Genomic DNA, 113523 nt, shown 5'->3' with positions numbered 1-113523 from the left:
GAGGAGCTGGGCGGCGGCAGTTCGAGGAACTTGACGAGGATCTTGGACTGGGACTGGTTGAACATGTCGACCGCCTGCCCGATCGACTGCTTGCCGTAGAATTTGGCGCTGGCGAAGGTGATCTCGGTGCGCGAATGGGCGCTGGCGCGTGAGGAGGCCGAGGCGAGGAGCCCGCCACCGGCGAGCGCGCCGCCCGCGACTGAAAGGGCGAGGAGGCCGGTGCCCTGGAGAAAGCGGCGCCGGCTCGGCGCAAGACCCTGTGCGGGTTCGCTCGGCGCGGAAGCGGGCGCGGCCTCCGGCGTGTGGGCGCGAGGCGTCGGTCCGACGGCGGCATCGGTGTCGAGTTTGGCCATGGTTCCCTCCGTGAGGCTCCGCGATGCATCGCCGCGGATGTCCGTCAGGGGAAAGCAAACGCCGACTCGCCCTTGGCGTCAAGCAGAATCACGCAATAAAATGCACATGCATTGCAGCATTCTTCGTGCGTTGCGGCATCGATCGATCAGACGGGGGTGACGACGCTGACGTCCGCGCTCCGCAGCGCCTCCGCCAAGGCATCGTCAGGGGCGCGGTCGGTGACGAGAATGTCGATCGCCGACAGGGGCGCGATGGTCGCGAAGGCGTATTGGCCGAATTTCGAGGCGTCCGCGACGACGATGGTGCGCCGGGCAAGGGCCATCATGTCCGCGATCATCGAGGCTTCCGCGAGATCGCTGGTCAGGATGCCGTTGTCGGCATGGATGGCGCGCACGCCGATGATCGCCGTGTCGATGTTGATGCGCTCCGAATTGGCGAACAGGAGTGGGCCGACCGACACGCGGGTGAGCGCGCGGTACTCCCCGCCGAGCACGTGAAGCGCGGCGAAGTGCCCCGGCGCCAAGCTGCCGGGCAGGGCGAGATTGTTGGTGAAGACCACGGTCTGAGCATGATCCGCCAGCGCCTCGGCCACGAGAAGCGTGGTGGAGCCGCCGTTCAACATCAGTGTTTCGCCGTTGCGCACCTGTTTCGCGCAGAGCTTGGCGATCGCGGCCTTTTCGTTGGACTGGTCGAGAACCCGGTCCGCCAGGGGCTTCAGCGGATCGCCCTGCGACACGCGCAGCGCGCCGCCATGCGCGCGCACCAGCGCGCCGCTGCGGGCCAGATGGTCGAGATCGCGCCGCACCGTGTCCAGCGAAACCGCGAAGCGCTCGGCCAGATCCGGCACGCTGACGCTGCCGTCCCGTCCGATCAGCTCCAGCATGTTGGCGCGCCGCCGCGCGGGAAGGGAACTGGCGTTCTTGGCCATCGGGACTCCTGTGTCTCACGCTCGAAATTGCAAAGAGCCTTACGATCTCTCGCTTGACTTGCGCAATGTAGAAGCGATACCTAGCATATAACAGCAAAAAAACGCATATACGGGAGGCGGAGATGCGGAGCGGCGAGGCCGACTTCTGGCGGGAGGCCTATGGCGAACTGGCCTTGCGCCTGCCCGGACGGGCGGCGGAGGCCGCGCCGGTGCTGCTCGGCTTTTCCGCCTTCGTGGACGCCGTCGTGCCGCTGCACGAGGCCGCCGCGCTTTTCGCTGGCGATGCGCCCCCCGGCGCCTGGGCCTTGTCGGAAGAGCTGCGGCGGCGCGTCGAGGACGGCATCGGCGGCGAGATCGCGCTGGACTGGCCGGAGGGCGACGCCTGGATGGCGGAGAGCCTGCCGCATCGGCTTCGCGCCGGCGGCACCTCGCTGCAGATCGCCAATGTCCTCGCGCTTCTCGGCACTTCGGCGCTGCTGGCGCTCGGCGACCGCTCGCCCGACCAGCTCGCCCTGGTTCACCCCGACGTGCGGCTGGCCGCGCCGGGCGGCTGGCGGCCCAAGCACCGGATCAATGTCGAGCCCGGCGCGGGCAAGGCGCGGCACTGGATCTTCGAAACGCAACTCGGCACCACGATCGGCGGCGTGCCCGTGCGCCGCGCGACGCGGGTCATCGTTCGACTGGCGGAGGACGGGCCGGAGCGCGACGCCGCGTTCGAAGCGCAAAGCGCGATCTTTGCCCATGCGGCGGGCGCGGGGGCCATTTCCAGCCTCGTCGCGACGCCCGACGAGGCGATCGAGGAAACGCTCGCCCATGTCGGGGCGCAGGCGCTTCTCTGGCGCCGGGCGGGGTTGCCCTTCCTGCATCTCGAACTTGCCGACTACGGCGCGCGGGCCCATCTGCCCCGGCGCATCCTCGCGGCCCTGCGGGGCTCGCTGACCTCGGTCGGCATGAGCTGGTCGGAATGGCGCAGCGTCGGTGGCGGCGATCTCGGGCCGGAGCTCAAGCGCTTCGCCCTGGCGCACGATCTGGAGCGCGTCTGCGTCCATGCCGACGAATGGGCCGCCGCGCTGACGCGGGCCGACCCGGCGCGCGAGCGGCAGGCGCTGATGACCGGCTGCCTTCTCGCCGCCTGCCGGGCGCGGGCGGGCGAGCCCGTTCTTCCCGACACCTGCCCGCCAGGCGCGGCCTTCGCCGACCCCGGGCCAGACCAGGATCTCGGGCAGGGTTGGCGCCTCGTGCGCTGCCCCAGCCCTTATACCGACCGCCCCCGCAGCACAGTCGGGCTCGGCGACACGTTTCTCGCCGGCTGCCTGCTCGTCCACGCGGCGGCCCGCTCCCCATCCCGACACTTGACCCCAGGAGAACTCGCGTGACCGTCCATCCCCGCATCGAGCAGCCCGCTTCCACCGTCGACCTCGATCCCGGCAAGCTGCGCGGCCTGCAGCGGATCACGACGCCGGACGGCTTCTTCGCGATCCTGGCGCTCGACCATCTCATCAGCTTCAAGGACCTGCTGGCCGAGGACCGCAACACCGTGTCCTACGAGCAGGCGGTGGAGGCCAAGCTCGAACTGGTGCGCCACATCGCGCCGGTCGCGAGCGCCTTTCTGCTGGAAGCGCAGTTCAGCCTCGCGCAGGTGATCGCCTCCCGCGCGCTGCCCGGCGCGGTCGGCCTCATCTCCAGCATCGAGGGCGAGGGGTTCGACGTGGTGAACGGCGAGCGCCGCACCCGCTGGCGGCAGGGCTGGACGGTGCGCAAGATCAAGATGCTGGGCGCCGACATGGTGAAGCTGCTCTGGTTCTACCGGCCGGAAGCGGAGACGGCCGAGGCGCAGCGGCAGGTGGTGCGCGATCTCGTGGTGGACTGCCGCGCCTTCTCCATTCCGCTCGTGGTCGAGCCGATCTGGTACGCCCTGCCAGGCGAGGACACCAAGAGCGCCGCCTGGGCCGCGCGCCGCGTGGAAGGCATCATCGAATCCGCCCATCTCGCCGCCGAGTTCGGCGCCGACATGCTGAAGGTCGAGTTTCCCGGCGATGTCTCGACGCCCGAAGGGCGGGACGCGTCAATCGATGCCTGCCGGCGCCTCGACGCCGGCATGAGCCAGCCCTGGGTCATCCTGTCGGCGGGCGTCGGCTACGAGGAGTTCCGCGATCAGGTCGAGGTCGCCTGCCGGGCGGGCGCGTCGGGCTTCCTGGGCGGGCGCTCGATCTGGCAGGACGCGGTGGCGACACGCGACCCGGCCCTGCGCGCCGAGGCCGCCGCCGCCGCCGCCGGGCGCCTGTCCGAACTCACCGACATCGCACGCCGCCATGGCCGCGCTTATCGGCCCGAACTCACCGGCAGCGAGCTCACCCGCGCCTATCCCGACGGCTGGTACGCCGGCTGGCAGGAAGCGTGAGCGGACGGATGGGCGAAACGGGGGAGGGACGCATGGGCAGGTTCGAAGGGCAAACGGTGTTCGTCACGGGCGGCGCGTCCGGCATCGGCCGCGCGGTGGTGGAGGGCTTCGCGCGCGAGGGCGCGCGGGTCGCCTTCACCTACGCCGCGAGCGGCGAGGCGGCGCGAGAAATGGTGGAGACCGCCCCGCAGGGCGCGCTTCTGGCCATCGAATGCGACGCGACACGGGAAGAGGCGGTCACCGACGCGGTGCGCCGGGCCAACGAGGCGCTGGGGCCGATCTCGGTCGGCGTCGCCAACGCGGGCGGCCTCCTGCGGCGCTGCAAGGTCGTGGATTTCCCACTCGATCTTTGGAACGAGGTCATGGCCGTCAATCTGACCAGTACCTTTCTCACCGCCCGCGCGCTGCTTCCGCAGATGATCGAGGCCGGGCAGGGCGCGCTGGTGCTCATGAGCTCGCTCGCCGCCCATGACGGCGGCGGCATGGGCGCCTCGGCCTATGCCGCCTCGAAAGGCGGCGTGATGACCTTCGCCAAGGCGCTGGCCAAGGAGGTGGGCGGACAGGGCATCCGCGTCAACGGCGTCGCGCCCGGCCTGATCGGTACGCAGTTCCACGACCGGTTCTCGACCCGCGAAGGGCGCGACGCGACGGTGGCGCGAACGCCGCTCGGCCGCGAAGGGCGGCCCGAGGACGTGGCGGGCGCCGTTCTCTACCTCGCGTCGGAGGAAGCCTCGTTCCTGACGGGGGAGATCATCGAGATCAATGGCGGGCTCGCCATGTTCTGACCGACGCGCGGAGAAGGGGGGAAGCCCATGGAACGAGCCATCTATCCCAGCCTTCGCGGCCGCTCCGTCTTCGTCACGGGCGGAGCGTCCGGCATCGGCGCGGAGATCGTCGGCGCCTTCGCGGAGCAGGAGGCCCGCGTCGGCTTCGTGGATATCGACGGGGCGGCGGGCGAAGCCTTGGCGACGCGCTGGCGCGAGGCGGGCGCCGAGGTCCGCTTCGAGCGCTGCGACGTGACCGATATCGAGGGGCTTCGGTCGGGTTTCGCAAGCCTTGCCGCGACGCTCGGCCCGGCCGAAATCCTCGTCAACAATGCCGCGCTGGACGATCGGCACGACTGGCGCGAGGTGACGCCGGAGCGCTACGATCGGCTGTCGGCGGTGAATCTGCGGCATCTGTTCTTCGCCATCCAGGCCGTGGCGCCAGGCATGATCGCGCGCGGCGGCGGCGCCATTGTCAACATGGGCTCGGCCTCGTGGATGGAGGGGGTCGGCGGAATGCCGGTCTACACCAGCGCCAAGGCCGGCATCCACGGATTGACCCGCTCCTTCGCGCGCGATCTCGGCCCGCATCGCATTCGCGTCAATACGGTGGTGCCGAGCTGGGTCATGACCGAGCGACAATTGACGCTCTGGGCCAGCCCCGAGGGGCTGGAGGCCCATCGCGCCCGGCAGTGCCTGCCCGATCTGAACACGCCAGCCTTCGTCGCGGCGATGGTGCTGTTTCTGGCGTCCGACAATGCCGCCATGTGCACCGCCGGCTGGTATCCCGTGGATGCCGGCTCGATCTGATCGAGGTTTGCCGAGAGCACCGCGAAGGGCGCCCCGGAAACCGCTCAGGCCGCGAGCCGGCGCAGCGAGGAGGCGCGCGCCACCGTTGTCTCGCCGGACGGGGTCCCGGTGGTTTCGGACCCGGACATGTCGCTTCTCGCGGCGGCCGTCTCCTCGGCCACCTTGAAGAAGCTGACATAGTCGCTGAGATTGGCGGCTTCAGTGGAGAGCTGCTCGGCCGTCGCCGCCATCTCGTTGGCCGCGCTGGCATTGCTCTGCGTCACCTGATCCAGCTGCTGGATCGCCTGATTGATCTGCTCGATTCCAACCGACTGCTCGCGGCAGGCGGCCGAGATTTCGCTCACCAGATCGGCCGTGCGTCGAATGTCGGGCACGAGCTGGCTCAGCATTTCGCCGGCTTCCTCGGAGCGGGTGAGTGTCGAGTTCGAGAGCTCGCTGATCTCCGTCGCGGCCTCCTGGCTCCGTTCGGCCAGCTTCCGCACTTCGGAGGCGACCACGGCGAAGCCCTTGCCGTGCTGCCCCGCGCGCGCCGCCTCGATCGCCGCGTTCAAGGCGAGAAGATCGGTCTGGCGCGCGATCTCGCGGATGATCGCGATCTTCTCCACGATGATGCGCATCGCTTCCATCGATTCCACCACGGCCGTGCCGGTGCGCTCGGCGCTGACATTGGCCTGGACGGCGATCTTCTCGGTCTGCGCGGCGTTGTCGGCGTTCTGCCGGACATTGCCCGCCATCTCTTCCACGGCGGCGGAGGCCTGTTCGGACGCTGCCGCCTGTTCGCTGGAGCCGGCCGACAATTGCTCGGCCGTCGCGGCGGACTGCATCGAGCCGCCGGAAACGCTGGAGGCGGACATCTGCGCGGCCTGCAGTGTCTTGACCAGATTGGCGCGCATGCGCTCGGTCAGGATCTGCAACTCGCCGCTCAGGCGCAGCGCGCCGTTCGAGCGAGCGGGCCGCAGATCGCCCTCGGCGAAACGGCCGATCTCGGCGGAGACGAAGCGCAGTGGCGCGATGGCCTTTCGATTGAAGAAAAGGAGGCCGCCCAGGAAGAGAATGAGGGACGTGGCGGAAACGAGGCTGGAGACGATGAGAAGCAGGCGTGTCGTCTCCGTCGCCATCTGCTCCTCCGCTTCGGCATAGGCGGTGGACGCTTTGACGAGACTATCGACGGCGGCCGCGTGCTGGTTGAACACTTGCCCGAGAGCCCCGAACGCGGTGTCGATCCCGGCCGCGTCGCCCGACTTGATGGCGGGCAGAGCCTGAGAGTCCAGAACCGACCAGAACTCGCGGGACGTGGCCTGGACCGGGCCGAGCAGTGCGCTCTTCAACTGGTCCGCAAGTTCGTGCGAACTCCAATAGGCAATCCGTTCCGCGTAGCTGGCATGCGCGGCCTCGATCGACTTCAGGATCGGATCGAGATCGTCGTGGGAAAATCGCGCCTGAAACGCAAGCCGATAGGCCTCCGACAGAAAAAGCGGAGGCGGTAGAATGTCGGCCTGGAGATCGCGCCCGGCAATGATGCGTTCATAGCTGTCGCCGCCGATCCGCAAGGTCAGGAATGCGTATGTCTGCGTTCCGAGTGCCGCGACGAAAAGAACTGTCACAAACGCTCCGAAGAGGAGAAGCATTCTGGAGGCGGACAATTTGATCATACCTTATATCGAGAGGTCAGGCGTCCTGCGCATCTTACGTTCTGGTAAGATAAGAGTGTTAAGGAGCGATTGAATGAGCGATTCAAATCATCGATGGGATAAGAGTAATGTGAATGCCTCATTGCCGGATCATTCGACATAACGTTTAAGGATATGAGCGCGTCTTTGGACGGATTTCTGTCGTCGCGACTGGATCGCGCGAGGCTTCCATTGCCGCGCCGACGTTGAAAGCGGCAACACCCGCCTCGCTCTGGCTTCTCGATCGCTGAACGGCTCTCGGCGAAAACGCTTCCGCAGTCTCGTTTCCATTGCATCATCCGACGGCCGAGCCTGTTCGCTCAATCGGCAGATGCTCTAGCGAGAGCTGCGGCGCAGGATGCCGAGAAACAGCGGAACACCGACCAGGGCCGTCACGATGCCGACCGGCACTTCGTAGGGCGCCAGCACGGCGCGTCCCACCGCATCGGCCAACATGGCGACCGCCGCGCCCATTCCCATCGCGGCCGGCAGTAGGATGCCGTGCCTCGAGCCGCCGAGCATGCGCACGGCATGGGGCGCGAGAAGGCCGATAAAGCCGACGGCGCCCACGGTCGAGACCGCAAGCCCCGTCGCCAGGGTCGCGGCCCCGAGCGCCAGCCGCCGCGTGGCGGGAACGGCGAGGCCGAGCGAGCGGGCCGTCTCGTCTCCCTGCGCCAGAACGTCGAAGGAGCGGCGCGCCAGCCAGAGCACCAGAAGCAGGATCGCGGCGAAGGGGATCGGCACGGCGGCCTGCGCGAGGCTCCGGCCATGCGTCGACCCCGCGAGCCAGGACAGGGCTTCCGTCATCTGGAACTGCGCGTTCACCACGAAAAGCGTGGACAGCGCGCCGAAGCCGGCCGCAAGGGCGACGCCGCACAGAACCAGCTTGAGCGGATCGCGCTCGGCCTTCAGCGCGGCGAGCACGAGAACCACCACGCCGCCGCCCGCCGTGGTCGCCATGACGAAGCCGAGCGAGCCCGGCACGGTGCCGAAGCCGATCGCCACGAGGCTGAACAAGGCCGCCCCTTGCAGGATGCCGAGCGTCTCGGGGCCGGCCAGCGGGTTTCGCGTCAGCGTCTGGAGAAGCGTTCCGGCAAGGCCGAGCAGGGCACCCGCGCCGGCGGCGGCGAGGAGCCTCGGCAGTCGCATCGCGGCGGTATCGAGGAAAGGGCCGTTTGCAAAGGCCCATCCGTCCCCCGCCGCCAGCCCGGCGAGGCCGGCGCACAGAAGGAGAGCCAGGAGCAGCGCGGCCAGCCGGGCAGGAGGCAGAAGCGCCCGGGGCGACAGGGCGCGATCGCCGCCGCCCTGCCGGGCTCCACCCCGCATGCGCAAGACTAGAAACAGCATGGCGGGCGCACCGACGCAGGCGACAAGCGCCCCGGTCGGCAGCGCGCCGTTGGCGCTGAGGGCCTGCGCGGCGATATCGGCCCAAAGCAGCACGAGCACGCCGCCCACAGCGGAGAGCGGCAGCACATGCCGGTGCCGCGACCCCACCGCCATGCGCGCGAGATTGGGCGCGGCCAAGCCGACGAAGCCGATCGGCCCCGCCAGCGAGACCGCCGCGCCCGACAGGAGGACGGCGACGCCGAGGCTCAAGAAAGGAACGGCGCGGCCGAGCCCGAGATTGCCGGCCGTTTCCTCGCCAAGACTCGCGATGTCGAGGCTTCGGGCAAGAAGAAGCGCCAGGACGAGACCGAGGCCGAGACCGGGCGCGACCTGTCGGAGCCGATCCCACCCGGTCTGATCGAGGAAGCCCGCGCTCCAGAGAACGAGGCCGGACGCGCGGTCGTCGGCAAACAGAACGATGGCCGAGGACAGGGCGCCGAGCCCCAGGGACACCGCGACGCCGGCCAGCGCCAGCCGGGCCGGCGCCACGCGGCCACCGCCTGCCACCGCCAGCGACAGGAGGCAGCCGGCGAGGCCGCCGAGCGAGGTCGCCGCCAGGTCGGGCACCGCTGCCGAGAACAGGAGATGGTTGGCGACGAGCGCCAGCTGCGCGGCGCTGGTGACGCCGACGATGTCGGGCGCGGCCAGACTGTTGCGAAGCACGCTCTGCATGAGGGCGCCGGCCGTGCCAAGTGCCGCGCCGATCAGGATCGCCACGAGAAGGCGGGGAAGCCGCAGCGTCTCCAGAACGGCCTGTTGGATCCCCGGCCGAGGCTGAAACAGCCGCGTGAGATCGCCCCAGCCCAAAAGGTCCGTGCCGACGATGAGGGCCGGCGGACAGCTGGCGAGTACCAGAAGCGCGCAGCACAGGAGAAGACGCCAGGGATGGGCGGCCGGACGGCGCCCCCGAGCCGCCGGCTTCGGACCATGCCGCGCGGGCGCGCGGTGTCTCACGCATCCTGCCGAACCCTCAAGCTGCTCCGAAATGTCTGTCTTCATGGTCTGCGAAGCGCCTGGCGGGATGTCTGAGCGGGGGATGATCGAGGGTTTTCGTTCGGTGTCGCAGGCAGCCAGAAAGGCGGGCGCTCTAGGGCAGCGCCTCGCGCAGAGCGGCGCGCAGCGCCGAGACGCTGCGATAGCCCACGCGTTCCGCGATGTCCTCCAGCCGCTCGCCCTCCGCCTTGAGGCGCATGACATGGGCGACGCGGAGCCTGCGGCGCCATTCCACGAAGCTCATGCCCGTCTCGGTGCGGAACCGCCGCGTCAGGGTGCGCCGGCTCATGCCGAGCCGATCCGCCCAGGCGTCGATGTCGAGATCCGTGGCGGGCTGGGCGGAGAGCTCCCGGCACAGGCTCTGGATGCGCCGCTCGGCGGGCTCGGGAAGCGCCAGACGCCCCGGTTCGGCGGCGGCGATCTCTCCCAGCACGAGCGCCGAGAGATGGTCGGCCCGCTCGGACCCGCCCTCCGCCGGCTCCTTCACGAGCGCTTCCAGGCAGGCGCAAAGGAGCCTCGACGCCTGGACGACCCGCGCCCCGTCCCAAGCCGGCTCTCCGCATGCCTCCGGCTCGGCATAGACCGACCACATTCGCACCGGCCCATGCGCCTTCACCGCATGGGGCAGATCGGGCGCGATGACGAGGCCGTGGCCGCTTGGAATGATGAAGGACGTGCCGGGAACCCGGGCCGTCATGAAGCCCTGCACGCAATGGAGGAATTGCGCCCGGCGATGGCTGTGCCAGCCGAAATCCATGGCGCCGGGATAGAACCGTTCCATCGCGGCGACGGGCCGGGCGGCGCTCTGGAGATCAAGCGCGGTGACGCGCGTCACCGTCGCCCGTGCCGGTTCGCTCACAGCTTGCTCCATCCCTGACGCCTGGTCCGCCTGCCGCATGAAAGCCTCTTCGCGTTCGGATTGGATCGCTCTTGCCGCGCTGTCAAAACCCGATCCTGGCCCGAAATCGGGCTTCGAACCGAGACGGCGCCTCCGGGCCGGATCATGGCCCGATGCAGCCGTTTTTTGACCTGACAAAGTTGAGTTGTAAAGTCTAGTTATCCCGCCCGAACGGTCTCCTTCCATCGGGAGACGACGATGCGAGGGGATTACGAGCCGTGGGTCTGTCCGAAACCAACAAGCGCTGCGGCAACGAGCCGGCGGCGCGTCGCCACGGGTTTTCCGCGATCTTGAAGGTCTCGACCGCCGCGCTCGCGGTCTGCGCCGCGCCCGCCGTCTCGCTGGCCGAGGAGATGGAAGCGATCCAGCTCGACACCGTGACGGTGACGGGCGTCGGCGGGCAAGGCCCGCGCTCCAATCCCCCCGGCTATGTCGCGCGCGACAGCGCTTCCGCGACCAAGACCGCGACGCCGATCAACGAGACGCCGCAGTCGATCTCTGTCGTCACGCGCGACAACATGGACGACCGGGCGGTGCAGACCGTCTCGGAAAGCCTTCTCTACAGCGCGGGCGTCAACGGGCAGCGCTACGGAAACGACCCGCGCTCGGACTATTTCACCGTGCGCGGATTTCCCGCCGATCTCTATCTCGACGGCTTGCGCGTGCCGCAGATCGCCAACCAGACGGGCGGCTATGCCGGCTTCCGCATCGAGCCCTTCTTCCTGAACCGGGTCGAAATCCTGCGCGGTCCGAGCTCGGCCCTGTTCGGGCAGGCCAATGTCGGCGGCGTCGTCAACATGGTGTCGAAGGACCCGCAGACCGAGGCGGGCGGCGAGATCTACACGCGCATCGGCAGCCACCGGCAGAAGGAGGTCGGCGTCGATCTCACCGGGCCGCTGAACGCCGATAAGACCCTGTCCTATCGCCTCATGGGCGTCTGGCGCGACGCCGACACCGACATCTATCTCGGCCGCAACGATCACGTCGCGGTAAGCCCCGTCCTGCGATGGGAGCCGGACGCGGCGACGAATTTCACGATCTACGGGGCCTATGCCCGCGACGAGCTGGGGCAGGTCGGCGCCATCGTGCCGGCACTCGGCAGCCTCTACCCCAACAGTCGCGGCCAGCGGATCGCGCGCGACTTCTCCGACGGCGATCCGCGCTGGGCGACCTACGACAAGGAGTCGGGCTATGCCGGCTATCGCTTCGAGCACGCGTTCGACGGCGGCGTCACGATCCGCCAGAACTTCCGCTATTCCCATCTCGACCTCGCCTACGAGAATCTCTTCACGCGCGGCATCGCGAGGGACGAGCGCACCATCACGCGGCTGAACTACGCCGCCTATCCCACGCTCGACGCCTTGGCGCTGGACACCAACGGGGAAGTCCGTTTCGAAACGGGCGCGGTGTCCCACACCCTCCTCGGCGGCGTCGATCTGCAATGGCAGAGCCTCGACAACGACACGGGCTCGGCGAACGGTCCGACGCAGGACCTTTATCGACCCGTCTACGACAAGCCCTACAGCGCGCCGTCGGTGACGGCCCGCCTCCAGCAGACGCAGCGCCAGGCCGGGCTCTATGTCCAGGACCAGATGGAATGGGGGCGCCTGCGCGTGACCGGCGGCCTGCGGCACGACTTCGTCGAGATCGACTCGGATTCCACCACGCTCGCGACGGGCGCCACCTCGACCTATCGCCAGGACCCCGGCCAGACGACCGGCCGTCTCGGGCTCGCCTATGCGTTCGACAACGGGCTGACGCCCTATGCGCTCTACTCGACCTCGTTCCAGCCGGTGCTGACGCTGACCGACACGGCGCTGAAGCCGACGACGGGCGAGCTGATCGAGGCCGGCGTCAAGTTCTCGCCCGATGCCGCGCCCTATTCGGTGACCCTTTCGGCCTTCGAGGCGACGCAGCAGAACGTCGTCAACCGCACCGCGGGCGTCTACTATCAGACCGACGAGGTGCGGGTGCGCGGCGTCGAACTGGAGGCGACGGCGCGCGTCTTCGATCGACTCGATCTCGTGGCGGCCTTGAGCGTTCAGGACCCGGAAATTTCCAGGAGCAAGACGGCGGCCAATGTCGGAAACAGGCCCTACACCGTGCCGAAGCAGCAGCAGAGCCTCTTCCTGTCCTATGACGTTCCCATGCCCGACGCCCTGCCGGGCACGTTGAAGATCGGCGGCGGCGTGCGGCGGATCGGCGCCACGGCGGGGGACGATGCCAATACGTTCTTCGTGCCGAGCTATGTCCTGGCCGACGCCTTCGTGCGCTACGACGTCCACAATTGGGCTTTGCAGGTCAACGCGACCAATCTCGGCGACAAGACCTATGTCGCCGGCTGCAACATCTCGACCCAGTGCTATTTCGGGCAGGGCCGCAGCGTGGTCGCGACGGCGAGCGTCAAATGGTGATGCCGCTTTCGCGGCGAAGCGTTCTGGCGGGCGGCCTCGCGTCGCTCGCCCTGCCCGGGCCTCTTTGGGCCGGGGAGCGGGCGCGCAAGGTCGTGGCGCTCGAATGGAATTCGACGGAGATCCTGCTTCTCCTTGGGCTCGTGCCGGCGGGCGTCGCGGAGCGCGAGGGTTATGCGAGCTGGGTGAGCATCGCGTCCGACGAACTTGCCGCCGTGCCCGATCTCGGGCGGCGCCAGCAGCCGAGCCTGGAGGCGATCTCGCGCTTGCAGCCGGACCTGATCCTCGCCAGCGCGTTTCGCCACCGGTCGATCGAGGCGGAACTTTCCGCGATCGCGCCGACAACGCTGATCGCCGACAATCCCGCCGATCTCGACATGCTCGCCGCGCTGCGAGCGGCGACGCGGGAGATCGGCGCTCTGGTGGGCCGGGCGGGGGAGGCCGATCGCATCCTCGCCGATGTCGAGACGCGGCTGGCCGGCCTTGCGGAACGCCATGGCGCGGCGGCGGCCTCGCGCCCGCTTCTCGTCGCGCAGCCTCTGCCGGGCGTTGCGCGCCTTCGCGTCTTCACCTCAAACGCCGCTCTCGCGCAATGTCTGGCGCGGGTCGGCTTTCCCCCGCCGCCCTTCGCGGAGCCGCAGCCCTTCGGTTTCACCACGCTCGGCCTCGAGCAACTGGCCGCGCTGCCGGCCGAGACGCATCTCGTTCTTCTCGACGCCGAGCTGCCGCCCGCGCTGACCGCAAGCCCGCTCTGGCCCCTGCTTCCCATGATGGCCTCCGGCCATGTCACCCCAACAGGGGGAAAGCCCTGGCCGTTCGGCGCCTTCGGCTCGCTGATGCGGAGCGTCGAAAGCGTCGTCGGCGCGCTGCGCTGACCCCAGCCGTCAGACGCGGCATAAGCCCGCAAGGGTCGAAAAATCGGACGCCCAACACAGGGCGCGCCTGTATCGTGGGCAAATTGTTTACCGCGGCGGCCCAGGGTGACAGGCGATGGGGAAGCGCATGGCCAAGAAGTCGATCACCTCCGAGTTGATGTACCGTCTGCTCGTTCAAAGCGTGAAGGATTACGCGATCTACCTTCTCGCCGAGGACGGCACCGTTCTGAACTGGAACGCCGGGGCGCAGCGGGCCAAGGGCTACAAGGCCGAGGAGATCGTCGGCAAGAACTACGAGTGTTTCTACTCGAAGGAGGACCGCGAGCAGGGCGTGCCGCGGCGCAATCTCGAGCTGGCCCGGCGCTACGGCCATTTCGCGACGGAAGGCTGGCGCTACCGAAAGGACGGGACCGCCTTCTGGGCCAGCGTCGCGCTGGACGCCATCCACGACGAGGACGGCGACTTCATCGGCTTTGCCAAGGTCACGCGCGACCTGACCGATCAGCGCAGCTCCGAACAGCGCTTCCGGTTCCAGGCGCTGCATGACGGGCTGACCGGGCTTCCCAACCGTGTCGGCCTCGGCGAACATTTCGAGATCCAGTTTCCGCAGATCACCTACGGCTCGCGCATCGCGCTCCACTATGTCGATCTCGACCGCTTCAAGCCCGTGAACGACATGTTCGGCCATCTCGTCGGCGACGAGGTCCTTTGCGAGGTCGCCCGCCGGCTTGAGGCGGTCGCGGGGCTTCATGGCGTGGCGGGCCGGCTGGGAGGGGACGAGTTCGCCATTCTGCAGTTCAACTCGCCCAGCCAGAGCGACATCGCCGCCATGGCGAACGACATCGTCGCGGCGATGAACCGCCCGATCGAGATCGGGGCGCATACGGCCAATATCGGCGCGAGCGTCGGCGTCGCTATCGCTCCGCAGGACGGCGACGAGATCCCCGCGCTCTACCGCAGCGCCGATCAGGCGCTCTACCGCGCCAAGAGCGAAGGCCGGAACTGCGTTCGGTTCTACGACATGTCGATGAACGAGGTCGCGCTCGCCCGCTCGCTGCTCGAACTCAAGCTGCGCCATGCCGCCTCGACCTGCGATTTCCAGCTTGCCTACCAGCCGCTCGTGGATGGGCGCAGCCAGGAAATCCTGGGCTACGAGGCGCTCCTGCGCTGGGTCGACCAGACGGGCGTCTCCGTTTCGCCCGCCGAGTTCGTGCCCGTGGCCGAGAAGCTCGGCCTCATGCCGCAGATCGGCGAATGGGTGCTGCGAACGGCCTGCCGCGACGCCGCCGCCTGGGCGCCCCATCTGACGATCGCCGTCAACCTTTCGGCGACCCAGCTGCGCGGTGAGGGGCTGGCCGATCTCGTCGGCTCGATCCTCGCCTCCACCGGCCTTGCCGCGCATCGGCTGGAACTGGAGATCACCGAGACCGCGATCCTCGAAGATCTGGAAAGCGCCAGCGGAACGCTCCGCTCGGTGCGCGATCTCGGCGTCGGTATCGCGCTCGATGATTTCGGCACGGGGTTCTCCTCCCTCGCCCTGGTGCGCGCCCTGCCTTTGACCCGCATCAAGATCGACCGCAGCTTCGTTGCCGATCTCGACGGCGAGGACGGTTGCGCCGCCGTGGTGCAGTCGGTCATCGCGCTGTGCCGGGGCTACAATCTGACGGCCGTGGCCGAAGGGATCGAGACCGAGCGCCAGCGCGAGGTGCTTCTCGCCAGCGACTGCCTGATCCATCAAGGCTTTCTCTACGGGCGACCGGGTCCGGTCGAAATCGAGGACTTTCAGCGCACGGCCTGAACCCGAAGAAGCAAGCGTCTCACGACGTCAGCGTCCGCTTCACGGCGGAGGCCCAGCCGGCGAGCTTGCGGCCGCGCTCCACCGGGGACATTGCGGGCTCGAAGCGGCGCTCCAGGTGCCAGCTGGCGGAAAACCCGTCCTGATCGGGCCAGACGCCGGCCTGAAAGCCAGCGAGCCAGGCTGCGCCGAGCGCCGTGGTTTCCAACACGACGGGCCGGTCCACCGGCGCGTCGAGCAAGTCGGCGAGGCGCTGCATGGTCCAGTCGCTGGATACCATGCCGCCGTCGACGCGCAGGACGCGATCTCCCTCGCCCTGCCAATCCCGCCCCATGGCGCCGAGCAGGTCGCCCGTCTGGAAGCAGACCGATTCCAACGCGGCGCGGGCGAATTCGTTCGGGCCGGTGTTGCGGGTCAGCCCATAGATCGCGCCTCGCGCTTCGGCATCCCACCAGGGCGCGCCCAGCCCGACGAAGGCGGGCACGAGATAGACGTCCTCCCCCTCGCTGGCTTTCGCGGCCATGGGGCCGGACTGCTCGGCCCGCTCGATCAGCTTCAGCCCGTCGCGCAGCCATTGCACCGCCGCGCCGGCAACGAAGATCGAGCCCTCCAAGGCGAAGGTCGTTTGGCCGCCGAGGCGATAGCCGACGGTCGAGAGGAGCCGGTTCTGCGAATGGCAGCGCGTCCCGCCCGTGTTCAGAACGGCGAAACAGCCGGTGCCGTAGGTCGACTTGGTCATGCCCGGCCGGAAACAGGCATTGCCGAGCAGGGCGGCGTGCTGATCCCCCGCGATGCCGAGAATGGGAATGGGGGCGCCGAATAGGGCGGGATCGGTCGTGCCGAAATCGCTGGCGCAGTCCCGCACCTCCGGCAGGAGAGAGCGGGGCACGCGCAGGAGCCTCAAGAGCTCGTCGTCCCAGCTGTTGGCTTCGATGTCGAACAGAAGCGTGCGGCTGGCGTTGGTCGCGTCCGTTGCGTGGACGCGCCCGCCCGTCAGGCGCCAGAGAAGAAAGCTGTCCACCGTGCCGAAGGCGAGCTTGCCGGCTTCGGCGCGCGCCCGCGCGCCCGAGACATTGTCGAGAATCCAGCCGATCTTGGTGCCGGAGAAATAGGGGTCGATCACGAGGCCGGTCTTGCCCGTTACCTCGGCCTCGACCCCGTCCTCGCGCAGCTGCCCGCAGGTCTCGGCCGTGCGCCGGTCCTGCCAGACGATGGCGTTGTGGATCGGCGCGCCGCTGTCGCGATCCCAGATCACGGTCGTTTCGCGCTGGTTGGTGATGCCGAGCGCCGCGATGTCGCCGGCCGAAAGCGAGGCGGCGGCGAGCGCCGTGCGCACCGTCGCGACGGTGGAGCGCCAGATGTCCTCCGGATCGTGCTCGACCCAGCCGGAGCGCGGGAAATGCTGCGGGAACTCCTCCTGCCCGACGCCGAGAATGCGGAAGGCATCGTCGAAGACGATGGCGCGGGTGGACGTCGTGCCCTGGTCGATCGCAAGCACATAGCCGGCCATGGAAACTCCCGAAACGAAAGGCGATAGCGGTCGGTGGAACAGGGAAAGGGCCGGCGAACCGGCCCTTTCGTCAAGATGCGAGAGGGGCCTGGCTTACTTCGCCGGGGCCGAGACGGGAGTCGCCCCTGGCTGGGCCGCGGCGGCATCGGCGTCGGACCAGCTCTTCACCAGCTCGTCGTAATTGACGGTGACGGGCTTTTCCTTCTCGTTCTCTTTCTTGGGCTGGGGCGCGATCGTGCCGTTCTTCTTGGCCTCCTCGACCCAGTAGGCCATGTCCTGCTCCTTGTTGAGCACGGGGCCCTTGTCGCCCTGGACCTTGGCCCGCTCCAGGCGCGCCATCACCTTTTCCTGCTCGGCGCAGAGCGTGTCCATCGCCTGCTGCGGGGTCTTGTTGCCGGCCGCCGCATCGCCGATCGCCTGCCACCAGAGCTGAGCGAGCTTGGGATAGTCGGGAACGTTGGTGCCGGTCGGCGACCACTGCTTGCGGGCGGGCGAGCGGTAGAACTCGACCAGACCGCCGAGATCCTTGGCGCGCTCGGTGAAGCTCTTGTCCCGGATCGTGGATTCGCGAACGAAGGTCAGGCCGTGATGGGCCTTCTTCACGTCCACCGTCTTGGAGGTGACGAACTGGGCGTAGAGCCAGGCGGCCTTGGCGCGGTCGGTGGGCGTGGACTGCATCAGCGTCCAGGAGCCGACGTCCTGATAGCCGAGCTTCATGCCGTCCACCCAGTAGACGCCGTGCGGCGAGGGGGCCATGCGCCATTTCGGCGTGCCGTCCTCGTTGACGACCGGCAGACCCGGCTTCACGGCGTCGGCGGTGAAGGCGGTGTACCAGAAGATCTGCTGGGCGACTTCGCCCTGCGCCGGCACCGGCCCGCTTTCGGAGAAGTTCATGCCCTGCGCCACCGGCGGGGCGTATTTCTTCAGCCATTCGAGATATTTCTCGATGGAGTAGACGGCCGCCGGGCCGTTGGTGTCGCCGCCGCGCGCCACGCACGAGCCGACCGGCTGCGACTTGTCGTTGACGCGAATGCCCCATTCGTCCACGGGCAGGCCGTTGGGCAGGCCCTTGTCGCCGTTGCCGGCCATGGAGAGCCAGGCGTCGGTGAAGCGCCAGCCGAGCGAGGGGTCCTTCTTGCCGTAGTCCATGTGGCCATAGACCTTCTTCCCCCCGATCTCGCGACCGGTGAAGAATTCGGCGATGTCCTCGTAGGCCGACCAGTTGACCGGCACGCCGAGATCGTAGCCGTACTTGGCCTTGAAGTCGGCCTTGTTCTTTGCGTCGTTGAACCAGTCGTACCGGAACCAGTAGAGATTGGCGAACTGCTGGTCGGGCAGCTGGTAGAGCTTCTTGTCGGGCGCGGTGGTGAAGCTCGTGCCGATGAAATCGGCGATGTCGAGCGTCGGGCTGGTCACGTCCTTGCCGTCGCCGGCCATCCAGTCGGTCAGGTTGCGCACCTGCTGGTAGCGCCAATGCGTGCCGATCAGGTCGGAATCGTTGACATAGGCGTCGTAGATGTTCTCGCCCGACTGCATCTGCGTCTGCAGCTTTTCGATGACGTCGCCTTCGCCGATCAGGTCGTGCGTGACCTTGATGCCGGTGATGGCGGTGAAGGCCGGGGCCAGCACCTTCGACTCGTATTCATGCGTCGTCAGCGTTTCCGAGACGACCTTGATGTCCATGCCCTGGAAGGGCTTGGCGGCGTCGATGAACCACTGCATCTCCTTTTCCTGGTCGCCGCGCGACAGGCTGGAGAGGTCCTTGACCTCGGTGTCGAGGAACGACTTGGCCGCGCCCATGTCGGCATGGGCCGGACCGGCGAGCGCAAGGGCGGCAAGCGCCACTGAAGCCAACCAATGATGTTTCTGCATGATGCTCCTCCCAGAGAGACGTAAGGGCCGATCGAGAAGACGGGTCCGCGTCGATCGGCCGGTGACGCGAAGACCTGTTGTGCCGCTTCACGCCTTTCGCCCCGCGCCCTCCCCGACATGGGGCGCGAAGGCGTCAGACGAAGCGGAAGACGAGAAGGAACCAGACCAGGCACACGCCGAGGCCGATCCAGAGATTGGCGTCCTCGCCGCCGAGCCCGACGAAGCCGAGGCAGATGAAGGCCGAGCCGAGCAGCGACAGGAACAAACGGTCGCCGCGCGTCGTCTCGAAGCGGAGCAAGCCGTAGCGTGGGCCCCCGCCCGGCGACACGGCCTCCCAGACGCCCATCAGGGCGATGAGGCCGGCGATCGCGAAGAAGAAGATGGCGGTCGGCAGCGTCCAGGCCATCCAGGAAAAATCGGGCATGTCAGATCCTCCCGGAGAGGTTGGGGATGGGGGTGGAGAAAAGCCGGCGCATCACACCCGCCCCAGGGCGAAGCCCTTGGCGATGTAGTTGCGCACGAACCAGATCACGATCGCGCCGGGGATGATGGTGAGGACGCCCGCCGCTGCCAGCACGCCCCAGTCCATTCCGGCGGCCGAGACGGTGCGCGTCATGATGGCGGAGATGGGCTTGGCCTCCGTCACGGTCAGCGTGCGCGCGATCAGGAGTTCGACCCAGGAGAACATGAAGCAGAAGAAGGCGGCGACGCCGATGCCGCTCGCGATCAGGGGCATGAAGATCTTCACGAAGAAACGCGGGAAGGAATAGCCGTCGATATAGGCGGTCTCGTCGATCTCCTTCGGCACGCCCGACATGAAACCTTCCAGAATCCAGACCGCCAGCGGCACGTTGAACAGGCAGTGCGCGAGCGCCACGGCGATATGCGTGTCGATCAACCCGAAGGCGGAATAGAGCTGGAAGAAGGGCAGGGCGAAGACCGCCGGCGGCGCCATGCGATTGGTCAGCAGCCAGAAGAAGAGATGCTTGTCGCCCAGGAACCGGTAGCGCGAGAAGGCGTAGGCGGCGGGCAGCGCGGCCGCCACCGAGATCACCATGTTCAGAACGACATAGGTGATGGAATTGACGTAGCCCATGTACCAGGACGGGTCGGTGAAGATCGTCCGGTAGTTGGCGAGCGTCGGCTCGGCGGGGAACAGCGAGAAGGCGCCGATGATCTCGCTGTTGGTCTTGAAGCTCATGTTGACCAGCCAGTAGATCGGCACGAGCAGGAACAGGATGTAGACGATCGGGATCAGCGCCTTGGGCCGGAATCCGCCCGAGGCCATGCGCGAGCGCGCCTTGATCGCGGCTTCCGAATGCAGCGCCGGCGGCAGCGCGGGCGCGCCGGCTTGTCCGAGGTCGGTCGCGCTCATCTCAAGCGTCTCCCTTGGAGGCGGGGCGATCCACGCCGGCATTGGTCATGACGGTGTAGAATATCCAGGACATGAGGAGGATGATGAGGAAGTAGACGAGGCTCATGGCCGCCGCCGGGCCGAGGTCGAACTGGCCCACCGCCATCTTCACCAGATCGATCGACAGGAAGGTGGTCGAGTTGCCGGGGCCGCCGCCGGTGACCACGAAAGGCTCGGTGTAGATCATGAAACTGTCCATGAAGCGCAGCAGCACGGCGATCAGCAGCACCCGGCCCATCTTCGGCAGCTGGATGTAGCGGAACACGGCCCAGCGCGAGGCGCCGTCGATCTTCGCGGCCTGATAATACGCGTCGGGGATCGAGACGAGGCCGGCATAGCAGAGTAGAACGACGAGGCTCGTCCAGTGCCAGACGTCCATGACGATCAGCGTCACCCAGGCGTCGAAGGAATTCTGCACGTAGTTGTAGGGAATGCCGAGGCTGGCCAGCGTGTGGCCGAGAAGGCCGATGTCGGAGCGCCCGAAGACCTGCCAGATCGTGCCCACCACGTTCCACGGAATGAGGAGCGGCAGCGCCATCAGCACGAGGCAGACAGGCACCCAGATGCCCTTCTTGGGCATGGCGAGCGCCACGAGAATGCCGAGCGGCACTTCTATCGCGAGGATGATGGCGGAGAAGAGCAGGTTGCGCCAGAGCGCGTCGTGGAAGCGCGGCGAGGTCAGGATCTCGGTGAACCATTCCGTGCCGGCCCAGAAGAACTCGTTGTTTCCGAACGAGTCCTGAACGGAGTAGTTCACCACGGTCATCAGCGGGATCACCGCCGAGAAGGCGACCAGAACGAGAACCGGCAGGACCATGAGCCAGGCGCGGTTGTCATAGGTCTTGTTCATGTCAGGCCCTCCCTTCGACGAGCCAGGAATCGGCGTAGAGATGCAGGGCCTCCGGCGCGAAGGCGACGTCCGCCTCAGTGGGAACCGCCACCCCTTCCGGCACGATCGAGACGATCTTCTGCCCGTCGAGTTCGGCGCGCACGACGCGTTCGGCGCCGAGATCCTCGACGCGGCGAACCTGCACCGGCAAGCCTTGCCCGCGCGGCACGAGCCGCACGAACTCGGGACGAATGCCGAGTTCGGTGCGCGCCCCGCTGGCCACCCGCGCGCCGCCCCCCAGGCGAACCCGCCCGCCGGCCAGAACCGCATCCTCGCCCTCAAGCCGGCAGGGCAGGACGTTCATGCCCGGCGAGCCGATGAAATAGCCGACGAACGTGTGGCGCGGGCGCTCGAACAGCTCCTCGGGCGTGCCGATCTGCACGACCTGCCCCTCGGTCATCACCACGACCTTCTCGGCGAAGGTCAGCGCCTCGGTCTGGTCGTGGGTGACATAGATCATCGTGGTGCGGAACTGGCGGTGCAGCTCCTTTAGCTGCGAGCGCAGCTGCCATTTCATGTGCGGGTCGATGACGGTCAGCGGCTCGTCGAACAGGATGGCGTTCACATCCGAACGGACGAGGCCGCGCCCCAGCGAGATCTTCTGCTTCTCGTCGGCGGTGAGCCCCTGCGCCCTGCGCCCGGCCTTGGCCTCGAGCCCCAGCCGGCGCAGCATGTCGCCGACGCGCCGCTCGATCTCGGGCTTGGGGACCTTCCGGTTCCGCAAGGGGAAGGCGAGATTGTCCGCCACGCTCATCGTGTCGTAGATCACGGGAAACTGGAAGACCTGCGCGATGTTGCGCGCTTCGGGCGTCAGCGTTGTCACGTCCCGCTCGTCGAAGCGCAGCGTGCCTTCAGAGGGCGTCAGCAGGCCGGAAATGATGTTGAGAAGCGTCGTCTTCCCGCAGCCGGAGGGGCCGAGCAGCGCATAGGCGCCCCCGTCCTCGAACAGGTGGTCGACCTCGCGCAGCGCGTAGGTGCCGGCCCTGGCGAGTTCGGGCGTGTAGGCGTGGCGAATATGGTCCAGGCGGATCGCGGCCATGGTCTGTCTCCTCAGGCCGCCAACCGGGCGGGTTCGCCGACCGCGCGCCCGCTCGCGTCGAAGACGAGAAGCGCGGCGGGGTCGAAGTGAAGCGTGACCGCCTCGCCCGGCTCCACGCGCTGGATGCCGGACAGAAGCGCGACGAGCCGCTGCCCCGCGACCTCGGCATGAACGAAGGTTTCCGAGCCCGTCACCTCGGCGATCACGGCCGTGCCCTGCATGGCGACCGAGCCAGGGCGATTTGTCAGCGAAAGATGATGCGGGCGAAGGCCGATCTGGCAGGGCCCGTCCGGCAGCATCCGCGCCACGGGCGGCAGCGGCACGGAGAAGCCGAGCGACGAGGCCAGACCCTCCGCGCCCTTCACGGCGGAGGCGACGTTGAGCGGGGGATCGGAAAAGGTGCGGGCGGTGACGAGATCGGCCGGGCAGCGATAGACATTGGCCGTCGGCCCGAACTGGGTGATGCGGCCCTGGCTCATCGTCGCCGTGTTGCCGCCGAGCAGAAGCGCCTCGGTCGGCTCGGTCGTGGCATAGACGAAGACGGCGCCCGTTTCGGCGAAGATGCGCGGCAGTTCCTCGCGCAGTTCCTCGCGCAGCTTGTAGTCGAGATTGGCGAGCGGCTCGTCGAGCAGCACGAGATCGGCGCCCTTGACCAGGGCTCGTGCCAGCGCCGTGCGCTGCTGCTGGCCGCCGGAGAGGTTGAGCGGCGTGCGCTGGAGATAGGGCTCCAGCTTCATCAGCTTGGCGGCGCGCGAAACGGCGGCGTCGATCTCGGCCTGCGAGCGACCGGCGACGCGCAGCGGCGAGGCGATGTTCTCGTAGACCGTGAAGGCGGGGTAGTTGATGAACTGCTGGTAGACCATCGCGACGTTGCGCCGGCGCACGGGAACGCCCGTCACGTCCACCCCATCGGCCAGGATGCGGCCCGATGTCGGCCGGTCGAGCCCGGCCATCAGGCGCATGAGGCTGGTCTTGCCCGCGAGCGTCGGCCCGAGAAGCACGTTCAGCGAGCCGCGTTCGAGGCGCAGCGACACGCGGTCGATATGCGTCTCGGCCCCGACCATGCGCGTCACGTCGATCAGTTCCAGCATCGAACCCTCCCAGGCCCACCCGTCGCGTTCGAGACCTTCGGGTGCGCGCAGGGGCACCGGGAAGGCTCGACATGTCTGTTCTCAACCCTCGTCCGACACGGGAGCGATCCCGCTCCGGTCGAACGAATTCTCAGGCTCCCGCGCCTCCCGTCGCGCGTCGGAGCCTCCTTCCCGTCAGGCGGCGGCGGTCTTTCGGATCGCCACCAAACCTTCGATGGCCCGTTCCAGCGCCTCGACCTCGGCGGGCGAGAAGCGCAGGCCCAACTTGGAGCGCCGCCAGAGCACGTCCTCGGCGGTGCGCGCCCATTCACGCTCCACCAGCCAGCCGAGTTCGGCCTCGAAGAGGCCATGCCCGAGATCGCGGCCAAGACCGTTGCCGGCGATACCCAGCGCGTCGCGCCCATAGGCCGAAACCATGCGCGAGACCGTCGCCTGGTCCAGCGCGGGGGCGAGGCGCGAAAGCTCCGCCTCGATCGCGCCGACGCCGTCGGTGGCGAAGTCGCCGCCGGGCAGGGGGCGGCTGCCGGTCCAGGGCGCGCCCTTGGCGCCGATGCGCTCGCCGATGCGCTCCAGCGCGTCCTCGGCCAGCTTGCGATAAGTCGTGATCTTGCCGCCGAAGCCGTTCAGCAGCCCGGCCTCGCCGCGCGCCGCATCGCCCTCGACCTTGAGGACATAGTCGCGCGTCGCCTCCTGCGCCTTGGAGGCGCCGTCGTCGAAGAGCGGGCGAACGCCGGAATAGGTCCAGACGATGTCGGCCCGCGTCACCGGGCGCTCGAAATAGTCCGAGGCGGCGCGGCAGAGATAGTCGGACTCCTCGTCCGTGATGGCGACCTTTGCCGGGTCGCCGTCATAGTCCCGGTCCGTCGTGCCGATCAGCGTGAAGTCGCGCTCGTAGGGAATGGCGAAGACGATGCGCTGGTCGGCGTTCTGGAAGATATAGGCGCGGTCGTGGTGGAAGAGCTTGCGCGTGACGATGTGCGAGCCCTGCACGAGGCGCACGTGCCGCGCCTCGCTCTGGCCGAGCGCGCGCTGGATCACGCGGTCCACCCAAGGCCCCGCCATGTTGACGAGAAAGCGCGCGGTGACCACCCGCTCAGTGCCGCCCGCGCGCCGGTCCCGCAGCCGGATACGCCAGAGCGCGCCCTCGCGCCGGGCTTCGGTCACTTCCGTCCCGACCATGATCTCGGCGCCGCGCGCCTCGGCGTCCCGCGCGTTGAGCACCACCAGCCGCGCGTCGTCCACCCGCGCGTCGGAATATTCGAAGCCCTTGGTGAAGCCGGTCTTCAGCGGCGCGCCGAGCGGGCCGGCGAGATCGACGCCGCTCGTGGCCGGCAATTGCCGCCGTCCGCCGATATGGTCGTAGAGAAACAGGCCGAGCCGCAGCAGCCAAGCCGGGCGCAGGCCCTTGTGATAGGGCAGCACGAAGCGCAGCGGGCGCACGATATGGGGCGCGATGCGCCAGAGCACCTCGCGCTCGGCCAGCGCTTCGCGCACCAGCCGGAACTCGTAGTGTTCGAGATAGCGCAATCCGCCATGGATCAGCTTGGTGGACCAGGAGGACGTGCCGGAGGCGAGGTCGTTCATTTCCGCGAGGCCGACGCTGTAGCCGCGCCCGGCGGCATCGCGCGCGATGCCGCAGCCGTTGATACCCCCGCCGATAATGAAGACGTCGAACTGCGCCATGTCCGGTCCCGCTCACTTTCGCATCGCAGCATATATTCGCCGGTTGCGAAATCTGATGCGACGATATCGAAAGGAAAACGAAAGTCAATCGCTCGTGATGGACGTAGTCCTGTCCCGCGACGCCACTTCGATCAGCCGGACCTGCGCGGCTTTGCAGACCTGCCGGAACTCCTCCACCGGGCAATGATCGGTGACGAACGTGCCGATCTCGCGGATATTGCCGATTCGCACCGAGGCCGTGCGCTCGAACTTGGTGGCGTCGGACACGAGGATCGTGTGGCGCGCATTGGCGATGATGGCCTGGGCGACGCGCACTTCGCGATAGTCGTAGTCGAGCAGCGTGCCGTCCGCCTCGATCGCGGACACGCCGATCACCGCGAAATCGACCCGAAACTGCTGGATGAAATCCACCGCCGCCTCGCCCACGATGCCGCCATCGGAGCGTCGCACCGTACCGCCCGCGATCACGACCTCGATCTCGGGGCAGGGGCGCAGGGTGGTCGCGACATTGATGTTGTTGGTGACCACCATCAGACCCTGGTGGCGCGACAGGGCGGTCGCGACGGCTTCCGTCGTGGTGCCGATATTGATGGTGAGCGAGGCGCCGTTGGGCACGAGATCGGCGACCGCCCTGCCGATCGCGGCCTTTTCGCCGGCGGCGATCAGGCGGCGCGCGTCGTAGCCGACATTCTCCGCCCCGAAGGAGACCACCGCGCCGCCATGAATGCGGGACAGGAGGCGCCCGTCGCACAGGTCGTTGAGATCCTTGCGGATGGTCTGGACGCTGACCTCGAAGCGTTGCGACAGCTCGTCCACCTGCACGCGGCCCTGCCGGCGCGCGAGGTCCAGAATCTGGCTTTGGCGATCGGACAGCATGCGGGCCTCCGAAGAGTTGCGACCCTTCGGTCATAAACGAAAGTCCGCGCGGATAAAGCGAAACCACCGAACGAAAGAGTGCGCATCGGGCCGGGGATGCGGTCTGACGATGAAGCGGAACGCACGATCGCCTATGTCGAACAGCGATCGAACACCTTCACCGCATCGCTCGGCAGGCTGGGGGACGCCTGTGTGCGTGGAGCGAACACTCTCTGCCGCACAAGGAGAGACGAGGCCCGCAAAGGCGGGACGCAGGAAATCACCAAGCCTTCGAAGGGGCGAGGAACCGGCAATTTCCAATGTAGCGAAGCGCGGCTTGGGAATGCCTAAAGGCTGGGCCGGCGCCGCCGCCCGGCAAGCGGGTCGAGACGCGGTTCCAACTGGAGGACGCTCGGCTTTTCGACCCGTCAGGCGCGCCTGCGGCCCAGACGGCCGCGCGGTTCAATCAGGCGACCATTCCGTGAGGGTGTTCTCCTCGTGGCGAAGCCTGAGGTTCAGAAGGCGCTCCAGCCCCTCCGCGCGCAGTCGCTCGCCGGCCGCGTCGCCGGCCAGATTGCGCCGCTCTTCCGGGTCGCTCGCCAGATCGTAGATCGCAGGGGGCAGGCCGGGGAAGTGGACGTATTTCAGGCGCTCGGTGCGAACCACATGCAGCGAGGCGAGTCGGTCCGTCAGCCCTCTCGGCGCCTCCGGCCGCCCCCGGACGAGATCGCGGAAATCGAAGCTCCAATGAGCCGCGTCGCGCCAGCCGGCGGAACGCTCGCCCCGGCAGAAGGGCAGGAGGCTTTCGCCGTCGACATTGGCGGGCACGCGAAGGCCGGCGAACTGGAGAAGGGTCGGCAGGAGGTCGATCGACTGGGTGAAAGCGTCCACCACGCTGCCGCGCGCGGCGTCGGCCTCGGGCCGGGGGTCGCGCAGGATCAGCGGGATATGGGCCGACTGGTCGAAATAGCCGAGCTTGCCGAGGAGCCCGTGGTCGAACAATTGCTCGCCATGATCGCCCGACAGGACGAGGAGCGTGCGCTCCCAGCGGCCCGCGGCCTTTAGCGCCGCGACGATGCGGCCGAGATGATGGTCCACCTCCGCCGCCATCGCGGCATAGGTGGCGCGAATGCGCCGGACGCTCGCCTCGTCGGCGGCGACCGCCGGGCCGGCGAGGCCGGGCGCGAATTTGGATAGATCCGTTCGCGCTTGATGGAAGGCGATCAGCGGATGCTGCGCCCCATCCCGCGCAAAGGAGCCCCAGCCGATCGGCAGCGCGACGTCGGCGGGATCGACCAGCGAATGGAAGGGCTCGGCCACCGCGAAGGGCGGATGGGGCGCGATGAAGGAGAGATGGGCGAAGAAGGGCTCGGGGCCGGCGACCGAGAACCAGTCGAGGAAACGGTCCGTCAGAAAAGCGGTTTCGGAATCCTCCGCCTCGAACAGGGCCGGCGCGCCGAAGGGCCGCGCGGCGAAGATGGCGTCGCGCCCCCGTTCGGGATGCGGCACGGCGGTGCCGCGCCGCTTGAGATGGGCGAGCCAGGGCGTCGCGCGCTCGGTCAGAAGCGTATCCACATCCAACCCGGGGGCAACGCCCTCATAGTCGCCGATCGCGGGGTCGCCGGGCGGTAGCAGGCGCGGGTCGGCGGTCGTGTCGGTGTAGCCGAAGAGGCGCGGCCGGACGCCGGCGCCGCGCATTAGCGAGAATACGGTCGGGTGGCGCGCGTCGAGCGGCGTGCCGTTGAGGATCGAGCGGTGCTTGTGCGGGTAGAGCCCGGTGTGCAGCCCCGCGCGGGCGGCGCCGCAGGGATAGGCCTGCGTGTAATGGCGCCGAAACAGGACGCTGTCCTGCAGCAGCGCCTCGAGGTTCGGCAGCGCGACGGGCGCGCGGCCGGGCAGATGATCGGCGCGCCATTGGTCGGCGGTGATGAAGAGAATGTCGTAGGTCAAAACGGGGCCCTCACAGCAGGAAGACATGGGCCTCCGCCGGGTCGATCGCCACATGAACCCGGTCGCCGGGATGAAGGTCGCCGGCCGCGCGGCTCGGCCAGTCCACTTTCAAGCGAAGCGGGCCGTCCTCGCCGGGCAGCGAGAGGTAGAAACGCGTCGTCTGCCCCTGGAACAGACGGGCCTCGACGGTCGCCGCCCCGCCGTCGCCCCTCCGCGCTTCGGCGGACATCTTCCGCGCGCACGAAGACGCCGACGCGGCTCGCCCCCGAGGGCGCGGGGAAGCGGATCGCGCCGAGGCGCGCCTCGCCGTTCGCGGCGCGCAAGTCGAACCGATTGCGCCCGCCGATGAAGCCGGCGCTGAAGGCGCCGGCGGGCCTGTTGTAGAGCTCGGCCGGGGCGGCCACCTGTTCGATACGCCCCGCGCGCATGACGATGACCCGGTCGGCCACGGCCAGCGCCTCGGCCTGATCGTGCGTGACGAGGATCGCGGTTGTACCGATACTCTGCTGGATGCGCCGGATTTCGTCGCGCAGATGGTCGCGCACCACGGCGTCGAGCGCCGAAAGCGGCTCGTCCAGAAGCAGAACGGCCGGATCGGCCGCGAGCGCACGGGCCAGCGCCGCGCGCTGCTGCTGGCGGCCGGATAGCTGGTTGGGATGGTGGTCGGCGCGCTCGGTGAGGCCCACCATTTCCAGAAGCTCGTCCGCCCGCTGGCGGATGCGCCGCGCGCTTGCGCCGCGCAGCCTCAGGGGAAAGCCGAACGTGCCCTGCGCGGCGGAGAGATCATCGCCCGTCGCGCGCAGGAGGCCGAAGGCGATCACGAGAAGCGGCATGACAGAGGGAATGGCGGCAAGTGTTTCGAGAACCGAACGGATCGCCAGGTTGCGCACGCGCTGCCAATAGACCGCTGGGGCGACGAGTAGGATTTCGATCACCGCGAGCAAGAGCGAACGCCAGAGCACCTCGCGAAAGCGCGGGTCGGCAAAGCCCTGTGCCCAATGGGAGAGCGTGTAGCCGTCCGGCAGGACGTGGGACATCCAGCGCGTCGCCAGACTGTAGAGCACTACGGCCGCCATAGGCACGAGGATAGAGAGGGTCGCGACGAGCAGGAGCGGCCAGGCACCCCAGCTCGTGCCGCGCGCGGCGCCGGGCGCGCTGCGCGTCAGCCGCAGGCGACGGGATGGGGCGGGACGGGTCACGTCAGCCATTTCAACCCCCGAGGGACGACGACGCGACAGAGCGTGAGGCTGATCATGGCGCAGAGCATGAGGATCACGGCCATGACCGGCATGCGCTGGCTGCCGAAGAGCGAGCCCTGCAAAATGCGGCTCATGCCGATCATGCCGACCGACCATGTGACGATCAAAAGCCAGGAGGCGAGGAGAAAGGGCCGCAGCACCGGCCAGCCGACATGACGCCAGAACTGGAAGCCGATCGACAGGCGCCGCGCGGCCTGCGCCTGCCGCTCGGTGAGGTCACGCTCCACCTCGTCGAAGCAGCTCAGCGCGATGCGGATCTTCGCCATCAGGCCTTCCGCCTCGGGCGCGACGCGCACGGAATGCCCGTCGCGCAGAAAGAGGCGCGTCGGCGTGGCGGCCTCGAAGGCTTGAGCCTGCGCCGAGACGGTGGGCTGGCTGACGCCGATCTCCCGCGCCGCGCGCGAGAACTGCCCGGTGCGGGCCAAGGCCTCCACCCCGCGCAATTGCGGAATGGAAATGGCCATCTGCCGCTGATCCCCTTGCCGCCGAACAGGGCGACTTATGGGGACAAGGCGCGGCGAAGAACAAGCCGCGCGCCTCGCCGGACCCCGGACGGGAAGGGTCCTTTCGGAGCGAAGGCGCGAGTTCGAAGATCGAACCGACGGGCTCTTGACCGCAAAAGTTTACACGTGTAGCAATTTGCGGGCGTCGAAGGGAGAGCGGCGCTGACCGGTGGGTGAGGACCGAAGCTGGATCGACGAGGCGCCGGGGATCTCCGGGCTCGCGACGAGGCCGGTGCGACCGGCTCGCGCTTGCAGCAGTTCGGCGACGGATCGTTGTTTGGGAGGAAGGCATGAACCTGCAATCATGGGCTCTGGGCTGCGTCGCGGCTCTCGCGATCGTCTTGCCCGCACAGGCGCAGACGGTGCTCACCGTCGGGACCGTCAACAACAACGACATGATCCGCATGCAGCGGCTCACGCCGGAGTTCGAGGCGAAGCACCCCGACATCAAGATCAACTGGGTGACGCTCGAAGAGAACGTGCTGCGCCAGCGGGTGACCACCGACATCGCCACCAAGGGCGGCCAGTTCGACGTTCTGACGATCGGCAATTACGAGGCGCCGATCTGGGCTCGCAAGGATTGGCTGGCACCGCTCGACAATCTGGGTGCGGCCTTCGACATCGACGGGCTCCTGCCGCCCGTGCGCGACGCGCTGTCGGTGAACGGCAAGCTCTTCGCCTCGCCCTTCTACGGCGAAAGCGTGCTGACGGCCTATCGCACGGACCTGATGCAGAAAGCCGGGCTGACCATGCCCGAGAAGCCCACCTGGAGCTTCATCACCCAGGCCGCCGAGAAGATGACCGACAAGTCGGCCGGGGTCTACGGCATCTGCCTTCGCGGCAAGCCGGGCTGGGGCGAGAACATGGCGTTCCTGGGAAGCCTCGCCCGCTCCTTCGGCGCCAACTATTTCGACGCCGCCTGGAAGCCGCAGTTCGAGTCGGAAGGCTGGAAGAAGGCGGTCGCCAGCTATGTCGAGACCATGCAGAAATTCGGCCCGCCGGGCGCGGCGTCGAACGGCTTCAACGAGAATCTGTCGCTCTTCGCGCAGGGCAAGTGCGGCATTTGGATCGACGCCACGAGCCTTGGCTCCTTCGTGACCAACCCGCAGCAGAGCCAGGTCTCCGACAAGGTCGGCTTCACGGCCGCGCCCTGCGGCGTCGACAATTGCCCGAACGGCGGGGCCAACTGGCTCTGGGCCTGGTCGCTGGCGATCCCGGCCTCTTCGCAGAAGAAGGAAGCCGCCGAGACCTTCATCACCTGGGCGACCGACAGCGACTATTCCAAGCTTGTCGCCGAGAAGGAAGGCTGGGGCAACGTTCCTCCGGGCACGCGGACCTCGCTCTACCAGAACGAAAACTACCTGAAGGCCGCGCCCTTCGCCGCCGAGACGCTGCGCTCCATGAACGCCGCCGACCCCTCGACCGGCCCCGACAAGCCCTATGTCGGCCTCCAGTTCGCCGCCATCCCCGAGTTCCAGGGGCTCGGCACGGCGGTGGGCCAGCAGATCGCCTCCGCCCTGTCGGGCACCATCACGGTTGATCAGGCGCTGGCCGCTGCCCAGTCGCAGGCCACGCGCGAGATGACCCGCGCGGGCTACATCAAGTAACGGCTTCGGGCGCCGGACATTTAGGTCCGGCGCCCGTTCCCCCCAAACCGGCGCCGCAGCCGCAAGGCCGCCGGGACCCTTTTCCCGATCAGGATCGAACCAATGAAACTCGAGGGTAAGACCGCACTCGTCACGGGCGGAGCCCGGGGCATCGGGCTCGGCTTCGCGCAGGCCTTCGTTCGCGAAGGCGCCCGCGTCGTGATCGCCGACGTCAATATCGAGCGCGCCACGCAGGCGGCCGGCGAGATCGGCCCGCAGGCCCATGCCGTGCGGCTCGACGTCACCGATCTCGCCTCGATCGAGCGCGTCGTGGCCGAGGTGGACGATGCCCATGGCGGTATCGACATCCTCGTGAACAACGCGGCGATCTTCGACATGGCGCCGATCACCGACATCACGCCGGAGAGCTACGAGCGGGTCCTGTCGGTCAACCTGAGAGGGCCGCTCTTCATGATGAAGGCGGTGTCCAACGCCATGATCGCGCGCAAGCGCGGCGGCAAGATCATCAACATGGCAAGCCAGGCCGGGCGCCGGGGCGAGGCGCTGGTTCTGCTCTACTGCGCGTCCAAGGCCGCCATCATCTCGGCCACGCAGTCGGCCGCGCTCGGCCTCGTGAAGCACGGCATTCAGGTCAACGCCATCGCCCCCGGCGTGGTGGACGGCGAGCATTGGGAGCAGGTGGACGCCGCTTTCGCCAAATGGGAGGGCCTCGCCCCCGGCGAGAAGAAGGCGGCGGTGGCGAAAAGCGTTCCGATCGGCCGCTTCGCCCAGCCCGAGGACATCGCGGGTCTCGCCGTCTTCCTCGCTTCCAGCGACAGCGACTACATCCTGGCGCAGACCTACAATGTCGACGGCGGCAACTGGATGAGCTGATCCCCTGGGGGTCAGTGCCATCCGCCCTCTCTCGGGAGCCCAAGCATGAAGGCCGTTCAGTTCCAGTCCGAAGGCGTCGCCGTCATCACCGATCTGCCGGTGGCCGCGATCCGGCCTCGACATGCCCTGGTGCGCATCAAGGCGTCGGGCCTCTGCCACACGGACATCGACATCCTGCATGGCCGATACGGGGCGGGCGCCTTTCCCATCGTTCCCGGCCATGAGTTCGCGGGTGTGGTGGAAGCCGTGGCCGACGACGTCTCGACGCTCGAAGTCGGCGCCCGCGTGGTGGCGGACCCCAACATCGCCTGCGGGCACTGCGCGTCCTGCCGCAAGGGGCTCGCCAATCTCTGCGAGCGGCTGGAAGCCTATGGGGTGACGCGGGACGGCGGCTTTGCCGAATATTGCCTCGTGGATGTCGGCCATCTCCACGATATCGGCGATCTCGCCTTCGACACGGCGGCGCTGGCGGAGCCCTTGGCCTGCGTGCTCAACGGGCTCGACGCCTCGGGCGTCACCGCGCCCGGCGCTCGCCGCCCGGAGGCGGCGCTGGTGATCGGCGCCGGCCCCATCGGCCTGCTTTTGGCCCTCGCGCTGAAAAGCGCCGGTGCCGGGCGGGTCGTCGTCGCCGACATCAACGAGCATCGTCTGGTCTTCGCGCAGTCGCTCGGCCTCGAGGTCATGGCGCCGGGGTCCTCGGCGCTGGAGGCGATGAAGCGCGGGTTCGACTTCGCGGCGGACGCGACGGGGGTCGCCAGCGTGGCCGCGACGCTGCCGAGCTATGTCGCCGATGGCGGCACGGTTCTCTTCTTCGGCGTCTGCGCGCCCGATGCGCGCATCGAAATCGCGCCGTTCGAAATCTTTCGCCGGCAGCTTCGCCTCTGCGGCGCGCATTCGCTGAACGGGCAGATCGAGCGCGCCCTCGCTCTGTTGCGCAGCGATGTCGGCGGCATGAGCCGGCTCGTGTCGCACCGGCTTCCCTTGGACGAGGTCGGCCCCTTCTTTCGCAAGGGCGGAGCGGGTCCCGATACGATGAAGGTCCAGTTTTCGGCTTGAGAGATCGTTTGACAAGTTGCCGAACCGACCCCACCGGGTTGTCGAACGATCTCTGGGGAGGATGGCCGTGACGCCCAGGCAACGGGTTCTCGAAACGCCGGTTCGCACGATGGAGGAGTTCTCCCTGTTCGTCGGCCTGTCGCGGCCGACCGTCTCGAAGTTCTTCAACGATCCGTCGAGCCTGAAGGACACGACGCGGCGGCGCATCGAGGCGGCGCTGGCGACCTCGGGCTTTCATCCCAACATGCTGGCCGCCAACCTCGTCCGCCGTCGCTCCAACATCGTCGGCGTCATCGTTCCCGACCCGTCGGACCCGTTCTACGCGGCGCTGACGCGGCGCATGCAGGCCATCGCCGGCGATGCGGGGTTTCAGGCCTTCGTGCTGTCGTCGGACGGCGATCAGGCCAAGGAGGTCCAGGCGGTGCGGACCCTGTCCTCCATGAGCGTGGCCGGCGCGGTGGTGGCGCCGTTGGGCGCCGCCCAGGCCGGCGGGTCGCAGGCACTGGAGCGGCTGGAGACGGACATCCCGCTCGTCTATGTCGATTCCGCGCCGTCCCATCCCGCAAGCTTCGTGGGCACGGACAATCGACGGTCCTTCGGCTTGATCATCGACCATCTCTGCCGGACCGGCACGCCGCCCTGGTTTCTCGGCATGCCGGCGGTCAACGCCAACGCCTCGGACCGCGCCCGCGCCTTTGATGCCGCGATGCGCTCGCAAGGGTTGGAGCCGAAGTCGCTCGACCTGCCCGCGGCGCGGGATTGGGATTTCGAGCGCTTCGGTTTCGAGACCATGCGCCTCGCGATCGAGGCCGGCTCCGTGAAGGGACGCACGATCCTGTGCGCCAACGACCGGCTGGCCTTCGGCGCGCTCGCCGCCGCCTGGCAGGCGGGCCTGAGGGTCGGCCGGGGCGAGGATTGCCACCTGCGGATCGCCGGCCACGACGACCACCCGCTGTCGCGCTACACCTGCCCGCCGCTGACCACCGTGGCGCAGAACTACGACGAGATCGGCCGCCGGGCGATGGATATCCTGCTGCGGCGCATGGGCGGCGAGGTAGCGGACGACGCGGCCGAGGAGACGGTGCTTCTCGATGCCGCGATCGTCGAACGCCAGTCCGCCTGAACGAAATCACCCAAGGAGAAACGCGATGGATCCGAAGGGATCGAAGATGCTGGTGACCGCCGGGGAGATCCTGGTCGAGATCATGGCCACCCGGATCGGCCAGACCTTTCTGGAGCCGGGGCCGCTCGTCGGGCCGTTTCCCTCCGGCGCGCCGGCGATCTTCATCGACCAGGCCGCCCGGCTGGGGCAGGCCTGCGGCATGATCGCGGCGGTCGGCGCCGACGATTTCGGCACGCTCAATGTCGAGCGGCTGAAGGCGAGCGGCGTCGACACCTCCGCCATCGCGATGCTGCCGGGCGTGCCCACCGGCACCGCCTTCGTGCGCTACGCGGCGGACGGAAGCCGGGCCTTCGTCTACAATATCCCGCTCAGCGCCTCCGGCCACATCGCGACGACGCCGGAAGCGCGCGCGCTTCTGGACAGGGCCGACCATTTCCACGTCATGGGCTCCTCGCTCTTCTCCCCGGCGGTGATCGAGGTGGTGGAGGATGCGATACGGGCCGTGAAGGCGAAGGGCGGAACCGTGTCCTTCGACCCCAATATCCGGCGCGAGATGCTGGACCTGCCCGGCATGCGCGAGGCGCTTGCGAGCGTCCTGGCATCCTCGGACCTATTTCTGCCGTCGGGCTCGGAACTCTTCCTCTTCGCCAGGGCCGAGGACGAGGCGGGCGCGGTGGCCGAGCTTCTGGATCGCGGCGTTGCGGCGATCGTGTTGAAGAAGGGCGCGGACGGGGCCGTTCATTACGACCGCGACGGCCGCACGGCCATGTCCGCCTTCGCCGCCGAAGAGATCGACCCGACCGGCGCGGGGGATTGTTTCGGCGCGGGCTTCGTCTGCGCCTGGCTTCGCGGCGCCGGCCCCGCCGAGGCGTTGCGCGTCGCCAATGCCTGCGGCGCCCTGGCCGTCGGCGCCAAGGGGCCGATGGCGGGCACGGGAACCCTGGCGGAGATCCAGTCCCTGATCGAAACAGGTCAGCGGGAGAGCGGACGATGAACGCGGCGGCAACGACGGCGAGCGAGCGCTTCGCCGCGATCGCGCGGCGCTTTGCCGCCGGCGAGGCCGCCGGCATCTGCTCGGTCTGCTCGGCCCATCCGCTGGTGATCGAGGCCGCGCTTCGTCATGGGCTGGCGCATGGCACGGACGTCCTGATCGAGGCGACCTGCAATCAGGTAAACCAGGACGGCGGCTACACCGGCATGACGCCGGCGGATTTCCGGCGCTTCGTGGAAGGCATTGCCGCCGATCTCGGATTCCCGCTCGACCGGCTGGTGCTCGGCGGCGACCATCTGGGACCCAATCCCTGGAAGACGCTGCCGGCGGACGAGGCCATGCGCAAGGCCGAGATCATGATCGAGGCCTTCACCGAGGCCGGCTTTACCAAGCTGCATCTCGACACGTCCATGGGCTGCGCGGGCGAACCTGCGGCGCTCGCCGACGAGGTGGTGGCCGAGCGCGCCGCCCGGCTGGCGGCGCGGGCCGAAGGCGCCGCGCGGGGCGAGGGCAGCCCGCTCCCCGTCTATGTCGTGGGCACGGAAGTGCCGGTGCCGGGCGGCGCCTTCGAAGCGCTGGACCATCTTCAGATTACGACGCCCGACGCAGCGCGGCGCACGATCGAGGTACATCGGGAAGCCTTCGCGAAGGCGGGTCTTTCGGAGGCGTTCGGCCGCGCGGTGGGCGCCGTCGTGCAGCCGGGCGTCGAGTTCGGCAATGCCGAACTCGTGGTCTACGAACCGGACAAGGCGCGAGCCCTGTCGGCCAGCTTGCGAGACCTGCCGGGCTTCGTGTTCGAGGCCCATTCCACCGACTATCAGCCGGCGGCGGCTCTGCGAGCCCTGGTGCGCGACGGGTTCGCCATCCTGAAAGTCGGCCCCTGGCTCACCTTCGCGCTGCGCGAGGCGCTCTACGGCCTTTCCGCCATCGCCGACATTCTCGTGCCGGCCAAGGGCGAGGAGACCCTGCCCGAGACCATGGAACGGGTGATGCTCGCCGCGCCGGGCAATTGGCTGAAATACTATCCCGGCGACGAAAGTGAGCAGCGGCTCCAGCGCCATTATTCGTTCAGCGACCGCATCCGCTACTACTGGCCGGAGCCGGAGGCGAAGGCGGCGGTGGAGCGTCTTCTGGAAAGGCTCGGGGACAGAGCCCTGCCGCTGCCGCTCGTCAGCCAGCATCTCGGGCAGCTCTATCCGCTGGTGGAAGCCGGCAAGGTCGAGCCTCGGCCAAGAGCGCTTCTTCTGGCCAGCGTGACGCGCGTTCTCGACATCTATGCCGAGGCAATTCGGCCCTGACGAAGCACGGCGGCGGGGCGAGCGCCGCGCGTCAGTCCTCCACGATCTGGGCGAGCGCGGCGTCGAGCCGCTCGCCCTTCATCACCAGCTTGGGCCGCAGCTTCGCGGCCCGGCTTTTGACATCCTCGATATTGCCGGCTCGTCCCACCTGAATGGCGCCGAGCATCGACATCATGAGATGCGGCGGGCAGACATAGAGATAGAAGCCCTCCTGCTCCAAGAGGACCGAGAACCGCTCGTCCACGGTGCTTTTCCAGGCCTTCGCGCCGTCCGGCACGGCATAGGACTGGACGAAATGGCCGCTATTGCCGGGCACGAAGGTCACCGTGTCGCCCGGCTCGGCCAGCACGAAGGCCGGCTCGAACACCATTCCGCCGTCCTTCCCGTAGTTCAGCATCCGCACCTCGTGCTCGGCGGCCTGTCCCGGCGCGGCGAGGAGAAGCAGGGCGATCGCGGCGGAGAGAGCGCGTTTCACGGTTGCGGTTCCTTCTGAGGAGAGGAGGCGGAGCGGCGTGCGGCGCCAAGCGGCTGAACCATGGGCGAGCCCCTGCGATCGTGCAGAACCTCGACCTCGACGCCGTAGACGGCGCCGATGAGATCGGCGGTGACGAGGCTTCGCGGCGGGCCGCAGGCCCGCAACGTTCCGTCCGCCACGACGAGGAGGGTGTCGGCATATTGGCAGGCGAGATTGAGATCGTGCAGCACCACGACCGTCACCCAGCCTTTGGCCCGCGTTTCGCGGCGCACGAGGTCGAGAAGCGCGATCTGGTGCTTGAGATCGAGGGCGCTGACCGGCTCGTCCAAAAGCATGGCGGCGGGCTCGCGCATGAGAACCTGCGCGAACATGGCCATCTGGCGCTGGCCGCCGCTAAGTGAGCCGATCGACCGGTTGGCGAGCGAGGCGATGCCGCAATCCTCCAGCCGCGCCATGGCGTCGTGCAGCGTCTCGTCGTCGATATGGAACTGAAGGCGGCCCAGCCGACCGAGCACCACCACTTCCAGAACCGTCATGGCGACATCGGCGGCGCTGTCCTGCGGCATGTAGGCGAAGGCGTGGCGCCAGGCTTTCAGCCCCGCGCCCCGCCGACCGGGGCCAAGACGCAGCCCGCCGAGTTCGATCTGCCCCGTTGCCAGCGGCAGATCCGCGAAGAGCGCGCGCAGCAGCGTCGTCTTGCCGGCGCCGTTCGGGCCGATCACTGCATGGATGCGACCGCGCTCCAGCGACGCGCTGACGCCTTGCAGGATCGTGCGCCCGCCGCGCGAGACGGCGACGGCCTCGAGCCGCATCATCGGCCCGTGCCTCGCGGCGCGAAGATCAGCCAGAGAAGAAAGGGCACGCCGACGATGGCGGTGACGATCCCCACCGGAAACAGGGCGCCGGGCACGATCGACTTCGACAGGACGGAGGCCGCCGACAGGATCAAGGCGCCGCAGAGCATCGACATGGGCAGGAGAAAGCGCTGGTCCTCGCCGATGCCCATCCTTGCGATATGCGGCGCGACGAGGCCGACGAAGCCGATCACGCCGACGAAGCTGGTGGCGGTCGCCGTCATCACCGCGACGATCACCAAGGTCTTCATGCGGAGCCGCCGAACGTCGACGCCAAGACTCGCCGCCCGCGTTTCGCCCATGCGCAGCGCCGCGAGCTTCCAGGAATCGCGCAGGAGCAGGGCGCCGCAGAGGGCGGTGACGGCGGTGGTCAGCCAGAAGGTCGGCCAGGTCGCCTTGCTCAGGCTGCCGAAGAGCCAGAACAGGATTTGCTGGGAGAGTTCGGGCGAAGACAGGAACTGGATCAGCGAAAGGAGCGACTGGAAGAGGAACAGAAGCGCGATGCCGCCGAGAATGATCGTGTCGCCCCGCATCCGCCGCATGGAGGCGAGCGCGAAGAGAAACAGGGCGGCCAGCATGGAGAAGACGAAGGCGCCGATGGGCACGGCGATCATCGCGTCGAGCCCTAAGCCGCCGAGCGCCAGAACGAGCGCGGCGCCGAAGCCGGCGGCGGCCGCCATGCCGAGCGTGTAGGGACTGGCCATCGGATTGTCGAGGATCGTCTGCATCTGCGCGCCGCCCGCGCCCAGCGCCGCGCCGACGCTGAGCGCCATCAGCGCCATGGGCAGGCGCAGCTGCCGGACGATGGAATCCGTCATTTCCGCCCGCTCGCCGAGCCCGGTCAGCGAGCGCAGCACCTCGCCGGGCGGCAGCAGCGACGGGCCGGTCGCCACGTCGAGAACGAGACTGACCGAGGTGGCGAGCGCGAAGAGCGCCAGCGCACGCCAGCGCCGTCGCTCCCGGCGTCGGTGGTCGGCGATCGCGCCGGCATGCTTGGAAGCCGATGTCATGGAATGTCCGTTGCAATACGCGGGAGGCGCGGCGCCCAAGCGCCGCGCCTCCCGCTTGGCGGCCTCAGCCCTTCACGTCGATCGCGAACGAGCCCTTCGGCATGACCGGCAGATACTTGGCGTAGTAGGCGAGGTAGTTCGCCACCGGATCGACGTCGGCGAAGGCGGCGGGGTAAAGCTGCTTGGCGATGAACTGCACCATGGCGAAGTCGGAATTGGTGCGCGAGGCGCCCTGGTAGACGCCGAAGAGCTGGCCGTTCTTCACGGCGGGAAGCTCCGCCCAGCCGGGACGGCTCTCGAAGGCCTTCAGCTTCTCGCGCGCCACGGCGGGCTCCACACCCTGGCCCATCGGAAGGGCGGCGGGGTTCTTGTTGTTCTCGCGGCCCGACAGGAAGATCGCGTCGGGCTTGGACGCCAGCACCTGTTCGGGGTTGATCGGCCCCCACCATTCCACGAAGGGCGCGGCGATATTGTCGCCGCCGGCGGCGGTCGCCATCGCGCCCCACATGTTCTTGCCGTAGGTGAACGAGTATTCCGCCGGGCCCTTGTTGCCGAACTCGACATAGACCTTCGGCTTGGGCAGCCCGGACTTGACGACCCGGTCGGCCACGTCCTTCAGCGCGCCCTCGTAGAAGGAGGCGATCTCGCCGGCCCGTGCCTCCTCGCCGGTCAGCGTGCCGAGAAGCCGCGTCGAGGCGGCATGGCGCTCCACGGTCTGGGCGTTGTAGTCCACCACGACGATGGGAATGCCGTTTTCCTCGATGCGATCGGCATCGAGCCCCAGCGCCTTGTATTGCCAGTCCGCCAGAACCAGGAGATCGGGCTTGAGCGCCAGTACCTTCTCGACCGAGAAGGTCTGCGCCTCGACCTCGCCGACATCGGCGATGTCGGTCAGGGACGGGCGATGGGCCGTGTGCATGGCCCAGTTGGCGGGCACCCAGCCTTCCCAGGCCTCGCGCGACAGGCCGACGACGTGGTCGAAGGCCTTCTCCCCGCCGACCGCCATATAGTCCTCGAAGTAGAAGCCGAGAACGACGCGCTGGGCGGGCAGGTCGACCTTCACCTCGCGTCCGATGACGTCGGTCACGGAGCGCGGCTCGGCGGCCGCGAGCGTCGTCGCAGCCAGGGCCAGAAAAGGGGCGATCAAGCTCGCCGCCGCGATGCGGCGCAGGGTCATGGACACGATGGTCTCCTGAAGGGGAACGTAAGCAGAAAGCCGCCTACCACCCGCGGATACCGTCGGCAACAAGTTTAGTTTGGAAGTATTTCAGAATAGAACGCTTCTATTCGATGCTCAGTAATATCGCCTTATCATTGAAATTGCTCTTCATGAAAATTCATCTGCGCTCGCGGCCGCGTTCCGTTGCTTACGGGCGAGACCTCACGGGCGCCGGTCCGGTCGAGGCCCGCAGGTCGAGCTCGTTGCGAAGGACGTGCCGGATCGGCTCCTGCGGCGTGTCGGCCGCGATCGCCTCGATCAGCATGCGCGCGCCCGTCCGCCCGAGTTCGAAACGCGGCTGGCGGATCGTGGACAGGGCGGGGCGGCAGAAATCGGCGAATTCGATGCCGTCGAAGCCCAGCACTGAGACCTCGCCCGGCACGTTGACGCCCGCCTCCTGGATCGTGGTCATGAAGCCGATGGCGTTCTCGTCGGACACCGCGATCACCGCGCTCGGGCGTCGCTCGCCAGCAGCCAGAAACTCGTGCGCGGCCTCTACCCCGCTTTCCATCGAGAAGTCGCCCTGGCTCGCCCGTGTCAGCGTCAGCCCGGGGCCCGCCGCTTCGAAGGCGGCGGAGAGCGCCTGCCAGCGCACGATCTCGTTGTAGTTCCCGGCCGGTCCGCAGAGGTAGAGAAAGTCGCGATGCCCGAGCGCTATGAGCTCGTGCAGGGCCCGCGCCATGCAGGCGTCCTCGTCCGTCAGGATCGTGTGCGTTCCCTCGATCGCGGCGCAGAGCGAGACGAGGGGGAGCCCGGTGTCGAACATGGTGCGACCGTCCACCGAGGCGACGAGCCCGGACAGGAGCACGGCGCCGTCGATCGTGCCGGAAAACATCAGGTCCATGAGCTGGCGGCTGCGCTCGCCCTCCACGGAGTCCACATTGCCGAGAACCATGGCGTAGCCGGCCGCCGCGAACTCGGCGTCGAGCCCGCGCAGAACTTCGGCGAAGAAGGGCGCGCTCCAGCGCTTGCGCGTGACGACCAGCACGGTGCGGCTGCGCTTGACGCGAAGCTGGCGCGCCGCCGCATTGGGCGTGTAGCCGAGCTTGGCGACGGCGGCGTGGACCCGCGCCCGCAGCTCGGGCCGGACCTGATCCGGGCTGGCCAGCGCCCGGCTGACCGTCGCGGTGGAAACCCCGGCCTCCAAAGCCACATCGCCGATCCGCACCCCTTGCGCTGCACCGCCAACCCTGTTTTTCGCCAATGCCATGCTGCTCCGCAAGAACGATTTCAAGATCATCTTACTTGTAATCGATTGCAGTGTCGAATAGCATTGGATTTGTAATCGATTACATCAGTCGAACGAGTCGTCTCTGGGAGGAGAGTCCATGTTGAAGCTGATGCGAGGTGCCCTTTTGGGCGCCACGATGTCTTGCGCCCTATTGTCGGGTGCTTCGGCGCAGGAGCCGTTGCGGGCCGAAGTAATGCACTGGTGGACATCGGGCGGCGAAGCGGCGGGCGTGCGCGTCTTCGCCGATGCCTACGAAAAGGCCGGCGGAACCTGGGTCGATGCCGCGATCGGAGGCGGGCAGAACGCCCGTGCGGCGGCCATCAACCGCATCGTCGGCGGCAATCCGCCCACGTCCTCGCAGTTCAACACCGGCCGCCAGTTCGACGATCTCGTCGGCCAGGGGCTGCTGGTGGATCTCGACGCCGTCGCGGCCGAGCAGAAATGGCGCGACGTCATTCCCGCGCCGATCGTCCAGGCGGCCTCGCGCGAGGGAAAGTTCTACGCCGTGCCGGTCAATATCCACGGCCACAACTGGATGTTCTACAACACCGAGACCTTCCAGAAGGCCGGGATCAGCGAAGCGCCCAAGACGTTCGACGCGTTCTTCGCCGACATGGACAAGCTGAAGGCGGCGGGCGTCACCCCTATCGCCTGGGGCGGCCAGCCCTGGCAGGAGGCGCTGGTGTTCGACGCCGTGCTGCTCGGCCAAGGCGGCAAGGACCTCTTCTACAAGGTCTATCGCGATAAGGACGAGGCGGCGATCAAGTCCGAGGCCTTCCAGCGCGTCGCCGCGACCTTCCACCGGATGCGCGACTATATCGACGCCGGCGCGCCGGGTCGCAACTGGAACGACGCCACCAGCATGGTCATCACCGGCCAGGCCGGCATCCAGATCATGGGCGACTGGGCCAAGGGCGACTTCATCGCCGCCGGAAAGACGCCGGGCAAGGAAGCGGGCTGCGCCCTCGTGCCGGGCGAGGCCGGCTATCTCATGGGCGGCGACGTCTTCGTGTTTCCCAAGATCGGCGGCGGCGCGGCGACCGAGGCTCAGACGCTTCTCGCCAAGACCCTGCTCGACCCCGCCACGCAGATCGCCTTCAACGAGAAGAAGGGCTCGATCCCCGTGCGCACCGATGTCGATGTCTCCAGCATGGACGCCTGCGCGCGCCGGGGCGCCGAACTGGTGAAGGACCCGGCCAACCAGATCCCGTCCGTCAACTTCCACGTTTCGGCCGACACGGTCGGCGCATTGCAGGACACGATCACCTCCTACTTCAACGATCCCTCGGCGACGGCGGAAGATTTCGCGGCGGACTTCGCCTCCGTCATGACAGCCGCCCGCTGAGCGCGTCGGGGTCGCCTCCGGCGCGGCCCCGCACCGTCCCGAACGCTGAAAGGAAGCCCGCCCATGGCGACGCGCATCCGGCGCTCGGCCGTCCCGGTCGTCGCGCTGTCTCCCACGATCCTCATCGTTCTCTTCGCCTATGTCGGGACGATGGGATGGACGGTCTGGATGTCCTTCACCGGCTCCCGGCTGCTCCCGGTCAACACGTTCGTCGGCACCGAGCAATACCAGCGCCTGTTCGGCGATCCGCGCTGGCTGGTCTCGGTGCAGAACATGGCGCTGTTCGGCGTCCTGTTCATCGGCTTCTGCCTGGTTCTCGGCTTCCTCCTCGCGGTGGCGATCGACCAGCGCGTGCGCGGCGAGGACGGGCTGCGGACCATCTTCCTTTATCCGCACGCCATGTCCTTCATCGTCACCGGCCTCGTCTGGCAATGGATGATGAACCCGACGCTCGGCATTCAGGAAGCGGTGCAGTCCATGGGCTGGGCGAGCTTCCGCTTCGACTGGGTCGTGCGTCGCGACATGGCGCTCTATGCCGTGGTGATCGCCGGCGTCTGGCAGTCGGCCGGGCTGGTCATGGCGCTGATGCTGGCGGGCCTGCGCGGCGTGGACGAGGAATTGTGGAAGGCCGCCCGCGTCGACGGCATCCCCACCTGGCGCGTCTATGTCTCGATCGTGCTGCCGCTGCTCAAGCCGATGATCATCACCTCCGTGGTGCTGCTCTCGATCGCGGTGGTGAAAGTCTACGATCTCGTGGTCGCGCTGACCAACGGCGGCCCCGGCACGTCCACCGCCGTGCCCGCCAAATACGTGATGGACTACCTGTTCGAGCGTCAGAATATCGGCTTGGCCGCCGCCGCCTCGACGGTTCTTCTCGTCACCGTCCTCTGCGTTTTGGCGCCCTGGATCTATGCCGAATACTTCCGCAAGGAGAGGGGAGGCGCCTGATGACCACGATCGATACGATCTCGCCCGCGACCCTCGACCGCGCCGCCACCCATCGCGGCGCCCGGCCCCGGCGCCTCACGGCGGGCCGGGTCGGGCTCTACACCTTCCTCGCCCTGTCGGCGGCCTTCTTCCTGCTGCCGCTCTACATCATGATCGTCACCTCGCTGAAGACGATGGACGAGGTGCGCCTTGCCAATATCTTCGCCTGGCCCGCCGATCCCGGCTTCCAGGCCTGGGTCGCGGCGTGGTCCACGGCCTGCACCGGGCTCGACTGCTCCGGCATCCAGGTCGGCTTCCTGAACTCGGTGAAGATCCTCGTGCCCTCCGTGATCGCCTCGATCGCGCTCGGCTCGGTCACCGGCTACGCCCTGTCGCTCTGGCGGGTGCGCGGGGCCAATGTGCTCTTCGTGGTTCTGCTGCTCGGGGCCTTCATCCCCTATCAGGTCTTTATCTATCCCTTAGTGCGCATCTTCTCGACGCTCGGCATCTATGGCTCTCTGCCGGGCATCGTGCTCGTCCACGTCATCTTCGGCCTGCCGGTGATGACGCTTCTGTTTCGCAACTTCTATGCCGGCCTTCCGCCCGAGCTGTTCAAGGCGGCGCGCATCGACGGTGGCGGCTTCTGGCGCATCTTCGCCCATGTGATGCTGCCCATGTCGACGCCCATGCTGGTGGTCGCCGTCATTCTTCAGGTCACCGGCATCTGGAACGACTTCATTCTCGGCCTCGTCTTCGCGGGCCGCGAGAACCTGCCGATGACGGTGCAGCTCAACAACATCGTCAACGCCGCGCAGGGCGAGAAACTCCACAACGTCAACATGGCGGCGACGATCCTCACGGCCCTCGTGCCGCTCGTCGTCTATCTCCTGTCCGGCCGCTGGTTCGTGCGCGGCATTGCAGCGGGGAGCGTGAAGGGATGATGATGTCCAGCGTTCAGGCTATGAGCGTCGCGGTTCGCGAGCTCGACATCCACTACGGCGCGCTGCGCGCGATCGACAAGCTCGATCTGGAGGTGCGGCAGGGCGAGTTCCTGGTGCTGCTGGGTCCGTCGGGCTGCGGCAAGTCCACGCTGCTCAACGCCATCGCCGGGCTTCTCGACATCACCGACGGCGAGATCTGGATTTCCGGGCGCAACGTCACCTGGGCCGAGCCGAAGGATCGCGGCATCGGCATGGTGTTCCAGTCCTACGCGCTTTATCCGCGCATGAGCGTGGAGGAGAACCTGTCCTTCGGCCTGCGCATGAACGGCACGCCGCGCGCCGACATCGCGGCGCGCATCGCCAAAGCGGCGAAGATGCTGCAGCTCGAACCCTATCTCAAGCGCAAGCCGGCGGAACTGTCCGGCGGCCAGCGCCAGCGCGTCGCCATCGGCCGCGCCCTGGTGCGCGAGGTCGACGTGTTCCTGTTCGACGAGCCCCTGTCCAATCTGGACGCCAAGCTGCGGGCCGAGCTGCGGGTGGAGATCAAGCGCCTGCACCAGAGCCTCGGCAATACGATGATCTACGTCACGCACGACCAGATCGAAGCGCTGACGCTGGCAGATCGGATCGTCGTCATGAAGGGCGGCGTGATCCAGCAGCTCGGGCCGCCCGCAGAAGTCTATCGCCGCCCGGTGAACCGGTTCGTGGCCGGTTTCATCGGCTCGCCGGCGATGAACTTCATCGAAGGGCGTCTGGAGAACGGCCGGTTTCGCGCCGGGTCGCAGGACCTGCCGCTCAGTGGCTACGAATTCGCGGGCACGGGCGCGCCGCCGCCCGGCGAAGCCAGCCTCGGCCTGCGCCCCGAGCATATCCGTTTGAGGGGCGGGGAGGGCCCCGGTCTCGTTCCGGCCGAAGGGCGCATCGAGGTCGTGGAGCCGATGGGCGCCGACACGCTGCTTTGGACCAGCCTCGGCGGCCAGCCTCTGGCGATCCGCACCGACGGCGAAAGCGGCCACCGCGTCGGCGAAACGCTGCGCTTCGCGCTCGACATGCCCAAGGCCTCGCTCTTCGGACCGGACGGCGAACGGCTCTAGCCCCGCGACCCCTTCAAACCGCTCTCGGCCCCTTCGACACGGCCCGGACACCCCATCGGCCCCCGCCGGCCCCGGCCTTCCCGCGCAAGCCAGGGAAGGACGGCCGACGCGCGGCCTCCCGCCTTCCCCTCCGTCGCTTCACAAGGAGTTCGCTATGACCACCTTCTCCATGCAGCTTTATTCCGCCCGCAACGCCCCGCCGCTGGCGGACCGGCTGCGGGACCTCGCCGCCCTCGGCTACACCGATGTCGAATGCTTTCGCGGGCTCTACGACGACGTGCCGGCCCTCAAGGCGGCGCTGGACGCCAACGGCCTTTCGGCGCGCAGCGGCCATTTCAGCGTCGAGCTTCTGGAAAGCGATTTCGCCCGCTGCATGGAGATCGCCCGCACGCTCGGCAACGAGATCGTCGTTCTGCCCTATCTCCTGCCGGACGCGCGCCCGAGCGACGCGGCGGGTTGGCAGGCCTTCGGCGAGCGCGTGGCCACGATCGCCCGGCGCGTGAAGGCGGAAGGCCTGCGCGCCGCCTGGCACAACCATGATTTCGAGATGCGCGAGGTCGAGGGCGGCGGTCGGCCGCTGAGCTACATTCTCGACGCCGATCCCGCGATCGAGTGGGAGGCCGACCTCGCTTGGGTCGTGCGCGGCGAAGAGGACCCCGCCGCCTGGCTCCAGCGCTATTCCGGCCGCGTCGCGTCCCTGCACGTCAAGGACATCGCGCCTGCCGGCACCAAGACGGACGAGGACGGCTGGGCCGATGTCGGCGAAGGCGTGCTCGACTGGGAAGCGCTGTGGAAGGCGGGCAAGGCGGCTGGGGCCGATCTGATGATCGCCGAACACGACAATCCCAGCGATTTCACCCGCTTCGCGCGCACGTCGCTCGCAGCTTTCCGGCGTTTCGAAGAAAGGAGCTGACCCGATGGTGCAGCGTATCGGCCTTGTCGGATGCGGCGTCATTTCCGACATCTATCTCAGAAACGCGGCGCTGTTTCGCGACATCCGCTTTACCGCCTGCGCCGACATGCGGCGCGAGGCGGCCGAGACGAGGGCGGGGCAGTATGGGCTGAAAGCCCTGTCGCTGGACGAACTCTACGCCAGCGACGACGTGGACATCGTCCTCAACCTCACCAACCCGGACGCCCATGCCGAGGTCTCGCTGCGGGCGCTGGCAGCTGGCAAGCATGTCTATACCGAGAAGCCGCTCGCGACATCGCTGGAGGACGGCCGCGCCATCGTGGCCTCCGCCAGGGAAAGGGGGCTGCAGGTCGGCTCGGCGCCCGACACGATCCTCGGCCCCGGCCTTCAGACCTGCCGCCGTCTGATCGACGAGGGCGTGACCGGCCCCGTCGTCTCCGGCATCGCCACCATCATGTCGCGCGGCATGGAGCACTGGCACCCCGCGCCGGCCTATTATTTCCAGCCTGGCGGCGGCCCCGTTCTCGACATGGGACCCTATTACATCGGCGCGCTGGTGACGCTGCTGGGGCCGGTGGCGAAGGTTACCGCCGTCGGCCGGATCGGCCTGCCTGAGCGCGTCGTCACGGCCGAGGGGCCGAATGTCGGCCAGCGCATCCGCGTCGAGGTGCCGACCACCGTCCACGCCGTCCTGTCCTTCGAGAGCGGCGCGCAGGTCACGCTTCTGGCGAGCTGGGACGTCTGGAAGCACGCGCATCTGCCGATCGAGCTGCATGGCGAAACGGCCTCGCTGCGCGTGCCCGACCCCAACTTCTTCGGTGGGCGGATCGAGCGGGCCGAAGACCGCGACGACTGGCGGCCGAGCGACACGAGCGAGCGCTTCTTCGGCCGGGTGAACTACCCCCTCGCCAAGCCGCTCTACGCCAATTATCGCGGCCTCGGCCTGGCCGAGATGGCGCGGGCGATCGAGAGCGGGCGCACCTGCCGCGTCAACGGCGACTGGGCGTTCCACATTCTCGACGTCATGCTGTCCATCCTTCGCTCCGCCGAGGAGGAACGCGGCGTCGCGGTCGCGTCCCGCTGCGAGCGCCCCGAGCCGCTGACGGACGAGGAGGCGCTGTCGCTCTTGGGCGAGGCGTCGATGCGCGAGGCCGGCTGAACGGACGGCCCGCCGACCGGCTTCACCTCGCGATGCGCGTGGAAAGAATGATCGAGGATTGCGTGCGCTCCACGCCCTCGATCGCGCCGATCTCGTCGATCCGCTGGTCGAGTTCGGCGATGGACGGCGCGGCGATGATCGCGATCAGATCGAACGCGCCGCTGATCGAGTGAAGCTCGGTGACGGCCTGCACCTTGCCCATCGCGGCCGTCACCTCACTGAGCGACTTCGGCGCGATGGTGACGAGGATATGCGCCCGCACCAGACTGGACGCATAGGCCTCCGACAGCCTGACGCCGTAGCCCGCGATCACGCCGATCCGCTCCAGGCGCTCCAGCCGCGCCTGCGCCGTGGTGCGGGACACGCCCAGCCGCTTGGCCAGCGTCGCCACCGGCATTCGGGCGTTTTCGCCCAGCAAAGCCAGAAGTTCCCGGTCCTTCACCGTCAGGTCGATCATTCCATGCGATCCGTCAAAACGTGTCGTCATATTGTCTAATCGGAAGCGTCGATTGACGCAAACCGACGCTATGATCCACCCGCTCCGTCTTTATGCTGCCTTTATGTGAGTTCGGCAGCGGGAGTGGGACATGAACGAGATCGTGGTGATCGGCGCTGGGAAGATCGGGGGCGCCATCGCGCTCATGCTGGCGCAGACCGGCGACTACCGGGTCGTTTTGGCCGATCGCAGCGACGAGCAGCTTCGCAAGATCGAGGCGCATCCGGCCGTCACCACCCGCGCCGTCGACATTTGCGACGAGCGCGACCTTGCCGCCGCTCTCCAGGGCAAGTTCGCGGTTCTTTCGGCCGCGCCCTTCCACCTGACGGGCCGGATCGCCAAGGCCGCGCGCGAGGCCGGCGTTCATTATCTCGACCTGACCGAGGATGTCGCAACGACCCGGATGGTGGAGGCGCTGGCGGAGGGCGCGGGGAGCGCCTTCATTCCGCAATGCGGCCTGGCGCCCGGCTTCATCTCGATCGTCGCCAACGATCTCGCCAAGCGCTTCGAGCGTCTCGACAGTGTTCGGATGCGCGTCGGCGCACTGCCTCAATATCCCTCGAACGCGCTGAACTACAACCTGACTTGGAGCACCGACGGGCTCATCAACGAATATATCGAGCCCTGCGAAGCCATCGTGGAAGGTAGGCTGATCGCCGTTCCCGCGATGGAGGAGCGCGAGGAGTTCTCGCTGGACGGCGTGACCTACGAGGCCTTCAACACGTCCGGCGGGCTCGGCACCCTGGCCAAGACGCTGGAAGGCCGCGTGCGGACGATGAACTACCGCACCATTCGCTATCCCGGCCACCAAGCCATCATCAAGGCCTTGCTCAACGACTTCAACCTGAAGAACCGGCGCGAGGTGCTGAAGGACCTGTTCGAGCACGCCTTGCCGGCGACGCTTCAGGACGTGGTCATCGTCTTCGTGACCGTCTGCGGCTGGCGCGAGGGCCGCTACCTGCAGGAGACCTACGCCAACAAGGTCTATGCCGGCGTGGTGGCCGGGCGGCGGATGAGCGCCATTCAGATCACCACCGCCGCCGGCATCTGCACGGTTCTCGATCTCCTGGCCGAGGGCGCGCTGCCCGCGCAGGGCTTCATTCGGCAAGAGGAGATCGAGCTTGCCGCCTTCCTCGCCAATCGCTTCGGCCGGGTCTACGGGCAGGACGCGTTCGACCAGAGAAAGGCCGGGTGATCCGCCTCACGGGTCCGGCCGCGAGCCCTCCGCCGGGCGGCGGCTCTCAGGAATTGGTCTCCAGCCGGTAGCGGCTTCCGGGGTAGAGCAGCCGCACCGTGGAGACGAGCCCGGCCTCGCACCATGTGCGGCGCCGGACCAGAAGGCAGGGCTCGGTCTTGCCGATGCCGAGAAGCTTGCATTCCCAGGGGTAGGCGGCGATCGCCTCGATGAACTGCTGCGCCCGCACGATGGGCGCGACGGCCGAGAGATAGCTGTTGGGCGTGATCGCGGTGAAGTCCTGGGTGAGATAGTCCGGCGCGAGGCGGGGATTGACGAACCGGTCCTCGATCTGGATCGGCAGGTCGTCTTCCCTGTGAAGGATCACGGAGTGGACGACGCGCGCGCCGATCTCCAGCTCCAGAACGTCGGCCAGTTCGGGGCCGCAGATCTCCTCCTGCAAGAGGACGACCTGGGGCGAATGCGCGCCGCCACGCGCGCCGATCTCGTCGGCGATGTTGGGCACGCCCTGGAACAGCGAGCTGCGCTTCTTCGGAGCGACGAAGGAGCCCTTGCCGCGAATGCGCACGACGACGCCCTCCGCCGCCAGCTCGCGCAATGCACGGTTCACGGTCATCCGGCTGATGCCGAGCATGTCGACGAACTCGTTCTCGGAGGGCACACGATGGTCCGTCTGCCATTCGCCCGTGTCCACGCGGCTTCGGACATAGTCCTTCAGCTTCTCGTAGAGCGGGACCTGCTGCTCCGACTGGTTTTCACGCGCCCCTTCCGTCGACAGATCGATGTCCTCCCCGCGCCTCATGCGTCGATTCATATAGAGACAAGTCGGCAGGTTTTGACCAGCGCCCGCTTGCGACGGACATCGAAATGCGCAATGTTGTATAGGCAACTTCTCCTGGCGCTGGAGCTTTCATGCCTTCACCGACCTCGCGCTTCCATTGTCCGATCGCCCTCCTGCCGGGAGGCTGGGCGCGCGATGTCGCGATCGAGGTGGGCGCGGACGGGCGGATCGCCTCGGTGTCGTCGGGATCGACTGCCGAAGGGGGCGAGCGCCTGCGCGGGCCCGTGGTTCCCGCCCTCGCCAACCTGCATTCCCATGCCTTCCAGCGCGCCATGGCGGGTCTGGCCGAGCGGGCAGGGCGGGGCGACGACAGTTTCTGGACCTGGCGCGCCGAGATGTATCGAACGCTTGGGCTGATGACGCCGGACGACATCGGGGCCATCGCCGCCAAGCTCTATGTCGAGATGCTGAAGGGCGGCTTCTCGCGCGTCGCGGAGTTTCATTACCTCCATCACGGGGCCGACGGCGCGCCCTATGCCGATCCCGCCGAGACCTCGCGCCGCATTCTCGCGGCCGCCGCCACGGCCGGGATCGGCCTCACGCATCTTCCCGTCTTCTACGCCCATTCGAATTTCGGCGGCGCCGCGCCGGGCGAGGGCCAGCGGCCTTTCCTGCACGATGTCGACGGCTTCCTGACGCTCCTCCAGACGCTCGCTCCCGCCTGCGAGGCGTCGGGCGCGACGCTGGGTCTGGCGATCCACTCGCTGCGCGCCGCGACGCCCGAGGAAATCCGCGCGATTTTGGCGGAGGAACGCAGCGGAGGCCCGATCCACATTCATGTCGCCGAGCAGGAGCGCGAGGTCGAGGAATGCCTCGCCTGGAGCGGACGGCGGCCGGTGGAATGGCTCTTGGACGAGATGGCGGTGGACGCCCGCTGGTGCGCCATCCATGCCACGCACATGACACCGGAGGAGACGGCGCGCCTCGCCGCGTCCGGCGCCGTCGCGGGCCTTTGCCCGGCGACCGAAGCCAATCTCGGCGACGGCATCTTTCCCGCCACCCGCTATCTCGCCGCCGGTGGGCGACTGGGGATCGGAACCGACAGTCATGTCGCGACCGGCCTCGCCGAGGAGTTGCGGCTTCTCGAATACGGCCAGCGGCTGCGCGATCGCCGGCGCAACCGCCTCGCTTCCGGCCCGGGCGCGTCGGTCGGGCGCACGATGTTCGAGGCGGCGCTGGCGGGCGGGGCGCAAGCGACGGGCGTCGCGGCATCCGGCATTCGCGTCGGCGCCCCGGCCGATCTGGTGGTGCTCGACGGCGCGAACCCGTTCATCGCCGCGGCCGCCGAAGGGCGCGAGGGCGACGCGATCCTCGACCGCTGGCTCTTCGCCGTCCCGGACGTGGTGCGCGACGTCGTCGTCGGCGGCCGGTTCGCGATCCGCGAGCGCCGCCATGCGGCCGACGAGGCGATCGACGCCGCCTTCGCCAAGGCGCTGCGGAGGCTGCAATGACGGCGGCGGCACCTTCTGCGATGGTCCATCTCGACCGGCCCCTGTCTCCCGCCGAGATCGCCCGCGTGGCGCGTGGGGCGCCGCTCGCGCTGACGGAAGCCGCTCGCGAGCGCATCGCCCAAGGCCGGCGGATCGTCGTGGCTTTGTCCGAAAAGGGCATTCGCGGCTACGGCATCAACACCGGCGTCGGGGCGCTTTGCGACGTGATCGTGGATCGCCCGCTCCAGCAGGCGCTGTCGCGCAATCTCCTTTTCAGCCACGCCTGCGGGCTGGGTGAGCCGCTGGGGCGCGAGGAAACGCGCGCCGTGATGGCGGCCGAGATCAACGGTTTCGCCCACGGCGCCTCGGGCGTGCGGCTTGAGGTGGTGGACGCGCTGATCGCTCTGCTCGACGCCGACATCCTGCCGCTCGTCCCCTCGCGCGGCTCGGTCGGCTATCTCACCCACGCGGCGGCGATCGGCCTCGTGCTGATCGGGCACGGCGAGGCCATGGCCGGGGCGGAGCGGATCGACGGCACGGAAGCGATGGCGCGGATCGGCCGCGCGCCGCTGGTTCTGGAAGCCAAGGAAGGCTTGAGCCTCGTCAACGGAACGCCCTGTTCCACCGGGCTCGGCTGCCTCGCCCTCGCGCGCCTCGAAGCGCTTCTCGACTGGGCGGACGCCGCCGCCGCGATGACCTACGAGAATCTGGGAAGCCAGGCGGGCACGTTCGACGCCGAGACGCTGGCCTTGCGCCGCTGCGAAGGGCTGCAGGCGGTGGGGCGGCGGATGCGCGAGCTGCTCGCCGGCAGTCCGCTCCTGGCGGAGCGGGCGGGGCGTCGCACGCAGGACCCTTTGAGCCTGCGGGCGGTTCCGCACGTTCACGGCGCGGCGCGCGACGTATGGTCGGCGACTGAGCGCGCTTTGGCGGACGAGCTGGCGAGCGTGACCGACAATCCGGCCGTGTCGGGCACGCCGGAACAACCCGTGGTGCGATCCGAGGCCCATGCCGTGGCCGCCGCGCTGGCGCTGGCGCTGGACGGGCTGGCTGTCGCCGCCGCCGAGGTCGCGGCGATGGCCGAGCGGCGGATCGACCGGCTGGTGAACCCGCTGGTGAGCGGCCTTCCCGCCTTTCTGGCACAGGAGGGGGGCGTCTTCTCCGGCTACATGATCGCGCAATACACCGCCGCCGCGCTCGTCGCCGAGAACCGGCGTCTTGCCCAGCCCGCGAGCCTCGACGGCGGCATCACCTCCGCCTTGCAGGAGGATATGCTGACCCACGCGACACCAGCCGCCACGAAGCTTCTCGCGATCCTCGATAATCTCGGCGACATTCTGGCGATCGAGCTTTTGTGCGCTAGCCAGGCCTACGAGCTTCAGCCGATCGCGGACCGTGCGCCGGGCACGCAGACGCTCTACCGCCGGGTGCGCGCGGTCGTGCCGCCCTATGCCGACGACCGGCCGATGAACGCCGACATCGCGGTGATGCGCGCGCTTCTTCGCGCCCCGGCCTTTCCAGAGGACTCCGCATGAGCCAACTCCTGACCAATGCGCGGCTGGCGACGCTGCGCGAGGATGCCGACGGGCTGGGTGTCGTCGAGGACGGCGCGATCCTGATCGAGGCGGGGCGTATCAGCTATGCCGGCCCGCGCGCCGCGCTTCCCGGCACCGAGGGCGCGGACGTGGTGGATCTCGGCGGGCGCTGGGTGACGCCGGCCCTGATCGACTGCCACACCCATCTCGTTCATGGCGGCACCAGAGCGCGCGAATTCGAAATGCGCCTCGCCGGCGCGAGCTACGAGGAGATCGCCAGGGCAGGGGGCGGCATCGTCGCCTCGCTTGCCGCCACGCGCGCGCTCTCGGTGCGCGAGCTGGCCGAGACCGCGCTGCCGCGCCTCGACGCGCTCCTGGCGGAAGGCGTCTCGACGGTGGAGATCAAGTCCGGCTACGGGCTGGAAATCGAGGCGGAATGCCGGATGCTGGAGGCCGCGCGGCTGCTGGCGAGCCTGCGCCCGGTGCGGATCGTGACGAGCTGGCTCGCCGCCCACGCGACGCCCGCCGACTACAAGGGCCGCAACGCCGACTATCTCCGGGAGGTCGCGATACCCGGTCTGCGCGAGGCGCATCGGCGCGGGCTGGTGGATGCGGTGGACGGGTTCTGCGAGGGCATCGCCTTTTCGGCGGAAGAGATGACCGATGTCTTCGAGGCGGCGCGCGCGCTGGGCCTGCCGGTGAAGCTTCATGCCGAGCAATTGTCCCATGCCGGCGGCGCGGCGCTGGCGGCGCGCTTCGGGGCGCTTTCGGCCGACCATCTCGAATATGCGACGGCGGAAGACGCGGCGGCCATGATGGCCAGCGGCACGGTCGCCGTGCTCCTGCCCGGCGCCTATTACTTCATTCGCGAGACGCAGGCGCCGCCGGTGGACCTGTTCCGCCAGGCCGGCACGAAGCTGGCGCTGGCGACCGACTGCAACCCCGGCACCTCGCCGCTGACATCGCTGCTTCTCACCATGAACATGGGCGCGACGCTGTTCCGGCTGACGGTGGAGGAATGTCTCGCCGGAACGACGCGCGAGGCGGCGCGCGCGTTGGGCCTCCTGGCCGAGACCGGCACGATCGAGCCCGGCAAGTCCGCCGATCTCGCGGTCTGGGATGTCGGAAGCCCGGCCGAGCTGGTCTATCGCATCGGCTTCAATCCCCTCCATGCCCGCTATTTCCAAGGAAAGAGGTTCGGTCGATGAGCGTCTTCGAACGGCACCAGGGCACCTCGCCCGTCGTCATCGCGTTTCCCCACACGGGAACGCTCGTTCCCCCCGAGATCGAGGCCAAATTGAACGCGGAAGGGCGGCTCCTCCGCGACACGGACTGGCATATCGAGCGCCTCTACGACGGGCTTCTGCCCGGTGCCACGACGGTGCGGGCGACCTTCCATCGCTACGTGATCGATGCCAATCGCGACCCGTCGGGGGCGAGCCTTTATCCCGGCCAGAACACGACCGGCCTCATACCGGTCATCGATTTCGACGGCCAACCGATCTGGCGCGAGGGCGAGGAGCCGGACGAGGCGGAAACGGCGCGGCGGCTCGCCGCCTTCCACAAGCCCTATCACGAGGCGCTGTCTACCGAGATCGAACGGGTCAAGGCGCTGCACGGCTACGCCATTCTCTACGACTGCCATTCCATCCGCTCGCACATTCCGTTCCTGTTCGAGGGACGGCTGCCGGATTTGAACATCGGCACGGACGAGGGGCGAACCTGCGCCCCCGAGATCGAGCAGGCGGCACGCGAGATCTGCGCTGCGGCAGACGGCTTCTCCAGCGTGCTCAACGGGCGCTTCAAGGGCGGCTGGACCACGCGCCATTACGGGCGGCCCAAGGAGGGCGTCCACGCCATCCAGATGGAACTGGCGCAAGCCACCCATCTCGAAACGGAAGCCCCGCCCTTCCGCTACGACGAGCGACGGGCCGAGCGGCTGCGCGCTGTGCTTTCCACGCTTCTCCACCGCATCGAGGCGCTCGGCGCCACTCTGAAAGGCTGATCGGCCATGTCGCTCCCGAACCCGCGCCACAACGCCCGCACCGTCCGCGCCGCGACCGGCACCGAGCTCACCGCCAAGAGCTGGCTCACCGAAGCGCCTCTGCGCATGCTCATGAACAATCTCGATCCCGATGTGGCGGAGAACCCGCACGAGCTGGTGGTCTATGGCGGCATCGGCCGCGCCGCGCGCACATGGGACGATTTCGACCGCATCGTCGCGACGCTGCGCGACCTGGAAGCGGACGAGACGCTGCTCGTCCAGTCCGGCAAGCCGGTGGGCGTCTTCCGCACGCACAAGGACGCCCCGCGCGTTCTCATCGCCAATTCCAACCTCGTGCCGCATTGGGCCAATTGGGATCATTTTAACGAGCTGGATAAGCGCGGTCTGGCCATGTACGGCCAGATGACCGCCGGCTCCTGGATCTATATCGGCACGCAAGGCATCGTGCAGGGCACCTACGAGACCTTCGTGGAGGCCGGGCGCCAGCATTACGGCGGCAGTCTCAAGGGCAAATGGGTGCTGACGGGGGGCTTGGGCGGCATGGGCGGGGCGCAGCCGCTCGCCGCCGTCATGGCCGGCGCCTCGTGCCTTGCCATCGAGTGCAACCCGGACTCGATCGAGTTCCGCCTGCGCACCCGCTATGTAGACGAGAAGGCCGAGACGCTGGACGAGGCCATGGCGATGATCGAGCGCTGGACGGCGGCGGGGGAGGCGAAATCGGTCGGGCTGCTCGGCAACGCGGCCGAGATCCTGCCTGAGATGGTCCGGCGCGGCATCCGCCCCGACATCGTCACCGACCAGACCTCGGCGCACGATCCGATCAACGGCTATCTCCCCGCCGGCTGGACCATGGGCGAATGGCGGGCCAAGCGGGAGAGCGATCCGAAGGCCGTCGAGAAGGCGGCCCGCGCCTCCATGCGCACCCATGTCGAGGCCATGCTCGCCTTCCACGAGGCCGGCGTGCCGACGCTCGACTATGGCAACAACATCCGCCAAGTGGCCAAGGACGAGGGGCTGGAGAACGCCTTCGACTTCCCCGGCTTCGTGCCGGCCTATATCCGCCCGCTCTTCTGCCGGGGCGTCGGCCCGTTCCGCTGGGCGGCCCTGTCGGGCGACCCGGAGGATATCTACCGCACCGACGCCAAGGTGAAGGAGCTTCTCCCCGACAACGCCCATCTCCACCGCTGGCTCGACATGGCGCGCGAGCGCATCGCCTTCCAGGGCCTGCCGGCGCGCATCTGCTGGGTGGGCCTGGGTGACCGGCACAGGCTGGGCCTCGCCTTCAACGAGATGGTGCGCAATGGCGAGTTGAAGGCGCCGGTCGTGATCGGCCGCGATCATCTGGACTCCGGCTCCGTCGCCTCGCCCAACCGCGAGACGGAGGCGATGCGCGACGGGTCGGACGCAGTGTCCGACTGGCCGCTGCTCAACGCGCTGCTCAACACGGCGTCCGGCGCCACCTGGGTCTCGCTCCATCATGGCGGCGGCGTCGGCATGGGCTTCAGCCAGCATTCCGGCATGGTGATCTGTGCCGACGGCAGCGAGGACGCCGACCGGCGCCTTGCCAACGTGCTCTGGAACGATCCCGGCACCGGCGTCATGCGTCATGCCGACGCCGGCTACGAGATCGCGCTGGACTGCGCCCGTGAGAAGGGCCTGCGCCTGCCGGCGATCCTTCGGTGAGCGAAGGCCGCATCCTGCGCGCCGCCGATCATCGGCGCATGCCCTGGAAGAACGGCGGCGGGGAAACCATCGAGATCGCCGTCCATCCGCCGGGCGCGGGCCTTGCCGATTTCGACTGGCGGATCAGCATGGCTGATGTCGCGAGCGACGGCCCTTTCTCGCGGTTCGAAGGCATCGATCGCACGCTCTCGATCCTCGCCGGCAACGGGATGGATCTCGAGATCGAGGGGCACGGGCGTCGGAGCCTGACGGCGGGCTCGGACCCGCTGTCCTTTCCCGCCGACGCGCCGACATTCGCCCGCCTGCACGACGGGCCGATCCGCGATCTCAATGTCATGACGCGGCGCGGCGCGTGTACGCATCGCGTTTCGTTCGTGCCTAGCCTCGGCCCCGCCATCGAGCTGGAGGGGCGCTGGGGCTTCGTGATCCCGCTGGGTCCCTGCCGGGTCGCGATGGACGGATCCGAAGTCGAGGTCGCTATGGGCGACGCGATCGCCCTGTCGCTTCGCCTCTCGGCCTCGGCGCCGGTTCCCGCCTATTTCATCGAGATCGACGACTGACATCCGGCGCTCCGCCGCCGGTCGAACGAACGAAAAAGGGGCGCCGCGATGCGACGCCCCTTTCGTTTGTCTGCGATCGGAACAAGCTCAGTCGAGCTTGTGCGTCGCGAGCCATTCGCCGGCCACCACATCATAGCTTTCCTGCGACGCGAGGCGGCCGTTCATCTCGATCAGGTCCTTGGTCGTCAGAGCGGCGGACACCGCGTCGAGCGTCTTGGTGACGGTGTCGTCCACCTTGGCGGCGGCGATGACCGGAACGATGTTCTGAGCCGGAAACAGGTTCTGGTTGTCGTCCAGCGCGACGAAGTCGTTCGCCGCGATCGCCGGGTCCGTCGAGAACAGGTCGGCGACCTGGACCTGGCCGTTGGCGAGCGCCGTCACGGTCAGCGGACCGCCGACGTCGAGCGCCTTGAACGACTTGAACTCCAGGCCGTAGACGTCCTTCAGGCCGACGACGCCTTCCTTGCGGGTCTTCCATTCCGGCGGCCCGCCGAGCACCAGTTCGCCGGCATGAGGCTTCAGGTCGGCGATGGTCTTGAGCTTGTACTTGTCGGCGGTGGCGCGCAGGACGGCGAGAACGTCGCCGTCCTGCGCGGGCGAGGGTGTCAGCATCGAGACGCCCTTGGGCAGCGCGGCCTTGAGGGCGGTGGCGACATCCTGCGGCGAATGGGCGGTGGCGTTCTTGTCGAGATAGCTGAGCGTGGCGCCGGCATATTCCGGCAGGAGGTCGATCGAGCCGTCGAGGAGCGCCGGCATGTAGACCTCGCGGCTTCCGATGCTGGCGCGAATGTCGGTCTTGAGGCCCTTGGCGGCGAGCGCCTTGGCGTAGATCGTCGCCAGAAGCTGGCTCTCCGGGAAGTCCGCCGAGCCGACGATGATCGTGTTCGTGTCGGTTCGCGCCGGAGCGTCGGCTGCGAGCGGATTGCTCTGCGCCAAGCCGGGCAGGGTGGAAAGGGCCATGAGCGCCAGCGCGCCGACCGCGGGCATCATTCGGACTGCCATGCTTGGGTTCTCCTTGTTGCTGAGGAAGTGCGGCTTGCGGCGCCGATGTCAGGAGCGCGCGCGAACGAGGCGGCGGGTCAGGCCCGGCGAGACCGACAGGCGCGAGACGATGCCGATCAGGAGATCGACGCCGAGCGCCAGAAGCCCGACCAGAACGGCGCCGGCGGCCATCTGGTAATAGTCGTTCTGGGCGCGGCCATCGATGATCAGCCGCCCGAGCCCGCCGAGCGAAACGTAGGCGGCGATCGTCGCCGTCGAGACGATCTGAAGCGTCGCGCCGCGAAGCCCCGAGAAGATCAGCGGCAGGGCGCAGGGCAGTTCGACCCCGAAGAGGATGCCCAGCGGCCGGTGCCCCATTCCGCGCGCCGCGTCCACCGCCGCCGGATCGACGGCGGCGATCCCGGCATAGGTGCCGGTCATGATCGGCGGCACGGCGAGGAGAACGAGAACGATGAGGCTCGGAACGATGAAGGCGAGATCCGACGCGAAGACCGGACCGAAGAGGATCACCAGGAGCACGATAAGCCCCAGGCTGGGAAGCGAGCGGAGCGCGTTGGCGAGACCCGCGATCACGACGACGCCCTTGCGGGTGTGGCCGACATAGAGCCCGATCGGCATCGCGATCAGACAGGCGATGAGGAGGGCCAGGACACTATAGGTGAGATGCTGAACGAGGAGGACGGGAACGCCGTCCGGTCCGCTCCAATGGGTGGGATCTAGAAACCAGGCCAGCATGGGTCAACGTCCTTTCGGCTGCCATGGCGTCAGCCGGTGCGCCACGAGAAGCACGAGCGCGTCGAGAAGCGCGGCGAGAAGCAGGCAGAGAACGATGCCCGCGATGATCGGCGTCAGGAAGCGCAGTTGAAGACCCTGCGTGAACAGGAGGCCGAGCTGCGGCGTGCCCACCAGCGCCGCGACCGAGACGATGCTGACATTGGACACGACCGCGACGCGCAGGCCCGCCGCGATGACGGGCACCGCCAGGGGAAGTTCGACGAAGAGAAGACGTGGCAGGCGGCGGTAGCCCATCGCACTCGCCGCTTGCAGAACGTCCGGCGAGACGGAGTCCAGCCCGTCGCTCACCGTTCGCACCAGCAGGGCAAGGGCGTAGATGGTGAGGGCGACCACGACGTTGAGCGGGTCGAGGATGCGCGTTCCCAGAACCAGCGGCAGCAGCACGAAGAGAGCGAGCGAGGGAATCGTATAGAGAAGTCCGGCCGCCCCGAGGAAGGTGGAGCGGAAAAGCCCGGAGCGCTGCGCCAGCCAGCCCAGCGGCAGGGCGAGGAGCAGGCCGATCAGCACGGGCAGCACCGAGAGCCCCAAATGCCAGAGAAACAGGTCCGCGATGCGCCCGGACTCGCGCCAGAGCCAGTCGAACTTCATGAGCCTGCCTCCGAACGGCTCCGCCGGGCGCCCTCCACGGCGGCGACGACCTCGGTCAATGTCGCCGTTCCCACGAGCTCGCCGCCCGGTCCGACAACGACGCCGCGCCCGGACGGGGCGCTCAAGGCGGCATCCAGAACATGCCGCAACGTGCTCCCCTGCGGCGCCAGCGTGCCGCTGAGATTGAGGTCGCCCTCGCGCACGGGGCCTGTCAGAGAAGCGCTGTCGGCCCAGCCGAGAGGCCGGCCCGCCGCATCCGCCACCAGAACCCACCGGTCGATGGCCGCCGCCCGCACGGCCTCGGGCGTTGCGCCCAGCGGCACGGTGGGCTCGGCGCAGAGCGGCAGAGCGGCGTCGAATTCGGCGAAAGACAGGAAACGGTAGCCACGGTCCCGGCCGACGAAATCGGCCACGAAGGCGTCCGCCGGCCGCGCCAGCAGGGTCTGCGGCGTCGCGACCTGAGCCAGGGTCCCGCCGGTGCGCAGCACCGCCACCTGATCCCCCAGCTTCAGAGCCTCGTCGATGTCATGGGTCACCATGATGATCGTCTTGCCGATCTCCCGCTGGAGCCGCAGAAACTCCTCCTGCAACTGCCCGCGAACCACGGGATCGACCGCGCTGAAGGGCTCGTCCATCAGCATGAACTTCGGATCGGAGGCGAGCGCGCGCGCCACGCCGACGCGCTGCTGCTGCCCGCCCGACAATTGCCAGGGATAGCGATGGGCGAAGGCCTGCGTCAGCCCGACGCGCTCCAGGAGCTCATGGGCGTCCTTCAGCGCCTTGGGCTTGGCGACGCCGTTCAGCCGCGCCGTCGACGCGATGTTCTGGACGACCGTCAGATGCGGAAACAGGCCCGCGTGCTGGATGACATAGCCGATCCGGCGCCGGAGCAGGGCCACGTCCATCCGGTCGGTGGGCTCGCCGTCGAGGAGGATCGTGCCGGAGGTCGGCGTGATCAGCCGGTTGACCATGCGAAGCGACGTCGTCTTGCCGCAGCCCGACGGGCCGACGAAGACGGTCAGCTTGCCGTTGGGCGCCTCCAGCGAGAGCCCGTTCACCGCGACGGCGGCGCCGGGATAATGTTTGCTGACATTGTCGAAAACGATCATGCCAGCCACCGAACTTGGGCAGGGGTGCGGATGCCGCCTCGGGCAGCCGTGCCACTTGGAGAAACGTCGAGCGTCATGGCGCCTCACGAGACAGCTTGTCTATACATGCTGGCACGATCGCGAGACGTGAGCAAGCGCCCCTGGCTATCAAAAAAGCGGAGGCGTTGGCTGACGCGATTTTAAGCTGGGACAGCGCCGATGCGCGTATTCAATGAAGCCGCAAGAATGGCCGCAGCCTCAATGGTCACGATTGAGGGGGTTTCGTCGGCTACGATGGGGTAGCGATGGGTCCATGCCAGCGCTGGGCGTATTCCACCAAGGTCGAGCAAGCCGTGCTGGACTTTATCGGCTATCATCCTCGCCGGATCGATCGGCTCGTCGCGGAACGGTGCAAGCCCGGCTCCCTTGCCGACCGATGGCACGATGCCAGCCTCGACTAGGTCGCCATCGGGTCGGCAGCCACCATGTAATCGGGCACGTTTTACGAGCGCCGCAGGGGGCGACGCCTGCGCCCGTTCGCCCGACAAAGCTTCGCCGTCAGGACGGAAAATGGCAGGCCGCCAGCGTGTTTCCGCCCTTGGCCTCCAGCAGGGGCCGCGTCGTCCGGCAAACATCGCGTGCCTTCGGGCAGCGAGGCTCGAAGCGGCATCCGGGCGGGGCCTTCAGCGGGCTCGGCAGTTCGCGCGCTGGCGCAGGGGCGCGATCGCGTGTCTTGCGACCGCGCGCGTGCGGCTCGGGAATCGCGTCGAGAAGCATGCTCGTATAGGGATGGCGCGGGTTCTCGAAGAGGGAATCCACCTCGCCGATCTCCACGATGCTGCCGAGAACCATCACCGCGACGCGGGTCGAAATCTGACGCACCACCGCCAGATCGTGGGCGATGAACACATAGGTGAGGTTGTGGCGATCGCGAAGATCGCAGAAGAGATTGACGATCTGCGCCTGGACCGAGACGTCCAGCGCCGACACCGGTTCGTCCGCGACGATGAGCTTGGGCTTCAGCGCCAGGGCGCGGGCAATGCCGATGCGCTGGCGCTGGCCGCCGGAGAGTTCGTGCGGATAGCGCCGGGCGAAGTCGGCGGGTAGTTCGACGCTGCGCAGAAGCTCCTCGACCCGGCCCTCGATCTCGCCGCCCTTGGCAAGGCCATGGACCCGCAGCGGCTCGGCGAGAAGATCGCCGATGCGCCGTCGCGGGTTGAGCGAGGCGTAGGGGTCCTGAAACACCATCTGGAGCCCGGCCCGCAGGGGGCGCAAGCGCGACAGGGATAGGTCGCCGATCTCGGTTCCGTCGAATTCGAGCCGCCCTTCGGACAGATCGTGAAGCCGCGTCAGGCAGCGACCGAGCGTGGACTTGCCGCAGCCGGATTCGCCGACGAGCCCCAGCGTCTCGCCGGGCATCACGTCGAAGGAGACGTTGTCGACGGCGGTCAGGACGCGGCGGCGCGCCGCGATCAGGGACTGGCCGACCGTGTAGCGCTTGGTGATGCCGCTGGCGCGCAGCAGCGGGCGGGGAAGGCTGGGAGCGGGCGAAGCGCCGACGGGGCTCATGCGGCGAGTCCTTGGTCGCGCCGGAAGCGAGCCTTGGCGGCGTCCGGCAGGAAACAGGCGACGCTCTGCGCCCCTTCGGGCACGAGCGGCGGGCGCGCCGCGCAGGGGGCGAAAGCGTAGACGCAGCGGGGCGCGAAGGCGCAGCCTTCGATCGGCGCGCCGTTCGAGGGCGGCAGGCCGGGGATGCCCGTCAGGCGCGGCGGGCGCGGCCCGCGCAGCGGCGGGATCGAGTTAAACAGACCATGCGTATAGGGATGGCGGGGCGCGGAAAAGAGCGCCTCGACCGGCCCGCTTTCCACGATCCGCCCGGCATACATCACCGCCACCCGGTCGGCGATCTCCGACACGACGCCGAGATCGTGCGTGACGAAGACGATGCCCGTGCCGTGGTCGCGGCGCAGCCGGTCGAGAAGCGCGAGGATCTGCGCCTGCACCGTCACGTCCAAGGCCGTGGTCGGCTCGTCCGCCACGATCAGGCTCGGCTCGCAGGAGACCGCCATGGCGATCACGACACGCTGGCGCATGCCGCCCGAGAGCTGGTGCGGATAGCGCGTGAAGACGCCGGCAGGGTCGGGGATGCCGACTTCGGCGAGAAGCGACAGTGCCTTCTCGCGGGCAGCCTTGGCCGAGAGGCCGGAATGGGCACGGATCTGTTCCACGATCTGCGCGCCGACCTTGTGAACCGGCGTCAGCGCCGTCATCGGGTCCTGGAAGATCATCGCGGCCTTGGCGCCTCGGATGCGGCGCAGGCGCCGGGGCGCCATGCCCGCCAGTTCCTCGCCGCCGAGCCGCACGGAGCCGGAAAGCTCGGCATTGGGGTCGAGGATCAGGCCGAGGATCGACAGGAGCGTCTGCGTCTTGCCCGAGCCAGACTCGCCCACGAGCCCCAGAACCTCGCCGCGCTCGACGTCGAAGGACACGCCGTCCACGGCGCGGACCAGCCCGCGCTCGGTGCGGAAGGCGACCTTCAGGTCGCGGATCGCCAGAAGCGGCTCAGTGAGCATCGCGAACCCTCGGATCGATCACGGCATAGAGGGCGTCCACCAGCGCGTTGGCGGCCACCACGAAGAAGGAGGCGTAGAGAACGGTGGCGAGGATCACCGGCAGATCGAGCGTCTGAAGCGCGTCGTAGGTCATCTTGCCGACGCCGCGCAGGCCGAACACCACCTCCGTCAAAAGCGCGCCGCCGCCGATCAGCGCGCCGAAATCGAGGCCGAACATGGTGACGAAGGCGACCAGCGAGGAGCGAACGCCGTGGCGCAGGAGAATGCGCCCTTCCGACAGACCCTTGGCGCGCGCCGTGCGCACGAAGTCTTCCTGCATGGTCTCGATGAGATCGGCGCGAAGGATGCGGCCGTAAAGGCCGATATAGAGGATGGCGAGTGTCACCCAGGGAATGAGCAGCGCCTTGAACCAGCCGACGGGATCGGTGAGCAGCGGCTTGTAGCCGAGCGGCGGCACCCAGGAGAAGAGAAACGTGTGATGCAGCCGGCTCTGCGAGAGGAGGTTCATCACCTCGCCGACCCAGAAGACCGGCATGGACACGCCGACGAGGCTGATCGCCATCAGCGCCTTATCGGCGACGCTGCCGCGCATGGCGGCGGCCGCAACGCCGACGACGAGGCCGCCGAAGACCCAGAGCACGGCGGCGCCCAGAACCAGCGACAGGGTGACCGGAATGGCCTTGGTCACGGCGGGCACGACCTTCTGCCCGCGATTGACGAAGGAGGTGAGGTCCTGCGTGATGAAGAGCCGCTTCATCATCAGCCCATATTGAACGGGCAGCGGCTGATCGAGCCCGAAGCTCTGGCGGACCTGTTCGAGCGTCTGAGGCGAGGCGTTGCGCCCGGCGATGCGGGCGGCGGGGTCGGCGCCGGGCGTCGCGAAGAAGATCAGAAACACGATGACGCTGATGCCGAACATCACGAAGATGAGCCGGCCGAGGCGGGAGAGGATCGCGAACAGCATCAGGCGATCCTCACCTTGGCGCGTGGATCGAAGGCGTCGCGCACTCCGTCGCCGAGGATGTTGAGCGCCAGAACGGTCAGCGCGATCGCAAGGCCCGGTGCCAGCGCCACGATGGGCCTGGAGTAGAGAAGGCCCTGCCCATCCTGGATGATCGTGCCCCAGGAGGCGTCCGGTGGCTGAACGCCGATCGACAGAAAGGACAGGGAGGATTCGGTGATCATGTTGAGCGCGAGCAGGATCGGCACCATCACGATGACGCGCGGCACGACGTTGGGCAGGAGGTCCTTGAAGAAGACGCGCCAGGGCGGCACGCCCAGCGCGGTGGCGGCGGCCACGAATTCCGACTGCATGAGGGACAGGGTCTGGCCGCGGATCGGGCGCGCGACATAGGGCACGTAGACGATGCCGATGATGGCGATCGGAAGCCAGAGACTGCCGGCCTTGACCTCGATCGGGCCGATCGTGACGCCTTGCGCGATGAGCACGATCGAAAGCGAGATGGCGAGAAGATAGATCGGGAAGGCCCAGAGCACGTCCAGAATCCGGTTCAGGACGCCGTCCACGATCCCGCCGAAGAAGCCGCAGGCGAGCCCCACCACGACGGCGAGCGTGAGGGTGAGGATCGTCGCCGTGCCGGCGATCAGCAGCGAGTTGCGCCCGCCGTAGAGCATGCGCGCGGCGATGTCCCGCCCCTGGTTGTCGGCCCCCAGCATATACGGCCCCCAGCGCCAGGTCGGGCCGATCGGCGTCATGCCGAGGCCGAGCCCGGTGGTGGAAGGCTCAAGAACCGGCCGCGCCTGTCCGTCCAGCGTGATCTGGCCGTTGAGATTGGTGGCGAAGGGATTGGTGCCCGACACATGCGAGGCGTAGAGCGGCGCGCAGAGGCAGGACAGCGCGACCAGAACGAGAACGAGAAGCGCGACCATCGCGGCGCGGTCCCGCTTCAGGCGCCGCCACGCGATGGCCCAGGGACCGGGCGAGGCGACGGGAACTGGCGCCTGCGCGAGGCCGGCGGCGGGAACGGGGTGGGGAAGACTGCGATCGGTCACGGAGCGCCGGAAAATAGGAGGCGAATGGGCGCGGCTCGTCCGAGCCGCGCCTTTCATCGGAGGATTTACTGAACCGCGAGCTTGGAGAAGATCGCGTAGAATTGCGGGCTGAAGGTGAAGTTCTGCACCCGGGAGGAGACGAAGTCGACGCGCTTGGGCGTGAAGAGAACGGCTGCGGGCGAGGCGTCGGTCACCATCTTGTCGACCTCGGTCCAGACCGGCAGGGCGGCCTTGGCGTCGCTCACCCCGGCGGCGAAGGCCTCCTTCATCTTGGCCTCGACCGCCTCGTCGCAGAAGCCGGCGATGTTGACCGACGCGTCGGAGGCGGGATGGAACGAGGCGCAGGAGAACAGGACGTTCAGGAAGTTGGAGGGCGAGGGATAATCCTGAAACCACTGCGAGATCGAGATCTGCACCTTGTTGTTGGTGTTCTGGATGTAGGTGAACTGGAGGTTCTGGGAGATCGGCTGGACGCTCGCCTTGTAGCCGAGCTCGGTGAGCACGTCCTGCAGGTAGACGCCGACGGCGCGGGACACGACCGTGTCCTCGGCGATGATCTTCACCTCCTGGCCGGCGGTGCCGCTTTCGGCCACCAGAGCCTTGGCCTTTTCCATGTCGGGCGCCGACCATGTGGTGCCGGGCGCGGCGGTATAGGGGCAATAGGGCGTGTAGCCGGGGAAGCCGGGCGGCAGGATCTGGCAGGCCGGCTGGGCGAGGTTCGCGCCGCCGAAGAGCTTCACCAGGGCGTTGCGATCGATGGCGAAGTTCACCGCCTGCCGCGCCTTGGCATTGTCGAAGGGCGCGAGGCGCGTGTTCATCGGCGCGTACCACATGGCCGACAGCGGATGCAGCGACACTTGGGACGCATATTGCGTGCCGATCTCGGCCAGACGATCGGGCGGGGGCGCATCGAACATCCAGTCGGCGTCGCCGTTCTGGATCGCGGTCACGGCCGCTTCCTCCGTCAAGCCGAAATCATAGGAGATCTCGTCCACCATCCCTTCGGGCTGCGCCTCGGCGCTCCATTCCTTGAAGTTCGGGTTGCGCGCGAGCTTCAGCGCGGCGTTCGGATCGTAGGACTGGATGGCATAGGCGCCGGTGCCGGGGATCGGCGTCGTGCCCTGGTCGCTCGAAGCGGTTCCGGCGGGCACGATATAGGCATGGGGCACGGCGAGCTTCTGCAGGAACTCGCCGTCCGGCGCGCTGAGATTGATCGTGACCGTGCCGGCGGCCTTGTCGGCGACGACGCCGCCTTCGAGCGTGCAGTCGGCGGGCGCCGCCAGGCACTTATCCGCGCCGACGATACCGTTGTAGAAGGTGCCGGCGGTCGGTCCCGACACTTTGAAGATGCGCTGGAACGAGGCGACGACATCGTCCGTCGTCAGGTCCTGCCCGTTGGAGAACTTGATGCCCGGCCGCAGCTTGAACCGGTAGGTCTTGCCGTCGTTCTCGGGCGTCGGCAGCGCCTCAGCGAGATCGGCCACCACCTCGAAGCCCGTCTGGTCTCCGGCCTTGCGGAAGGTCACCAGCCCGTCATAGGCGATGTAGAAGATCTGCCATTGCTGCAGCGTGTAGTTGATATGGGGGTCGATCGTGCCGGCGGCGGCGCGGGCGAGAAGCCGCAGCGTGCCGCCCTTTTCCTGGGCGAGCGTCGGGGAGGCGCCCCAGGCCGCGAGGACGGCTCCGCCCGCGAGCAGGGCGGCAAGAACACGAGGTCTCATCAACGACATCGCCGATCTCCTTATCCTGAAGCCCGTCCGTTTGGCGGGCGTCGAAGCTGATCGCAGCGTGGAGCTTGGAGCGACCGCGCGCCAGCTATCAAAACTCATAGGGTGCCGGAGGGTCTAGGAGGCTGTTTGACAACCCGGTCGGGTCGGTCCGTCGCCGAGTTGTCAGACAATCTCTAAGAGGCCACCCCCAGAAGCCGGTAATGGGCCGCGCGGGCGACGGCCTGGAACCGGTTGCGCGCGCCGAGCTTGCGCCCGGCGCTGTTGAGATGCAGCGTCACGGTCGGCACGGAGCGATCCAGCCGCCGCGCGATCTCCTTGGCCGTCAGCCCTTCCGCGCAGAGGCTGAGGCACTGAATCTCGCGCGGCGACAGGCGCATGGCGCGCGAGCGGCGCGTGTCCGGCGAGAAACCGGCCTGGACGATGTCGTGGAACGTCTGGCCGAGAAGCCCGATCGCGGGCGCAAGCCGCGCCGCCGCTTCTCCGAAGTCGCGCTCGGCATCGACGCAGATCGCCGTGAAGGTCGCCAGATCCCCGCCGGGATGGTGGATCGGCACCGTGACGCCGCAGGAAAAGCGCATGTCGCGCATATAGCCGAGAACCGGACCGTGCCGCTCGCACAGAACCGTTTCCATGATCCGGCTTTGCGGCCCGAAGGCCGACCAGACGAAGGGCGCGGCAGAGGACAAGGCGGCGTCCTGCACGGGGTCGAGCTGGTAGAACCCGTCCCGCCACAGGCGCATCATGTCGTCCGGCACGCGGCGCGCTTCCAAGATGTTGGGCGTGATGAGAACGCCGTCATGGCTGCGCGGAACGGGTGTGTAGTCGTAGATGACGGAGGTGAAACCCGCGCGCTCCACCAAGTCCAGGGCGGCGTCGAGCGCGGGATCGAAGCCCATGCCGGGCAGGAGGCGGTCGGAAAGATCGGACAGGATCGACATGAACCGATGGTGGCACCGCGATCACATGCCCGTCAATTGTGCGCGCTCATTTCGAGGGCATATTTCCGCGCCCAAGGGCTTGGGACCCTCTTCTTTTCGATAGGTGTCGGACGGCTTTCCAAGCGGCGTAGGATCGGCTCGCTTCAAAGAAGGAAGGCGCCATGTCCGTCGCAGCCGACACCGTTGAGGGTTTTGCCGATTACGGTCCCTACAAGACCTGGTACCGCGTCACCGGCGATCTCGATGCCGGCCCCCTGCCGCTGGTGATCGCCCATGGCGGGCCAGGCTGCACGCACGACTATGTCGACAGCTTCAAGGAGCTGAGCGCCAAGGGCCGGGCCGTGATCCATTACGACCAGATCGGCAATGGTCGCTCGACCCATCTGCCGGACAAGGGCGGCGACTTCTGGACCGTGGACTTCTTCCTCGGTGAACTCGACAACCTCCTCGACCATCTCGGCATTCGGAGCCGCTACGCCCTCCTTGGCCAGTCCTGGGGCGGAATGCTGGGGTCGGAGCATGCCGTTCGCCGACCGGCCGGGTTGAAGGCGCTGATCCTCGCCAACTCGCTGGCTTCGATGGACCTTTGGGTCGCGGGCGCGGCGCAGCTGCGCGCCGAACTGCCGGCGGAGGTGCAGGAAGCGCTCGACCGGCACGAGGCCGCCGGAACCACGCAGGACCCGGAATATCTGACGGCGAGCCGCGTCTTCTACGACCGCCATGTCTGCCGCGTCACCCCCTGGCCGGACGAGGTGGCGCGTACCTTCCTGGCGGTGGAAAGCGATCCCACCGTCTATCACACGATGAACGGGCCGAACGAGTTCCACGTCGTCGGCACCATGCGCAACTGGACCGTGATCGATCGCCTTCCGAACATCGAGGCACCGACGCTGGTTTTCCGGGGCGCCTATGACGAAGCGACGCCCGAATGCGTCCAACCCTTCATCGACCGCATTCCGAGCGTGGAGTCGGAGGTCTTTCCCCAGTCGAGCCACATGCCGCATGTGGAGGAAAAGGACGCGTGTCTCGCCCGCGTCGAGGCCTTCCTGCGAAAACACGACGGGTGAGGGGGCGGACGGGGCGTTGAAGGCGATCGCCGCCTTCGGCTGACGGTTCCCTCTAGAGACCGCAGCCGAAGGCCGCGCCCATCGCGACGCAAGTATCGAGGCGCTTTTCGTCCTCGATCAGGCGGGTCGCCGGGCTCGAGCGAAAGAGTCAGTGCGCGAAGTCGGGTTCGGAGCCCAGGAGCTGGCGCTTGACGCTTTCCAGATGGAGGCGGGCGCTTTCGGGATCGCCCTCGCGCATCTGGCGCGCGGCGCGGGCCGCGATCTCGGGCGCGATGGGCTTCAGCGGACCGCCGAGCGACATGGCCTTCACCGCGCATTCCAGCCTGGAAGAACTCGGGATAGACCGCGTGCCGGACGCCTCACAGGATGCGGTCCCTGTATCGTTGCGGAGCCACCCAGCACGTGTCCCGCCGGCCGAACAGGCGATAGCGATGGCGCGCGACGAAGAGGTAGACGGGGTCTCGCAGCGCGGCGGGAACGATCCGAAACACCCGCACGAGCGACCACGGGAAGCCGAGCCGTTCGTAGATGCTGAGAACGGCGTCGCTGTCCCGGCGCATCCGCTCCCCGTCCACGACGAGCAAGCTGGCGGGATCGTTCGGGTCCATCCCGTGCCGGCGATAAAGAGACTGCCCGACCTCGCCCTGCATGGAGGCGAGACGGAACACGGCCTTTCGGTCCCGCTTCAGGACGAACCGGGCGTTGGCCGAACACAGGACGCATTCGGCGTCGAAAAGGATGATGGGACCGGTGGCGGGCGTTGCTGGGCGGGGCATGGTCATCGTGCCCGACCTATAGCCGATTTCGGCGGCATGAGAGAAGTGGACCTCCCTAACGTCCCCGCTTGTCGCCCCATCGCCGGAGGCGGCTCGTCAAAGGATCATCCGAGCCCATCGGCCGCGAGCGGCGAAGCACAACCTTCGAACCGGGGCCCGCGCCGCCGATGTCGTCAGGCCGAGAGTGCTGCCGGCGGCGGCTGGTCCTGCGCCAATCGCGCCGGTTTTCCGACGAGATAGCCCTGGACGGCGTCGCAGCCGATGTCGCGCATGAGTTGGAGCTGCGCCTCCGTCTCCACGCCCTCCGCCAGGATCGCGACGCCGAGGCGACGGGCGATATGGGTGATGCCCTCCAGCACGGCCAGGGAGTGCGGGTCGGTCTCGGCGGTCGCGACGAACGAGCGATCCACCTTGATGCGGTCGAGCGGGAAGTCGCGCAGATGCGCCAGCGAGGAATAGCCCGTCCCGAAATCGTCCATCGCCACCGTGACGCCGAGCCGGCGGATGGCGTTCAGCGTCTGGGCGATACCGACGCCGTCGCGGACGATCGCGGTCTCGGTCAACTCGATTTCCAGCCGCCGGGCCGGCAGGCCGCTTTGCGCCAGCGCCTGCGTCAGATGGGTCAGGAGAAGCGGCGACTGGAACTGGACGGGCGAAACGTTGACCGCGACATAGATCTCGTCCGGCAGGTCCGCCGCCTGCCGGCAGGCCTCCTCCAGCACCCAGGCGCCGATCGCGACGATCTGGCCGGTTTCCTCCGCCAGCGGAATGAAGCGCGCGGGCGAAAGCGCGCCGAGCATCGGATGATCCCAGCGGATCAACGCCTCGTAGCCGATCAGCCGGTCGTCACGCAGCGCCAGGACCGGCTGGTAGACGAGATGCATCTCGCCGCGCTCGACGGCGTGCCGCATGTCGGCTTCGAGCTGCCCCCGCTCGGTGATCGCGTCCAGCATGCCGTGCGTGTAGCAGCTCACCAGGCCGCGGCCCTGCCGCTTGGACTCGTAGAGCGCGACGTCGGCGAACTGCATGAGATCGGCGGCGTCGCTGGAGTCCTCGGCGCAGCCCATGCCGATGCTGCACCCGATCTCGACCGTCAGCTCGTCGATGCGGAAGGGAGAGGAGATCGCGGCGATGACCGCGCCGGCCACCGCGAGGCCCTGCGGCTTGTCGCCATAGACAAGGACGGCCATCTCGTCGCCGCCCTGGCGCGCCACGAAGCCGATCTTCCCGGCGATCTCGGTCAGGCGCTCGGCCACCTGGATCAGCAGCTTGTCGCCGACCGCATGGCCATGCGTGTCGTTGACAGACTTGAAGCGGTCGAGATCGATCAGAAGCAGATGGAAACGACGCTTGGCGGAGACGTCGCGCTCCAGGCGCGCGCTCAGCGCGCGGCGGTTGGCGAGCTTGGTGAGCGGGTCGCTGAAAGCGAGTTGCGCCACATGGCGCTGCGCCTCGCGCTCCTTTGTCACGTCGTCGAAGGTGATCACCGTGCCGCCCTCGTCGAGCGGGCGGATCTCGAGCTGCATGATGCGACCATTGTCCATGGGATAGTCGATCTGCGTGAAGCGGGCGAGGCTGCGCCATTTGTCGAGACGCGCGCTGGCCTGCTCCCGCCGCGCCGCCGACCAGCCGTTGCCGTCGGCCACCCGCGCCACGATCTCGTTCACCGTCAGGCCGGTGAGATCGGTGTCGGGCTGGAAGCCGAACACTTCGAGATAGCGCCGGTTGTAGAGGCGCGCGCGGCCATTCGCGTCGAGAAACAGAAGGCCGTTCGACATGTTGTTGAGCGCGGTCCTCAGAACGGCGGAGTGGGCCTGCTCCTGCGCCTCGAAGCGCTTCGCCATGAGGATCGTCAGGAAGGCCCCGAGAAACACGACGCCGGAACCGATGCCGACGAAGACGCTGAGCGTGATGTTGTCGTGCGGCCCATTCCCCGCGCCCGCGACGCAGTCCAGCCGCGTTCCGGCAAGGGCCATGAAGTGAGTCCCGGCGACGGCGGTGGTGAAGAGCGCGCAAACGGCGAAGGACGCTCTCGTGCGGGGAGACAATCCGCAGGCCAGCGCCATGCAGCCGACCCCGATCGCGGTGCTGAGGCTGCCGATGAGAGAGGAATGCGTGACGACACAGAACTGGACCGCCGCCATTCCGGCGTGATGCATGGCGCCGATGCCAAGTCCCGCCGCCGCTCCGGTGAGAACCCGCAGGCGCCGGGATTTGCAAAGCGCGGACAGGGCGAGCGGAGCGCCGACCAGCAAGACGCCGAGGACGACGGAGAGCATCGTCATGCGCCCGTCGAAACCGGCGTCCCTGTCGGGCCGCCAGCCGAGCATGGCGATGAAATGCGTCGTCCAGACACCCAGTCCGGCCACAAGGGCCGTTCCTGCCAGCCAGCGCCTCCGGGGGCCGGACCGGGCCTGCGCAACGCCGCGCATCAGCTTGGCGACAAGCCAGCCGGCCACGATGCACAGGACGAGGGCGGCTAGGACGAAGCCGAACGAATGGTCGTCGGCCAGTCCGACGAGGGCTGGGATCATCGCCGAGCTATGGACGACGATCCCTCGCATTCGCGTAAATTAATAGGATGAACAGATGGTTCGTCTTCCAGACGGTCTCTGTCGGTGACGAACCCTTTCCGCGACATGACGCAATCAACGGCCTTTCATGGCGCGTTCGTCCTGTCTCCAGGCGGGATGGAGGCTCAAACTCCCGCGATCGGGTTCGGAATGGGTCCGACCTTATCGATCCCGTTTTGGCGCCCGCAAGGCGTCGGGACCGAGGTCGGACCGATCCGTCCCGATCGGAGGAAGGGAGCAGACAGGTTTTCGAGGCGGCGTCCGCCGGACCCACCGGTCCGAGGCTCGCTGACATCATCGAACAAGCGCGGACGGCGGAGCCTCGTGTCTCCGCCCGCGCGTTCGCAACATCGGTTTAAAAGAGGATTGTATGGCCGTTATTTCAGGAAACGACGTGTTCTCGCATGCGATGATCGGCGCCGCCGACGTCGCGGTCTCGACGAAGTTCTACGACGCGGCGCTGGGCGCCCTCGGCGTCAAGAATCTGGGGCCGTTCGGCAATGGCTGGGTGCTCTACGGCCGCGACAAGCCCGCCTTCATCGTGGCGCGCCCGGGCAATGGCGAAGCGCCGACGAGCAACGGCGTGACGATCGGCTTCGCGGCCGCCACCACGGCGGAGGTCGACGCCTTCCACGCCGCCGGCCTTTCCGCCGGCGGCACTGACGAGGGCGCGCCCGGTCCGCGCGGCCATCTGCCCGGCGCCTATGCCGCCTATCTCCGCGACCCCGCCGGCAACAAGCTCTGCGCCTACACGTTCACCGACAGCAACTGAGCCCCAGGGGTATTCGTTGGGGCGGCGAGCGGTTCGATCCCGCTTGTCGCCCCGGCCGGCCCAAGCGAGCCCGATCATCGCCCTAAATTATGGTCCCGGCTACTGGCGGGAAGGTGGCCTTAAGAGTCTCGTGCCTAGACTTCGCTCGCAAAGACGGCGGGTTACACGCGAGGCGATGGCATGAAGCTCGGCATGAAATTCATCGCCTGCATCGGGGCCGGGCTGGCCGTGACACTGCTTCCCAGCGCCGCCTATCTCGCCAACGCCGCGCGCGAAAGCGCGGTGGAGAACGCGCAGCGCACGATCCTCAGCGAAGCCAACAGCGCCGCCCATGTCGTGGAAACCGAACTCTACCAGTATAGCGGCGGCCTCGTTTCGGCCTCGGTTCTCCTCGGCGAGCGCCATGCCGGCGGGCAGCTTGGCCGCCCCGAGCTTCTGACGGCTCTCAAGCGCAATCTCGAAGTCTTCCCGACCGCCTTCGGCAGCTGGTTCATCGAAAGCCCCAAGGCCTTCGACGGACAACAGGACGACGTGCGCGACAACAAGGAGCTCGGCGCCAACGCCAACGGCATCCTGGCCGCCTACTGGACGCGCGACAACGCCACGAGCATGAGCTTCTCGACCTTCAAGGACGATTACAAGGCCGACTGGTGGACGGCCTCCGCCAGCACCGGCAAGCTCGCGATCTCGTCCCCCTATGTGGAAAGCTCGACAGGGCGAGGGGTGCTGATTTCCTCGCTTTCCGCGCCGGTTTCCTCCGCCGGCAAGCTGATCGGCCTGCTGGGGCTCGACGTCGATCTCGGCGGCTTGTCCGCCCGTCTTCTCACCCTCAAGCCCTTCGGGGAGGGGGCCGTGACGCTCTTGTCCGGCAAGGGAGACTGGATCGCCAACCCCGACGCCAGCCTTCGCACCAAGCCCTATGGCGAGGGCCAGGGCAGCGCGGAACTGAAAGCGGCGCTCGCAAGCCGCGCCGCCGTGACAGCCGCGTCCATGGTGGGCGCGGACGGCGCCGTGTTCCAGCGCCTGTTCCTGCCTTTCGACATGCCGAACCTGAACGCCAGCTGGGTGATGGTGGTGGACGTGCCGCAAGCCGCGATCCTCGGGCCGGCGAACCGCCAGGCGCTGACCATGCTGGCGGGCATCGCCCTCAGCCTCGTCGTGGTGGTCGGTCTCGTCGTTCTTCTCAGCCGCCGCCTGATCTCGCGCCCCTTGCGCAACGCGGTGGAGGCCGCGAACGCGATCAGCCTCGGCGATCTGTCCGGCGTCGTCTCTCCCAAGGGCAAGGACGAAGTCGCCGAGCTTCAGCGCGCCATGGCGGCGATGACCGCCAAGCTGCGGGAGATCGTGTCGGACGTGACGAGTTCGGCGCAGCTGGTCGCCTCCGGCTCAACCCGGTCCGCCGCCACGGCCGAGCATCTCTCCTCCGGCTCCACCGAGCAGGCCGCCGCCAGCGAGCAAGCCTCGGCGGCCGTGGAGCAGATGACGGCCAACGTCCGGCAGAACGCCGAAAGCGCCGCCCAGACCGAGAAGATGGCCAAGCATGCCCGTGTCCTGGCGGAGGATGTCGAGCACAACGCCTCCGAAGCCGCGGCGGCCATGAGCCAGGTGGCGGCGAAGGTCCGCGACGTGCGCGAGATCGCCCGCCAGACCGACCTTTTGGCGCTGAACGCGGCGATCGAGGCCGCGCGCGCGGGCCAGCACGGCAAGGGCTTCGCGGTCGTCGCCTCCGAAGTGCGCAAGCTCGCCGAGCGGGTGCAGAGTTCCGCGATCGAGATCGAGAAGCTGACGGAGGGCACGCTGGTTCTGAGCTCCGCCGCCGGCCAGAAGATGAGCGAACTGGTGCCGACCATTCAGCGCACCGACGAACTCGTGTCGGAGATTTCGGCGGCCTGCCGCGAGCAGTCCGTGGGACTGGAGCAGATCAACCTCGCCATCGTCCAGCTGGATCAGGTGACGCAGGCCAACGCAGGCGCGGCCAACGAGATGGCGGTCACCGCCTCGCAGCTGTCGGAAGAGGCGGGCCGGCTGGCCGAGCGCGCCGGCTTCTTCCGCACCGGCCCCGCGCGTCCGCGCGCCGCCATGGCGAGCGAGGAACGCAGCCAAGCGGTTCGCGCGCTTCAGGAGCGCGTCAGCGCCTTCGGCGCCAAGCACGCCGCCAAGCCGCGCGTCGCGGCCCCGCCCGCCAACGAGGGCATCGCGCTCGACCTGGACGGCGAGTTCGAGCGCCAGAGCGCGTGAACCAGGGATAAGTCGGCCGGCCTCAAGTAGCCTGCCGGCACATCGCCATCTATGTTCCATAACGCATATTATGAACTACGAGTTTCATAAGCCCTTACAATAGGATATATCATAAATCGACGGAGCCAGCTGTCGGCACACGCCGCGCTCGGACAGTCCTAAGTGTCTTGGGCTTCCGACCCTTCCTCGGCCGTCGCGCAAACTCCTTGAACGCTTGGCGCCAGACCCTTCCTGTTCCTCGACCACCCCACGAGGTCGGCGAAGATCGGCTTCAGGGCGTAGGCGGCCCCGGTCAGTTCGTAGTCCACCCGAGGCGGGATCGTGGCGAAGGCGGTTCGACCGACGAGCCCGTCCGCTTCCAGCGCCCGGAGCTGCGAGGTCAGCATGGTCTGCGTGATGCCCGGCAAAAGGCGGCGCAGCTCGCCGAACCGTCTCGGCCCGGCGAGGAGGACGAACAGGATGTCGATCTTCCACTTGCCGATCACCGTGTTGACCACCCGGCGGAACTCCGCGACCTCCTCGACGGAGGGAATGCAGACGGGTTCGCGCCCGGAAACGCCGATCGTATCCATTTTCAAACTAGGTCCGATTTTCTTGCCTACTTGTGAAATCGTACCTCGCATCGGAAATCGGAGCCATCCCCGCGTCGCTCCAGCGACCTTGCCCCAGATGGACACCTCCGATGGCTCGCACCATGATGATCCTGTTCGCCTGCCTTTCCCTCGCGGGATGCCAGACCGCAGGCTCCGGCCACCCGTCCGGCCACGCCGGCACCTACCCGTCGGCGCCCCCGCTCGCGGCCATGGCGTTCTGACGCGATGCCACCTCAGGAGAGGGTTCTCGTCCGCGTTCATGCGGCGGGCCTGATCCCTGTCCACGACGAGATCCGGCAGGGCAAGCTGACGCTGGTCGTCCGGGGGTGGCCCCCTCCCCTTCGTGGGAAACCTTGCCGCCGCTGCGACGCGCAAGCTCTCAGGCCGGATGCTGTTGAACGCTGAGGCCGCCGTCCACGGTGAGGCAGGTCGCGTTCATGAAGGGGCATTCGTCGGAAATCATGAAGACGGCGGCAAGCGCGATCTCGTCCGGCGTCGCGATGCGCCCGCCGGGGTGAAGGCGCAGCGTGTCCGCCTGGGCCGCCGCGGGGTCGGGAAAGGAATTCCAGTAGTCGATCACCTTCTGCGTCGCGACATAGCCCGGCGCCAGCGCGTTCACGCGCACGCCCTTGGCGGCGTATTCGAGGCCCAGCGCCTTGGTCATCCCCAGAAGGGCGTGCTTGGCGAGCGGATAGGGGAAGGTGTGCGGAATGATGGTGAAGGCATGGGTCGAGGCGATGTTGAGGATTGCCCCGCCGCCCGCCTCGATCAGCCCCGGCAGAACGGCCCGGCAGCAGTTCCACGCACCCTTGAGATTCACGTCGAAGCAGCGGTCCCAGTCGGCGTCGCTCGAGGCCAGCGGCTCGGCGAAGACGTTGATCCCGGCATTGTTGACGAGCGCGTTGATCGGCCCGAGCTCGCACCCGCCCCGCTCCACCGCCGCTTTGATCGCGGGCGCGTCCGAGATGTCGGCGGCGACCAGAACGAGGCGTGCGCCCTCGCCCGCCAAGGCTGCCCCGGTTTCCCGCAGAAGCGCCTCGTCCCGATCGAGAAGCAGGAGCGCGGCGCCCTCGCGGGCAAACGCGCGCGCCAGCGCCGCGCCGATGCCCTGGGCCGCGCCCGTCACCATGATCCGCTTGCCCAGAAGCCGCTCGCCCATCGCCCCGCCTCCCTTTCCCCGCCTTCGACCCGTCACCATTCCGCGAAGCTGCCGTCGGCATGGCGCCAGACGGGGTTGCGCCAGCGGTGCCCCTCTGCCGCGCGTCGGATGACGTAGTCCTCGTTCACCTCGATGCCGAGCCCCGGCCCTTGCGGGATGGCGACGAACCCGTCCTCGTAGTGGAAGACCTCCGGGTTCGAGATATAGTCGAGAATATCATTGCCCTGGTTGTAGTGGATGCCGAGGCTCTGTTCCTGGATGAAGGCGTTGTAGCTGACCGCGTCGATCTGCAGGCAGGCGGCCAGCGCGATCGGCCCGAGCGGACAATGCGGCGCGAGAGCCACGTCGTAGGCCTCCGCCATGGCCGCGATCTTGCGGCATTCCGTGATGCCGCCGGCATGGCTGAGGTCGGGCTGGATGATGTCGACATGGCCGTCCTGCAGCACGCCCTTGAAGTCCCAGCGCGAGTAGAGCCGCTCGCCCAGCGCCACCGGCACCGAGCAGTGCTTGGTGAACTCGGCCAGCGCCTCGCGGTTTTCCGACAGGACCGGCTCCTCGATGAACATGAGCTTGTAGGGTTCGAGCTCGCGCGCCAGGACCTTGGCCATGGGCTTGTGAACCCGGCCGTGGAAGTCCGCGCCGATGCCGATATGGGGGCCGACCGCCTCGCGCACGGCGGCCACCGCCGCGACCGCCCGCTCCACCTTGTCGAACGTGTCGACGATCTGAAGCTCCTCGCAGCCGTTCATCTTGACCGCCTTGAACCCCTGCGCAACCGCCTCGCGCGCCTTGGCCGCGACATCCGAGGGCCGGTCGCCCCCGACCCAGGAATAGACCTTGATCCGGTCGCGGCATTGGCCGCCGAGCAGCTGGTGGATCGGCTGGCCGAAGGCCTTGCCCTTGATGTCCCACAAGGCCTGATCGATGCCCGCCAGCGCGCTCATGTGGATGGCCCCGCCGCGATAGAAGCCGCCGCGATAAAGCACGTTCCAATGGTCCTCGATCAGCAGCGGGTCCTTGCCGATGATATAGTCGGCCAGTTCGTGCACCGCCGCCTCTGTGGTCAGCGCGCGCCCTTCCACCACCGGCTCGCCCCAGCCGGTGATGCCCTCGTCCGTCTCGATCTTCAGGAAGAGCCAGCGCGGCGGCACGATGAAGGTCGAAAGCTTGGTGATCTTCATGGGCGATCGGTCTCCGCGAGCGGCGAGAAAGGGGTGAGGCGGATCGTGCCGGCGAGCGTTTCGCCGGGCGCCAGCGGGGCGAGACCGCCGAGATCAGGCCGATCTTGCTCGCCCGGCAGATGCGTCATCGGCTCGAAACAGAACCAGTCTCGGGCAGGCGCGAAAGCTTGGTCGGGCAGGAACAGGAAGGCATGGGCGAAGACGGGATCGACTGATAGCGCGAGGCCGGCACGACGCTCCGGCCAGACAACCCCGGCCCGCCCGCTCCAGCCCTCCAGCGCGTTGTTGACCCAGCGCGCCGGCAGTGGCGCCGGGGCGGCGAAGTCGAGATCGGCGGGTAGCGGCGCGGGCGCGCCGGGCAGATGGCCGGGCGCTTCGGTCCAGAAACCCTTAGCCTCCGTTTGAAGCCGCGTTCGCGGCGTGCGCGGCAGGAAGGGGTGCCAGCCGAGGCCAAAGGGCATGGGCGCCTCGCCCGCATTGGTGATCGACAGGGCGATGCGGAGCCCGCCGTCGCGGATGCCGATCTCCTGGCGCGCGTCGTAGCGATAGGCCTCGCCCTCGTGGCGAAAGGCGAGATGCGCCCTGTCCGGGCCCGCCTCCTCCGCGCGCCAGTCCGCCAGCCAGCCGTCGCCATGGAGATAGAACGGATCGGGCGTGTTGGGGAGGAACCGGTGCTCCCGGCCCTGGAAGCGGAAGGCGTTTCCGGGCAGGCGGTTGCCGAAGGGCAGGAGCGCGAAGGCCGAGCGCGCCTCCGGCCTCGCGCCCTCCGCCGCCGGGCAGAGCAGCGGCGTGCGCTCAGCCCCATCGCGGCGCCAATCGAGGCCGAGGATGCGCCCGCCCTTGGTGGAGACGCGCGCCTCGAGGCCCTCGCTCGCCAGATGGAGGGTGCCCACCGGCTCAGCGCCTTCCCAGCGCGCGCGAGCGCAGATTGTCGAGCAGGACGGCGAAAAGCAGGATCAGGCCGCGCACGACATATTGGTAGAAGGCCTGGATGTTGAGGAGGTTCATGACGTTTTCGGCGATACCGAGAATGAGGACGCCGACGATGACGCCGCTCATCGTCGCCCGGCCGCCGACCAGCGAAACGCCGCCGAGCACGCAGGCCGAGATGACGGACAGCTCCAGCCCCGTCGCGGCGTTGGGCTGGCCGCTGGTGATGCGCGAGGCGAGGAGAATGCCGGCAACGGCGCAGACGAGGCCCTGCAGCGCGAAAATGCCGATGCGGCCCCAATCGACATCGACGCCGGCGAGCCGCGAGGCCTCCGGGTTGCCGCCGATCGCCAGCGTGTTGCGGCCGAAGACGGTTCGGTTGAGCACGAAGGCGAAGACGGCAAAGAGCGCCAGCATGATCCAGACCGGCGTCGGCACGCCGAAGAAGCGGCTGAGCGCCAGCTGGTAGAAGGCGGGATCGTTGATGCCGACGGCGCGCCCGTCGGAGGCGATGAGGGCGAGGCCCCGCACGATCTGCATCGTGGCGAGCGTGGTGATCAGCGCGTTGATGTGCAGCTTGGCGATGACGATGCCGTTGACGAAGCCGACGAAGCTTCCCGCCAGGAGGGCGGCGAGGAGTCCGAGCGGGATCGAGCCCGTGGCGTTCGACACCATCACCGCCACCATGCCGGAAAAGGCGACGATCGAGCCGACCGACAGGTCGAAATCGCGCGAGGCAAGGCAGAACATCATCGTGCAGGCGACGATGCCGATCGTCACCACCGACTGGAGCAGGCCCAGAATGTTGCGCTCGGTCAGGAAGTTGGGAACCGTCAGGGAAACGAGGGCGAAGGCGAGCGCGAAGAGGACGAGGAGCCCCTGCTCGCCGAGCAGGACGCGTTTGATCGTGGCGGTCATGAATCAGGCCTTTTCGGCGAAGCGGGGCGTGGTCTGGTCCGGCAGGGCGGCGGCGAGAAGCGCGGCCTCGGAAAACTGGGGGCGCTGGAACTCGGCCGCGATCCGCCCCTCGCACATCACCAGGACCCGGTCCGAGATGCCGATCACCTCCGGCAGTTCGCTGGACACGACGACGATGGCGATGCCCTTGTCGGCCAACGCATAGAGGATCTCGTAGATCTCGGCCTTGGCGCCGACATCGATGCCGCGCGTCGGCTCGTCCACGATCAGCACCTTGATGTCGGGCTCCGACAGCCAGCGCGCGAGGATCACCTTCTGCTGGTTGCCGCCCGACAGGTTCACGATGTCCTGCCGGCGCGAGGGCGTGCGGATGCGCAGGGTCTCGATGAAGCGGTCGGCCGTCCCGGCCTCGCGCGCCGGGCGCACGATGCCGAAGGGCGAGTGGTGGCGGCGCGAGGAGATCGCGATGTTCTCGGCCACCGAGCGGCCCTGAACGATGCCGTCGGCCTTGCGGTCCTCCGGGCAGAGCACCAGCCCGGCGCGGATCGAGCGGCGCGGGCTCGGCGCCGCGAAGGCCTCGCCATCCACGACGACACGCCCGCCGCTCGCGACATCGGCGCCGTAGACCAGCCGCATGAGTTCGGAGCGGCCCGCGCCGACGAGGCCGAAGAAGCCGGTGATCTCGCCCGCCCGCGCCTCGAAGCTCTGGGGCTCCGGCACGCGCGCGCCGCGAAGGCCCTCGACGGCAAGGCGCGTCGGCCCGATCGGTCGCGGCCGCCAGCCCCAGATGTCGGCGATCTCGCGCCCCACCATCTCGGACACGAGGCGCTCGCGCGTCACGCCCTCCATCGTGGCATGATGGGCGGCGAGCCTGCCGTCGCGCAGCACCGTGCACCCGTCGCAAAGGCGGAAGATCTCGTCCAGCCGGTGCGAGACGTAGAGGATCACCTTGCCGGCGTCCCGCAGCCTGCCGATCAGCCGGAACAGGATCTCGCTCTCGCGCGAGGACAAGGAGGAGGTCGGCTCGTCGAGCGCGATGATCCGGGCGTCGATCATCACCGCCTTGGCGATCTCCACCATCTGGCGCTCGCCGATGGAAAGGCTGGAGACCTTGGCGCGCGGATCGACGTCGATGCCGATCTCGGCGAGCGTCGCCCTCACCTCCTCGAACAGGGCGCGGAAGGACACGACGCCGCCCCGGCTCGGAAACCGGCCGAGCTTCAGGTTCTCGGCGACCGAGAGGTTCGGCACGAGCTGCAATTCCTGGTGCACCACCACGACGCCGGCGTCGAAGGCGTCGCGCGCCCGGCCGAAGCGCTGCTCGGCGCCCTCGATGCGGATCGCGCCCTCATCCGCCCGCGCGTCGCCCGACAGGATTCGGATGAGCGTCGATTTGCCCGCCCCGTTCTCGCCCATCAGGCCGTGGACATGCCCGGCGGGGATCGAGAAGCCGACGCCCGACAGCGCCCTGACGCCGGGATAGGATTTCGAGATGTCGGAGAATTCGAGAAGGGCCATGGCCGCGCCGCGTTGGAGTCTGTTGTGGACCGGGAAGAGGCTTGGCACGCTCGCCGGAAGGGTCGGACGAGCGACACCATCGCCGGGCGAGCCGCGCGATGCGAACACGGCGAACCTTGGCCCGGGCAGCCCGGTCTTCGCCCATCCGGCACGGAGACCGGACCGGCGGGCCGGACGCCCGCCGGCTCGACGGGCGCCGGCCGCGCCTTTACTCGATGCCGAGATCCTTGCGCACCTTGGCGTAGTCGGCGCGCGTCGCCAGCTCGCCGCTGGTCAGGATCAGCTTGTCCGGCTCGCGGCCGTTGGCGATCCAATCGTACATGTTGGAGGCCGTCTCGTAGCCGTGGCGCTTGGGCGAGATGATGACCGTGCCGAAGAAGCCGGTGTCGGTCGGCTTCTTGAACTCGTTGATCGCCGATTCCGCGCCGCCGATGCCGACGCCGATGACGTTGGCCGCCGGAATGCCGACGCCCTCCGTCGCGCGCACGGCGCCCAGCACCGCCTCGTCGTTGAGGCCGACGGCGACCCAATGCTGAATGTCGGGATGGGCGTTCACCACCGTCGTGGCCGCGTTCAGCGCCGCTTCGGTGTCGGTCTTGGCCTGCGGCGCGTTGAAGATGTTGGCGGCGGGAAAGCCGCTCTTTTCCAGAACCGAGGTCGCCCCGGCGACGCGGTCGACGGCGGTCGGCAGCTGGTCGTAGGAGACCTTGATCGCGCCGACCTTGGCCATGTCCCAGCCGCGCTTCTTGATCTCGTCGACGATGCCCTGCCCCACCGTCTCGCCGATCTTGGTGGCGGAAATGCCCATATGCGGCACGGTTTCGATCGGCTGGCCGGCATTGTCCATCAGCCGGTCGTCCACCGTCATGACCTTCAGATCGTTGGCCGCCGCCTTGGCGACGATGCCGGGGCCAAGCTTCACGTCCGGCGTGCAGATGACGAAGCCCTGCGCGCCCTGCGCGCCGAGATTGTCGATCGCCGCCTGGACCTTCTCGCCGTCCTCGGCGCCGATCTCGACCAGCGTAAAGCCCTTCTCCTTGGCCGCGGCCTGGGCGAACTTCCATTCGTCCTGAAACCACGGCTCCTCGGGCTGCTTCACGATGAAGCCGATCTTGACGTCCTGCGCGGCCGCGGCGCCCAGCGCCAGCAACATCGCCGCGCCTGCCAGAATTGCCTGTTTGGTGAATGCCATCTTCGCCTCCCGGTGGACTGGCGCCGCTCCCACAGCGCAAGCGCATCCTAGAGAGATTCTGTCTGACCGGTCAATCGCAATGTATGACATAAATCCGTGGTTGTCTGACCCACCGAAATGGATGACAAGCGGAGTTCAATGCGGAGACCGAGCATGCCCGTTGCGCAGGAAGAGAGTGTCGCGCCCGCTTCGCGCGCAAGGTCGAAGCCCGGATCGAAGCCTGGGCCGAGGCCGAGGGTCGGGCGCGATTTCGTTGCCGCCCTGGCGCGGGCCATCGCCGAGGGGCGCTTCGCCGAAGGCTCGACCCTGCCGAGGGAGCAGGATCTCTGCGCCGAGTTCTCGATCAGCCGCACCGTGGTTCGCGAAGCCTTGAAGACGCTGGAGTCGAAAGGCGTCGTGCGCTCCCGCGCGCGGGCCGGCACGCTGGTTCGCGCGCGCGCGGACTGGAACCTCCTCGACGCCGACCTCCTGGACTGGATGGGAGACACGGTGGTGGACGCGGCCTTTCTGTCGGCGGTGCTGGAGGCGCGGCGCGCGGTCGAGCCCTTCGCGGCGGAACTCGCCGCCGAGCGCGCGACGCTGACCGACATCGCGGCGCTCAACGCCGCCTGGGAGACGATGCGCGCGTCCGAGCGCGGCCATGACGCCGCCTTCACGGCGGCCGACGCCGAGTTCCACCGCATCCTCCTGCGGGCCAGCGGCAATCTCGTCTTCGCGCAATTGTCTGGGGTCATCGACGCCGCGCTCACCCGGGCGCTGGACCGTTCCAACAGTTCGGTGGCGTCGCATCTGGAAGCGGTCGCGGTGCATGGCCGGCTGGTGGAGGCCCTGCGCATGCGCGACGGCAAGGCCGCCCGCGCCGCGTCCGAGCAGATGCTGGACACCGCCGCGCGCGATCTGAAGCGCCTCGTGCGGGACAGGCAGGGGTGAACCGGATGCTGCACACACGGCCTCGTCCGGGTCGAGCCTGTAAGCACCGGCAACTTCTGGATTCGCTGCCCGGTCGAGCGGCAGAAAGAACACGCCGTCGAGGGCCGCCATTCCAGGTCTTTAGGGTCCGAGCGAAGAAGCGCGCGGCATCGTCGCCGCCAGGGTCTTCTTCGGCACAGTGATTCCAGCCTTTCTCGTAGGTTCTTCTTACAGACAATTTTATCTGTACGTTAGAAGGTTGTGCGTAGTCTCCCCAAGATTGAAGCCATGTCCGGCGATCATCCTGACGAGATCATAATGTTCCCAAATGTTTCTTTCAGGCACAAGCTGATCGGCAGCATCGGCGTCGCGCTTTGCCTCGCCCTGATTCCCTTGACCTTGGTCCTCGGGCATCAAACCAAGGTTCAGTCGCACGAGAGCGCGGAGCGCGTGATGCTCGGCGAAGCGGGCAAGGCGACGAAAAGCATCGAAGCCTCGATCAACCGCCTGTCGGCCGCCGCCGGCGCGATGGCGCGCATCGCGGGCAGCGCGCATGCCAGCGGCAGCCTGTCGCGCAAGGAGCTGATCGTCGATCTGAGGGCCGCGTTCGAGCCGATCGATCTCGCCATCGGCTCGTGGTTCCTCGAAGCGCCCAGGGGCTTCGACGGGCGCAAGGAGGAGCTGGCCGGCCACGCCGAGGAAGGCGCCAACGCGAACGGCACCTTCGCCGCCTACTGGAGCCGCGACGAAAAGGGCGTTCCGCAATATGCGGCGATCGACGAGGACTACACGGCCTCGTGGTGGACGCTGCCCGCGCAGACCCAGAAGAGCGGGCTGACGCCGCCCTATTTCTACCCGGAAGGCCCGGCCAATCCGATGATGGCCAGCATCGTCTATCCCGTTCATTCGGGAGACCGGTTCATCGGCGTCGCCGGCATCGATCTCGGGGTGGACGAACTCACGCGCTTTCTCTCCGAGATGCATCCCTACGGTGTCGGCAGCGTGCGTCTTCTCTCGTCCGACGGGCTCTGGACCGCCCATCCCGATCGCCAGCGGCTGCTCAAATCCTACGGCACCGGCGAGGGGCGCGCGGAGTTCGACCAGGCCGTCACGACCGGCACCCCGCGACTGGTCGCGGGGCTCCCCGGCGAAGACGGCGAGAGCGTCTATCGTCTCTTTGCGCCCTTCCCCCTGCCGGATCTGAACACGACCTGGGTCGCGGTGGTGGACGTTCCCGAATCCGTCATCACGGCGCCCGCCCGCCATCAGCTGATGGTTCTGGCCGGCAGCGCGCTCGCCAGCTTCCTGCTCGTGCTGCTCGGCGCGATGCTGGTGACGCGCTACGCGCTGACGAGGCCCCTTCGCCGCGTCGCCGGGCTCGCCCGTTCGATCGAAGCGGGCGATCTGTCGCGGCAGACCGACACGCGCGCCCTGCCGAACGACGAGATCGGCCAACTCGAGCGCACCATGAACACGATGAGCCATCGCCTCGCCGAGATCATGGGCGGCGTGCGCCAGTCCTCCCAGCAGGTCGCCTCGGGTTCGTCGCAGTCGGCCGTCACGGCGGAGCAGCTGTCGTCGGGCGCGAGCGAACAGGCCGCGGCCTCCGAGCAGGCCTCGGCCGCCGTGGAGGAAATGACCGCCAATGTCCGGCAGAACGCCGACAACGCCACCACGACGGAGAAGATCGCCTCGCAGGCCTCGCGAAACGCCGAGAAGACCGGCGAAGCCGTGGGCGCGTCCGTGACCGCCATCCGCACGATCACCGAGAAGATCGGCGTCATCCAGGAGATCGCCCGCCAGACCGATCTTCTGGCGCTGAACGCGGCGATCGAAGCCGCCCGCGCGGGGTCGCACGGCAAGGGCTTCGCCGTGGTGGCCTCCGAGGTGCGCAAGCTTGCCGAGCGCTCCCAGGTCGCGGCGCAGGAGATCGCGCATCTGTCGGGCAAGACGCTGGTCGTCTCCGAGGACGCCGGCCAGATGCTGGAAACGCTGGTTCCCGATATCCGCCGCACGTCGGAACTCGTCTCGGAAATTTCGGCCGCCTGCCGCGAGCAGTCGGTGGGCATCGAGCAGATCAACCAGGCGATCGGGCAGCTCGATCAGGTCACGCAGACCAACGCGGCCGCCGCCAACGAGATGGCGGCCACCGCCGGCCAATTGTCGAACGAGGCGCAGCAGCTCCAGGTCGGGGCGTCCTTCTTCCGCCTGACGCGGGGCGAGGCCGAGGCGCCGGGCGCCGAAACCGGAGCGGATGCTCGCCGTGACCCGGCAGCCGTGTCGGATCGCGTCACGCCCACCGTGGAACAGGCCAAGCGTCGCCACCCCAGCCCCAGCCTTCTGACCGACGAAGCGGCTTGAAAATCGAGGGCGCGGCTTTCCCAAGCCGTGCTCCGGGTCATCTCTCCCCTGTAGCGCCGCTCCCCGCTTCGGTGGCGGCCCGCTCGGTCGGGGCCGCCAGCCGAAGGAACGCGGCCCTCAGGGTCGAACGATCTCGGCCTTCCCCGGCATGGTGACGAGCCTCGCCGCGTCCTTCCCGATCACGGCGCGGGTGCCGTCCGGCGTCGGCGCGCCGGTCGCAAGGAAGGACAGGATGTCGTCGGCCACTTGGTCCGGCGCGTCCCATTGCACGTTGTGACCGATGTCGCTGGTCTGGGCGCCGGAGGCCGGCAGGGGATCGACGCCGTACTGCTTCCAGACCACGGGCGTGCCATGCGCTTTGGCGGCCTTGCCCAGCGCGTCCATGAGGCCGGACTGATCGGGATCGCGGGTGAAGATCGCGTCCTGCGTTCCCCAGAGCACGAGGGTCGGCACGCGCAGCTCGCCCAGCCGCTCGGTGTTGTCGACGTCCAGCAGGGCCTGCGTCGCGCCGCGCCAGGTGCCGAGGCGGACATGCGCGGTTTCCCTCGTGATCGCCTGGACGAGAGCGGGGTCGGCGGCGGGATCGACATCCCAGTTGGCGGCGATCCAGGTTTCGGCGTTCGGGTCGGCGTCGAGCGGCGTCACGCTCCACACGGCCATCGGGTCCGTCAGGCCCTTGGCGTCCAGGCCGGCCTTCCAGCTTCCGAGCACGGGCTCTTTCAGGACATAGTCGGCCAACACGGCATTCCCGGCGGTTCTGTTGCTGGACGCGACGAGAACCGTGGCCTCGATCCGCTCGGGATGCTCCAGCGCGATTTCCTGCGCCACCATCGAGCCCATGGAATGGCCGGCGACGCTGGCCGTGCCGATCCCCTTCCCGTCCATGAACGCCAGGACATCGTTCGCGAACAGCCTTGGCGTGAAGCAGAGTTTGGGCTCCCGCGCGCAGGTCTCGGCGGCTGGCATGGCGCTTTGCCCGTGCCCTCTCAGGTCGAGCGCGACGATGCGCAGGGCCGGGTCCTTGGCGTGAAGCGCGGCCATGGTCTGCGACCAGGAGCGGGCGCTGTCCGTCAGGCCGTGGAGGAGAAGGACCGTGCGCCCGCCGGAAGGGCCGACTTCGATATAGGCCATGCGGATGCCGGTCGGCAGATCGACGAAGCACCTTGCGCCGTCGATATCGGTGCAGGCCGCCGGCGTCTCGTCGGCCCAGGCCGGCCCCACGCCGACGAGCTGCGGCGCCGTTGCGAGGCCTGAGAGGATCGCGAGCAGTCCGGTGGCATGGTTCCGCGAGCGCATGTCGGCCTCCAAGGGATCGGTGTGATGAGGCTGACATGTTTCGCGTCGTTCTGTCACGGGCCATTCCCGACATCCCCTGGCATGCAGGATGAAGCGCTAAGAGCGCAAACACGCGGCACGATCGCCGACGAGCCATAGGCGGTCCCTCCGTTGCATTCGTCACGGCCCTCCCGCGCCGCATCGCTCCCTCATCGGAAATTCCCACTTGGACCCGTGCCCGACCGAACTGGACCACCGATCCCCATGCTCGGATAGAGAAAACATGATGGGATCGGCCTCTTATTTTATGTTTCCGTCAATTCGTTCCTGCGCATGTACAAGTAACTTATTCTCGGAGTAATGTAAGTGCGCCTAACTATCAGATCGAAAATGATCGCTGCATTCGCGGGCGTCTTGGGAATGATGGGGGCGAGCGGATATTATGGCGTCCTTAGTCTTCAGTCTTCCAACGAAAATATGCAGACCTTCGTGTCTCGGCCCTATGTACAGACCAAGCGCGCCGAGGACGCCGCGCGCAACATGCAGAGCCTCGGGCGCAGCATCAACCGGATGCTCGCGTCCAGGGATGACGCGGAGATGGCGGAAATCCGGGCGCAAATCGACGAGGGCGTCGTCCACGGGCTCAAGGTGATGGCGGACTACCGCGCCAGCCTCGGGGCCGAGACGCCCGGCGCGATCCAGATCGCCGACAGCGTGATCACGGACATGCACACCTGGCAGGGCATGGCCAACACGATGATGGACATGATGCAGAGGAACCCGACGACACGGGCCAACGAGCTTTACGCCGGCGACGCCGTGCCTTTGATCGATGCGCTCGCCACCGACTTCTCCGAAACGCTGGAGAAGATCGACGGCGGCCTGTCGGTTCCCCCCGATCTGCGAAGCTCGCTGGTCGCGGCTCGCCTGTCCCTGCCGCAGACCATGTATCGCCTCCTGGCCACGATCGCGGAGACAAACGAGACGCGTCTCGCCGTGGCGACGCAGAGTTTCGAAAACAGCCTCAAGAGCCTCGACCTCTCCATCACCGCTTATGTCGCAGCGGCCAAGGGAACGCCGATTGAAAGCGCGGCGAGCGCGCAGGCGGCGAATTGGCGCCGTCTCCAGCCAGTGATCGAGAAGATCGCCGCCTACGGGAAGGCCAACGAGGAGGCCAAGGCGAACGCTTATAATGCCGCCAAGGCGCGTCCCTTCCTTCTCGGTATCGACAAGCAGATGGACGAGATGATCGCCTCGGAAACCAAGTTCGCTCAGAGCCTGGCCGACGGCACGCAGAACGAGTTCACCGCCACGCGCCATACCATGATCGTGTTGGTGGCGCTCGCCCTCCTGATGGGCGTGGGCGCCGCCATCTGGATCATCCGATCGATCTCGGGCGGCCTCAACCTCGCCAAGCATCACGCTCGCAAGATCGGCGACGGCGACATTTCCGAGAAGATCGAGGTCAAGCACGACGACGAGATCGGCGATCTCCTCACCACCATGTGCCAGATGCGCGGCAAGCTGAACGAGACCATCGTCGCGATCCGCGAATCCTCCGCCCAGGTCTCGTCCGGCTCGGCCCAGTCCGCCGCCACCGCCGAGCAGCTTTCCTCCGGCGCCACCGAGCAGGCCGCCGCCTCCGAGCAGGCCTCGGCCGCGATCGAACAGATGTCGGCCAATGTGCGCCAGAACGCCGACAATGCCGGCACCACGGAGAAGATCGCAGCCCAGGCCTCGGTGAACGCCGAGAAGTCGGGCGCGGCCGTCGGCGCCTCGGTGGTCGCCATGCGCACCATCGCCGAGAAGATCACCGTGATCCAGGAGATCGCCCGCCAGACCGACCTTCTGGCGCTGAACGCCGCCATTGAGGCGGCCCGCGCCGGCAGCCATGGCAAGGGCTTCGCGGTGGTCGCCTCGGAGGTGCGAAAGCTCGCCGAGCGCAGCCAGATCGCCGCCCAGGAAATCGGGCAATTGTCGACGCAGACGCTGCTGACCTCGGAAGAGGCGGGGCAGATGCTGGACGCGCTGGTGCCCGACATCCGTCGCACGGCGGAACTGGTGACGGAGATTTCGGCAGCCTGCCGGGAGCAGTCGATCGGCATCGACCAGATCAACCAGGCGATCGGGCAGCTCGATCAGGTGACGCAGTCCAACGCCGGGGCGGCCAACGAGATGGCGGCGACGGCGAGCCAGTTGTCCGCCGAGGCAGGGCGCCTGGAGGACAGCGCAGGCACGTTCAAGCTGGAGGAGACCGCGGCGGCGCGGATCGCGAAGACCGGCCGGACCGCCAACGTCATCGAGTTGCGCCAAGCCGGGCAGATTTTGGGCGTCGGCTCCGCCGCACCGAACGAGGCGCCTTCGCGCAACGCCCCTTTCAGGTCGGCTGGCGCGCTCGACACGACGCCGGACGACCGCGACGATTTCCATCGTCTGACCGCTTAAGGCAAAGCACCATCCGAAAAGGGCGGATCAGCGACCGGCTGCTGCCGGGCGGAGATGGCGCAGAACCGCCCTTTCAGCTTCCGCCCCTTCGATCCGCCCGGCAGTCTTTCCACAGCCTCTTTCAGCTTAAGCCAAAACCCAAGGGTATGTTCAGTCAATTTCAATCGTTTCCAAACTATAGGTGAGCCATCCAAACACGGAGTGCGGGCATGCGTCTCACGGTTACCGCCAAGGTTCTCCTGGCCGCCAGTGCCGTGATCGCGCTGACCGTCGGAGCAGTCACCGGCTGTCTTGCCTGGCGAAGCCTCACGGAAACCCGGGTCGCCATGCAGACGCAGGTCGACACCGGTCTTCAGCTCGCCGCCCAGGCCGTGATCTCCGAGCTTTCGCCCGTTTCCGCCAGCGCGCGCACCATGGCCAAGGTGCTGGGCGAGCGCCATGCCGCCGGGAACCGCGACCGCGCCGAACTCATCAACCAGGTCAGGATCGGCCTTGAAAGCTTCCCGCTTTCGGTCGGAAGCTGGTTCATGGAACTGCCGAACAATGCGTTCGACGGACAGTCCATCACGGATCGGCCCGATCTCGGCTCCAGCCCCACCGGCGCGTTCACGCCGAACTGGACACGCGGCCCGGACGGCAAGTCCGTTCAAGCCCCCTACCCCATCGACTATGCCAGCCCCGCCTGGGACATCACCTATGCCGGCGGCAAGCCGGCCATGCTGGAGCCGATCATGGACCCCAGCATGCCGGACCCGATCTTCCTGACCAGCGCCATGTTTCCGGTCATGTCCGGGGACCGGCAGATCGGCGTGACGGGCATCGATCTCGGCCTCAAGGCGCTGAGCGAGACGCTCGCGCATATGACGCCGCTCGGCTCGGGCCGGGTCATGCTCCTGTCCGACAAGGGGCAGTGGATCGCTCATCCCGACCCCGCCCGCCTGACCAAGCTCTACGGGTCCGAGCCCGGCTCGGCCGAGCTGGCCGAAGCGCTTTCCGCATCGAAGCCGACATTCGCCGAGGGGATCGACATGCCGGGGCTGGGGCCGGCCCGGCGCACCTTCCTGCCGATCGCCCTTCCCAACGTCGCGGATCGCTGGGTGGTGGTTCTCGACGTGCCGAACGCCACGCTGAATGCCCCGGTGCGGACCCAGATCGACGCCCTGATCGTCAGCGGCCTCGTCATCCTCGTGGTGACGCTGGCGCTTCTCTGGCTGCTTCTGGATCGCATCGTCCGGCGGCCTGTCGCGCGGTCGCTGCAACTGGTGGAGGCCATCGGCGCGGGCGATCTGACCCAGAGCTTCGACGTTCGCTCGAAGGACGAGATCGGCAATCTTCAGCGCTCGCTCGGTACGATGACCGACCGGCTGCGGGATGTGATCGGCAACGTCACGGCGTCGGCCGCCGAGGTTTCGGCCGGGGCGGCGCGCTCGGCCACCACGTCCGAGCAGCTGTCCTCCGGCTCGACCGAACAGGCGGCGGCCTCCGAGCAGGCTTCGGCCGCCGTGGAAGAGATGACGGCCAATATCCGCCAGAACGCCGACAATGCCGCCGAGACCGAGAAGATGGCGGCCAAGGCCGCGCTCAGCGCGGCGGCCAGCGGCGAGGCGGTGGCCGGCTCGGTGGGCGCCATGCGCACGATCGCCGAGAAGATCGCCGTGGTGCAGGAGATCGCCCGGCAGACCGACCTTCTGGCCCTCAACGCCGCGATCGAGGCCGCCCGCGCCGGTAGCCACGGCAAGGGCTTCGCCGTGGTGGCCTCGGAGGTTCGCAAGCTCGCCGAGCGCTCGCAATCCGCCGCGCAGGAGATCGGGCGTCTGTCCGTGGAAACCCTCGCCTCGTCCGAGGACGCGGGGCGGATGCTGGAGCATCTGGTTCCCGAGATCCAGCGCACGGCCGAACTCGTGACCGAGATTTCGGCCGCCTGCCGCGAGCAGTCGATCGGCATCGACCAGATCAACCAGGCGATCCAGCAGTTGGATCAGGTGACGCAGACCAACGCGGGCGCCGCCACCGAGATGTCGCAGGCCGCCATGCAGCTTTCCGCCGAGGCGAACGGGCTGGAGCAGAGCGCGGCCTTCTTCAAGCTGGCGCGGCGCGACGCCAAGCCCATGAGCCGCACCGATCGGCAGGCCTCCGTCCAGGCGCTTCAGGCCAAGGTCCAGGCTTTTCGCGAAACCCATGTCCGCGAAACCCATGTCCGCGAGCCCCAAGTCGCCAAGCGCCCCGCGCCGGCCATCCGCGAGCCGGCTCCCTCCCCCGCCGGTTTCGCCCTGGCGCTGGACGATGACGGCTTCGAGAAGCTGAGCGCCTGATCGGTCTGCTGCAACCGCGTCAGCCCGCCATCGCCTGAACCGGGCCGCCTCACGAGGCACGCCCGGCCGCGATCCGATCGCAAGCCTCGCCGGACAAACCATTCCCGCGCGGCATGACAGCGCGTGCGACTAGGTGCCGAACGGGAGCGAGGCCTCTCATCCCCCGGCGAGGCCGATGCGCCATTGGTCGAGGGCGGCGTTTCCTTGACCGCGAAGCGGCCGACGATCCGGTCCTTGGAGAGGCGCGGTTTTCGGGACGAGAGCGTGCGGGCGTTTTGCCAGTGCCGCTCCAGCGCGGCGGGCTTGCGCGTGGTCGAGGCGTCGCGTGCGTCGAAGACGATCTTGGAAACGTCGGGCACCAGTCCGAACAACACCGTCAGCGCCTGGGACACGTCGAGTTCGGCGATGGCGATGGCGCGCTCCTCCGCCTCCTCGCCGCCGGCGGGGTGGAGCTGGAAGGTCCGCTCCACCGCGCGGGCGACCTACAGGACGGTGGCGCCCGCTATATAGGCGTTTGCAAAAATGCGCCCGACGGACCTGCGGGTCCCGGGACGAGCGTGATGCCGTCCTCGCCCGCTAGCCCAACCCGGAGGCCGGCGTTACAAATCAGCGAGGCGAACAGGGGCGGTGCGGATGATCTGGCGAGTTGGATGGCTGGCCCTGGCGATGATCGGTCTCGCCGCTCCATCGGCGAAGGCCGACGCCTGCGCGCCGGATCGTTTCGAGGACGCCGACTATGTCGTCTGCACGATCGACCCGGCCGTGTCGGACCTGCGCCTGTTCTGGCGGGACCGCGACGGCGCACCCTATCGCAGCTTCGGCAATCTGGCGCGATCGGTGGAGGCCGAGGGAAGGAAGCTCACCTTCGCTATCAATGCCGGCATGTACGGGACCGACTTCACGCCCGTCGGCCTCTATGTCGAGAACGGCGAGGAGCTGCGGCCGGCGGACACCACGACGATGGACCGGCCGGCGCGCGAGGTCCCGAATTTCTACAAGCAGCCCAATGGCGTCTTCTTCCTCGGCGAGAAGGGCGCGGGCATTCTTCCCACGGCCGAGTTCACGCGAAAGCTGCCGAGCGCGCGCTTCGCGACCCAGTCCGGCCCCATGCTCGTCATCGGGGGCGCGCTGCACCCCGCCCTCATTCCCGGCTCCACCGACCGGACGCGGCGCAGCGGCGTGGGCGTTTGCGACGGCGGGCATGTCCGCTTCGCGATCAGCGAGACGGGCGTGAACTTCCACGATTTCGCGCGGCTCTTCCGCGATCATCTGGCCTGCCCCAACGCGCTGTTTCTCGACGGCGGCAACGGCGCCGGGCTCTATTCCCCGACGCTCGGGCGCAACGACGCCTCCTGGCACGGCGGATACGGTCCCATTCTTGGGCTGGTGGAATAGATATCGGCGCGAACGGGCGAAGCCGGTGGCCATGTGATGACGCACTGCACAATCAGATGATGAAATAGGCAGCTAACGGACAGTCGAGCGCGGGCGAGGCCCCGTGAAAGCTGCCTCGCTCTCTTGGCACGGTGCTTGCACTCCACCGTTGTATGCAAGACGCCTCGTCCTCCACCCTCTCGCCGCTTTCGATCGACGCCACGATTCTGGGCTCGATCCTGGCGCGCCGTCTGCGCCCCGGCTCCCGCCTCGGCGAAGGCGAGATGGCGGCGCTGTTCAGCGTGTCGCGCACCCTGGTGCGCGAGGCGATGATGCGGCTGGAGGCGCGCCATATCGTGGAGGTGCGCCCCCGGCGCGGCTGGTTCGTGTGCGAGCCCTCGGCCGAGGAGGCCAAGCGCGTGTTCGAGGCGCGCCGCGCCGTGGAGGCCGGGCTGATGCGCATCATGCCTCCGCTCGGGCCCGCGCACCGCGCGCGGCTGCACTCGCATCTCAGCGAGGAGCGCGCCGCCATGGAGGCGGGCGACCATCCCCGCCTCGTCTGCCTGATGGGCGACTTCCACATCCGCCTCGTGGAGATCACCGGCAACCCGGTGCTCAGCGAGATCCTGCGCGACCTCACCGCCCGCACGATCCTGATCTCCATGCTCTACCAGTCGCGAACCCATGCCGAGCAGTCGCATCTCGGACACTGCCGCATCGTCGAGGCGCTGGAGCGCGGCGACCGCGAAGGCGCCTCGAACCTCGCCCTGCGCCATCTCGACGAGGTGGAAGCCGGCCTCGACCTCGACCTCTCGGCCGATCCGCTCGCCGACCTCCGCCGCTCGCTCGACCCCGGCGGCAGCCTCGCCGCCCCCTCCCCTTCCTCCCTTCTCCGCTAGAAAGGCACCTTTCATGATCCACCGCCGCTCGCTTCTCGCCGCCGGCCTCGCGCTCGCCGGCCTTGCCGCCTTCGCCCTGCCGGCCTCGGCCGACGCCCTTTCCGACATCCAGACCCGGGGCACGCTGCGCGTGGCCGTGCCCCAGGATTTCCCGCCCTTCGGCTCGGTCGGCCTCGACATGAGCCCGCAGGGCTACGACATCGACACCGCCAAGCTGATCGCCGACAAGATGGGCGTGAAGCTCGAACTGACGCCCGTCACCTCGGCCAACCGCGTGCCCTTCCTCCAGACCGGCAAGGTGGATCTCGTGATCTCCTCGCTCGGCAAGAACCCGGACCGCGAGAAGGTGATCGACTTCTCCACCGCCTATGCCCCCTTCTACAACGGCGTGTTCGGCCCGGCCGACCTTGCCGCGCCCGACGCGGCCGCCCTGTCGGGCAAGGTGATCGGCGTCACGCGCGGCGCGGTGGAGGATCTGGAGCTGACCAAGATCGCCCCGGCCGACGCGGTGCTGAAGCGCTACGAGGACAACAACGGCACGATCTCGGCCTTCCTGTCGGGCCAGGTGCAGCTGGTCGCCACCGGCAATGTGGTGGCCGCCGCGATCATCGAGCGCAACCCGCCCAAGCGCCCGGAGATGAAGTTCCTGATCAAGAACTCGCCCTGCTATATCGGCCTCGCCAAGGGCGCGGACGCGCTGAAGGCCAAGGTGGACGAGATCGTCGCCGGGGCCAAGGCCGACGGCTCGCTGAACGCCATCGCCCAGAAGTGGCTGAAGACCGACCTGCCGGCGGACCTGTAACCGCGCGCCGCCCTTCTCTCGCCGATCCGCGCCCGCCCGGCGCGGGTCGGCCTCTCCCGTCTTCGTTCGAGCCCAGAGGCCCCGCCTCATGCCCTATCAGTTCGACTTCTCCTGGCTGGCCGAATACTGGCCGGTGCTTCTTCACGGCGTGCGCGTCACGCTCCAGCTCATCCTGGTCGGCGGCGCGCTCGGCATTTCGGTCGGCATCGCCTGCGCCTGGGCGCGCGCGCTCGGCCCCAAGGCGCTGCGCTGGCCGGTCTCGGCCTATGTCGAGCTGATCCGCAACACGCCCTTCCTGATCCAGCTCTTCTTCGTCTTCTTCGGCCTGCCGGGCCTGGGGCTGCAGATGAGCGAGATGAGCGCGGCCTATCTCGCCATGACGATCAATCTCGGCGCCTACGCCTGCGAGATCATCCGCGCCGGCATCGAGGCGACACCCAAGGGCCAGTTCGAGGCGGGTGGGAGCTTGGCCATGACGCGCTGGCAGACCTTCCGCCATGTCGTGCTCGTGCCCTCGCTCCAGCGCATCTGGCCGGCGCTCTCCTCGCAGGTCGTGATCGTCATGCTGGGCTCGGCCGTGGTCTCGCAGATCGCCGCCGAGGATCTGACCTTCGCCGCCAACTTCATCCAGTCGCGCAACTTCCGGGCCTTCGAGACCTATCTCGTCTCCACCCTCGTCTATCTCGCGCTCGCCATCCTGGCGCGCCGCGCCATGGGTCTGCTCGGCACGGCGCTATTTCCCAAGCGGAGGCCCGCATGATCGAGTTTTCCACCTGGGACATCCTGCGCAATCTCCTGCTCGCTGCGCGCTGGACCGTCGTGCTCTCGCTTGTCTCCTTCGCGGGCGGCGGGCTGGTCGGGCTTCTCGTCCTGTTCGGACGCATCTCGCCGGCGCGCGCGGTGCGCCGCGCGTCCCTGGCCTATATCGAGCTGTTCCAGGGCACGCCGCTCCTGATGCAGCTGTTCCTGATCTTCTTCGGCCTCGGAATGTTCGGGGTGGACGTGCCGGCCTGGCTCGCCGCCGGCTCGGCGCTGACGCTCTGGAGCGCGGCCTTCCTTGCCGAGATCTGGCGCGGCTGCGTGGAAGCGGTCGCCAAGGGCCAGTGGGAGGCTTCGGCCAGCCTTGGCATGGGCCGTCTTCAGCAGATGCGACACGTCATCCTGCCCCAGGCGCTGCGCGTCGCCGTGCCGCCGACGGTCGGCTTCTCCGTGCAGGTGGTGAAGGGCACGGCGCTCACCTCCATCATCGGCTTCACCGAACTCTCCAAGGCCGGGACGGTCGTCACCAACGCCACGTTCCAGCCCTTCACCGTCTACGGGCTCGTCGCGCTCATCTACTTCGCGCTGTGCTGGCCGCTGTCGAAATCCTCGCAGATCCTCGAAAGGAAGCTCAATGTCGCTCATCGCGGTCACTGAGGTCAAAAAGCGCTTCGGATCGAACGAGGTCCTGAAAGGCATCAATCTCGACGTCCAGCCCGGCGAGGTCATCGCCATCATCGGCAAGAGCGGCTCGGGCAAGTCCACCCTGCTTCGCTGCGTCAACGGGCTGGAGACGATCGACGAGGGCTCGATCCTGGTGGCCGGCGCGCAGCTCCTGCCGGACGAGGTGCATCTCAAGGCCTTGCGGCTGAAGGTCGGCATGATCTTCCAGCAGTTCAACCTGTTCCCTCACCTCTCGGCCGGGCGCAACGTCATGCTGAGCCAGAGCGTGGTGAAGAAGACACCCAGGGCGGAGGCCGAGGCGATGGCCCGGCGGCAGCTGGAGCGGGTGGGCCTCGCCCACAAGTTCGACGCCTATCCCGACGAGCTTTCCGGCGGCCAGCAGCAGCGCGTCGCCATCGCCCGCGCGCTCGCCATGCAGCCCATCGCGCTCCTGTGCGACGAGATCACCTCGGCGCTCGACCCAGAACTCGTAGCCGAGGTCCTGGCCGTGGTGCGCGAGCTGGCGGCCGAGGGCATGACGCTGATGATGGTGACGCACGAGATGAAGTTCGCCCGCGAGGTCGCCTCGCGCGTCGTCTTCATGCACGAAGGCCGCGTCCACGAGATCGGCCCGCCGGAGGAATTGTTCGGCCAGCCGCGCACGCCGGAACTGCAGCGCTTCCTCGGCGTCGCGCAGGGGTGAAGGTCGCGCCGGCCCTTGAGCGGAAGGGTCAGGCCGCGTCATGCTTGAGAGAAGAGGCCGCCACGGCGACGATCCGGTTTCGCCCGGCGTTCTTGGCCTCGTAGAGAGCAAGGTCGGCGTCACGCATCAGGCTTTCCTGGTGGTGCCCCCTCCCCTCACCGAGACTTGCCGTCACGAGGCCGACGCTCAGCGTGACCCGGTCGGCGACACGCGAGCCGGGGTTCGACAGGTTCATCCGGTCGAGATCCCGCATCAGGCTCTCGACCGCGCGCGTGGCCGCTTCCGCCCCCGCGCCGGGCAGGAGAGCCAGGAACTCCTCGCCGCCGATCCGCCCGCAGACGGCGCCGCTCGTTCGGGCGAAGTCCGAAAACAGCGAGCCGACCGATCGCAGCGCCTCGTCGCCGGAGGCATGGCCCAGCGTGTCGTTGAGCTTCTTGAAGTCGTCGATGTCGATCATGGCGACCGACAGCACCGTGCCCGAGCGCGCTTCCCCGATCAGCCGGGCGAATTCGTCGGTTATGGCCTTGCGGTTGCGCAGGCCGGTCAGCGCGTCGGTATGCGCCATTTCTCTCATCAACCGCTTGCTGTGCGCCTCTCTCAGCCTCGACAGGGTCGCCCGGATCTGCCGGCGGTTGATCTGATATCGCGCCCAGATGACGACGACGCTGATCGCGCTGCAATAGAGCGTGAACAGGAAGCCCGACGCGCCGTCCACGGCGGGGTTGATGGACTGGCTGACGACGAAGCAGACGTTGAGGACGAATGTGACCAGGGCCATCCAGGGCGTGGTCAACGGCAGGAGAACGAGACCGGTGGTCATGCCGAAGAAGCCGACGAGAACGAAGCGTTCGAAGTTCGGGCCGCCGACCCGGTGCCCTGTCATGATGGCCGCGATCATCACCACGAAGGCGAACAGGGAGGCGGACGCGTTCTGCATCCACTCCAACCGGGGATGGCGCCAGGCCCGCAGCGCCAAGGCCAGCGCCAACGTGGTCAGAACCCCATGCCCGGCGACGATGGCCGTGACGGCATAAGGGGCGAGACTGTAGTCGAACGGGATCGACAGCCACATGATCACGGTCACGCACCAGAAGAGATGTGTGGCATCCTGGCGGTTGTCCCGCCAGGCGACCAATCGGCAGATCGCGGCGAGCGGCGCCGACAGCCTGGAGATCCTCCCGCCTTCCTGGCTTTTTCGCTCGAACTCGCTCCAGAGCCCTTCGGCCGCGATGCGCCGAAGCGCGGCCTCGACGCTCAAGCCGTTCGCGAGTTCTTTGCGATCGACAGCCGAATCCTCGGCCTGCGAAGTCGTGATCAAGGACGAGCCGGCAGCAGCTGACATCGATGCGCATAACTCCTGACGATTTCCACTTCAGGTAGCCGAGCGAGCTTAATATTTCGGTCACAGCTAACCTGTGTCCCGTCCCACTCAGACGCTCGCCATTCGCCGGGCGAGGCCCTCCGGTGGGACCGAACGGGTTCAGAAGACCTTGCGTCTCGAAGCGATCGATCTCCACCAATCGGTCCACCGCATCCCGCGTGCCGGCGAGCGAGATACTGCGGTCGATGCGCAGAGCATGAAGCATGTCCCCTCGCCGGACCTGCTGGGCTTCCGACACCTTCGGCTCCAAAAGCCAGCCGGCTTGAGAGGGCAGCGGCTCAGGCCATGGAAAAGTTCTGCGTATCCAGTCCGCGTGCGAAAGGCAGGAGTATACAGATGACGAACGCGAAAGAAGCCGAGGCAATGCTCTGGGTCGATATTGAGCATAGGACACCGAAGTGGCTGAGCCAGGGTTGCCGACTCAGACTTGAAGGCTCATGCGTCGCGCCGAACCAACGGCACCGTTCAATTGCACCGCACTTTATCAATTGAAATAGGCCTCCGGCGTTTTAATATAACCCGACCACGCCAATCGGTTATTTCCCGAGAATGGCTGATTTTTATTCTCAATAACAAAAGTATTTACTGGTTTTTACATATTTATTATTGGAAGGGCCGAACTGCTTTTCACACCTCAACGAGCGCCTGACGACCTTATGTCACCGAAGTAGCTCAGCAACCTGCCTCTCGTCTGACTATAGCCAAGAGCCTCATTCGAACACGTTTGCCCTGACGCGCTTTGCAAGGCAGGCACTTCGCCCACGAGACGAGATCACACGTGACCGACAGCGTCAGCGTCAGCATGCTGCACTGGAGTCTACGACGATTGGTCGAGTTCGATCCCGACATCTGCCAACTGGAAATCGATCACCCCGGATTGTGAGCCGTACAAGCTGGAGACATCGAGGCATTCCGAAAGTCGGCAGCGGCAACAGCTGATGCAAGTAGGTCCTTAACGGACAGACCGAAGCGAAGATACGACCAGTGAACTTCAAAACGCATGTCCTCTCAAATCAGCGCGAACCATCTCGCTTGGAGCGAAGAGGACTCTACCGCTTCGGCAGAGGTGGGGATCACCCACACGCCGAGGGTTAGACAATGGGATAGTGATGCAAGTTGGAGCGCAGACGCGGAGTTCGACAGACTCAGCAGATTCTGCAGGCTCGGATCGAAGTCTCACATTTGCGGCGCGAACCAAGCCCCCACTGCCCTGCCCACCGGCTTACTCGAATATCATGCTGAATTCTGGTAGCGCGCTTCCACATCTCGCTGGCGATCCTGCCGGATACGACGAAGACGCATCCGACCCCTTTCCACCAACGAATGGCCCGGGTGTATCTGGCCTTTCGCGGGGTGGCGGATCAGCCATGGTGGGACAGCACTTCGCTCGACCAAACCGACGCACCATCGCAGCCGCCCTACCCCCCGAAAGATCATAGCTCAACCTCCCCCAGCATCGCTCGAACTCTCAGGAAGACACTTCTACGTCGCAGAGATAAACTGCACCTGCGCCAGATCATAGGCGAAGCCGCATCGAGCCTTCCACGAGATAGTCTCTCGAGCCACCCGCCCGAGCATGGGCGGAGAGCTGGCGTGCAGCGCCCTTTAGGTTTCCCAAAGAGTATAACTTTATTGCCTAACCTCAGGCCCTAGACTGGACTTGGACGATTGGAGGAGATGCGACTTGCGCCATTGGCAGCGACTGCGGATCATGTCTTTCATGTCGGGTCCGGTGGCCGACAATCACCGTTGAAGAACATGGGCAGGCAGTGGCCAGGAAAAGGAGAAGTGCGATCAGGCGCTGGAGCACTCTCAGAACAGACGTGGCCACTCTCTTTCATGCGCGCGACATATGCCGAAAATCAAACGCAGTAGTTCATCATCGCCGATAGAAAAGCCGACAATGCTCCAAACCTCGGCTTCGCCGTAGAAATATGGCGGTGGTGCCGCCCCAATCTTGGAGTTTGGAAGTAAGGCACCGCCGGCCGTACTAGAACATATGAGTGATGTGCCAGTCGCAACATCGGAGCAGGCCGTGAACTCTACGACTTCCAGACCGGCAACCACATTCGAGCAGCGCGATCGCCTCGAAAGATGCCCGGAGCGCCTCAGATATTTTCCGGCTATGTGACCCGGCATCGGCACCCAACTGGCACTGTCGCCAACTGAACCCAGCTCCGCATAAGGCTGGTCCGCTTCGGGGGTCTTGGGACTGGTCCACGCTTCCAACGAAACCAGCTCTTAGCGCAAGACTTCAACGGACCTACTGGCTCAGGCCAGACCAAAACCTTGGCAGCTGCCAAGGTTCTACCGTTTCAGCGATCGCCGCGCCGCGTCTGCCAAGCCTCGAACCGACGGGTGAGATCGGGCAGCTCGTCGCGCAGGAAGCGGTCCCAGTCGTCGGCCATCGCCTTTTCAGCGGTCAGCTGAAAATTGCCTCGGCCGAACTGCGCCCTGGCAAGGAGCCGGCCTTTCGCGTCGCGCAGATCGACAGACTTGTCAGGAGTCGCATCTGCGTCGCGGAGCAGCGTGAGCGCCGTCTGGAGACGGCCGTCGGAGGTGGAAACCTTGGCAGCTGCCAAGGTTTCGGGAAGTCGGGCGAGACGAGCAGGGCGCTCGGCCGCCAGTTTGGCAAGTTCCACCCAGCGCGGGCGCCCGGCCTTGGGCGCGCGGCCGATCAGGCGAATGGTCTCGGGCGGCAGGGCGCGCAGCACCGCGCGGAAGCGTGCAAGTTCCGGGTCGTCGATGCCGAGTGCGGCGCGGATATCGCGTGCCTTTAGCCCCGCCGTGTCCAGGGTTGCGGCGAAGCTCGCGCGCTCGATCCAGGTCAAATCCTGCCGTTCGGCATTCTCGATGCCTTGAGAGACCGCGACCTCGGCGTCGGTCTTTTCCACCACGATGGCGCGCAGCGGACGGCCGAGATCGGAAGCGGCGCGCCAGCGGCGGTGTCCATAGACGAGCTGGAAGCGGCCGGGCTCGCTCGGATGCGGGCGGACTTCGGCCGGGACCTTCTGCCCCTCCTCGGCAAAGCGCGCACGAAAGCGGACGAAGTCGGCCTCGTCGTCCTCGGGCATGCGATCCTGGAAAGGCGAGGGGTTGATCAGGGCGGTGTCGATCTCGCGCGCGCCCCCCGCCTCGACCAGCGCCTGAAGCCGATCGCGCTCCTCCCGCAGTTCGGCGATGGAGCGCTGCGTTGCGCCGATCACCGAAGCGCCGACGCGCTGGGCAAGACCACTAACGGGAGGCGTCGTGGGGGCGGGCGGGGAGGGCGGTGAAGCCGTCGCGACGGCAGGCGCGGGAGCAGATGGCGCTGGCCCCTGAACCGATTCCCCGCGCTCGTCGCCGGCAGTCCCGATCGCGGGCGCTGTGACCTCGGGCGATTTCGGCTCCGTGCCGAAGGAGGCGAAATTGGCGATGATGGATTTGCGCGGTGGCTTGGTCATGCCCGGCCCCAGGACTGCGTGATGAGTTCGAGAATGCGCTGATTGACGGCGTCCATGGATTCCCGCGCGCGTTTCACCGTGCTCGCGCCGATATTGCCGGGCTCCAGTTCGTAGAGCGTACGTTTGGCAAGGCCAGCCGTCTCGATTGCCGCGCTCTCCACGGCGGTCGGCAACAGCACGTCCTCGCCGAACAGGCTGCGCAGCATGGCGACGACATGAACCTGCGACTGGTCGTTGGGATCGTGACGGGTGATGAGATAGCGCAGGAAATTCTGGCTGAGACTGGCGCCGGCATCGCGCACCACGCCGATGAGATCGCCCATCATCAGAAGGAACTGGCTCATGGACATGACGTCCAGCATGGCGGGGTGAACGGTGACGAGCAGGCCGGTCGAGGCGTAGATGGCGCCGAGGGTCAGGAAGCCGAGGGAAGGCGGGGTGTCGAGAAGCACGATGTCGTAATCGTTTTCGACCTCGCCGATTGCAAGTCGCAGCCGCTCGAAAAAGACGGTCTGCGCGGCGCCCGCGCCACCCGATAGCGACCGCGGTGTCTCGTGCTCGTATTCCATCACTTCGATATTGCCGGGCACAAGGTCGATGCCGGTAAAGTAAGTCGGCCGAATGATCTCGCGCATGGGCCGACGCGCCTCGTCGTAGCGCAGCGTGGCGTAGATCGTCTCGTTGTGGCCGACATCCATCTCCGGCTGAAAGCCGAACATGGCCGAGAGCGAGGCCTGCGGATCGAGATCGATCGCCAGCACGCGGTAACCGGCCAGCGCGAGATAATGAGCGAGATGGGCGCTGGTGGTCGTCTTGGCGCTGCCGCCCTTGAAATTGGCGATCGAGAGGATCTGGATCGCCTCGCCCTCGCGACGGCGCGGCTGAAAGCGCAGGGCCTCCGCCGGCTTCTGCTGGGCGAAGAGTTCGCGAAGCTCGTTCACCTGCGAAAGCGTATAAGCGCGGTGATTGTTCTCAAGCCGGGCCGGGGTCGGCCCCTTGCCCTCGATCGACAGGGTGCGCAGCGTCGATTCCGGGATCGAGGTCAGTTTCGACACTTCATGCGTCATGAAGAACCGGAGGCTCTTGCGCGCATCGGGCGGATACATCTGCTGGCGCCGGGCCTGCAGCTCGGCGGAGAGAATCGCCCCATGCCGGACAACCTTGTCGGCGGGATCTTCGTCGAGAATCGGGACGGCAGGCACGGTCATGGGCGGTAAAAGGTCCTTCTGACGGATCGTACCCAGTTTTTATAGCATAAGCCGTCGAGACGTAAGGTCCGGACAGGCTGGGAAAGACGCGCCGCGCCAGCTTGGCGACAGGTTGTTTTTTATCAACGGGTTAACGAGATTTTCGCCCCGTTTTGCGGCGCCGTTCGCGTCCGGTTTCTCCACTTTTTCTCCCCGATTTATGCCCCGATGGACGATTGGGGCCATCGTGCGGCCGGTCCCGAGGGGTGGCGTTCACCTTTCGTGTCACGTAACCCTTCCTAGTAACCCGAGTCTGCCGAGTCTGTCCGATGTCCCGAAGAAGCACCACAGAGGCCGTTGCCGCGATCCGCGCGCGTCGTCGCGCGTTGGGTCTTCGGTCCACCGAGACCGTTCTCCACGAGAGCGAGATCGCCGCGCTGGACGAGGCGAAAGAGCGCTTGGGCGTGCCCTCGCGCTCCGACGTGATCCGCGTCCTCATCGCCAAGGTGGATCTGGACGAACTGACCCGGGCCGACGCCGAACTCGTGAAGAGCGAGGCCGTCTGATGCCGAACCTTATCCTCAACAGGGAGACGCCATAGGCAAAGAAAAAGGCCCCGAAGCGGGAGCCGCCGGAGCCTTCATCTGTGATGCGTGGTTGCTCGCAGGTTTAGCCTCCTTCGCCTTCATCGTCAAATGAAAATGCGGCTTCCCGCCACGGCCTCGCTTTGCCTCGCGCAAGGAGAGAGACCATGCCTGAGGAACATTCCCGCACGCCTATGAGCGTGCCCGTGCCTGCGCGCGCCTCGACAAGAGGGCCGAGCGCCGGAACGATACTGCTTGACCTCGTGGAAGGGGAGGGGGAGGGGCTGCATCCCGACTTCCTGGCCCGCGCCGCGATCTGGCGCGACCAGGCGGCGGGCCTCCTGTCGCTCACCGAGGCGCGCCTGCGCTCGGCCGCCATCGGGCGCAAGCCGGCGGGTGAGGCCGCGCGCGCGCCTCGCTCCAGAGCGCCGCGCCAAGCCTCTGCCCCGCGTCCGCGCCACAGCCGCCCCGCGCCGCAGGAGAGCCGTCAGTACGCGCAGCCCATGGCCACCACCGCCGCGCGCGACGACCGGCTGACGCCGCACGCCAAGGCCTTTCTCCAGGTCCTTCGCGCGCGCTGTGGCAAGACGCGCGAAACCACCATCACCAAAGGCACGGCGGGCAACATCATGTCGCGCTCGCCCCGCACCATCCGCCGCTATCTCGTGGACCTCGTGCGCTTCGGCTATATCGATCTCAAGATCCGCTGCAACGCGCGCGGCCTCCATCTCGGCCTCACCGTCACGCTCACCGAACGCGTCCTACCGTTCTTCGAGGAGGCGAGGGGTCTGGCGCGCTGGCTGGCGGAAACGCCCAAGGCCCTGTTCCAGCCTTTCGGCGGGATGATCGACCCATCGCGCACGGCATCGAGGGTTTCGGGGGTGACAGTCCTGTCATGCAGAAACCAATCCCAAATCAATCTCTCTGACCTCTCCAGCAAAATCGCAGGACTGGCAGGTTTGGCGAGGGATGAAACGCTCTTGAGAAGAACAATGGGAGAGGCTGCGCCAAGAAACTAAGACGAAGTACGCTTCGATCGATCGGAAAACTGGACGGGACGCAGCTTATGCTGGCGAGCCTGCGGGAAAGCTATGTCTGGAATTTGCTAGAAAGGACAAGCGGCCGAACCCAGTCATGCCGAGCCAAGACGCAAGGCCAGCGCCAGAGCGACCAAGACCAACAAGTGAAACGCGAGGATAGCGAGAAGCCGGCTGCGGAACGGCTCCTTGCGGGTCTTATGGCGCAGGACCTGCTGCGCGACGAGTGCGCCGAGGCTGCCGCCGATGAGCGCGAGGCGAAGAAGCGTGGCTTCGGGGATGCGGCGCCGGCTGGCTCGCGCCTTGGCCTTGTCGAGCGCGATGGCCGCGAAGGCGAGAAGATTGATCGCTGCGAGATAAAGAGCGATCGCGGCACCGAGAGACGATAGGTCTGGCATTTTCGTCTGAAGTCTCCGCCGGTTCGCCTGCGTTTCAGAACCGTGCCTTACCTCATCCCCGTGGCACCGTCGTGGGGCTGCTTGCACTCCAACGCTCTTGTTCCCAAATCGGGAACAGGCTAGGGTGCCGCCATGCAAATCCTGTCGAAGCGAACATTGCGGCAGTTCTGGGAGGTTCACCCCCAAGCCGAGTCCCCGCTTCGCACCTGGCATGCGCTGGTGGAAAAGGCGGAGTGGGCGACGCCCAACGACATCAAGTCCCAGTTCGGGGCCAATGTCGATTTCGTCGGAGACAACAGGGTGATCTTCGACATCGGCGGCAACAAGTTCCGCCTGATCGTTCATGTCTCCTACACGTTCCGCCGCGTGCTGGTGAAGTTCGTGGGAACCCATGCCGAGTACGACCGCATCAACCCGGAGACCGTCTGATGGACATTCGCCCGATCCGCACCGAAGCCGATTACGACTGGGCCTTGGCTGAGGTGGAGCGCTATTTCCTCGACGAGCCCGCGCCCGGCAGCGAGGCGGCCGACCGCTTCGACGTTCTGTCCGCCCTGATCGAAGCCTACGAGGCCAAGGTCTGGCCGATCGAGGCGCCGGACGCGGTGGAGGCGGTGAAATCGGTGATGGCGGACCGGCGCATCCCGCGCGAGAGGCTGACCGCCGTGTTCGGCTCGAAGTCGCGCGTCTCGGAGTTCCTGAGCCGCAAGCGGGGCCTGACGCTGGCCGCCGCCCACCGCCTCCATGACGAGCTCCAGATTCCCGCCGCCGTCCTGATCCGCCCCTACGCGATCGCCCCCCGGCCTGGCTCTCCTCGGCGCCGCGAGAAGGCGGAGGGCTGAGGCCGACATCATTCGACCAGACCGGAGCACCAAAGCCCGATCCGAGGCAAACGTGTCGCGAGGGGTGGGCATTCATGGCTGGGAACGGATGGGGAGGGTGGCTCCTCCGGGCGGCTCTACTTTACGCCGGGTTCTCAGGGGCGTTTGGCGACGCCGCGAGGGCGCAAGGCGCGTCTTCGCCCGAGGCGAAATCCTTCATCGTCACCTGCGACTGCAAGACGCCGGCGCAGAGAGAGCGCATTGCGGCGGAGGTGCGCAAGCGCGGCGGCAAGGTGCTCTATATCTACAGCGAGATTCACGGGCTCGCCGTCGCGGCGCCCAGGCGAGGCAGCGCGAAGCGTTTCGCGGCCTCGATCGAGCATATTCGCGGCGTGATCGCCGTACAGCCCGACGGCGTGAGCCAGACCTCCACCGTGAACTGACGACGCCCCGGCACCGCGCCGACACGCCGCGATAGAAGACGGCGGATCAGTCGCCCAACGCGCGCTCGAAAACCGTGCCGGCGAGTGAGGCCGTGGCGAGCAGGCGGTCGAGCCCGTGGCCCTCGCGCGCCAGGGTGGAGAGGCCGATCATCACCGTGACGACATAGTCGGCCAAGGGCGCGGCGAGGTCGGGCCGGGTGCCGGAGATGAAGCCGCGGAGCGTTTCGGCGGCACCCTGCGTCAAGACACGCGCGGCGGCGCGCGCGTCGGGGTCGTCGCAGCGGGCGCCCTCGATGGCGAGGCAGCCGGCAGCGCATGGGTCCGCCGCGTAGCGCCGGGCGGCTTCCTCCAGGACGGCAGCGAGCGCTTCGGCCACGGGTCGGCCGGGCCGCAGGATCGCGCCGAGCGGCACGCCTTGCGTCGCGGTGTAGCGCTCCAGGCTGCGGGCGAAGAGCCCCGCCTTGCTGCCGAAGGCGGCATAGAAGCTCGGCGGGTTGATGCCCAGCGCCTGCGTCAGATCGGCGACGCTCACCGCGTCGTAGCCGCGCGCGTGGAACAGACGCTGGGCCGAGGCGACGCTGGCCTCGGGATCGAAGCGGCGGGGGCGTCCGCGCGCGCGCGGCTTTTCTGTAATCATCGCTACAATAATCCTTGACGGGGTTCCGCCTTCCTTTATGTAGCGACCGATACGTTAATCTGGAGGGGCAAGTCCATGACCAATTTCGAGGGACAATCCGTGCTCGTGCTCGGCGGCAGCCGGGGGATCGGCGCCGCGATCGTCCGGCGCTTGCGCGCTGACGGCGCGAAGGTGACCTTCACCTATGCCGGTTCGCGCGAGGCGGCGGAGCGGCTGGCGGGCGAAACCGGCGCGACGGCGGTGATGACCGACAGCGCGGACCGGGACGCGGTGATCGCGCGGGTGCGCGAAAGCGGGCCGCTCGACGTTCTGGTGGTGAATGCCGGCGTCGGCGCCTTCGGCGATCCGCTGGAGCAGGACCCGGACGAGGTGGACCGGCTGATCCGCATCAACGTCACCGCGCCCTACCACGCTTCGGTGGAGGCGGCGCGGCGGATGCCGGAGGGCGGGCGCATCGTGGTGATCGGCTCGGTGAACGGGGACCGGATTCCGTTTCCGGGTCTGTCCGCCTACGCGATGAGTAAATCGGCCCTGCAGGGCATGGCGCGGGGCCTCGCGCGCGATTTCGGGCCGCGCGGCATCACGGTCAATGTCGTGCAGCCCGGCCCGATCGACACCGACATGAACCCCGCCGACGGCCCCATGAAGGACGTCATGCATGGCGTCATGGCGCTGAAGCGCCACGGGCGGCCGGAGGACGTGGCGGGACTGGTCGCGTGGTTGGCCGGGCCCGAAGCCAGTTTCGTCACCGGCGCCATGCACACGATCGACGGCGGTTTCGGCGCCTGATCCAAACGTAAAAAGGCCGGGGTCGCCGAGGCCCCGGCCTGAACGCATCGGCCGCCCGCCTTGCTGAAAGGCGGGCGGCCTGCTTTTCGAAACGCGGTTTCGGATCGGGAAAGGGGAGGGGCCACCGCCCCTCCGCGACAAGCGCCAGCCCCTTACTCCGCTAGCCCCTTATTCCGCAGGCACCTCCTGAGCCGACACTGCGCCCCGCGCCGCCTCGCCCGCCCGCGCCTTTCGCCCGGCGAGGGAGCGGACGAGGACATAGAAGAGCGGCGTCAGGAACAGGCCGAACAGCGTGACGCCGATCATGCCGGAGAACACCGCGACGCCCATGGCCGAGCGCATCTCCGCGCCCGCCCCGGTGGAAAGCACCAGCGGCAGGACGCCCATGACGAAGGCGAGCGAGGTCATCAGGATCGGCCGCAGCCGCAGGCGCGCCGCCTCCACCGCCGCCTCGCGCGGGGTGCGGCCCTCGGCCTCCAGTTCGCGCGCGAACTCGACGATGAGGATGGCGTTCTTGGCCGAGAGGCCGACCAGCACGATCAGGCCGATCTGGGTGAAGATGTTGTTGTCGCCCCCCGTCAGCCAGATTCCCGCGAGCGCCGAGAACAAGCCCGCCGGCACGATCAGAAGGATCGCGACGGGCAGCGTCAGGCTCTCGTATTGCGCCGCCAGCACCAGGAACACGAGAAGGATCGCCAGCGGGAAGATCACCACGCCCGAATTGCCGGCGATGATCTCCTGATAGGTGAGTTCCGTCCATTCGAAGCTGAAGCCGGGCGGCAGCGTCTCGGCCGCGATCCGCTCCACCGCCTCGCGCGCCTGGCCCGAGGAGAAGCCGGGCGCGGCGTTGCCGTTGACGTCGGCGGACAGGAAGCCGTTGTAGCGCAGCGCCCGCTCCGGCCCTGCGACCGTATCGACGGTGAGAAGCGCCGAAAGCGGGATCATCTGCCCCGAATTGGAGCGAACCTTCAGATTGCCGATGTCTTCCGGCCGGGCGCGATAGGGCGCGTCGGCCTGGACGCGCACGGAGTAGGTGCGGCCGAACTGGTTGAAATCGTTGACATAGAGCGAGCCGAGATAGATCTGCAACGTGTTGAAGATCTCGGTGATCGGCACGCCGAGCTGGCGCGCCCGCGCGCGGTCGACATCGGTGAAGAGCTGGGGCACGTCGATGCCATAGCCGGTGAACATGCCGGTCAGCTCCGGCGTCTGGTAGGCTTTCGCGAGGAACCCCTTCACCACCTCGTCCAGCGCCTTGTAGCCGCCGCCCGCCCGGTCCTCGATCTGCAGCTTGAAGCCGCCGATCGTGCCGAGGCCCTGCACCGGGGGCGGGGGGAAGATGGCGGTGAAGGCCTCCTCGATCCCGCCGAAGGCCCCGTTCAGCCGCTGCGCGATGGCGCCGGCGGAGAGGCTGGGGTCGGTGCGCTCCTCGAACGGGTCGAGCGTCAGAAACACGACGCCGGCATTGGAGGAGTTGGTGAAGCCGTTGATCGACAGGCCGGGAAAGGCGATCGTGCTTTCCACGCCCGGCGTCTTCAGCGCGATCTCGCCCATGCGCCGCACCACGGCGTCGGTCCGATCCAGCGAGGCGCCGTCGGGAAGCTGGGCGAAGCCGACGAGATACTGCTTGTCCTGCGCCGGCACGAAGCCGCCGGGAACCGAGCGGAAGAGCACCGCCGTCAGCGCGACCAGAAGGACATAGAAGCCGAGCGTCAGCCCCTTGCGGGTGATGACGCGGCCGAGCCCCGAGCCGTAGCGCCGCGACGAGGCGCCGAAGAAGCGGTTGAAGCCCCGGAAGAGCCAGCCGAGCGAGGCGTCGAGAATGCGCGTCAGTCGGTCCTTCGGCGCGTCGTGGCCGCGCAGGAGAAGGGCGGCCAGAGCGGGCGAGAGGGTGAGCGAGTTGAAGGCCGAGATCACGGTGGAGATCGCGAGCGTCAGCGCGAACTGGCGGTAGAACTGCCCCGTCAACCCCGAGATGAAGGCGAGCGGCACGAACACGGCGACCAGCACCAGGGCGATGGCGACGATCGGCCCCGACACCTCGCGCATGGCCTGATAGGTCGCCTCGCGGGGGTTGAGACCCTTCTCGATGTTGCGCTCGACATTTTCCACCACGACGATCGCGTCGTCCACCACGATGCCGATGGCGAGCACGAGGCCGAACAGGCTGAGCGCGTTGATCGAGAAGCCGAGGAAATGCATCACCGCGAACGTGCCGACGATGGAAACGGGCACGGCCAGAAGCGGGATGATGGACGCGCGCCAGGTCTGGAGGAAGACCACGACGACGATCACCACCAGCACCACGGCTTCGAGCAGCGTGTGGACCACGGCGTCGATCGAGGCGCGCACGAACTGCGTGGTGTCGTAGACGATCTCGTAGTCGACGCCCTCCGGCATCGTCTGCTTGATCTCCTCCATGACGGCGCGCACCTCGTCGGCGATCGCGATGGCGTTGGAACCGGGCGCCTGGAACACGGGGATCGCGACGGCCGCCTCGTTCGACAGGAGCGAGCGCAGCGCATATTCCGAGGCGCCGAGCTCGACGCGGCCGATGTCGCGGATGCGCGTGATCGCGCCGGTCTCGGCGTCGGTTCGCACGATGATGTCGGCAAACTCGTCCACGTCCTTGAGGCGCCCCTGCGCGTTGACGGAGAGTTGGAACTCCACGCCCGGCACGCTCGGCGAAGCGCCGATGACGCCGGCGGCGGCCTGGACGTTCTGCTCGCGGATGGCGGAGACGACATCGCCCGCCGAAAGCGCGCGCGCGGCGGTCTTCTCAGGGTCGAGCCAGATGCGCATGGAATAGTCGCCCGAGCCGAAGAGCTGGACCTGCCCCATCCCGTCGATGCGCGCCAGCCGGTCGCGCACGTTCAAAAGCGCGTAGTTCCGGAGATAAGTCAGGTCGTAGCGCCCGCCCGGCGAGGTGAGGTGCACCACCAGCATCAGGTCGGGCGAGGACTTCACCACCGAAACGCCGAGGCGGCGCACCTCCTCGGGCAGGCGCGGCTCGGCCTGCGCGACGCGGTTCTGCACCAGCTGCTGCGCCTGATCGGGGTCGGTGCCGATGCGGAAGGTGACGGTCAGCTGCATCGTGCCGTCGGTGGTCGCCTGGCTCGACATGTAGAGCATGCCTTCGACGCCGTTGATCTGCTCCTCCAGCGGCGTCGCCACCGTTTCGGCGATCACCGCCGGGTTGGCGCCGGGATAGGCCGCGCGCACCACGACGGAGGGGGGCACGACTTCCGGGTATTCCGAGATCGGCAGCGCGAAGATCGACAGGAGGCCGCCCAGAAAGATCAGGACGGAGAGAACGCCCGCGAAGACGGGGCGATCCACGAAGAACCGGGAAATGGTCATCGGAGCGGACTTTCGGGAAAGAAAAAAGAGACGGGCCGCGCGGCGGAGCGAGAGGGAGGGGGAGGGCGCTCCGCCGCCGGCGCGTCAGCGCGCGCTGGCTTGCCTGTCGAGGCCGCGTCCGGTCTCCATGGAGACCATCTGCGGGGCGACGCGCGCGCCGGGGCGAAGGCGCTGGAGACCGTTGACCACCACGCGCTCGTCGGCGGAGAGGCCGCTTTCCACGACGCGCATGTCGCCGGAGGCGGGGCCGAGATGGACTTCGCGGTACTGCACGGTGTCCTTGTCGTCGACCACCAGGACATAGCGCTTGTCCTGATCGGTGCCGACCGCGCGCTCGGACACGAGAAGGGCGGTGCCCGCATCGGGCTGGCCGAGGCGCAGCCGCGCGAACTGGCCGGGCATCAGCGTCCCGTCCGGGTTGGGGAAGGCGACGCGCAGGCCCACCGTCCCGTTGGCCGGGTCGACGCTGGGGTCCACGAACTGGACGCGGCCTTCCACGCTTTCGCGATCGGCGAGGTCGAGCCGGGCGGGAATGCGGGTGATCTCGGCCATGCCGCCCGCCGCGCGCACGAGGCGCTGCACGGTTTCCTCGTCGGCATCGAACGCGGCGTAGATCGGGTCCACCGACACCATGCGGGCGAGCACGGGCGAGGTCGCCCCGGCCGAGACGAGATTGCCGCCCGTCACCTCCAGCCGCCCGATGCGGCCCGAAACCGGCGCGCGGATTTCGGTATAGGAGAGATCGAGTTCGGCGCTGCGCAGCGCGGCCTCCGCGGAGGCGAGCCCGGCCTGCGCTTCCGCCGCCGCCTGGACGCGGCGGTCGAATTCCGAGGCGGCGATCGTGCGGTTTCCCTGAAGCTGCGAGCCGCGATCGCGCTCGCCGATCGCGAAGGCGAGGCGCGCCTCGGCCGCCTGCCGGTCGGACAGGGCGCGCTCCATGGTGGCGCGATAGGGGGCGGGGTCGATGGTGACGAGCAGCGCGCCCTTTTCCACCAGCGCGCCCTCATGGAAATGGGCGGCCTCGATGGCGCCCGCGACGCGCGAGCGGATCTCGACGCGCTCGACGGCTTCGAGACGCCCGGAATGGCGCGACCAGAGGTCCACCGGCCGCCGCTCGACGCGGGCGACGGATGCGGGAATGGCGGGGGGAGTTGCGGGCGGCTGGGCCTCGGCGGTTTCCGCGCCGGTCGCGGGCCTCGGTTCCTGAGTCAGGACGCCGAGGCCGAGAAAGGAGACGGCGAGGGCGGCGGCCGCCGTGCTGGCCATGAAGGCGGCGACCCTGTTGAGGAGGATGGGGAGCTTCGACACGGGAGGACTTCCTTCGGGACGGCGGGGAGGGGGCATTGCCCGCGCACCCTGCGAGGCGAGTTGGCTTCGCCGGGTGCGTGGGGCCGGGAACACGGGAGGACCCCTCCGGCCAGCGGGCGTTGAGGGGCAGGCGCTAGAGAAGCAGGCTGTTGACCTCGCCCTCGGGGATTGGCCGGCGCGCGGGTGCGCGGCGGTGCGGCGCGGGCAGCATGTCCTTCGCCTCGGCCGGAGCGGAAAGGCGGGTGAACCAGCCGCGAAGCCGGGCGGCGAGAGTGCCGGGAAGCGAGCGGGTGGGCGTGGAGGTTTCGGGCGCGGCGTTGCGGAGCGAGGGGCGCTGAGAGATCAGGGACATGACGGGTTCCTCGTCTGGCGTTGCGTCGAAGGGACTTTAAGTTTTGAGCGGGGCGCTCGGCGGCAGGGCTGGCCGGATCGCCGTGTGGGGATGGGCCGCGAAGGCCGAGCCATGCCGTCTGCACCGCTCGGGTCTTCGCGTCTCGTCCCCCGCCAGCCTTCGCCGAAGAGCTTGTCAGGGGCTCCGGGGCGGCTCGCCCGCTTTCACGTCGCGGGCGAGCCTCGATGTCAGAAGCTGTCCGAGCCCGGAACGAGGGTGCCGGTCAGCGTGGAGGACGGGGCCGCCACCGGCTGCGGGGCGGCCTTTGCTTCCGTGCGCTCGGTGAGCGGGCGGGCGGCGGGATAGGTGTAGACGGCCTCGATCCGCTCGTGCGTCGTGACGGTCGGCGCGATCACCGACCAGTCGGCGGCGGACTGGCGGTCGCGCGCC

Annotated in this window: 100 protein-coding genes and 2 pseudogenes (1 of these 102 only partly in view); 47 read left to right on the top strand and 55 right to left on the bottom strand. The window is 67.8% G+C overall.

Annotation, left to right across the window (positions count from 1 at the left end; genetic code table 11):
* Positions 1-353: the start of an ABC transporter substrate-binding protein gene (locus tag AUL32_RS21620; RefSeq protein WP_062119796.1), read on the bottom strand. Its footprint begins 1054 nt before the window's first position; only the first 353 of its 1407 coding nucleotides appear in the window; it begins with the start codon at positions 351-353; the stop codon falls past the left edge of the window.
* Between the two features lie 146 nt (positions 354-499).
* Positions 500-1282, bottom strand: coding sequence for a DeoR/GlpR family DNA-binding transcription regulator (locus AUL32_RS21615; RefSeq protein ID WP_062119793.1), 783 nt, complete (start codon positions 1280-1282; stop codon positions 500-502).
* A 122-nt stretch (positions 1283-1404) separates the two neighbouring features.
* Between AUL32_RS21615 and AUL32_RS21610 the strand changes: the two genes are divergently transcribed.
* Genes AUL32_RS21610 through AUL32_RS21595 form a run of 4 tightly spaced genes read left to right on the top strand, consistent with a single transcriptional unit; the run spans position 1405 to position 5257 of the window.
* Positions 1405-2658 (top strand): ADP-dependent glucokinase/phosphofructokinase, encoded by a 1254-nt coding sequence (locus tag AUL32_RS21610; RefSeq protein WP_062119790.1) that lies wholly within the window; start codon positions 1405-1407, stop codon positions 2656-2658.
* Complete coding sequence (locus AUL32_RS21605; protein WP_062119787.1) at positions 2655-3683, top strand: tagatose 1,6-diphosphate aldolase; 1029 nt, start codon at positions 2655-2657, stop codon at positions 3681-3683. The genes AUL32_RS21610 and AUL32_RS21605 overlap by 4 nt, the downstream gene beginning before the upstream one ends.
* Positions 3684-3715: 32 nt before the next feature.
* The gene (locus AUL32_RS21600) at positions 3716-4468 is read left to right on the top strand and encodes an SDR family NAD(P)-dependent oxidoreductase (protein ID WP_156421569.1); all 753 of its coding nucleotides are present in this window, start codon (positions 3716-3718) and stop codon (positions 4466-4468) included.
* 27 nt (positions 4469-4495) lie between these two features.
* The gene (locus tag AUL32_RS21595; RefSeq protein ID WP_062119782.1) at positions 4496-5257 is read left to right on the top strand and encodes an SDR family NAD(P)-dependent oxidoreductase; all 762 of its coding nucleotides are present in this window, start codon (positions 4496-4498) and stop codon (positions 5255-5257) included.
* Positions 5258-5301: 44 nt separating this feature from the next.
* On the opposite strand, the gene AUL32_RS21590 is transcribed toward AUL32_RS21595, so the two are convergent.
* From AUL32_RS21590 to AUL32_RS21580, 3 genes are all read right to left on the bottom strand, one after another.
* Entirely contained in the window at positions 5302-6861 is a 1560-nt protein-coding gene (locus tag AUL32_RS21590; RefSeq protein ID WP_244498013.1) for a methyl-accepting chemotaxis protein, read from the bottom strand.
* 402 nt (positions 6862-7263) lie between these two features.
* A complete protein-coding gene (locus AUL32_RS21585; RefSeq protein WP_062119776.1) occupies positions 7264-9267 on the bottom strand; it encodes an iron ABC transporter permease in 2004 nt (667 codons plus the stop codon).
* Between the two features lie 133 nt (positions 9268-9400).
* On the bottom strand, positions 9401-10165 hold the full coding sequence (locus AUL32_RS21580) for an AraC family transcriptional regulator (RefSeq protein ID WP_244493105.1): 765 nt from the start codon (positions 10163-10165) through the stop codon (positions 9401-9403).
* 257 nt (positions 10166-10422) lie between these two features.
* Between AUL32_RS21580 and AUL32_RS21575 the strand changes: the two genes are divergently transcribed.
* The 3 genes from AUL32_RS21575 (at position 10423) to AUL32_RS21565 (ending at position 15288) form a co-directional block, all read left to right on the top strand.
* Positions 10423-12618 (top strand): TonB-dependent siderophore receptor, encoded by a 2196-nt coding sequence (locus AUL32_RS21575; protein WP_306302900.1) that lies wholly within the window; start codon positions 10423-10425, stop codon positions 12616-12618.
* Positions 12612-13490, top strand: coding sequence for an ABC transporter substrate-binding protein (locus AUL32_RS21570; protein ID WP_244498012.1), 879 nt, complete (start codon positions 12612-12614; stop codon positions 13488-13490). Before AUL32_RS21575 ends, AUL32_RS21570 begins: the two co-directional genes overlap by 7 nt.
* Before the next feature lie 127 nt (positions 13491-13617).
* A complete protein-coding gene (locus AUL32_RS21565; protein ID WP_062119773.1) occupies positions 13618-15288 on the top strand; it encodes a putative bifunctional diguanylate cyclase/phosphodiesterase in 1671 nt (556 codons plus the stop codon).
* A 19-nt stretch (positions 15289-15307) separates the two neighbouring features.
* Here AUL32_RS21565 and glpK read toward each other — a convergent pair whose 3' ends face one another.
* From glpK to AUL32_RS21500, 13 genes and pseudogenes are all read right to left on the bottom strand, one after another.
* Entirely contained in the window at positions 15308-16795 is a 1488-nt protein-coding gene (gene glpK / locus AUL32_RS21560; RefSeq protein ID WP_062119770.1) for a glycerol kinase GlpK, read from the bottom strand.
* Positions 16796-16888: 93 nt separating this feature from the next.
* Positions 16889-18667: an ABC transporter substrate-binding protein gene (locus AUL32_RS21555; RefSeq protein ID WP_061978777.1), complete on the bottom strand. Its 1779-nt coding sequence runs from the start codon at positions 18665-18667 to the stop codon at positions 16889-16891.
* Positions 18668-18800: 133 nt separating this feature from the next.
* Positions 18801-19091 (bottom strand): DUF2160 domain-containing protein, encoded by a 291-nt coding sequence (locus tag AUL32_RS21550; protein WP_062119768.1) that lies wholly within the window; start codon positions 19089-19091, stop codon positions 18801-18803.
* A 51-nt stretch (positions 19092-19142) separates the two neighbouring features.
* Positions 19143-19955, bottom strand: coding sequence for a carbohydrate ABC transporter permease (locus AUL32_RS21545; RefSeq protein ID WP_148640227.1), 813 nt, complete (start codon positions 19953-19955; stop codon positions 19143-19145).
* An 88-nt stretch (positions 19956-20043) separates the two neighbouring features.
* Positions 20044-20931, bottom strand: a complete 888-nt coding sequence (locus AUL32_RS21540) for a carbohydrate ABC transporter permease (RefSeq protein ID WP_062119765.1) — start codon at positions 20929-20931, stop codon at positions 20044-20046.
* A gap of 1 nt (position 20932) precedes the next feature.
* Complete coding sequence (locus AUL32_RS21535; RefSeq protein WP_062119762.1) at positions 20933-22009, bottom strand: ABC transporter ATP-binding protein; 1077 nt, start codon at positions 22007-22009, stop codon at positions 20933-20935.
* 11 nt (positions 22010-22020) lie between these two features.
* The gene (locus tag AUL32_RS21530) at positions 22021-23100 is read right to left on the bottom strand and encodes an ABC transporter ATP-binding protein (protein WP_062119759.1); all 1080 of its coding nucleotides are present in this window, start codon (positions 23098-23100) and stop codon (positions 22021-22023) included.
* A 174-nt stretch (positions 23101-23274) separates the two neighbouring features.
* Positions 23275-24783: a glycerol-3-phosphate dehydrogenase gene (gene glpD / locus AUL32_RS21525; RefSeq protein ID WP_062119756.1), complete on the bottom strand. Its 1509-nt coding sequence runs from the start codon at positions 24781-24783 to the stop codon at positions 23275-23277.
* An 84-nt stretch (positions 24784-24867) separates the two neighbouring features.
* Entirely contained in the window at positions 24868-25659 is a 792-nt protein-coding gene (locus AUL32_RS21520) for a DeoR/GlpR family DNA-binding transcription regulator (protein WP_062119753.1), read from the bottom strand.
* Positions 25660-26100: 441 nt separating this feature from the next.
* Positions 26101-27615, bottom strand: a complete 1515-nt coding sequence (locus AUL32_RS21515; protein WP_062119750.1) for a sulfatase-like hydrolase/transferase — start codon at positions 27613-27615, stop codon at positions 26101-26103.
* Positions 27599-27817 carry a TOBE domain-containing protein gene (locus tag AUL32_RS26475; protein WP_062119747.1) on the bottom strand — a complete coding sequence of 73 codons (219 nt, stop codon included), beginning with the start codon at positions 27815-27817 and terminating at the stop codon, positions 27599-27601. The genes AUL32_RS21515 and AUL32_RS26475 overlap by 17 nt, the downstream gene beginning before the upstream one ends.
* 346 nt (positions 27818-28163) lie before the next feature.
* A pseudogene (locus AUL32_RS26470) lies at positions 28164-28421 on the bottom strand (ATP-binding cassette domain-containing protein); the annotation flags it as partial.
* Positions 28422-28783: 362 nt separating this feature from the next.
* Positions 28784-29311, bottom strand: a complete 528-nt coding sequence (locus AUL32_RS21500; protein ID WP_062119741.1) for a helix-turn-helix domain-containing protein — start codon at positions 29309-29311, stop codon at positions 28784-28786.
* 329 nt (positions 29312-29640) lie between these two features.
* Here AUL32_RS21500 and AUL32_RS21495 point away from each other — a divergent pair, with 329 nt between their 5' ends.
* The 6 genes from AUL32_RS21495 to AUL32_RS21470 all read left to right on the top strand — a co-directional run bounded on the left by AUL32_RS21495 (position 29641) and on the right by AUL32_RS21470 (position 36298).
* Entirely contained in the window at positions 29641-30957 is a 1317-nt protein-coding gene (locus AUL32_RS21495) for an ABC transporter substrate-binding protein (protein ID WP_062119739.1), read from the top strand.
* 102 nt (positions 30958-31059) lie between these two features.
* A complete protein-coding gene (locus AUL32_RS21490) occupies positions 31060-31830 on the top strand; it encodes an L-iditol 2-dehydrogenase (protein WP_062119737.1) in 771 nt (256 codons plus the stop codon).
* Between the two features lie 45 nt (positions 31831-31875).
* Complete coding sequence (locus AUL32_RS21485) at positions 31876-32886, top strand: zinc-dependent alcohol dehydrogenase family protein (protein ID WP_062119736.1); 1011 nt, start codon at positions 31876-31878, stop codon at positions 32884-32886.
* 109 nt (positions 32887-32995) lie between these two features.
* Positions 32996-34009, top strand: a complete 1014-nt coding sequence (locus AUL32_RS21480) for a LacI family DNA-binding transcriptional regulator (RefSeq protein WP_062120100.1) — start codon at positions 32996-32998, stop codon at positions 34007-34009.
* 25 nt (positions 34010-34034) lie between these two features.
* Positions 34035-35003, top strand: coding sequence for a tagatose kinase (locus AUL32_RS21475; RefSeq protein WP_062119734.1), 969 nt, complete (start codon positions 34035-34037; stop codon positions 35001-35003).
* A complete protein-coding gene (locus AUL32_RS21470) occupies positions 35000-36298 on the top strand; it encodes a D-tagatose-bisphosphate aldolase, class II, non-catalytic subunit (RefSeq protein WP_062119731.1) in 1299 nt (432 codons plus the stop codon). The genes AUL32_RS21475 and AUL32_RS21470 overlap by 4 nt, the downstream gene beginning before the upstream one ends.
* A gap of 31 nt (positions 36299-36329) precedes the next feature.
* On the opposite strand, the gene AUL32_RS21465 is transcribed toward AUL32_RS21470, so the two are convergent.
* The 5 genes from AUL32_RS21465 to AUL32_RS21445 form a co-directional block, all read right to left on the bottom strand.
* Positions 36330-36773 carry a pseudoazurin gene (locus AUL32_RS21465; RefSeq protein ID WP_062119729.1) on the bottom strand — a complete coding sequence of 148 codons (444 nt, stop codon included), beginning with the start codon at positions 36771-36773 and terminating at the stop codon, positions 36330-36332.
* Entirely contained in the window at positions 36770-37588 is an 819-nt protein-coding gene (locus AUL32_RS21460; RefSeq protein ID WP_062119726.1) for an ABC transporter ATP-binding protein, read from the bottom strand. Before AUL32_RS21460 ends, AUL32_RS21465 begins: the two co-directional genes overlap by 4 nt.
* Positions 37585-38637: a FecCD family ABC transporter permease gene (locus AUL32_RS21455; protein ID WP_062119723.1), complete on the bottom strand. Its 1053-nt coding sequence runs from the start codon at positions 38635-38637 to the stop codon at positions 37585-37587. The genes AUL32_RS21460 and AUL32_RS21455 overlap by 4 nt, the downstream gene beginning before the upstream one ends.
* Positions 38638-38701: 64 nt before the next feature.
* Entirely contained in the window at positions 38702-39814 is a 1113-nt protein-coding gene (locus AUL32_RS21450; RefSeq protein WP_082659960.1) for an ABC transporter substrate-binding protein, read from the bottom strand.
* A gap of 190 nt (positions 39815-40004) precedes the next feature.
* On the bottom strand, positions 40005-41066 hold the full coding sequence (locus AUL32_RS21445; RefSeq protein WP_192847500.1) for a LacI family DNA-binding transcriptional regulator: 1062 nt from the start codon (positions 41064-41066) through the stop codon (positions 40005-40007).
* Positions 41067-41280: 214 nt separating this feature from the next.
* Between AUL32_RS21445 and AUL32_RS21440 the strand changes: the two genes are divergently transcribed.
* The 6 genes from AUL32_RS21440 (at position 41281) to AUL32_RS21415 (ending at position 47466) form a co-directional block, all read left to right on the top strand.
* Complete coding sequence (locus AUL32_RS21440; RefSeq protein WP_244493102.1) at positions 41281-42432, top strand: ABC transporter substrate-binding protein; 1152 nt, start codon at positions 41281-41283, stop codon at positions 42430-42432.
* Between the two features lie 63 nt (positions 42433-42495).
* Positions 42496-43380, top strand: coding sequence for a carbohydrate ABC transporter permease (locus tag AUL32_RS21435; RefSeq protein WP_061978757.1), 885 nt, complete (start codon positions 42496-42498; stop codon positions 43378-43380).
* Complete coding sequence (locus AUL32_RS21430) at positions 43380-44300, top strand: carbohydrate ABC transporter permease (RefSeq protein WP_062119715.1); 921 nt, start codon at positions 43380-43382, stop codon at positions 44298-44300. Before AUL32_RS21435 ends, AUL32_RS21430 begins: the two co-directional genes overlap by 1 nt.
* A 2-nt stretch (positions 44301-44302) precedes the next feature.
* Positions 44303-45394, top strand: coding sequence for an ABC transporter ATP-binding protein (locus AUL32_RS21425; protein WP_374700977.1), 1092 nt, complete (start codon positions 44303-44305; stop codon positions 45392-45394).
* A 154-nt stretch (positions 45395-45548) separates the two neighbouring features.
* Entirely contained in the window at positions 45549-46307 is a 759-nt protein-coding gene (locus AUL32_RS21420; protein ID WP_061978755.1) for a sugar phosphate isomerase/epimerase family protein, read from the top strand.
* 4 nt (positions 46308-46311) lie between these two features.
* The gene (locus AUL32_RS21415; protein ID WP_061978754.1) at positions 46312-47466 is read left to right on the top strand and encodes a Gfo/Idh/MocA family protein; all 1155 of its coding nucleotides are present in this window, start codon (positions 46312-46314) and stop codon (positions 47464-47466) included.
* Positions 47467-47488: 22 nt separating this feature from the next.
* On the opposite strand, the gene AUL32_RS21410 is transcribed toward AUL32_RS21415, so the two are convergent.
* Entirely contained in the window at positions 47489-47923 is a 435-nt protein-coding gene (locus AUL32_RS21410) for an Lrp/AsnC family transcriptional regulator (protein WP_374700973.1), read from the bottom strand.
* 130 nt (positions 47924-48053) lie between these two features.
* Between AUL32_RS21410 and AUL32_RS21405 the strand changes: the two genes are divergently transcribed.
* Positions 48054-49157, top strand: a complete 1104-nt coding sequence (locus AUL32_RS21405; RefSeq protein ID WP_062119712.1) for a saccharopine dehydrogenase family protein — start codon at positions 48054-48056, stop codon at positions 49155-49157.
* A 46-nt stretch (positions 49158-49203) separates the two neighbouring features.
* Here AUL32_RS21405 and hutC read toward each other — a convergent pair whose 3' ends face one another.
* Positions 49204-49935, bottom strand: coding sequence for a histidine utilization repressor (hutC, locus tag AUL32_RS21400; RefSeq protein WP_374700976.1), 732 nt, complete (start codon positions 49933-49935; stop codon positions 49204-49206).
* A gap of 134 nt (positions 49936-50069) precedes the next feature.
* Between hutC and hutF the strand changes: the two genes are divergently transcribed.
* From hutF to AUL32_RS24720, 6 genes are read left to right on the top strand one after another with little or no spacing between them, the layout of a single operon-like run.
* On the top strand, positions 50070-51449 hold the full coding sequence (hutF, locus tag AUL32_RS21395) for a formimidoylglutamate deiminase (RefSeq protein ID WP_062119709.1): 1380 nt from the start codon (positions 50070-50072) through the stop codon (positions 51447-51449).
* On the top strand, positions 51446-52960 hold the full coding sequence (locus AUL32_RS21390; RefSeq protein ID WP_244493101.1) for an HAL/PAL/TAL family ammonia-lyase: 1515 nt from the start codon (positions 51446-51448) through the stop codon (positions 52958-52960). Before hutF ends, AUL32_RS21390 begins: the two co-directional genes overlap by 4 nt.
* The gene (gene hutI / locus AUL32_RS21385; RefSeq protein ID WP_061978750.1) at positions 52957-54168 is read left to right on the top strand and encodes an imidazolonepropionase; all 1212 of its coding nucleotides are present in this window, start codon (positions 52957-52959) and stop codon (positions 54166-54168) included. Before AUL32_RS21390 ends, hutI begins: the two co-directional genes overlap by 4 nt.
* Entirely contained in the window at positions 54165-54965 is an 801-nt protein-coding gene (hutG, locus tag AUL32_RS21380; protein ID WP_061978749.1) for an N-formylglutamate deformylase, read from the top strand. Before hutI ends, hutG begins: the two co-directional genes overlap by 4 nt.
* A gap of 6 nt (positions 54966-54971) precedes the next feature.
* The gene (gene hutU, locus AUL32_RS21375) at positions 54972-56648 is read left to right on the top strand and encodes a urocanate hydratase (protein ID WP_062119706.1); all 1677 of its coding nucleotides are present in this window, start codon (positions 54972-54974) and stop codon (positions 56646-56648) included.
* Between the two features lie 38 nt (positions 56649-56686).
* Positions 56687-57208 carry a HutD/Ves family protein gene (locus AUL32_RS24720; protein WP_082660013.1) on the top strand — a complete coding sequence of 174 codons (522 nt, stop codon included), beginning with the start codon at positions 56687-56689 and terminating at the stop codon, positions 57206-57208.
* Between the two features lie 87 nt (positions 57209-57295).
* On the opposite strand, the gene AUL32_RS21365 is transcribed toward AUL32_RS24720, so the two are convergent.
* The 10 genes from AUL32_RS21365 to AUL32_RS21320 form a co-directional block, all read right to left on the bottom strand.
* On the bottom strand, positions 57296-58210 hold the full coding sequence (locus tag AUL32_RS21365; protein WP_062119703.1) for an ABC transporter substrate-binding protein: 915 nt from the start codon (positions 58208-58210) through the stop codon (positions 57296-57298).
* A 48-nt stretch (positions 58211-58258) separates the two neighbouring features.
* Positions 58259-58945 (bottom strand): ABC transporter permease, encoded by a 687-nt coding sequence (locus tag AUL32_RS21360; protein WP_062119700.1) that lies wholly within the window; start codon positions 58943-58945, stop codon positions 58259-58261.
* A gap of 3 nt (positions 58946-58948) precedes the next feature.
* Positions 58949-59593 (bottom strand): ABC transporter permease, encoded by a 645-nt coding sequence (locus AUL32_RS21355; RefSeq protein WP_061978745.1) that lies wholly within the window; start codon positions 59591-59593, stop codon positions 58949-58951.
* Positions 59590-60702 carry an ABC transporter ATP-binding protein gene (locus AUL32_RS21350; protein WP_062119697.1) on the bottom strand — a complete coding sequence of 371 codons (1113 nt, stop codon included), beginning with the start codon at positions 60700-60702 and terminating at the stop codon, positions 59590-59592. Before AUL32_RS21350 ends, AUL32_RS21355 begins: the two co-directional genes overlap by 4 nt.
* 537 nt (positions 60703-61239) lie before the next feature.
* The gene (locus AUL32_RS21345; RefSeq protein ID WP_062119694.1) at positions 61240-62250 is read right to left on the bottom strand and encodes an ABC transporter ATP-binding protein; all 1011 of its coding nucleotides are present in this window, start codon (positions 62248-62250) and stop codon (positions 61240-61242) included.
* A complete protein-coding gene (locus tag AUL32_RS21340; RefSeq protein WP_062119692.1) occupies positions 62247-63254 on the bottom strand; it encodes an ABC transporter ATP-binding protein in 1008 nt (335 codons plus the stop codon). The genes AUL32_RS21345 and AUL32_RS21340 overlap by 4 nt, the downstream gene beginning before the upstream one ends.
* Positions 63244-64218 (bottom strand): ABC transporter permease, encoded by a 975-nt coding sequence (locus tag AUL32_RS21335; protein WP_062119690.1) that lies wholly within the window; start codon positions 64216-64218, stop codon positions 63244-63246. The genes AUL32_RS21340 and AUL32_RS21335 overlap by 11 nt, the downstream gene beginning before the upstream one ends.
* Positions 64218-65267 carry an ABC transporter permease gene (locus tag AUL32_RS21330; protein ID WP_062119687.1) on the bottom strand — a complete coding sequence of 350 codons (1050 nt, stop codon included), beginning with the start codon at positions 65265-65267 and terminating at the stop codon, positions 64218-64220. The genes AUL32_RS21335 and AUL32_RS21330 overlap by 1 nt, the downstream gene beginning before the upstream one ends.
* Positions 65268-65332: 65 nt before the next feature.
* Positions 65333-66988, bottom strand: a complete 1656-nt coding sequence (locus AUL32_RS21325; protein WP_062120094.1) for an ABC transporter substrate-binding protein — start codon at positions 66986-66988, stop codon at positions 65333-65335.
* A gap of 182 nt (positions 66989-67170) precedes the next feature.
* The gene (locus AUL32_RS21320) at positions 67171-67935 is read right to left on the bottom strand and encodes a helix-turn-helix transcriptional regulator (RefSeq protein ID WP_156421568.1); all 765 of its coding nucleotides are present in this window, start codon (positions 67933-67935) and stop codon (positions 67171-67173) included.
* Between the two features lie 161 nt (positions 67936-68096).
* On the opposite strand from AUL32_RS21320, the gene AUL32_RS21315 reads away from it, so the two are divergent.
* On the top strand, positions 68097-69002 hold the full coding sequence (locus AUL32_RS21315) for a proline iminopeptidase-family hydrolase (RefSeq protein WP_062119684.1): 906 nt from the start codon (positions 68097-68099) through the stop codon (positions 69000-69002).
* Between the two features lie 148 nt (positions 69003-69150).
* Here the strand turns inward: AUL32_RS21315 and AUL32_RS25710 are convergent.
* From AUL32_RS25710 to AUL32_RS21305, 3 genes and pseudogenes are all read right to left on the bottom strand, one after another.
* Positions 69151-69321, bottom strand: a pseudogene (locus tag AUL32_RS25710) (aldolase); the annotation flags it as partial.
* 40 nt (positions 69322-69361) lie between these two features.
* Positions 69362-69784, bottom strand: a complete 423-nt coding sequence (locus tag AUL32_RS21310) for a thiol-disulfide oxidoreductase DCC family protein (protein WP_062119681.1) — start codon at positions 69782-69784, stop codon at positions 69362-69364.
* A 167-nt stretch (positions 69785-69951) separates the two neighbouring features.
* Positions 69952-72312 carry a putative bifunctional diguanylate cyclase/phosphodiesterase gene (locus AUL32_RS21305; protein ID WP_062120088.1) on the bottom strand — a complete coding sequence of 787 codons (2361 nt, stop codon included), beginning with the start codon at positions 72310-72312 and terminating at the stop codon, positions 69952-69954.
* Positions 72313-72721: 409 nt separating this feature from the next.
* Here AUL32_RS21305 and AUL32_RS21300 point away from each other — a divergent pair, with 409 nt between their 5' ends.
* Together AUL32_RS21300 and AUL32_RS21295 are read left to right on the top strand one after the other, a co-directional pair.
* The gene (locus tag AUL32_RS21300) at positions 72722-73123 is read left to right on the top strand and encodes a VOC family protein (protein ID WP_062119678.1); all 402 of its coding nucleotides are present in this window, start codon (positions 72722-72724) and stop codon (positions 73121-73123) included.
* A gap of 180 nt (positions 73124-73303) precedes the next feature.
* A complete protein-coding gene (locus AUL32_RS21295; RefSeq protein WP_062119675.1) occupies positions 73304-75361 on the top strand; it encodes a methyl-accepting chemotaxis protein in 2058 nt (685 codons plus the stop codon).
* Between the two features lie 158 nt (positions 75362-75519).
* Here the strand turns inward: AUL32_RS21295 and AUL32_RS21290 are convergent, their stop codons facing one another.
* Positions 75520-75933: a winged helix-turn-helix transcriptional regulator gene (locus tag AUL32_RS21290; RefSeq protein ID WP_082659953.1), complete on the bottom strand. Its 414-nt coding sequence runs from the start codon at positions 75931-75933 to the stop codon at positions 75520-75522.
* A 110-nt stretch (positions 75934-76043) separates the two neighbouring features.
* Between AUL32_RS21290 and AUL32_RS26325 the strand changes: the two genes are divergently transcribed.
* Complete coding sequence (locus tag AUL32_RS26325) at positions 76044-76175, top strand: hypothetical protein (RefSeq protein ID WP_280137596.1); 132 nt, start codon at positions 76044-76046, stop codon at positions 76173-76175.
* Between the two features lie 158 nt (positions 76176-76333).
* Here AUL32_RS26325 and AUL32_RS21285 read toward each other — a convergent pair whose 3' ends face one another.
* From AUL32_RS21285 to AUL32_RS21260, 6 genes are all read right to left on the bottom strand, one after another.
* Positions 76334-77113 carry an SDR family oxidoreductase gene (locus AUL32_RS21285; protein WP_062119672.1) on the bottom strand — a complete coding sequence of 260 codons (780 nt, stop codon included), beginning with the start codon at positions 77111-77113 and terminating at the stop codon, positions 76334-76336.
* A gap of 32 nt (positions 77114-77145) precedes the next feature.
* A complete protein-coding gene (dgoD, locus tag AUL32_RS21280; RefSeq protein ID WP_062119669.1) occupies positions 77146-78294 on the bottom strand; it encodes a galactonate dehydratase in 1149 nt (382 codons plus the stop codon).
* A complete protein-coding gene (locus AUL32_RS21275; protein WP_062119666.1) occupies positions 78291-79187 on the bottom strand; it encodes an aldose 1-epimerase in 897 nt (298 codons plus the stop codon). The genes dgoD and AUL32_RS21275 overlap by 4 nt, the downstream gene beginning before the upstream one ends.
* Positions 79188-79191: 4 nt before the next feature.
* Positions 79192-80142, bottom strand: coding sequence for an L-arabinose ABC transporter permease AraH (gene araH, locus AUL32_RS21270; RefSeq protein ID WP_062119657.1), 951 nt, complete (start codon positions 80140-80142; stop codon positions 79192-79194).
* 3 nt (positions 80143-80145) lie between these two features.
* Positions 80146-81660 (bottom strand): L-arabinose ABC transporter ATP-binding protein AraG, encoded by a 1515-nt coding sequence (gene araG / locus AUL32_RS21265; protein ID WP_062120086.1) that lies wholly within the window; start codon positions 81658-81660, stop codon positions 80146-80148.
* Between the two features lie 208 nt (positions 81661-81868).
* Positions 81869-82852 carry an arabinose ABC transporter substrate-binding protein gene (locus tag AUL32_RS21260; protein ID WP_062119654.1) on the bottom strand — a complete coding sequence of 328 codons (984 nt, stop codon included), beginning with the start codon at positions 82850-82852 and terminating at the stop codon, positions 81869-81871.
* A 153-nt stretch (positions 82853-83005) separates the two neighbouring features.
* On the opposite strand from AUL32_RS21260, the gene AUL32_RS21255 reads away from it, so the two are divergent.
* Entirely contained in the window at positions 83006-83782 is a 777-nt protein-coding gene (locus AUL32_RS21255; RefSeq protein ID WP_062119651.1) for a FadR/GntR family transcriptional regulator, read from the top strand.
* A 297-nt stretch (positions 83783-84079) separates the two neighbouring features.
* Complete coding sequence (locus AUL32_RS21250; RefSeq protein ID WP_244498010.1) at positions 84080-86122, top strand: methyl-accepting chemotaxis protein; 2043 nt, start codon at positions 84080-84082, stop codon at positions 86120-86122.
* Positions 86123-86239: 117 nt separating this feature from the next.
* On the opposite strand, the gene AUL32_RS21245 is transcribed toward AUL32_RS21250, so the two are convergent.
* Entirely contained in the window at positions 86240-87418 is a 1179-nt protein-coding gene (locus AUL32_RS21245) for an alpha/beta fold hydrolase (protein ID WP_062120083.1), read from the bottom strand.
* A 345-nt stretch (positions 87419-87763) separates the two neighbouring features.
* Here AUL32_RS21245 and AUL32_RS21240 point away from each other — a divergent pair, with 345 nt between their 5' ends.
* The 9 genes from AUL32_RS21240 (at position 87764) to AUL32_RS21200 (ending at position 97354) form a co-directional block, all read left to right on the top strand.
* On the top strand, positions 87764-89842 hold the full coding sequence (locus AUL32_RS21240; RefSeq protein WP_280137595.1) for a HAMP domain-containing methyl-accepting chemotaxis protein: 2079 nt from the start codon (positions 87764-87766) through the stop codon (positions 89840-89842).
* 209 nt (positions 89843-90051) lie between these two features.
* Entirely contained in the window at positions 90052-92154 is a 2103-nt protein-coding gene (locus AUL32_RS21235) for a methyl-accepting chemotaxis protein (RefSeq protein WP_062119643.1), read from the top strand.
* Between the two features lie 264 nt (positions 92155-92418).
* Entirely contained in the window at positions 92419-92664 is a 246-nt protein-coding gene (locus tag AUL32_RS21230) for a hypothetical protein (protein ID WP_156421567.1), read from the top strand.
* Positions 92665-92820: 156 nt separating this feature from the next.
* The gene (locus tag AUL32_RS21225) at positions 92821-93549 is read left to right on the top strand and encodes a phosphodiester glycosidase family protein (RefSeq protein WP_062120081.1); all 729 of its coding nucleotides are present in this window, start codon (positions 92821-92823) and stop codon (positions 93547-93549) included.
* 152 nt (positions 93550-93701) lie between these two features.
* Positions 93702-94427 (top strand): GntR family transcriptional regulator, encoded by a 726-nt coding sequence (locus tag AUL32_RS21220; RefSeq protein ID WP_062119638.1) that lies wholly within the window; start codon positions 93702-93704, stop codon positions 94425-94427.
* A 13-nt stretch (positions 94428-94440) separates the two neighbouring features.
* Entirely contained in the window at positions 94441-95229 is a 789-nt protein-coding gene (locus AUL32_RS21215; protein ID WP_062119636.1) for a transporter substrate-binding domain-containing protein, read from the top strand.
* An 88-nt stretch (positions 95230-95317) separates the two neighbouring features.
* Entirely contained in the window at positions 95318-95989 is a 672-nt protein-coding gene (locus AUL32_RS21210) for an amino acid ABC transporter permease (RefSeq protein ID WP_062119633.1), read from the top strand.
* On the top strand, positions 95986-96645 hold the full coding sequence (locus AUL32_RS21205; protein ID WP_062119630.1) for an amino acid ABC transporter permease: 660 nt from the start codon (positions 95986-95988) through the stop codon (positions 96643-96645). Before AUL32_RS21210 ends, AUL32_RS21205 begins: the two co-directional genes overlap by 4 nt.
* On the top strand, positions 96623-97354 hold the full coding sequence (locus AUL32_RS21200) for an amino acid ABC transporter ATP-binding protein (protein ID WP_062119627.1): 732 nt from the start codon (positions 96623-96625) through the stop codon (positions 97352-97354). The genes AUL32_RS21205 and AUL32_RS21200 overlap by 23 nt, the downstream gene beginning before the upstream one ends.
* 28 nt (positions 97355-97382) lie before the next feature.
* On the opposite strand, the gene AUL32_RS21195 is transcribed toward AUL32_RS21200, so the two are convergent.
* The 3 genes from AUL32_RS21195 to repA all read right to left on the bottom strand — a co-directional run bounded on the left by AUL32_RS21195 (position 97383) and on the right by repA (position 103386).
* Positions 97383-98696 carry a GGDEF domain-containing protein gene (locus AUL32_RS21195; protein WP_062119624.1) on the bottom strand — a complete coding sequence of 438 codons (1314 nt, stop codon included), beginning with the start codon at positions 98694-98696 and terminating at the stop codon, positions 97383-97385.
* Positions 98697-101050: 2354 nt separating this feature from the next.
* Complete coding sequence (repB, locus tag AUL32_RS21190; protein ID WP_062119621.1) at positions 101051-102178, bottom strand: plasmid partitioning protein RepB; 1128 nt, start codon at positions 102176-102178, stop codon at positions 101051-101053.
* Positions 102175-103386, bottom strand: coding sequence for a plasmid partitioning protein RepA (repA, locus tag AUL32_RS21185; RefSeq protein ID WP_061978714.1), 1212 nt, complete (start codon positions 103384-103386; stop codon positions 102175-102177). Before repA ends, repB begins: the two co-directional genes overlap by 4 nt.
* A 308-nt stretch (positions 103387-103694) precedes the next feature.
* Between repA and AUL32_RS21180 the strand changes: the two genes are divergently transcribed.
* On the top strand, positions 103695-103931 hold the full coding sequence (locus tag AUL32_RS21180) for a ribbon-helix-helix protein, CopG family (protein WP_082640038.1): 237 nt from the start codon (positions 103695-103697) through the stop codon (positions 103929-103931).
* A 185-nt stretch (positions 103932-104116) separates the two neighbouring features.
* Positions 104117-104968: a helix-turn-helix domain-containing protein gene (locus AUL32_RS21175; RefSeq protein ID WP_244498009.1), complete on the top strand. Its 852-nt coding sequence runs from the start codon at positions 104117-104119 to the stop codon at positions 104966-104968.
* A gap of 113 nt (positions 104969-105081) precedes the next feature.
* On the opposite strand, the gene AUL32_RS21170 is transcribed toward AUL32_RS21175, so the two are convergent.
* A complete protein-coding gene (locus AUL32_RS21170) occupies positions 105082-105384 on the bottom strand; it encodes a DUF1294 domain-containing protein (protein WP_062119614.1) in 303 nt (100 codons plus the stop codon).
* Positions 105385-105516: 132 nt separating this feature from the next.
* Here AUL32_RS21170 and AUL32_RS21165 point away from each other — a divergent pair, with 132 nt between their 5' ends.
* The 3 genes from AUL32_RS21165 (at position 105517) to AUL32_RS21155 (ending at position 106648) form a co-directional block, all read left to right on the top strand.
* Positions 105517-105813: a type II toxin-antitoxin system HigB family toxin gene (locus AUL32_RS21165; RefSeq protein WP_062119613.1), complete on the top strand. Its 297-nt coding sequence runs from the start codon at positions 105517-105519 to the stop codon at positions 105811-105813.
* The gene (locus AUL32_RS21160) at positions 105813-106226 is read left to right on the top strand and encodes a helix-turn-helix domain-containing protein (RefSeq protein ID WP_062119612.1); all 414 of its coding nucleotides are present in this window, start codon (positions 105813-105815) and stop codon (positions 106224-106226) included. The genes AUL32_RS21165 and AUL32_RS21160 overlap by 1 nt, the downstream gene beginning before the upstream one ends.
* A 74-nt stretch (positions 106227-106300) precedes the next feature.
* Positions 106301-106648 carry a hypothetical protein gene (locus AUL32_RS21155; RefSeq protein WP_062119611.1) on the top strand — a complete coding sequence of 116 codons (348 nt, stop codon included), beginning with the start codon at positions 106301-106303 and terminating at the stop codon, positions 106646-106648.
* Between the two features lie 46 nt (positions 106649-106694).
* On the opposite strand, the gene AUL32_RS21150 is transcribed toward AUL32_RS21155, so the two are convergent.
* Positions 106695-107285, bottom strand: coding sequence for a TetR/AcrR family transcriptional regulator (locus AUL32_RS21150; protein WP_062119610.1), 591 nt, complete (start codon positions 107283-107285; stop codon positions 106695-106697).
* 75 nt (positions 107286-107360) lie between these two features.
* Here AUL32_RS21150 and bdcA point away from each other — a divergent pair, with 75 nt between their 5' ends.
* Complete coding sequence (gene bdcA / locus AUL32_RS21145; protein WP_062119609.1) at positions 107361-108074, top strand: SDR family oxidoreductase; 714 nt, start codon at positions 107361-107363, stop codon at positions 108072-108074.
* 168 nt (positions 108075-108242) lie between these two features.
* Here bdcA and AUL32_RS21140 read toward each other — a convergent pair whose 3' ends face one another.
* From AUL32_RS21140 to AUL32_RS25705, 4 genes are all read right to left on the bottom strand, one after another.
* Positions 108243-111434 (bottom strand): efflux RND transporter permease subunit, encoded by a 3192-nt coding sequence (locus tag AUL32_RS21140; RefSeq protein ID WP_062119606.1) that lies wholly within the window; start codon positions 111432-111434, stop codon positions 108243-108245.
* Between the two features lie 84 nt (positions 111435-111518).
* Entirely contained in the window at positions 111519-112700 is a 1182-nt protein-coding gene (locus AUL32_RS21135) for an efflux RND transporter periplasmic adaptor subunit (protein ID WP_374700975.1), read from the bottom strand.
* Positions 112701-112875: 175 nt separating this feature from the next.
* Positions 112876-113094: a hypothetical protein gene (locus AUL32_RS21130; protein ID WP_062119600.1), complete on the bottom strand. Its 219-nt coding sequence runs from the start codon at positions 113092-113094 to the stop codon at positions 112876-112878.
* A gap of 227 nt (positions 113095-113321) precedes the next feature.
* Positions 113322-113523, bottom strand: a 202-nt coding sequence (locus AUL32_RS25705) for a hypothetical protein (protein ID WP_374700971.1), incomplete at its 5' end; no start/stop codon positions are given.

The organism is Aureimonas sp. AU40, assembly GCF_001463785.1.
In the GTDB taxonomy this organism is placed as follows: Bacteria; Pseudomonadota; Alphaproteobacteria; order Rhizobiales; family Rhizobiaceae; genus Aureimonas.
This window is presented reverse-complemented; position numbering and strand designations above follow the sequence as displayed.

Excerpts from the sequence above, each read along its gene's own strand:
- AUL32_RS21320 (WP_156421568.1), bottom strand. The coding sequence starts at position 67,935 with ATGTCGATCCTGTCCGATCTTTCCGACCGCCTCCTGCCCGGCATGGGC.
- glpD (WP_062119756.1), bottom strand. The coding sequence starts at position 24,783 with ATGGCGCAGTTCGACGTCTTCATTATCGGCGGGGGTATCAACGGCTGC.
- repB (WP_062119621.1), bottom strand. The coding sequence starts at position 102,178 with ATGACCAAGCCACCGCGCAAATCCATCATCGCCAATTTCGCCTCCTTC.
- AUL32_RS21570 (WP_244498012.1), top strand. The coding sequence starts at position 12,612 with ATGGTGATGCCGCTTTCGCGGCGAAGCGTTCTGGCGGGCGGCCTCGCG.
- AUL32_RS21500 (WP_062119741.1), bottom strand. The coding sequence starts at position 29,311 with ATGGCCATTTCCATTCCGCAATTGCGCGGGGTGGAGGCCTTGGCCCGC.
- AUL32_RS21180 (WP_082640038.1), top strand. The coding sequence starts at position 103,695 with ATGTCCCGAAGAAGCACCACAGAGGCCGTTGCCGCGATCCGCGCGCGT.
- AUL32_RS21290 (WP_082659953.1), bottom strand. The coding sequence starts at position 75,933 with ATGGATACGATCGGCGTTTCCGGGCGCGAACCCGTCTGCATTCCCTCC.
- AUL32_RS21555 (WP_061978777.1), bottom strand. The coding sequence starts at position 18,667 with ATGCAGAAACATCATTGGTTGGCTTCAGTGGCGCTTGCCGCCCTTGCG.
- AUL32_RS21170 (WP_062119614.1), bottom strand. The coding sequence starts at position 105,384 with ATGCCAGACCTATCGTCTCTCGGTGCCGCGATCGCTCTTTATCTCGCA.
- AUL32_RS21410 (WP_374700973.1), bottom strand. The coding sequence starts at position 47,923 with ATGATCGACCTGACGGTGAAGGACCGGGAACTTCTGGCTTTGCTGGGC.
- AUL32_RS21245 (WP_062120083.1), bottom strand. The coding sequence starts at position 87,418 with ATGCGCTCGCGGAACCATGCCACCGGACTGCTCGCGATCCTCTCAGGC.
- AUL32_RS21300 (WP_062119678.1), top strand. The coding sequence starts at position 72,722 with ATGGCCGTTATTTCAGGAAACGACGTGTTCTCGCATGCGATGATCGGC.
- AUL32_RS21450 (WP_082659960.1), bottom strand. The coding sequence starts at position 39,814 with ATGACCCTGCGCCGCATCGCGGCGGCGAGCTTGATCGCCCCTTTTCTG.
- AUL32_RS21200 (WP_062119627.1), top strand. The coding sequence starts at position 96,623 with ATGTCGCTCATCGCGGTCACTGAGGTCAAAAAGCGCTTCGGATCGAAC.
- AUL32_RS21475 (WP_062119734.1), top strand. The coding sequence starts at position 34,035 with ATGGATCCGAAGGGATCGAAGATGCTGGTGACCGCCGGGGAGATCCTG.
- AUL32_RS21130 (WP_062119600.1), bottom strand. The coding sequence starts at position 113,094 with ATGTCCCTGATCTCTCAGCGCCCCTCGCTCCGCAACGCCGCGCCCGAA.
- AUL32_RS21445 (WP_192847500.1), bottom strand. The coding sequence starts at position 41,066 with ATGGCATTGGCGAAAAACAGGGTTGGCGGTGCAGCGCAAGGGGTGCGG.
- AUL32_RS21335 (WP_062119690.1), bottom strand. The coding sequence starts at position 64,218 with ATGCTGTTCGCGATCCTCTCCCGCCTCGGCCGGCTCATCTTCGTGATG.
- AUL32_RS26475 (WP_062119747.1), bottom strand. The coding sequence starts at position 27,817 with ATGTCCGCCGAAGCGCGGAGGGGCGACGGCGGGGCGGCGACCGTCGAG.
- AUL32_RS21165 (WP_062119613.1), top strand. The coding sequence starts at position 105,517 with ATGCAAATCCTGTCGAAGCGAACATTGCGGCAGTTCTGGGAGGTTCAC.
- AUL32_RS21435 (WP_061978757.1), top strand. The coding sequence starts at position 42,496 with ATGGCGACGCGCATCCGGCGCTCGGCCGTCCCGGTCGTCGCGCTGTCT.
- bdcA (WP_062119609.1), top strand. The coding sequence starts at position 107,361 with ATGACCAATTTCGAGGGACAATCCGTGCTCGTGCTCGGCGGCAGCCGG.
- AUL32_RS21350 (WP_062119697.1), bottom strand. The coding sequence starts at position 60,702 with ATGATCGTTTTCGACAATGTCAGCAAACATTATCCCGGCGCCGCCGTC.
- AUL32_RS21600 (WP_156421569.1), top strand. The coding sequence starts at position 3,716 with ATGGGCAGGTTCGAAGGGCAAACGGTGTTCGTCACGGGCGGCGCGTCC.
- AUL32_RS21550 (WP_062119768.1), bottom strand. The coding sequence starts at position 19,091 with ATGCCCGATTTTTCCTGGATGGCCTGGACGCTGCCGACCGCCATCTTC.
- hutU (WP_062119706.1), top strand. The coding sequence starts at position 54,972 with ATGTCGCTCCCGAACCCGCGCCACAACGCCCGCACCGTCCGCGCCGCG.
- AUL32_RS21515 (WP_062119750.1), bottom strand. The coding sequence starts at position 27,615 with ATGTCTTCCTGCTGTGAGGGCCCCGTTTTGACCTACGACATTCTCTTC.
- AUL32_RS24720 (WP_082660013.1), top strand. The coding sequence starts at position 56,687 with ATGCCCTGGAAGAACGGCGGCGGGGAAACCATCGAGATCGCCGTCCAT.
- AUL32_RS21415 (WP_061978754.1), top strand. The coding sequence starts at position 46,312 with ATGGTGCAGCGTATCGGCCTTGTCGGATGCGGCGTCATTTCCGACATC.
- AUL32_RS21535 (WP_062119762.1), bottom strand. The coding sequence starts at position 22,009 with ATGGCCGCGATCCGCCTGGACCATATTCGCCACGCCTACACGCCCGAA.
- AUL32_RS21295 (WP_062119675.1), top strand. The coding sequence starts at position 73,304 with ATGAAGCTCGGCATGAAATTCATCGCCTGCATCGGGGCCGGGCTGGCC.
- AUL32_RS21390 (WP_244493101.1), top strand. The coding sequence starts at position 51,446 with ATGACGGCGGCGGCACCTTCTGCGATGGTCCATCTCGACCGGCCCCTG.
- AUL32_RS21235 (WP_062119643.1), top strand. The coding sequence starts at position 90,052 with ATGCGTCTCACGGTTACCGCCAAGGTTCTCCTGGCCGCCAGTGCCGTG.
- AUL32_RS21325 (WP_062120094.1), bottom strand. The coding sequence starts at position 66,988 with ATGAGACCTCGTGTTCTTGCCGCCCTGCTCGCGGGCGGAGCCGTCCTC.
- AUL32_RS21365 (WP_062119703.1), bottom strand. The coding sequence starts at position 58,210 with ATGGCAGTCCGAATGATGCCCGCGGTCGGCGCGCTGGCGCTCATGGCC.
- AUL32_RS21310 (WP_062119681.1), bottom strand. The coding sequence starts at position 69,784 with ATGACCATGCCCCGCCCAGCAACGCCCGCCACCGGTCCCATCATCCTT.
- AUL32_RS21425 (WP_374700977.1), top strand. The coding sequence starts at position 44,303 with ATGTCCAGCGTTCAGGCTATGAGCGTCGCGGTTCGCGAGCTCGACATC.
- AUL32_RS21250 (WP_244498010.1), top strand. The coding sequence starts at position 84,080 with ATGTTCCCAAATGTTTCTTTCAGGCACAAGCTGATCGGCAGCATCGGC.
- repA (WP_061978714.1), bottom strand. The coding sequence starts at position 103,386 with ATGACCGTGCCTGCCGTCCCGATTCTCGACGAAGATCCCGCCGACAAG.
- araH (WP_062119657.1), bottom strand. The coding sequence starts at position 80,142 with ATGACCGCCACGATCAAACGCGTCCTGCTCGGCGAGCAGGGGCTCCTC.
- AUL32_RS21455 (WP_062119723.1), bottom strand. The coding sequence starts at position 38,637 with ATGACATCGGCTTCCAAGCATGCCGGCGCGATCGCCGACCACCGACGC.
- AUL32_RS21285 (WP_062119672.1), bottom strand. The coding sequence starts at position 77,113 with ATGGGCGAGCGGCTTCTGGGCAAGCGGATCATGGTGACGGGCGCGGCC.
- hutI (WP_061978750.1), top strand. The coding sequence starts at position 52,957 with ATGAGCCAACTCCTGACCAATGCGCGGCTGGCGACGCTGCGCGAGGAT.
- AUL32_RS21545 (WP_148640227.1), bottom strand. The coding sequence starts at position 19,955 with ATGGCCTCGGGCGGATTCCGGCCCAAGGCGCTGATCCCGATCGTCTAC.
- AUL32_RS21355 (WP_061978745.1), bottom strand. The coding sequence starts at position 59,593 with ATGAAGTTCGACTGGCTCTGGCGCGAGTCCGGGCGCATCGCGGACCTG.
- AUL32_RS21615 (WP_062119793.1), bottom strand. The coding sequence starts at position 1,282 with ATGGCCAAGAACGCCAGTTCCCTTCCCGCGCGGCGGCGCGCCAACATG.
- AUL32_RS21150 (WP_062119610.1), bottom strand. The coding sequence starts at position 107,285 with ATGATTACAGAAAAGCCGCGCGCGCGCGGACGCCCCCGCCGCTTCGAT.
- glpK (WP_062119770.1), bottom strand. The coding sequence starts at position 16,795 with ATGGCCGGCTATGTGCTTGCGATCGACCAGGGCACGACGTCCACCCGC.
- AUL32_RS21495 (WP_062119739.1), top strand. The coding sequence starts at position 29,641 with ATGAACCTGCAATCATGGGCTCTGGGCTGCGTCGCGGCTCTCGCGATC.
- AUL32_RS26325 (WP_280137596.1), top strand. The coding sequence starts at position 76,044 with ATGGCTCGCACCATGATGATCCTGTTCGCCTGCCTTTCCCTCGCGGGA.
- AUL32_RS21175 (WP_244498009.1), top strand. The coding sequence starts at position 104,117 with ATGCCTGAGGAACATTCCCGCACGCCTATGAGCGTGCCCGTGCCTGCG.
- AUL32_RS21160 (WP_062119612.1), top strand. The coding sequence starts at position 105,813 with ATGGACATTCGCCCGATCCGCACCGAAGCCGATTACGACTGGGCCTTG.
- AUL32_RS21480 (WP_062120100.1), top strand. The coding sequence starts at position 32,996 with ATGGAGGAGTTCTCCCTGTTCGTCGGCCTGTCGCGGCCGACCGTCTCG.
- AUL32_RS21430 (WP_062119715.1), top strand. The coding sequence starts at position 43,380 with ATGACCACGATCGATACGATCTCGCCCGCGACCCTCGACCGCGCCGCC.
- AUL32_RS21135 (WP_374700975.1), bottom strand. The coding sequence starts at position 112,700 with ATGGCCAGCACGGCGGCCGCCGCCCTCGCCGTCTCCTTTCTCGGCCTC.
- AUL32_RS21225 (WP_062120081.1), top strand. The coding sequence starts at position 92,821 with ATGATCGGTCTCGCCGCTCCATCGGCGAAGGCCGACGCCTGCGCGCCG.
- AUL32_RS21255 (WP_062119651.1), top strand. The coding sequence starts at position 83,006 with ATGCCCGTTGCGCAGGAAGAGAGTGTCGCGCCCGCTTCGCGCGCAAGG.
- AUL32_RS21205 (WP_062119630.1), top strand. The coding sequence starts at position 95,986 with ATGATCGAGTTTTCCACCTGGGACATCCTGCGCAATCTCCTGCTCGCT.
- AUL32_RS21610 (WP_062119790.1), top strand. The coding sequence starts at position 1,405 with ATGCGGAGCGGCGAGGCCGACTTCTGGCGGGAGGCCTATGGCGAACTG.
- AUL32_RS21490 (WP_062119737.1), top strand. The coding sequence starts at position 31,060 with ATGAAACTCGAGGGTAAGACCGCACTCGTCACGGGCGGAGCCCGGGGC.
- AUL32_RS21565 (WP_062119773.1), top strand. The coding sequence starts at position 13,618 with ATGGCCAAGAAGTCGATCACCTCCGAGTTGATGTACCGTCTGCTCGTT.
- AUL32_RS21140 (WP_062119606.1), bottom strand. The coding sequence starts at position 111,434 with ATGACCATTTCCCGGTTCTTCGTGGATCGCCCCGTCTTCGCGGGCGTT.
- AUL32_RS21305 (WP_062120088.1), bottom strand. The coding sequence starts at position 72,312 with ATGATCCCAGCCCTCGTCGGACTGGCCGACGACCATTCGTTCGGCTTC.
- AUL32_RS21260 (WP_062119654.1), bottom strand. The coding sequence starts at position 82,852 with ATGGCATTCACCAAACAGGCAATTCTGGCAGGCGCGGCGATGTTGCTG.
- AUL32_RS21345 (WP_062119694.1), bottom strand. The coding sequence starts at position 62,250 with ATGAGCCCCGTCGGCGCTTCGCCCGCTCCCAGCCTTCCCCGCCCGCTG.
- AUL32_RS21420 (WP_061978755.1), top strand. The coding sequence starts at position 45,549 with ATGACCACCTTCTCCATGCAGCTTTATTCCGCCCGCAACGCCCCGCCG.
- AUL32_RS21540 (WP_062119765.1), bottom strand. The coding sequence starts at position 20,931 with ATGAACAAGACCTATGACAACCGCGCCTGGCTCATGGTCCTGCCGGTT.
- araG (WP_062120086.1), bottom strand. The coding sequence starts at position 81,660 with ATGGCCCTTCTCGAATTCTCCGACATCTCGAAATCCTATCCCGGCGTC.
- AUL32_RS21340 (WP_062119692.1), bottom strand. The coding sequence starts at position 63,254 with ATGCTCACTGAGCCGCTTCTGGCGATCCGCGACCTGAAGGTCGCCTTC.
- AUL32_RS21470 (WP_062119731.1), top strand. The coding sequence starts at position 35,000 with ATGAACGCGGCGGCAACGACGGCGAGCGAGCGCTTCGCCGCGATCGCG.
- AUL32_RS21360 (WP_062119700.1), bottom strand. The coding sequence starts at position 58,945 with ATGCTGGCCTGGTTTCTAGATCCCACCCATTGGAGCGGACCGGACGGC.
- AUL32_RS21520 (WP_062119753.1), bottom strand. The coding sequence starts at position 25,659 with ATGCTGTCCGATCGCCAAAGCCAGATTCTGGACCTCGCGCGCCGGCAG.
- AUL32_RS21315 (WP_062119684.1), top strand. The coding sequence starts at position 68,097 with ATGTCCGTCGCAGCCGACACCGTTGAGGGTTTTGCCGATTACGGTCCC.
- AUL32_RS21220 (WP_062119638.1), top strand. The coding sequence starts at position 93,702 with ATGCAAGACGCCTCGTCCTCCACCCTCTCGCCGCTTTCGATCGACGCC.
- AUL32_RS21460 (WP_062119726.1), bottom strand. The coding sequence starts at position 37,588 with ATGATGCGGCTCGAGGCCGTCGCCGTCTCGCGCGGCGGGCGCACGATC.
- AUL32_RS21155 (WP_062119611.1), top strand. The coding sequence starts at position 106,301 with ATGGCTGGGAACGGATGGGGAGGGTGGCTCCTCCGGGCGGCTCTACTT.
- AUL32_RS21530 (WP_062119759.1), bottom strand. The coding sequence starts at position 23,100 with ATGCTGGAACTGATCGACGTGACGCGCATGGTCGGGGCCGAGACGCAT.
- hutG (WP_061978749.1), top strand. The coding sequence starts at position 54,165 with ATGAGCGTCTTCGAACGGCACCAGGGCACCTCGCCCGTCGTCATCGCG.
- AUL32_RS21210 (WP_062119633.1), top strand. The coding sequence starts at position 95,318 with ATGCCCTATCAGTTCGACTTCTCCTGGCTGGCCGAATACTGGCCGGTG.
- AUL32_RS21195 (WP_062119624.1), bottom strand. The coding sequence starts at position 98,696 with ATGTCAGCTGCTGCCGGCTCGTCCTTGATCACGACTTCGCAGGCCGAG.
- dgoD (WP_062119669.1), bottom strand. The coding sequence starts at position 78,294 with ATGAAGATCACCAAGCTTTCGACCTTCATCGTGCCGCCGCGCTGGCTC.
- AUL32_RS21485 (WP_062119736.1), top strand. The coding sequence starts at position 31,876 with ATGAAGGCCGTTCAGTTCCAGTCCGAAGGCGTCGCCGTCATCACCGAT.
- AUL32_RS21215 (WP_062119636.1), top strand. The coding sequence starts at position 94,441 with ATGATCCACCGCCGCTCGCTTCTCGCCGCCGGCCTCGCGCTCGCCGGC.
- AUL32_RS21440 (WP_244493102.1), top strand. The coding sequence starts at position 41,281 with ATGCACTGGTGGACATCGGGCGGCGAAGCGGCGGGCGTGCGCGTCTTC.
- AUL32_RS21595 (WP_062119782.1), top strand. The coding sequence starts at position 4,496 with ATGGAACGAGCCATCTATCCCAGCCTTCGCGGCCGCTCCGTCTTCGTC.
- hutF (WP_062119709.1), top strand. The coding sequence starts at position 50,070 with ATGCCTTCACCGACCTCGCGCTTCCATTGTCCGATCGCCCTCCTGCCG.
- AUL32_RS21405 (WP_062119712.1), top strand. The coding sequence starts at position 48,054 with ATGAACGAGATCGTGGTGATCGGCGCTGGGAAGATCGGGGGCGCCATC.